We start from the raw sequence: 115,343 nt of genomic DNA, 5'->3' as shown, positions 1-115,343 counted from the left end.
GGCGTTAAAACGTCTACAAATAGATACGAGACCGTAAGAGAAGAATTCCCTATTGAAAAAGCGATTAAAGAGAAAGCCGTCGTAAGAACCTATCGAGACGGCATATTAAAAGTTGTAATTCCTAAAGCATAGGATAAATTACGACATCCTTGGGGAATCAAATAAATGAAAAAATTAATTAACGGTATTATCGAGTTTAGAAAAAACACTCAAGATAGTTACCGTGAGAAATTTGCAAAACTCGCTTTAGAACAAAAACCCGACGCTCTTTTTATTTGCTGCTCAGACAGCAGGGTCGCACCTAATGCTTTTGCCTCTACAAACCCCGGAGATCTTTTTGTGATCCGAAATGTGGGAAACATTATCCCACCTTCTAGTAGCGGATATTCTATGGGCGATGAATCGGAGATCGCAGCTTTTGAATATGCTATTCAAACTTTAAATGTGAAAAATATTATAATCTGCGGTCATGCTGAATGCGGTGCTATCAATGCCATTTGCAATGGAATTGATAATCTTCCACCCACTCACCCACACTTGAAATCTTGGCTGAAATATGGTGCGGCAAGCCTTCAGCGCTTTCATAGACATGATATTGATAATAATGAATTGCCTGAGCACAACCAAATTTCTCAAGCCCATGTTTTACAACAGATTGAACACGTAAAAACCTATCCTCTCGTAAGAGAGCGCATAGAAGCAGGAACCTTAGGTATTCATGGTTGGTGGTTTGATATCAATAACGCAAATGTTTTTGTATATTCTGATAAGCTAAAAAAATTCACATTGATTGACGAAGAATATATGAACAATGAAGTAAAAGAATAGAATCAAATACCTTTTTTCATTAAGTGAGAAATTTCGCCCATCATAAATTCAACTCTTGAGCTAGCGTCAGCTAATTTTTCAATATTGCCTTTAAGAAGAGATAAGATCTCTTGTGACTCTAAATCTAGATGACCCTCTCTCTCTTCAAGTCTTGAAGAAGCAAAAGTTGAAGGTACAAAGTTACTGAATGTTAAGCTCTGTAACTTGGAGAACAAGTTTTTCTTGCTCGCTTGAGCATTTCCTAAAGATTTAGAGCTTATTTTAATCGACATTTATACCTCTCTGATTTATTGATTCTAACTTTTTTTTATTCTTTCACAATAGCAAAAATAATTTTTCTATAAATTTTCTTTCATTCTTCTCAGTTCCATTTTGGAACTCTTACATTACGCTTTAGATATGACTCCTAATTGTATTCACATTTCAATGAGTTAACGTCCACTTCTTCAATTGTAAGCCGCGGCGTATTTTCTGCGAGCGTTGGCGCCATTACGCTTGGCTCACCTGATACGTGTTGTAAACCTAAAACATGCCCTAACTCATGAACCATCAAACTTGTGAAATCGATTTTACCAGGCGCAATCTCTCCAAACGCTGAGAATTTGTGATCTTTTGCATTTACGAGGATGTCCGCTTCATTGATGGTATCGCCTCTCCAAGTGATGGTGGTACGCGCTTGCTCCGAAGCTTTACCTGAACTCCAAGATTCTTCCCAATAGATTACGTTGATACCGTCTTTTTGAACCGTTGAAGGAATGTTATCTGACTCATAGATTAATAGAGCTTCTTTACCAATTTCAAGGTTCCATTTAGATGCGGCAATTCTAATTGATTCTCTAAGCTCTGTAGGCACCTCTGGTGAGATATAAAGCTTCACAGGCAGTTTGTTCTTCCACGATACACGCTGAATGTCAGAGCTCATTACAAAGTTACAATCCTCTTCTGGCTGAAGCTTAGGCTGACACGCTACAAGTGCTACCGATGAAGCTATTAGAATGGATAGGACTAGGGTCCTTAATTTAGGAAGGGCTCTCATACTATTATACATTACAAGAAAAAGACCCAAACCTAGATTTGGGTATAAATACAAGCTACTGAAATCACTGATATTTTAAAACCTATAAACTGCCTAACCAACAAACACCGCGACTAAAGATATAAAGTTTTAAAACTCACTTAATCTAACCCACCACTAACTATCTGAAATCACAATAAAAAAAGCCTGTCAAAACTCTAAACACGCTAAAACCGCAAAGTGACCAAAAAAAGGTACCCCCTAGTTTTCCGTACTGAGACTGCGTCATTCAGAAGAAAGGCATCCTGCCTGAAAAGGGCAACTGCCCTTTTGAACCCGTTTCGTCTGGCCATCGTGGCCAGCCGATCTTAGCTTTAATATTTTTTAATAAATATCTGACGGCCACGATGGCCGGCAGAAGCGAGAGTCTGAGAGCAGTGCTCTCAGCAGGCAGGATGCCTTCCTTCTCCGCACTTCTAAAAAAATTAAATTCCCAAAAAAAACAAGTTCCACAAAAATTCCTCCAACCATTTTCATAAAAAAATTTTCTCTCACAAACAAAGAATGATTTATCCATGAAATAATAATTTGTGATGTAAAATTCAAATTTTCTCTCGAGAAATTACAATAAGCGCGCCTTATCTCTCACATTAAAAAACAGCATAGTGGTGACATTCACGGATGAAGTCATTCACCAAAATTCACAGTTGTATACGACAGGTGTTACAATGACACTGACCTATTTTTCTCGCCGCGATCAAATCCAAAATACTGCCACACCATCTCGCTAGACCTATGGCACACACCTTGCTCTATAGAACTGTGTAAATCGCTTGTCCCTTCCGCGATCGTGGAGACCCGGGACGACAAAGACCAAAATCAAACAGTCCTAGCTTGGGGGCGGAGAGGAAAACCCTCCCACCCAATCCTTTTGTGCTCAAAAATTTCTAGCCTAATTTCTCCCTCTTAACGTGTCGATATAAGACATGATGATGTCTAACCAAAAAAATTATTATTCTCTCAGAATTTTTGCCGTAGCTTTTCTAACGCTACTCTTGATGCTTGCGAGTTTTATTTTTGTTGGAACCTCAATCATTCCAGAGAAACTCAACACCGAGGTTTCTCAGTCCTGTATCTATCACTTAAAGGACAAGTCCTATCAGATTAAGCAGCTATTACTAGAAAATGTGAACAACTCTAAACTCTGGATTGAAAACAGTGAAAATACCTTCTTTGATTCCAAGTGGTTTGCGATCAGTTATTACGAACACGATGGAAAAGAATGGGTTCTCAAAGATTTTAAATTAAATGATGTCGTTGTCGATATTTATAAAATTGCACAGAGCGAATACATCAAGGTCGATCAAGGACTCATAGCCCCTAGCGCAAACTCTGAGCAGATCACCCTACAAGAAAGTAAAATTTCAGACATGCCTGTTCTAGTGCTCGATATTCCCAATAACATCACAAGCTTTACCTCAAAACACTTGATTAGAATCACGCTCTTTACTGATCAATTTGTTTCCACTCTCCATTCGGATGAAAAGTGCCAGCTGAGCTTGATGGATACAAAAGGAAATTTCTTAATTCAAGAAAAACTTGTCGATGAATCTTCTTTCTTAAGAACACTGCAAAACGAATCAAAATCCTCCGGTGTTGCTGAAGTGTCTCTAAGCCAATTTGATAATAGAAATGTTTTTAACTATAAAGTTCTAAAGAACCTTTACATGCTAGGCTTTACTAAACCTCGTGCTAATGCATTTCTATATACCTTTATAGAAATTGGAGTTTTTAATTTCTTTGCTATCTCGATCATAATTTTATTAGCACTTCACATATTGTATCTAAAATTTCAACAAAGACTCGGCGCCATTGAGGGAAACATTCGCAAAGTATCTCAAAAGGATTACAGCTTACGGTTTGATCTCTCAAAAACCGATGAACTCTCAACAACCGAAGAAGAAGTGGCAAGACTTGCCGATGAATTGCGAAAGAAAAAATAATTTACTTTTTAGGATTTCCAACTTTTAAAAATTTTAAATTAGAATCTGCTAAAATATTTTTCTCTGAATCTAACGCATAAACTTTAAATGCATAAATTCCATCTGAAAAATTCTTGTAACTGATTCTATCTCCTTTGATTTCGAGACTTCTCTTGGTGCTGCTCTTTTCATCAAAGAAAGCATTGAAATCTGACCTCGAGCCAATCCTTAGCACTTCCACCCGGTACTGAACAGTCCCCTTGGGTCCTTGCTGCCAGCTTAAAAATCCAAACTCCTCAGAACCTTTAGAGAGATTCGACAAAAAGTTCAGCCTTTTCGTATGGACCACACTGAATTCTTCCGTTGTGGAAACCAAATTCGATTTTTTATCAGAGACCTTCCAACTGTATTTTCCTGGGTTAAGATCCTTGACCTTGATTTGTGTATCTTCGGTTGTAAATTCGAATATTTTATTGTCTTTCAGAGATTTAATTTCCACCTGATAAACTGAGGTCGCCGAATTTTTAGTCCACTGAAAAGTAATGTCCGAATTTTTTAGTGATAATGTTGTAAGAACTGTCTTACCCTTTGGAAAAATCACTCTCACCTGCTGAGGAACAACATCATTGACTATACTCAACTTGCCTACTGCACTCGCGACAAGATCTGAAGTGCCAAATGGAAAACCACTCACCCTCCAATAATAATCTCCAACTTCTCTAAATTCTTGATTGAAATAGTTATTCTCTGGAATGGATTCATGAACGAGAGTTTTCGAAAAATCTCTGCGATCTGAAATTTCTATGAAGGCTTTTTCCAATTGAGAAGGATTATCCCACTGAAACTGTACATCTGCTTTACCATCTATCAATTGGAACTTTGAATTGACCAGAGGTTTTACCAATTGAATCGCAGACTGAGGTTCTACAAAAAATCTTTTTACATGAGACAAAAAAATAGGCTTAGCTCCTTCGAATGCCACCAGTTGCCAATAGTAAGATCCTTTTTTAAAAGGAATTCCAAATTCTACTTCAGGAAGATTCGGCGGAAAAGTCTGCGGTTGAGCAAAGTGCGGAGTCATAGTTTCAAGAGAAGACCCCACCATGAGTTGAACTTGGTAGTTTTCTGAAAAAGGCTCAAAAGCAAAACGAACTCTGTATTCATTTTTTTCAAGGTTGTATCGATCATAATTGAAAGGGTTTTTAATTTTAAATTTTGAATCTTCAACTGTGTAGTCTCTGTCACTCCTAAAGAAAACCGACTGCCCTTTCTCAAGAGTGCTCACTTGCTGACCAAGAGCCATCGTAGTCTTCCCATATTCTACCGAAACTTGTACCTGATCTTCAAGATCGCCAGAAATATAGAGATCGGAATTCGTCATTTTAAAAACTTTTTGATCAATTTTAACAAAAAGAGGTTTCTGAGCACTTCCTGCTTGATAATTGATGTAAATCTCGCCTTTTTTAAAATCAATAGTGGTGTCGTTTCCGTTTTTAATTACTCCAACATGAGTTTTTTCAGAAAGCTCTACTCTTCCGCTTTGCCCCACAAAAGAAAGAATCGCATGGGAATCAGCGTCTGTTTGAATTTCACTTCCATTCGAAAGTATTTCTTCTCCACTTAAGAACAACCATTTTCTTGAATCCTTTTTCTGATAAAAAGTATTTCCCGTAGTCTTGTAGGTTCTAAAGACTGGGGCTTGACTGGGATAGATCCCACTAAAAATTTGATTGCTGATGATATTTTCTTTTACGTAATAAAGATTAGCAAAAATAGCGCCTACCAAAACAAGAATCACAAGCTTCCAGTTTTCTAAAGCTTTTTCTTTGAAGGTATTAAGGGCGTTCAATGCGATGTATTTTTCCAATGTTATCTCTCTTACGATGTAAGATAAATTTTAACAGTGAATGAGGTGATTAGTTTAATGAATTTTTGAAAGCCTTGTCTCGGATTTCCTGAATCTCGCCTATGGTCAAGGTGTACTTGCGTCCACAAAAGTCACAATTGATATCATGAGAACCTTTTGCATCTTTTCCTTGAGAGTCTCCTTTAGAGTCATTTATAAGCTCATCCAGCTCTTGATGTCCAAGAAGCATCAACGCACGCTTCACTCTATCGAGCGAGCAACGGCATTGATATTTTACCTCTGCTTTATGAGCAATTTGCACGATTTTAAAGTCACTTAAGAATTGATTGACCAATTGCGCAGGAGTTGCACCAGAAGCAATCATATCTCCAAGGTTTACACCTTGCTTGTTGTTCTCAATCACTTTCTTTTCAATTTTTCCAATGATATCTTCATCGGCACCCGGCATAAGCTCAATCAAAACTCCACCTGCTGACCTCACTCGGCCATCAGGATGAAGCTCTACTGAAAGCGCAACGACAGATGGAATCTGATGACTCTGAAAAAGATAGTAAGCTATATCGTCTCCGACTTGGCCGGTTCTGATTTCCACGGCACCTCGACTTAAAGCATTGTTGTAAGCAGAACTTCTCACCACTTCCATAATTCCAATACCAATTCCGCTACCAATATCTGGCCTGTTATCTTTTAATGGAAGTTCAGCGTGAGGAAATGGAGTATAGGCTCTTGTTGCGCCGGTGTGATCACCTTCTGCAAAAATAGCTCCTAAAGGACCATTTCCACGAAAGTAAACACCTACGTTTTCACCTTTTTTAAGATGCGAAGCCATAAGAAGCGCTCCGATCATAGATCTTCCCAAGGTAATAGTCGCAAGCTCGTAGGAATTGAGAGTGGTACGCATTTCCTCTACAACATCTGTTGCGATAATAGCTGATGCCCTAATCATTCCATCAACCTGCAAGAATTTTTCAATACGATCGTTTTTCATTTTAGCTTAAACGCTTCATTCTAGAAACATAGAATCCATCGAAGCGATCTTTGTTGGGGAATAATTTAAGATCTTCTTCTAATTCCCAGTGCCCAGGATTTTGCTCTAAGAACCAATCCACTTGTTCGCGATTTTCAGAAGGAAGAAGACTGCACGTGGCATAAATCAAATAGCCACCTTTTTTTACCATCTTTGAATAATCCTTTAAAATTTCTTTTTGAATTTCTCTCAACTCTTCCAATCTATCTACGGTGATTTTCCATTTTGTATCAGGGTTTCTTCTAAGAACTCCAAGACCAGAACATGGAACATCCAGAAGCACACGGTCTGCCGTACCCTCCAGTCTTTTAATCACTTTTGTGGAATCAATGAGTTTTGTTTCGGCAATATCTACACCCGCACGTCTTAAGCGTCTTTTCATTTCTGTGAGCTTAAAATCCTCTATGTCCATAGCGATGATCTTGCCTTTATTTTTCATTAGCGAGGCAATATGAAGCGTTTTACCACCCGCTCCCGCGCAGGCGTCGATGATCCTCATGCCGGGTTCAATTTTCATAAAGTGCGCTACTTTTTGCGAAGATCCATCTTGCATTTCAAAGTGACCTTCTTTGAAAGCGCCAGTGATGAAAACATTTTTTCTAATTTTTAATGCAATTCCATCCGGATAATCAGCACCTAAGACTTCGGTTTCTATTCCGTCAGCCAAGAGTCTTTCTTGAAGCGCTAAGAGATTAGTTTTTAGTAAATTCACTCGCAGAACCACTTCAGCTTTTTGATTGAGTGCTTTCATAAGGTCAGGAGTTTCGTCACCCAATTCTTTTTGCAGTCTCTCATACGTCCAATCTTGAAATGACTGTTCGATGGCTGGAAGCTTTTTAGCTTTTTCTATGCGCTCTAAAAGTTTAGAAGCCTTCAGCTCTGCAAGTTCCGGATAAGTTAGGATATCTCGATGTTGAACAAACCACCATACACCAAAGATCTCAAAAAGATCTTCTCGGTGAAGGCTTACATCTTTATTTAGTAAGAACCAAAGATAACGCCAGTTTCTTACGATCTCATAAACACTCTCAGCAAAAAATTTTCGATCTCGCCCACCCCATTTGTTGTGAGACTTCAGAGCTTTTTCAATGACTTTATCCGCATGCTTCTGCTCTCCAAAAATAATTTCCAGAGAATCTAAAACATCAAGAAGAATATGTTTATGAATTTTCATTAGAATGTAAATACAGATCCGACAGTGAAGAATACACCGTCAAACTGACCGCTGCTAAGGAGGTGAACATGATTTTTAATTCCAGTTTCCGCAAAAAATCCTACTGAGTTGAACACATCAAGAATTCTACCGCCTAGAACAATTTGATAGTCTAAAGACAAACTTGATTCATCATCTGGTTGATCAACAAAAACACCAATCCCTACACCGGCACCGAAGTAAACTGGAAAACCACTTCTTGCATCGGGGAAAATAAGCATAGGAACAATACTGAATTTTTTAGGGTCTGTGCTCGCCTCAACATCATAGGTTTGATATTCCACACGAAGCATAAAATCCATAGAGTTAACCCACTCACCAAAACGGTAAGTCACTCCTGCATTGAATTCTCCTGGATCGTCATCGCGACTTTTCGGACCCCACTTATAGGATTTGCTGTTTACAAAAGAACCCAAACCGAACATTAAGTAATGATCTTCCGCACCTGAAGATGTTGACGAAGAAGATTCTGATTTATTTTTGTTGAAAAATTTCTGAGCAGCACCTTTACCTGTCGGCTGCTCTTTGTCTGGATTGTTTCTGTAGGTTGGTTCCTCAGTCACTTCAACGGTTTGCGGATCATCACTGAGCTCTACTTTTTGAGCAAGCAATGGAATAGATAAGCTTAAAGTCAGAATATAAACTAAAAATTTCATTTGGTTATCCTAATTTGGCCTGTTGATGACATACCTATCATTAACGTTTTAGAGGATTTTTGCAAACCTAAAATCAATCTTGACATAGATTCAAGTAACGTAGAGATTTGGCATCCAATTAAGAGGGTTTAGCCTAAAGGATTTTGATATGCGTTGTCCAGTTTGTCATCACCAAGAAGATCGTGTCCTTGACACTAGAATCCAAAAAGAAGGCGAACTCATCAAAAGACGTCGTGAGTGCTTGGAATGCAAACATCGTTTTACCACACAAGAGTCTCTCATCCTCAATTATCCAAACGTAGTAAAAAAAGATGGCAGAAAAGAGTCTTTCATTAAAACGAAAATTTCAAACGGGGTGCAGATGGCTTGCCAAAAACGACCTGTGCCCCTCGCGCATATCGATCAAATTGTTGAAAAAATTAGTCAATGGGCTCTAGAACTTCCAGAAAAAGAAGTCTCTTCACAAATGATTGGACAACATATCATGGATGAGCTTAAAAATATCGACGACGTAGCTTATATTCGCTTTGCCAGCGTTTACAGAACGTTCACAGATGTAAATGAGTTCGTCAACACTCTTGCCCCAAAGCAAGATGACGATATTTCCAATTCTAACTTTCTAACTAAAGAAGAGTCATGAAAAACAGAAGAGTCTCGAGAGAAATTGCACTTCAAGTTCTATATCAAATGGAATTCGATACAGCTCTGACCCCAGTTCAAGGATTGAGACAGTACGAAGATCATTTTAAAAATGATCAACTTTCAATGGACTATTCTGAAAAGCTAATTAATGGAATCAAAGAACATCAAAATCAAATCGATGAAACAATTCAAAAATTTTCCATCAACTGGAAAATTTCAAGAATGTCTCATGTGGACAGAAACATCATTAGACTTAGTATCTTTGAAATGACTCACCTTCAAGACGAGGTGCCTAAAAACGCATCCATTAACGAAGCCATCGAGATCGCCAAAAAGTTTGGATCAGAGGACTCAAGCCACTTCATCAACGGCATATTAGATCAAATCTCAAAATCTCTCTAAAAAAGGCCCTGGTAGTCTTTCCATGTGCACCTTTCCGTATCGCTCATGCGTTAAATTTTAATTTATGCACTTGCGACACAAAAAGGTGCAGGGTACCTTTTAGTTATGGCGATCGAAAAACTTCATCCATTTCATGCTCTTAAGTCAGGCTCACAGGTTTGGTTTATTCCAGAAAAAAATATCAGCGGTTGGACTAGATTTCTAGATTGGCATATCAATTTTCTGATCGCACTTAGCAACGACCGGTGCAATCAGAAAACAAGAAGAGATCTTTCTGGAACTCTCAAAGGAATTTTAACTGAGGAAGACATTCATTTCGATATCAATCTTAAAACTCAATATGAACAGACTCTTCTTTCTACACAAAACTATCTTCCAAACACTTCGACAGTAATGATCAGAAATTTTCAAGATATCAAATCATGGACAGATCAGATTATGTTGGGCTTAAAACAACTGAAACCTCGCACAGCGCGGATTTTTTTACCAAAAGGTGTTGATGTGAATCAGTTTATGAAAATAATGAAGGATGATTTTGAAGAACTACAAGTGACGGTCGTTGAAGACGTGAGTCCCACTCACACATGAGAACTTCTAAAAGCATCATATATATCATTTCAGATGGTACAGGTGAGACCGCATCGCTGATGACCAAGGCCGCTCTCGTTCAGTACAAGGGCGTTGATGCAAGCTTAGTGCGCTTCAAAAATGTAAGGGCTCCAGACCAAGTCAAATCAATCATCGATGAAGCTATAGCAAATCAAGGCTTTATTGTTTATACTGTGGTTTCACAAGATCTAAGAACCGAAATTCAAAAGCAAGCTATAGCTCAAAATATTCCTCATGTGGATTTACTCGGCCCCCTTCTTGGCGGCTTGGACAATTACTTTGATATTCATAAACCCATGCAGGCTGGTATCTTGAGAGCTGTCGATGAAAAATATTTTAAAAGAATCGATGCAATCGAATTCACAGTAAAGCACGATGATGGAAAAGAGTTAAGAGATTTAGAAAACGCCGAAATCATTCTGGTGGGAATCAGCAGAACTAGTAAAACCCCACTTTCGATTTTCTTAAGCCACAAAGGTTGGAAGGTAGCAAATGTTCCTCTTGTAGTGAATGTGCCTCCACCCAAAGAAATTTTTGAGGCCGACCAACGAAAAGTTATCGCCCTTACGATTGATCCTGATAAACTTTCCTTGATTAGAGCAAATCGCCTTTCAAAACTTGGAGACGGAAATTCTGATTACGCAAGCCTGCAACACGTTTTAGACGAAATCCAATTTGCAGATGAACTCTATAAGAAAAATAAAAAATGGCCCGTCTTCGATGTTACATCGAGAGCTTTAGAAGAAACCGCTTCAGAGATAATCAAAATTATTTCTAAACGCTTCGGGGTCAAAGAAGAAATATTTTAGAAAAGTTAAGCAGAAGAATTAGTCTAACGTTGCTGTTCCAAAGCTTTTAAGAATACTTCTGTAGACTTGAGCTGACTTCTAGTTTTGTTCACGTAACAGCACAAATCCATTGTGTATTCAAAATCTTGAATTTGGATTCTTTTGAGTCTTCCCGCCTCAATTTGCTTTTTGATACTGTGAGAAGGCAAAAATCCCCAACCAAGACCTGCTTCGATGATTCTCTTAAGTGTTCCAACGTTTGAAGACTCAAACACTGAAGTGATCTTTTGATCTTCTTTTCTTAAAGATTTACTGAGTAATGATTCAAATCCTGGGTACTCTCCAATGATGCTTACAAACGGATGAGCCATGATATCTTTGAGCTTAATTTGTGCCGGAACTTCTGCTCTTGAAGAAACTACTAACCACATCTCGTCATAAGAAATTTTTATTTTCTTACAATCTTTTGGATCTTCGCCATACTCTTTTTCCGCGTCTGGAAGTAGGATAATATCAAAATCACCCTTCACCACGCCGTTGATGAGATCTTGGCCTTTAGCGTACTCGAGATGCAATTTTACATTCTTATTATTTTTTAAAAATAGAGCGAACACTGGGCCCAATAAATGAAGACCAAGTGAGTTCAATGTTGCAACTCTCAATGGCCCCGTAACTTCACCGCCCATAGTTTGAATTGCAACTTCAGCTTCCTTCGAGAGACGAATGATTTTTTGTGCATATTCGAAGAGCAAATGTCCTTGTGGACTGGATTGAATTTGTCTTACACCACGAACTAAAAGTTCAACTCCCAAGTATTCTTCGAGTTGTCGAATTTGTTGGCTTACAGCGGGCTGAGTAAGAAATAGTTTCTGCGCCGCAGCGGTCATACTTTTTTCCATTAGAACAGTACAAAACGTGATTAAGTGCTGAAAATTCATTCTAACCTTCCAATTTTCTGAGGTAAGCCTTTCTAACATAAGATTTGCTTATAGTTCACCGAAAAAAATTTACATTGTAATAACTACTTTTAGCTACTAAAAACTTTGAATTAGGAAGCGAGACCGGACGTAAGTCCAGCCTACAGCGGAGTCGAAACAGCTCACGAAGTCATGAGCCAAACGACAAAGCGATAAGTCCAGTGAACCTTGAGGGAGGTTAACCGGACGAAGACACGGGGGTGTCTAGGCAAGGGTCGAGTTAGCAGGGGGGAAAAATGGCTACTACTGGGGGACGTGCACTTTTATTAGTGCTAAGTGTAATGGGAGTAAGTGCGCAGGTTGGTTGCGGGAAGGCTCAAAGACCTTTCAACAAAAAATCAAATGGCGTAGTTGTTCAAACAGAATCTAAATCACAAGAAGAGGTTCAAGCTTTGTTTCCAGCAAACAAAGTGACTATTGTGAGTCGCGAAGACAACATCTATCAAATTCAAGATGCAAAGCTAGTTGATGTTCAAGAAAGAATGCCAGCTGCATACGCAGAAGAAGATATCTACATTAATATGAAAGATCCTGGTTTCGATGTGAACAACAGAGAGACTTTTTCAAAGAGAGCATCTATCGAAGAAGCTTTGTATAAATTAGACTGCAAACTTCTTCCATTGGGTGGCCCAGCTGCAAAGCTACAATTGACGAATGAAGTCAACTTGGTGGCACAAAACACTGTCGAAGTTGGAAGCGTAGCTCTAGAGTTTCGAGGCGAAGGTACACTCACTCAAGCCGCTCAGCAAACTTCAGAAGAAGGATCCAGCATTTGGAACCCATTAAAAGGTTTATTTAAAAATCCATTCGCTACTGCACCGGAAGCAGCAGCTTCCAGCATAAAATTGAGTTGGGTCGTTGAAGCCCCTCCTGGATCTACAACTCTTGCAGAAGCAACTGGCTCAAAGATTTCTGTAAATCCAGATCGCCCAGGCGGTTACTTCGTGGCACTTATCGCACAAGACACAAGTACAAAAGCTTGCGATCTTGCGGGAGTGATGGTTGGAGCTACTCACAACAAAAAATTCGTCGGAGGAATTGGAAATAAAGGACAATACAATGCCCAAAAATACTTTCATGTTCCGCTAGTAAATGGTGAAGAAGCTTGGCAAACAACTCAAGGTGAAGGCGTCACCATCGCCATCATCGATTCAGGCGTGAACTACAATCACCCTGATTTAAGTGAAAATATCAAAATCAATGAAAAAGAAGTGGCAGGAAACGGCGTTGACGACGACAAAAACGGATTTATTGATGACGTCTACGGTTGGGATTTCGCAATCGGTGATCAATATCCATATGATGATGAATCGCACGGAACTCACGTTGCGGGATTAGCAGCCTCTTCCGTATCTGGAATTGCAAAGAAAGCAAAAATCCTTCCTGTAAAAGCGATGTTGCCAAGTGGAAGTGGGTCTTTAGCATCCATCGTATCAGCAATATACTACGCTGTTAAACAGGATGTAGATGTGATCAACATGTCTTTAGGTGGCGAAGGAAAAGCGAGCCCAATGGTTCTTGCCGCTATCAAAAAAGCACAACAAAAAGGAATCCTCATCGTAGCGGCATCAGGAAATGAAACTACAAATACGGATGCTGTGGAATCTTTCTTAACTTCCAAAGATGGATCAAATGTTTTGGCAGTAGCTGCAACAGATGAAGCTGATTCTCTCACTGAGTACTCAAACTACGGTTTGAAAACAGTAGATATCGCTGCTCCAGGTGGAACAAGAGAGCGTCCATTATGGTCAACATACGCTCAGACTGATCTTAGCAGTTACATTGCTTACCCTGGAACGTCGATGGCTTCTCCTGTAGTTACTGGTATCGCAGCGTTAGTGAAGTCTGTAAACCCAGATCTGACAGCTGAACAAGTGAAAGCAATCATCATGAACTCAGGAAGATCATCTGCTGCCCTAAGAAGCAAACTGACTTCTGGAAAAGTTGTTGATGCTGCTGCCGCGGTAAGAGCCGCAAGTAATCCTTCAATCATGTTGAGCGCAGTTGCTCAATAAATGACTCCGGGGATCGATTTCGATCCCCCTTCTCACGACCTAGGTCATATGTTTCCCGTCACAAATCACTATAACTATTAACAGACTCATTTGTTTTTGACAGAATATAGCAATGAAACACATCTTCGTTTTATTCATCGTATTCTTTTCTTTAAATTCTCACGCAAAACTTTTTTCAAACTCATACGTGAGTTTCGAATTACCCGCAAAATGGGATTGCCAATCTGAAGCAACAGAATGGATTTGCAGATCAGAACAAAAATCTGATGCACAAACTGCGATCATTATTTTAACTGCAAAAGAGGTTGGACCCACCGACTCTCTTCAACACTACGACGCCTACCTTAAACAATTAAAATCCATCCCTGGCCCGGGAGGAAAACCAATTCCCTCTCAACTGAAAGGCGTTAAGACTCGCAAAATCAATGATCATGATTGGATTGACGGTCTACAACTCGGTAGCGAAATCTCAACTTACTACACGAGATACTTAGCAACGACAAAACAAAGCATCGCAGTCCTTGTCACCTTCAGTGCACACAAAAAAGTTTATACCAAATTCAGTAATGATTTCTTTAAAGCCATCTTAAGTTTGAAAGTGAATGCTCCCAATAAAATCGGCACTGGCTTAGCTCCCATTAGACCAGGCTCAGAATCTTTGGGTGCGCCAATCGGTGGCGCATTCCCAGGCGATATGCTGGTGGATGAGGGCTTAGAATATCCCGACGAACAGGGAGGCGCCTCTGGAATGAAAGAAAAGATTTTCGGATTAGGAATCATCCTCATCGCCGTAGGACTCTACTTTTTTCTCAAACAACGTAAGAAAAAACAGTAAGAACTCCTTGTAAGTCTTTAGTGAGTTGATCTTGACTGTATTGATCCTGTTCATGGAAAAAATACCTGAATCTAATTTTTAAATATTTAAATAAAATCAGCATTTTAAATGTGTGGCATGTCTCATGCCACACATTGTGGCTTTTTTTCTTTAAATAAAAGGCCGAATCATTCATACTGCGCAGCACTATGAAAAACTTAAGCCCTATCGAACTTAGTTATTTTAAAATTTGGTTACAAGAAGAATTCACACGTCGCTGCAGAGTGAACTCTCGCTATTCTTTAAGAGCTTTCGCAAAAAGTTTGGCACTTGACCCATCTACAGTTTCACAAATGTTGTCTGGTAAGCGAAAAGTATCACAATCAATGTTAGAAAAAATCGAGAGTAAAATCGGAATGGCATTTGTTTTTGATTCGGAAAATTTGCAACAGAGTATGGGGAAAAAATACTCTCTCTTGAGCAAAGATTTATTTGCAGCAATATCTGATTGGTATCACTTCGCCATTTTGGATTTAACATTATTAAAAAACTTTGATAGCAACCCGTCTTGGATTGCACAACAGTTAGGAATTTCCGTGACCGAAGTTTCAATAGCTATAGATCGCTTAAAACGCTTGGAGCTTTTAGCAGAACAAGATAGCAAATTGGTAAAAACTCAAATGAGTTTTTCAAATTATAAAGAAGGCGACACTTCCGCTGCTCATAAAGAATACCAAAGACAAATTGTAGAAAAATCTTTACACGCAATTGATGGCTGCCCACAAGATTTAAAAGATATTACTTCTATGACTATTGCTGGGAACTCCAAGAAATTAATTGAAGTAAAAGATGTAATTAAGAAATTCCGCCGTGAATTAGCGGCTTTTATGGAAGATGGTGACGGCGATGCTGTTTTCCATCTGGCTGTACAACTTTATCCAGTAACGTCTTTAGAAAAAAGAGAACCTGCATGAAAAAAATAATATTTATCGCTATTTGTTTATCTACATCATTTGCATTTGCAAATCGCGCTAACGAGGGAGGCGGCGGTGGCCATCCATGCAAAGAAGATTTTATGAATACCTTGGCCTGGATATCTTCTGCACCTTCGCACAACACCACACCGACAGATCTAAGAATCTTACTAGAGGCTTTCAATGTAGCAGAGCCGTCAAGGAATCCGGACTTTGTGATCGTCGTAAAAGAAAAACCAATCGAGAAGTGTCCAAACACTGACAATCCAATTGCCTGCAGTCATCCAAAGAAAAATAGACTAGAACTTTACTGCGATCCTAACAAAGCAAGAGGATGGACATCGCTCGATCAAGAAGGAAAAATAAAATACGCCATTCACGAATTACTGTGGTGGTCTCCCACTTATGACGATACAAATTTTTATTATTCTAGAGGCCTAGCAAAGCGTATTCTAGGTATAGCTCAAGGGAGCGAGAGTGCTGAATATGCAATATGCCAGGAAAATCAAAATTTCCTCTCTCAAAGCATGAGTCAGTTTCATGAATTAGTTGCTCAACAAAAATTCGAAGATCCAGAAATAAATAGCGTTATCTCGCAAATAAATAAACACGCGGATTCTTGCATTCAAACTTGTTACAAAGATATTCGTGAGCTTTGCCAAGAAACAAAACGCGCTATCAACTTTAAATAATACTCCTGTGGCATACTTCGCCACATATAAAATCCTCTCGTGGCAAAGATCTTGCCACACTATCTCTGTCAAAAATTTTATTTTTTCAACGTAATTTGTTAATATGCTCATTCTACAAACCATCTTTGTCATTGAACAAAGCTTTTCAGTTAAGGAGATTTTATGTTGAAAATATGTCGTTCTATAGCGATGTTCTTAGGGTTATTTACAGTTTCGTTAAGCGCTTTGGCCGAGCCTACGCAATCTCTTCCGCCAAGTGAACTTATCCCCTATATTTTTAAAACCTCGATAGCCGTCAATAACACTAAGGATCTTAAAGCTGGCAAGCTTTGGTATTGCTCAGTCAATGAAGATCAAATTATGTTTATCAGAAATTTTATAGTACGGTTTGAGAGCTTCAACGACTTATATACCCTGTACACGAAACCGTCTAAGGACCTGGGTGATGGTGCTGACAGAAGTTACGGCTGGCCTACAGTTGTTCCGATTGAAAGAGTTTCTGATCTAGATGGAGAGATTCTTGGATCTGATACTTTCCCTAAGATGCCAGAAGCATATATTAAGAAAGCCGATAAGTTTAGTTTGCGAATCAGAAAAGCAGGAAAAGATAACCTTCTGCTTCATTGGAGTATCGACAGCAAAAGATCTAATGATGATGTCTTTTTTGAAGGTGGATATGAGGCTACTATGTATTGCCTGCCGGCTACTAAGAAATTGAAGTCAGAAATATTTTGGGACTAAGATTTGATCTGATAAATCTTGAAATTAACATTTGCGATAACAAAAAGGAAAACAAAATGAAGATAACTTTATTTTTTATGATCATTTTTTCTACATTAAATATTCAAGCTCATGATTATTACGACTATAGCCATGGCGAAAGACATTCCTGTACATCTGACCAAGAGAATACGCCTACAACATGCGTGCCCTGGTGCCGAGTTCGTAGAGATGATGGAAGTTGCATACAATATCATTCTGATTATTGCGGAATAAATCCTATTTGCGTAGAAAACTGTAGAGTCCGTAGAGACAATGGAGATTGTATACAGTACCACGAAGACAGTTGCTCTTCCAACTAGACAGATATCCTGACAAATAAGGCATTTAAAATCGAGGGACGGAATTTAATTTTCCGTCCCTTTTTTTATTTTAAGAATGTTGAGGCTTCGACGACTTCTACTTCTCCTAGGCTCTTCAATTGCGAGAGAACTTTATCTTTAGGAGCTACGATCACTACTTTTAAATTGCTAGGGTCGTAATTTTTTTGGATCGAGCTATTCACTTCTGCCAATGTCGCTTTTGCGATGTTCTTTTGGTAATCTAAAAGATAGTCATCTGCTACGCCAAAGATTCTTAAGATAATCAAATTATATGCGGTCTTCTCGGCTGTTTCCACGAGACTTGGGAATACTCCGATCATGTATTTTTGCGCAGTTTTCAACTCCGTGTCTGTAATTCCATTTTTATGGAAATCATCATACACTTTCAAGACCTCAGAAATAGTTTGTCCTACTTTTGGGCTTTGAGTGAAGGTGCGGATTTCAAATACACTCCCTTGGAGTCTAAAATCAGTAGAGCTGCTGATGCTGTAAGTGAGGCCCAATTGATCACGGATGCGATCCACAAGACGGCTGGTGAAACCTTGACCCAATATGGAGTTCGCAATTGTCGTTGCAACGTGCGCAGGATCTCTTCTGTCAGTTCCTTTGTGTCCAATACGAATTTCTGCCTGAGCTGCATCAGGCTTATTTACAAGGAGAATCTTTCTGCCTTGAAAAGCCTCAATGGCAGGATACTGTGTTTGCGCAACAGCTTGATTCTTCCAACCACCAAAATATTTTTCAATTCTATCTTCTATGTCACCAGAATATTTTCCAACAACCACAAGCCAAGTGTTGTTCGGTCTAGCAATCATTCCAAATTGATTTTGAATTGAAGTTTTATTTAATTTTTTGATATCGGCCATGGTGCCGATATCTCTATGGCCATAGGGATGATTCTTGTAATAGAAACTCTCAAAAATTTCTGAGGCCAAATAAGACACTTGATCCAAGCGTTGTTGAACTACCGCAAGCGTTCTTGATTTGTAGCGATTAATCTCTTGATCATCAAATTTTGGTTTTAGGATAAGCTCAGATAAAATAGATAGAATCTTATCTTCCTGCCAAGCCAATCCATCCAGAGAGATCATAGAGTAGTCTGCTGTAATGTTAGCATCGTATTCTGCGCCCATCTGTTCAATCTCTGCTGCGATTTGTTCTGCGGATTTCGTGAGCGTTCCTTTATTCAAAAGTTCAAGTGCTGCTGCCGTTAATCCCGTTTGATCTTTTGGGTCCGCTGCAAAACCACTCATGATCACAAGCGATGTCGAAATATATGGTAGCTTTTCATCATTCACATAGAGAATGTTTAAACCATTATCTAACTTTGAAGTTTTATAAGGCTTAAGACTTCCATTAGACTTTAAACCCAAAGTCGCACAACCCACTGCTGCTACAATCAATGTTAATACAAATAAAATATTTAATATTTTTCTCATTTTAGTGATCATTTGAATCTCTCCGGTCTTGCAACAACAACGTTAGCTTGAGTGTTTTTTAGATATTTTTCTGATACACCTTTGATTTCCGCAGGCTTGACGCGCATGTAATTTTCAAGATCAGTAAAGAGTTTCTCATAAGATCCCACAACGATTTCATTGGAGGCCAAAGAATAAGCTCTTCCATCGATAGTTTTAAGAGCATCAATGAAAGACTTCGCCGCTTGGTTTTGCGCTTTAGAAACTTCGTCTAATGAAACAGATTTATTTCTTAAGTTGAAAAGTTCAGAGTAAATTTCTTTTTTAGCTTGCTCTAGAATTTTATCTGCTTGGGCTTTAGATTTCTGAGGCTTTAGGGCAACGATAATTTGAAACACCGAGGATTCTTGATTGCTCATGATGTATGTCATCACAGATGTCGCAATCTCCTGCTTATAGACAAGTTTTGAGTGGAGACGGCTTGAGTTCCCTTCACCCAAAATATGCGAAGCCAATTCAAGCGGAGCCAGTTCCAACGACAATGCACTTGGCACTGGGAATGAAATACTTAAATAATCATTTTGAATGTCTTTATAGAACACTTCATTTCTAATCGATTTTTGCGGAGGCTCTGGATTCACCTTTGGTCTCTTGATATCTTGAGACTTCATATGTCCGTAATACTTTTCGATTAATTTTTTAACTTTTCCAGAATTGAAATCTCCAGCGATCACCAAGACTGCATTATTAGGAGAATAAAAAGTTTTATAAAAGCTTTGAGCTTTTTCTACTGTGATATTTCCAAGATCCTTCATGTAGCCAATCACGGGCCATCTATAGGAATGAACTTTGTAAACCACATCGTTGATTTTTTCCATAAGCAAACCCATCACTCGATTTTCTACACGGAAACGTCTCTCTTCTTTTACAACTTCTCTTTCCGAATCCAAATTGGCTTGAGTTAGATTGAGATGTTCAATTCTATCGGACTCTAAATCCATAATGGTTTCTAATTTTGAACTTGGTCCATTCACGTAGTAACCCGTGTAATCACGAGATGTGAAGGCGTTATTGGATGCCCCATTTTCTCTCAGTGTTCTTTCGTAATCTTTGTTGGAATATTTTTGCGTTCCTTTAAACATCATGTGCTCAAAGAGATGCGCAATTCCGGTGTATCCTAATTCTTCATCCTTAGAGCCCACACGGAACCAAGTATGATAACTCACAAGAGGAACAGAGTGATCTTCGTGAAGAAGCACCGTTAAGCCATTTGGCAGTTGGTATTTTTCGACCTCAAATTTTAAACTTGAGAGTCCTTCGGCAGCAAGAGCTGGGAAGGAGAATAGGAATAATACAGTAAGCAGAATTCTCATAGATGATATCCTTTTAGGTGCACCTTTTACCGTTATTCATCGGGTTCACGGTGGGTCTAGTTTGGTTTTAGGTCTCACGATGGCACTTAGGATATGTTAAGCCTCGAATTTACTAGAATCACTAAAGTTTTTGTTTTTCTGTAGCTCACAATGTTATGTAAAACCAAAAACTCATACCCAAATTGGAACCAAAAAGCTAATTAAAGCATATCTCTAAATAGTTAGGAAATCGTTAGGATAAATATTTGATTTTACATGATATTTTAAAAATAGTTGCAGAATTGTTGTAGATGGCACGAAGGTTGCTATATATAGAAATCAGTTACCCCTCTTTAAATCGCCCCACGATTTAGAAAAGCCGACCGAGATCCCCTCCTGGTTGGCTTTTTTTTTGCCTAAAATCGATCTTACTATTCCATGATTCTCTAACTGCTTAAGAAACTCATTTAAACTACCGATTTTATAATGTACTATTTAGTAGTACGATCGTTCTACTTTAGATACTGAAGGTTTATATGATTGAAAGCTTAGTGGGAAATTCAACAGCCGAAAAAGTTCTTTTATATATAGCTAATTATGGCGAAGGTCATATTTCAGGTATAGCTGACACATTTGGTATTTCAAAGTCTCAAGTCAGAAAACAAATACTGAGACTGGAAAAAGGAGGGATACTAGTTGCTCGCTTTGCCGGTAACAGCAAAATGTTTCAAATTAATCCTAGGTATTCTTTTAAAAAAGAATTATTAACTCTACTTGAAAAAGCTCTGGGCTTACTTAGCTCTAAAGAAATAGAAAAGTATTACAGACAACGTCGACGCCCAAGAAGAACAGGTAAAGAGCTGTGAATTCTATTAACAAAAAAATGTCTATAAAAGATTTCGCTTTCTATGTGGCATCCCAGCTCAAAAAAGATAATATTGATGTAATCTTAACTGGCGGAGCTGTAGTTTCAATTTATACAGAAGGGAAAGTTAACATTAAAGATGATTTAATGCCTTTAAATCGCTCCACGATTTAGAAAAGCCGACCAAGATCCTCTCCTGGTTGGCTTTTTTTTGCCTAAAATGGTTTTTAAAATTCTAAAACTAATCGTCGGTGCTTTGGGTTCCCAGTTTGTTGCATAGAATCTGCTCTCCAAAAGCTGTGCCTGAAGCTACAGGATGACCATCTGAGTTTTTAAAATTTTCAATTGCTAGCTCTTGGACTTCAAGACCTTCAAGTTCATTTGATTCAAAATAAAGAGTAAGTATCTTTCTTGAATCTGGATAACTTCCTGGTCCGATAAGATCAATTTTAGGATTTTGCGAATCGTTTATGATTCTTTGTCCAAAAGTATAATAGATTTTTTTAGGAAGATTCACTTTAAATTTAGAGTACTTCTTACCTTCAATTTTTAATTCAACTTCCGCTTGAGAATCGGTAATTTTTTTAACAGATAATTCGCAGCTGGCTTTAGAAAAGTCTTCAACTAAGAATTGATGTCTATTATTTATACCTTCAAAAATTGATGCAATGTTCTTGACCATATGGCCAGCTCCTAGCTGATAAAGTCCATAAGAGTTTCCATTGGTCTTAGATCGATATAAGATTCTTTCGAAATTAAATTCTTCCATAATCGCGGCAAAATCTTTTTTGTTAAAACCATTTTTAAAATTAGATTTTTGATCTACAAAATTTAAAAGCTCCCAAAATTTTCTTGTAACGGTTCTAACTTGAGATACATCTTCTGCAGTAATCTTTAAAGTCAATCTTTCTGGGTGAACTATTGCCTCATCCTCAGCTTTATAGCCAATCACACCAAAAATTTGATTGAATTTTGCATCAGATTCAAATTTCAAAATTTTTAGCCCCATAACAATTTCATGTAAAATAAGTTTGGCTTTTTCTTCAGGGACCATTTTTTCAAATGCCTTTTCGTTAATCCAAACAGCATCAAAGGTTTGAAATGCCACTTGGATCGTTCCTTGAGATAAAGGTACACCTATTTTTTCGTTTGCTATTGTTTGAAGATCTGTAGGAACCAGATACCAAGATTTTTCTAAAACAGAATTTACTAATTGATAATATGGAAAGCCTGTCTCAGTAAAATCTAGACTGTCTTCATTCAAGATTTTTCTTAAAGATTTCAGTAATGGCTCAAGAATTTCATATCCCGAAAGATCTTTGGGTTTTACGATATAACTTTCAAACATTTTATCTTTAAAGCTATTACCACCACCGCCGTCAATAGTTCCACTTGGGTTTGAACCACTCGCATTCTGTGACGCAAGTCCACTCTTAGGACTATTTTTGCCACAAGCGATTAAAGATACGACGATAAGTACTATTAAGAATGAATATAAGTGTTTCATAAGTTTGTTCCTTTTTATAGAGCACATACAGTGCCAGTTATTTTTTTAATAGTTGCTAAATTGTTGTTAAAAAATTCTAAAATTCAAATTTCCATCCGAGAGCATAATTAGTATTATTAGATCTTTCCTCTCGAGTCTTAATTGCTAAATCTGACGGCACGCCATTGTAAATATTAATGGCTTTTTGCAGCTTTAAGTTAGCGCTACGAGACAAAAATGCTCCAACAATAAATGCCGCTGCTCCACCAATATAAAGTCGATCATTATTATCAAAGGCCCCTATCATGTATGAAGGGAAACCAACCCACAAAAGTACGCCGGACCAATTTTTTGCGATCACATAGTCTTTATAAATTTCATGAGCATTAATATTATTTGAAAATTCCCCAGGAACTCGATAACCGAATCCCCAAATTTGACCTGAAGCTTCTCTTCCATTGATCAAAAAATTGTTCTTATCACTACTGTAGTAAGCTCTAGGGGCCGCAACGGCTTGAAGAGATAACATCAATATAAATGCAAGAATTAAAATTTTCATAATACCTCTGATTGGTTTTTTCTGTTCACGTTTCGTTATTGTTCGTATTGATGAATGCATTATGACCTTGAGCATTAATTATCGATAGATTTGTTTAGTAAATAACTAATAAAATAATTTACTATTAAGTAAATATATTAAAATACCGAAGTATTATTAGTAGGATGCAAATATGAATATTTATGAGTTTATTAGCTATAAAACGTATTTAAAGGCCTGGTTAAAAGCTCTCCCGAAGAAAGGTCACGGCGAAAGCCGTCGTATTGCCGAGGCTTTGGGAATCAGCACAACCATGATCAGCCAAGTGCTAAATGGCGAAAAGAATTTCAACTTAGAGCTCGCTTCCGATCTTTGTGACTACCTTGGGCTCAACGAAAAAGAAACGGATTATTTTTTTCTACTTGTTGAGTTTGAAAGAGCCGGCACTCACCGCTTAAAACAAAAATTAAAAAAGAAGATTGAAAGATTAAAAATCCAAGCATCGGTTCTTAAGGAACGATTAGAGAAAGACAAAGAACTTACAGATCATGATAAAGCCACGTTTTATTCTTCATGGATTTATAGCGGGATTAGAAATTTAATTGCGACGGATACAAGTCTTACGATTGATTCCATTTCGCAAAGACTTCAGATTCCTCGAAATCAAATTCAAAAGATTTTAGATTTTTTACTGGAAAGTGGATTGTGTGAGCTGAAACAAAATAAATACCTAGTCGGAGCCAAGAGAACTCACCTAGGCAACGATTCCCCTCTTGTGACTAAGCATCACCAGAATTGGCGCATGCAGGGTTTTAATAAGATGATCTTTGCTGAGGACAAGAACCTCTTTTATACTGCTCCCATGTCTTTATCGAAAGAAGCCGCCCAAAAGATACGACAAGAATTGCCTGCCTTTATTGAGAAGATCAACAAATGGGTGGTGGACTCGGATTCAGAGATAGTTCGGTGTTTGAATATAGACTTCTTTGAGTATTAAGCTGGTAATCATCTAAAGTCCTGACTATCGTCTAGAGGACATAACCTCCATTGAATTTAGCTCCTATTTTTCGGATAATTAAAAGATGAGACTGCGCCTCATATACATATTTTATTTTATATTCATAAGCTCCCTTAAAAGTTATGCAGCCTGCCCCGAATGGATTAGCAATAAATCCAATCTTCCCCTGTGCCCTGAGAAAGGACAACTTGTTCCCGAAACATATCCCGTGGCAGCGGTGGTCGTATCTGATAGTGGGTCATACGAAAGGGATAGCCAATTCGCAAGTGAACTTGTTGAAAAAACTTTGCTGGCCGCAGGAGAAAATCCTCCCTTGATTGTGCTCCCCGTATCTGACGCAACCATGGAAAGAATAAACAACTCCATTGATTCTTTAAAAATTTCCGAAGCCAAAAAAAAGAAATTCAAAGCGCTGCTACAACAAGTGCCCGTTAAAAGTTACACTTGGCAAAAGGACTATATGCAAGCCTTTGTAAACCCCCAAAGCGGTCAAATTTCTTTGAGAGAAGTTTCCAATTACTCTTCTGCGGTACGAAAAAATAAATTTGATAAGGGCAGCTTTAGGGGAATCACCGAAGCCAGCAAGAAATGTGGATTTCTAGAAGGACCACCTCTCACCTCTCCAGCTACCGACTCTCTTCGCTCTGGTCATTCCGCGGGAAATATTGGCACCCTTCCCACTGGCATATGCCTTCTGGGGAGTGATAACTTTCAAGGTCAAGAATGGGAAAACTATGCTTCTGAAGTTTGTGATAAAAGTCCAAAAAATAGAATAAAAGTTCCTACATCTTGGTTGCAAGTTGGGCATACCGACGAAGTCATCAAGGTGATAAGAAACAAAAATAATCCCGCACCTTGCGATTTTTCAATAACTTTTGCAAGCCCCAATAAGGCCCTCGAACTTTTAAAGGTAAATCCTGAAGGATCATTTATAAATTTTAAGAAAAAAAATACGGAATCTCTTAATGACACTTTCATCAGAAGAGTAACCCACCATCAAGGCCTCAATCTTTTGTGTCGCAAAAAAATCCAACTCCAATATGACCAAAAAAAGAATCCTTCATCGCAAGGAGTTTCGCAACTACTTAACTTAAGAGACATACTATTAAATAAAGCTTTTGCAGAATCTCCGGCTCTAGAAAATTGTGAAAACCTGAGCAATAAAGATGTTTACAGAATTTTGACTGAAGATTCAGAACTGAAGATCTATAACCAACTTATTCAAGAACAGATAGATAATCTAAAAAAGGATGTTCTCGCCAAATTGCAAAAAGCACTTCCTGCGTGCAAAATAGATGCTTTAGATGTTCCAAATATATTTTACGGAGGCCAACCCGTCAAAACATCAAAAAATAAATATATTCTACCCCATGGCATGGCTAAATCATTCTTACCCAGTCCCACCAATTCCGTTGCCGTTGCTGAAACCATAATTTCACCGGAACCTGCAAACGATATCTTTAGAAAATACCTCCAAGTCGAATACGAAAAAAGAGGTTTGAAATCAGAATTTATAGACACCTTTGATTACGCTCATTTGGGCGGAGGCAATCTACATTGCGCTACAAACACGATACATATTTGCAGACCTAGAAATTAAAATAAAATATTTATTTTACAATCAATTCCGTAAAGTAAACATTCTTGATCACCCCATCAACCATAAGGTCATTCAGAGTGGTCGAGATTTGCTCCTTCAGACGGAGCTTGCCTTGAAGGGTTTCGATATCATCAAACTGCTTTCCATTTAGGATTCTAACGACAGCATCTCTGCCTTTTGATCCCAATCTAATAACTTGTTCGTATCCGGTTTTATCTAAGAGTTCTAGGTTGATTTCCGTCTGCACGATTCTTCTTGGGTATCCATCAAGATTCACCGTAAATTTATCCATTGTGTAGACGTGGGGAGTTTCATCCCTTTTATCTCGGGCTTCCTCTAGTTTTTTGATTTCTTGCTCTTCTCTGATGACTGGAGATTCTCCACCCATGGTTGAAGCATACACAAGACCTAGGCCCACACACATTGATGCCACATTTATTCCGACAAAACCTAGTTTAACCATTTTTTTCATATAGTTTACCCCGACCCACAATTGGTCTCTACACTCTACATTAGTCCTATCGGAGTAGCAGACAAAGGTCTTAACTCTTAGAGAGAGATTCTCACCGTGAGACATAGATTCTTCTCGAAAAATTAAAATGGCCAAGAATTAAACATTTTTAAGAAGTTTCAGGGCACGCTCGAGGGTAAAACTAAGAAATCACTAGCAATTGCAGAGCTAAATTAGGACCTATCCGTGACTTGACAAAAACCCCTAAAATTCATGACAATAAAGTGTGAAGATAAATTTCAGAACACCACTCCTAAGCTTGGCTTTCGTTGGCGCAGTATTGTCGCCGGCTTCGCAGAATCTCAATGCCGAAGAACCGCAGAAAGAGCCACAGACACAACCGCAGTTCGAAAAATTAGTTCCTGATAGTCTTATCAATTTAGGAAAAGGTCCTTTTTATTCCAACCATGTTTTTGTGGTGGATAAATCAAGACGCACTTTGAATGTTTGGGAACAATCCGACAAAGGCTATTACAAGATCAAAGAAATCAATGCAGACTTTGGCAGAACCATGGGTGACAAAGTTTCTGTGGGAGACCACAAAACTCCAGAAGGGATTTACTTTTTCCCGTCTTACCTAGATAAAGCAAAATTGAATTTCCAAGAATACGGAATGCATGACGTAAGAGCCTTTCCCATGAACTATCCCAACCTTTTCGATCGTAGAGACGGAAAAACAGGATATGGAATTTGGCTCCACACTTTGCCAGACAATACTCCGCTCACCAGGGGATCTCGTGGTTGCGTTGTAATCCGAAATAATGATTTTGATGAAGCCATGAAACTCATCAAGCTCAATAACACTCCGATCATGGTCCATGATGAAGTGAAGTACGTTTCTCCAAAAGAAATCGAAGTACAAAGAGAATTAATGGTGGCTTGGCTTAAAAAATGGCTCGAGTCATGGCAATCGAAAAATTTAGATAGTTACATGAGCTACTTCGACAAATCTTTCCGCTCTAAACGGATGAATTGGGATCAGTGGAAAGAGTATAAATCAGGATTGGCTACAACTTATGGTGAAATCAATATCTCGATTTCTGAACCCCGAATCATTCACTTCAGAGATGAATGGGTTGTGCAGTTCATTCAAAAATATAAATCTGATAAGTACGAAGATTTCGGTCACAAGACTTTGTTTATCAAAGGGACTACGATTGAGAACTTAAAAATTATTGCGGAAGATTTTGATGTTACAACATCGTCTATCGCGATTGCTCAGTACGATGCTGCAAACTTCAGTTGTTGCACTAATCTTGATAGAAAACTCACAACAACAAAGAACTAATGAGATTGTGCTGAACGATCTTCGTCGTCTAAATCAAAAAGATTCAGAGTTTCTGAATTGCTTGCAACATCTTCAAGAGTTTCAAGGTGTTTATCGAGATCTTTTTGAGTCAATTCACCATACTTCATGAGATTCTCAGTTAAACGTTTGTCGTACTTTAACTTCTTCATTGCATCACTTAAACTCATATTCACCTCTTTAAAGATTTAAAGGACAATTAATACGTTCAATCACCGAATATTTCAAGCTTATTATGACGCACATCTGTGGAAAAGGTGCGGCTCACCTTTAGTTCCAGTATTTGGGTTTGTCGTTGTTGACGATGAGTTTTAGGTTGGACTTCTTTTTTCCGCCGCCATCACCGCCGCTGCCTTTGTTGCGTTTTTCGCGATTAGCCCAAATGGTGAGGTATAAGAAGCCAGCAACGATTCCGCCCAGATGAGCAAGGTTTGCAGCTTGACCGCCAGCAATGCCGCGACTCATGAGCATTGAGAGCTCAATAACACCAATAATGGTCACGAACCACTTGGCCTTTATGGGAAAGATAAACATGAAAAGCATCTGTCTTTCACCAAATAAAATACCATAAGCCAGTAGCAATCCAAAGATAGCACCTGAAGCTCCAATGACCGGAATTTGAAGCGGAGTGATGTGACCTGTAATAGCATAGTAACCCACAACGCCGATGAAATAGATGATTGCAGCGCCAACACCAGAGGCTAAGTAGTATTTAAGAAAACCCTTCGATCCCCACTTTTGCTCTAGCTCTCCTCCGATCATCCATAGGGTGAACATGTTGAACACCAAGTGCATGGGATTAGAAACATCATGTAGGAACATGTAAGAAGCAAATTCCCAAACAAAGAAGTTCAAGAAAATATTTTGCGGAACCAATCCAAAATAAAGGGATAAATCGAGTGATGGAAAAATATATCCTTCAACAATGACCTGAAGAACCAACCAAATAGCAACGTTTGCAATAATGAGGTACTTCACAACTTTTGTGAGGGGCATGACTGTCGGCTGTCCACCACCATAGCCTGCATTTCTCATTATTTCTCCTCCGCCATTTTTTCACTTAACATCTTCTCACTTAATTCTACGAGAACGCCACTGCAACTTGCAGGATGAATAAAACAGACTTTGCAATTATGGGCACCTTTGAAGGGTTTCTCATGAATAAGTCTGACTCCTTCATTTTTGAGTTTTTCCATTACTTTTTCAATGTTTTTAACTCGGTAACAAATATGGTGAATTCCTGGACCTCTTTTTGCTAAAAATTTAGCAACAGCACTCTCCGGCGAAGTCGGCTCAAGCAACTCTACAGAAACATTGTTTTCAAATTGGATAAATCCAACTTTTACTTTTTCTGAAGCAACAACTTCAGTGTCCATTTTTGTCCAACCCATATGCTTGTAGAATTCAAAACCTTTTTCGAGGCTTTCAACTGCTACACCAATATGATCTATTTCAAAACCTGGTCTCATTAACCTTTAGCTCCCATGATATTCGCCTTATTTCTAAAGTACGCACTGAGTTTACGGTAAGTTTCCTCTAGAGCTTCAGGAACTACCTTTGTTTCTGCAATCAATGGGAAGAAATTCATGTCACCTCTAAATCTTGGAACCACATGGTAGTGCAAATGATCGGGAATTCCCGCGCCTGCTGCTTTATCTAAATTTAGTCCCAAGTTCGTGCCGTGAGCTTCATAAACATCTTTTACTGCTTTTACAGCAAGTCTTAGAGTGTTGTGTAGATCTTCAAATTCACTTTGCGTGAGTGTTAAATAATCACCTTCGTGACGCTTTGGAATAACTAAGATGTGCCCTGTATTGTAAGGATATTTATTTAAAACAATCATCGAATAATTTGTTTTATAAACTGTCAGTGTATCAAAAGAACTTTCAAGTCTCCCCGCTTGGCAGAAAACGCATTCTTTATCTGCATCGGTACGCTTAATGTATTTCCAACGGTCGGGTCTAAATAAAATTGAAAGCCTTGCCCCAAGACCACTTGTACGATTATTCACCGAAAGTTCCCTTCATCATAAATAGCGGTTGCCCCATCATCTTCAATTGATTTGTCATAATGTTGATGGCTTTATTTTCGGATCGAGATTCTTCTTGGTTGGAAGTGATGAATTCCATAATGCTGTCGTATTCTCTTGGTGGCTCAAAAACTTCAGGATTTTTCCCGAGCTTTGTCATTTCACCCAAAATTTCTAAAGCATCTGTGTAAGTTCCCACTTGATCAGCAAAACCCAAAGCCACAGCTTGTTCGCCCGTGAAGATTCTTCCGTCAGCATAGGGAGTTACTTTCTCCATCGGCAGATTACGGCCTTCAGCGATGGCTTTTTTGAACTGAAGCAAAACATCATCCATTAGGCCTTGAAGGAATTTTTTCTCGTCCTCTCTCATTTCTCTATACTCAGCACCCGTGTCTTTGTAAGCGCCCGTCTTGATCACAAATCTTTTGATCTTTGCCCAATCATAAAGTTTTTCTAAATTTGCAAACTCCATGATCACGCCGATGGAACCAACAAGAGTTCCTGGATTTGTAACAAACTTGTCCGCAGCCATCGCCGCATAGAACGCTCCACTTGCCACCAAACCTGATCCACTCACCACGATGGGTTTTTTATATACTTCTTTTGTTCTTTTGAGCTCAGCGTAGATTTCTTGGCTTGGACCAACCACTCCGCCTGGAGAATTCACATGAACTAGAATACCTTTGATCTCTGGAACTTCACGGTACTTTCTTAATTGTTTTAAGAATGTTTTTCCGTCCATGATGATGCCATCAAGTTCGAGTTTCATGATTGCGTTTCCGCTCACATGTTCTTTACTTTTAAATACTGAAGAAAATAATCCACCCGCAAGAAGGGTAAAAAGAAAACCAACAACAACGACAACACCAATAAATTGAAAAAACTTTCTCATGATGAATCCTACTCCTTTAAAGGTACCCCGTGGTTTTTAGTAACCATGGTGCGGAATTCATTGCGCGCTATGGTTACTAAAAACCACGGGGTACCAGGATAAAAAAAAAGCTCTGGAAAATCCAGAGCTTTCATTGTTTATGATTATAACGTCAGAATATAACGTTGCGAATTATTCTTCGTTTTTGCCTTTAAGTGCATCACCGAATAGATCGCCCAAGCTAGTCTTTGACGTTGCCTTTGCTTTCTTCATGTATTCGCCCACATCCGCTTTTTCAGCTCTCAATTGAACGAGTTTCGCAGACAATCCGATTCTTCTAGCTTCTTTGTCGATAGTAACAACTTCAGCTTTGATCGTATCATTAACTTGAACTACTTCTTCAGGCTTAGTGATACGGTTTTTAGAAAGTTCAGAAATATGGATTAAACCTTCGATATCTGAATCGAGTTCAACAAATACACCAAAATCAGCTGTCTTCGTAACTTTAACGTCATGTTGAGAGCCAACTGGGAATTTGTCGTCAATAGCTGACCATGGGTCGCCATCTAATTGCTTAATACCAAGGCTGAATCTTTCGTTATCGATATCAACACCTAAAACAACCGCACGAATTTTCTCACCTTTTTTGAACATTTCCGAAGGATGATTCACACGCTTTGTCCAAGAGAAGTCAGAGATGTGAACAAGTCCATCGATCTCGTCTTCAATACCAACGAAGATACCAAATTCCGTAACGGATTTGATTTCGCCTTCGATGATTGTCCCTGGTGGATATGTGTCTTTCAATTCTAACCATGGGTTCGGTTGAAGTTGTTTTAAGCCAAGAGAAATTCTTCTGTTCTCAGAATCAACTTCTAGAACTTGAACTTCTACTGCTTCGCCTTCTTTCAATAATTGAGAAGGGTGCTTCACTTTTTTAGTCCAGCTCATTTCTGAAACGTGGATTAAGCCTTCAATGCCGTCATTCAATTCAACGAATGCACCATACTCCGCAAGAGAAACGATTTTTCCGGAAACTTTTGTTCCTGGAGTGTATTTCTCTTTTACTTTTTGCCATGGGTCATCTTGAAGTTGTTTTAGACCAAGAGATACTCTCTCTTTTTCTTGATCGTACTTAAGTACTACAACGTCGATTTCATCTCCAAGTTTAATCAACTCAGAAGGATGCTTTACTCTACCCCAGCTCATGTCTGTGATATGTAAAAGACCATCGATTCCACCTAGATCGATAAACGCACCGTAATCCGTAATGTTTTTCACAATACCATTTACTTTAGCGCCTTCTCTCATTGTATCGATAGTTTGAGTTTTAAGAGATGTTCTTTCTTCTTCTAAGATTGCTCTACGAGATAGAACGATGTTACCGCGTTTTTTGTTGAACTTGATAACTTTGAATTTATATTTTTTGCCAACATAAATATCAAGGTTTCTCACTGGTCTAATATCAATTTGTGATCCAGGTAAGAATGCCTTAACACCGATATCCACACACAATCCGCCCTTCACTTTAGAGATAACTGTACCCTCTACTTGCTCTTGGTTTTCTGCTGCACGCGAAATATCGTTCCATGCTTTCAACATATCTGCTTTGTCTTTTGACAATACAGCCATGCCATTTTCATTTTCAATTTTTTCAATGTAAACTTCAATCTTATCACCTGGTTTTACACTTAGAGTGCCAGCACCAGTTCTGAATTCGTGAATTGGAATTAGACCTTCAGATTTGTAGTTGATATCGACTAATACGTAGTCAGATTGAGTTTCAATGATCGTTGCCGTAACAACATCACCTTGTGAGAACGTCGCTTCTCTAGCTGACTCTTCAAACAATTTGGAGAAAGATTCTTTTCCGTTTTGGGCGCTCTTTGCACCTTCAACTTCTACATCAAGGGCATCGAGTGCGGCTAAAACTTTTTTTCTAGCTTCTGCTTGTTTACTCATTTTATGCTCCTCGCTTTTCGTTTGGTTTGGCATTAATAAACCTCCTGCGGACTGGGTGAGCATTCGCCAAAAAATTAAATGCTCGAGTCCTTACATAAATTCACTTTGAATGTCGTAAATTCGACTCTCATAATTGGTTAGATTAAGAGGGGTAGATTCAAAGCGTTGGAGAAGGTTATCAGAGAGGATACCATTACAGTCAAAGGGTTTTTAAATGGTGCGAAAATAGTAGAGCATTTACTTATTCTTATTCGTAAGAATGGACTTAGAAAGCTCTTCAATGTGTTCTACCACTTCATGCAAAGTCATCGTACTCGTATCGATAATATGAGCGCCTTGAGGAGCCATTAGCGGAGCTACTGTTCTTGTTAAGTCTTGGTTATCTCTTACTTTTTGCTGTTTTTCGACCTCTTGAGCATTAGATCCTGTCTGTTGCGAACGTCTTAAAGCGCGGTTCTCGCTGTCGGCATCGAGGTAAATTTTGAGTTCAGCATTGGGAAAAACGACGCTGCCACAGTCTCGCCCTTCTGCAACAAGTCCCTTTGGTGTTTGGCAGTCTCTTTGAGCTCCTAAAAGCATTTTTCTGACTGTTGGATATTGGCTAATCTTACTCGCCACCAAACCCACGCTCTCTTGGTGAGCCTCAGCCGTTACATCTTTCCCGTCAAAAACCACGTGAGTTTTTTCTGGGCTCATTTGAACTTTCCAAATTTTAGATTGAGCAAGTTTGGCGATGTCGCCTTCGTTGTCTAGATTTGCATTGGTCTGTTGAGCGACGTATGCCAACCCACGATAGAATGATCCCGTAGAGACCCAGTCACAACCTAAACGTTTTGCCAATTCACGACTCACAGAACTTTTTCCGGAAGCTGCGGGTCCATCAATTGTAATTACAAAACTCATCTGGTTATCTCTTTTTTTGCGATCTCTTTTTATGTACGATCTCAATAATTCCATCATCATATATTTTACCTAAATCTTTTAGGTCGCTTAGAAGTTTTTTACTAAATATTTTTCAGTACTTCTTTTAAGCTTTCGATAGCTTTTTTATTTTCTGCCATCGTGCCCACCGACATTCTCATGTGAGTTGGAAATCCGTAGTTTTTTACGGGTCTCAAAATCACGCCCCTCTTTAATAGCTCTTCAAAAATTAAAGACGAGTCGGCTTTTAAGTCAAAGAAAATAAAGTTACCTTGCGAAGGGCAATATTCCAAACCCATGTTTTTGAGCTCAGATTCAAAATACTCTAAGCCCTGCCAAACCACTTCCTGAGATTTTTTAATATAATCAGAGTCATTGAGCGCGACGTCAATTGTAGATGCTGTAATATTGCTCACATTGAACGGAAGTCTGATTCTTTCTAATAAATCCACAATGTGAGGATCGGCCATCATAAACCCAAGTCTTAATCCTGCCAGGCCATGAACTTTGGCAAAAGTTCTTAGCACTACGACATTTTTAAATTCTTTAAATAAACTTTGAGAATTTGGATAATCCGCAGCTCTCACAAATTCGTTGTAAGCTTCATCGATCACAAGAAGCACATCCCCGCGTCCACGCACTTTGTTCAGTAATGGCTCGAGTTCTTTACGAGAAATATACATTCCTGTGGGATTATTTGGATTCGGTAAGAAAATAATTTTATGCTTATCTGTCAAAGCATTTGCCATGGCTTCGATGTCCATTTGGAAATTTTTTTTGATAGGCACTTCCGTCACATTCACGCGGTTCACATGTGCACAAACTTTGTATGCAATAAATGAGGCTTGAGAAATTAATATCTCATCTTGATTGGGCTCACAGAAAACTCTGATCAACATATCAATCAATTCATTGGAGCCATTTCCCAAGCTAATATTATTAGGTTGAACCTTAAAGTGGGTGGCAATGATTTTCTTAGAGGTGATGTAAGAAGCATCTGGATATCTGTGAATATCTGTGAGTGCTTTCCTTGCAGCTTCTAAAACTTTTGGGTTTGGGCCTAAAGCATTTTCGTTGCTTGCTAGTTTTACGATTTCTTTTAATCCGTACTCTCTTTGTACTTCTTCGATAGATTTTCCGGCAACGTAAGGTTTGAGATTTTGGATAAATGGGGAAATTTTCATATCACCCTTCCATATTGTGAGAGAGCTTTTTTGATTTCGTCAATCTGTGCCCAACCACTTGTTTCAAGAATGAACTCGATAGATGTTTCACCCAAATGTAATTCGGCTGTGCTGCGATCATGAATCACTTCAATGATATTGCATCTATGGTCTGCAAAAACGGAGGTGAGTTTTGAAAGTACTCCAGGAACATCGTTCACCGCCACTTTGATGTGTGTGAGCCTACCGTTTTTCATTAAACCTCGCTCAATAACTTTAGCGATGATATTCATATCGATATTTCCGCCGCAGAGAAGAATGCAAACTTTCTTACCCATTTTTTCTTTATATTTTTTTGCAGCTGCCAGTGCGACAGCACCCGATCCTTCAACTACAGATTTTGCTCTCTCCATCAAAAATACGATGCTTTCTGCAATTTCGTCTTCTGTAACGGTAACGATATCATCTACCAACTTCATAATATAATTATCAAAGACGTACGGCGAAACACCTTTTACAGCAATACCATCAGCAATTGTGGAGACTGTTTCTGAAATTTTAGTAATTTTTTTATTTTTAAACGACTGAGTCATTGATTGCGCGCCTTCGGCTTGTACACCGATGATCTTGCAGTTGGGTCTCAAGGCTTTCACGGCAGTCGCGATACCTGAAATGAGTCCACCTCCTCCAATAGGGACAACAACCGTATCCACATCAGGAAGATCTCTCACGATTTCTAAACCAATTGTCCCTTGGCCAGCGATCACATAGAAATCATCATATGGATGAACAAAGACTCGGCCTTCAGCTTTTTCAATTTCTTTCGCTTTTTCGAAAGCTTCATCGTAGTAGTTTCCATGAAGCACTACTTCAGCACCATAATTTTTTGTTGCTGTCACTTTCACAAGCGGAGCTTTTATAGGCATTACAATTTTAGAATTTACGTTCAATCTTGATGCTGCAAGCGCAACACCTTGCGCATGGTTTCCGGCAGAACTTGCCACGACTCCACGCTTTTTTTCTTCGGAGGTAAGATGAAAAATTTTATTGGAAGCCCCACGGATTTTAAAACTTCCCGTAAGCTGTGTGTTTTCGAATTTTAAAAAAACCTCTGTACCGATGAGCTTTGAACAACTGATGGAATAATCGAGCTCAGTTTTTTTGATCAAACTTTTGAGCGTTTCACTGGCACTTTCGATGTCTTTAAGAGTGACAACTTTCTGACTGATTATATTCTTGTCTGGCATACCCTAGAAGTTATGCCGAATCTTCTCTCCATACAAATGAAATTCCAATGATGGGTTTGGATTTTTTGGGCTCGATATGTATTTCATTCTCCACATCTGATCTTAAAAATTGATTTAGATCGTCACAAAAATAATATTTCACGAAATACTTTTGGCAAGATTCACACTGCTCCACTTCAGAGTCTGCTGAATTTATGTGATCGCAACGATGGCAGAGTCGATAATGCTTTTTCATACGATTACTCATCGGACCATGGTCTTGAGTATTTTAGGATCACTCGATTTTAGTCTTAATATTTTTTCTTTTAACCAAAAAAATGTGTGATTCCAGATGTTTAGCTTTTTGAAAAACGCTCAAGTATGAGATGTTTCATTCCGATACTTTATGTATCAGGGGAAATCACATGCTGAAGTTATTTAAGCCGTCTAAAAATGAAGCTCAAAAGAGCAAAGTTATCGCTACCGGAATTGCTATTTCTATAGCACTTGTGGCCTTCCAAAACTGCGGGAAAGTCAGCAAAGTAAGCCCTGACGGCGTAGATCATGCGGCGGAACAAAAACCTGCTGTATTGGATTTAAGCTCATCGGATTCACTAACACTTCTTGCCAATGGCGAAGAAGGATTCGGGCTTTACGCTTATGACGTCAACGTGGCTTCAGGTGAAGTTACACGCACAATTTATGAAGTGCCAAAAGACGACCCTGCCAATAAACCTGTGAAGCTTTGTTTGAATGAAGAAAAAAGATTAAAACTAGAGCAAGAATTGAACGAATCTAGCGTTTGTTTTTTCAGCACAAAAAGTGGGCCAGATAGATCCTGCATTCAAGTGTACAAATATCCTTACGCAATCATAAAAGAGTCTAGAGATGGAACTAGCAATGTTGCGAGCAATACCTACAAGCTAGGCGAGAATTCATCAGCATGCGTAGACTTCTATGATGTTTGCACAGACAACCGCGAAGACTTTATCGGTGCAGTCGCTGAAGCAGTTGCGGGATTGGATTCTTCGACTTGTGATTAAGAGATTCTATAAAAAAAGCGCCGGCGATTCGTCTGCGCTTTTTTATTTGTAATGATAAATTTTATTTTTTCTTAGCTGGTTTTTACTTCTGAACTTCCTCAGCTGTTTCAACCTACTTTGTCTATTCAATGTAGGGTTTCATTTTCTGAAATCCAAATCTTTCTATTGCCGCTCTTTGATTGTGGGCTCTACATAGTAGTCTTAGGTTTTGGATTGTAGTTTTACCGCCCATAGCGATTGGGATGATGTGGTCGTATTCGAGAAATTTTTTAGAAGTGCAGTTTTGATGGACGCAACTGACCTTTATCTCTCATGTACACTTCTTGTTTTATCGTGGATGGAATGTATCTTGGGTTTTTGGATTTCACTTCCGTTGGAGGAAGTAGTGGCGCGTTAGAGGTGGGTTGTTTTATGCTACTAATTATTCTGTTGATTTGTGTTTGTGTAGGAATATCAGATTTAGCTTTATTTGATTTTATCTTTCTAGCTTCAGATCTTTTTATCTTTTCTATTGGATCGATCTTTTGAATGACGATCTCTGCCATTGCTTCGATCAGCTCTTGATCTGTCATGGTTGGGTTTTTGTGGGACATTAAGGCTTTTATCTTAGCTTTGAAATAAGGTCTTTATTTAAAACTACTTTAAGTTCAGTTTTCTCTGGCGTTAATTCTTTTCTTTTCTCTTGAGGAACGCCTTGCGGGGAAATAGCGATCAATTCTTGGATGCATTCTCTAGAAGATTTGTTTTCTAGCTTTTCTAATACTTCTTTCTTTTCTATTACAGAATAGCTTTTACCTACTTTAGCTTCTTGTCTGAAAAAGCTTTGGGCTTGAGAAATGGAAGATAAATTCAAATCCCCGAAAATAATCTTTTCTTCAAGTTCTGGGATCAGCTTCATAGCTCTCATGGAATCAATCCTTCTTTGAGCGGAGGCACTCGAGTATTTTAGTACTTTCAAGCAATACTCAAAGAGTGAAGGATAGTTCTTGGAATAAAGTCTTCTTCTTTCAAGTTCTGCTAATTTGTGAAGAACAATAATTTTATGATGAGTTTCATCAGCGACAGATTGTTTAAGTGATATTTCTAGATCGATATCTGATAAGTGTTTATAGTTCCTGTGTTCTCCTTTGAACAAAGGAGAACATACCACATGATTTTGGAATTCAATTTTTAGCGATTTCAAAAACTGAAAGTGCAACTCATAAAATAGATTTACACTTACATATAAGCTTCCCTCTGCGAGAGCTAAGTAAAAATATAAAAACCAAACGAAAGAAAAAATAAATCCAATCTAGCTCTTCTAATCAACTAAGAAACGCGTCAATTAATTTCCAAAAAATATTTTAAAATAACGCAATTGCGACACATAAAGGTGCAGGGCACTTTTTTTGAATTGACGCAATGACAGTACAAAAAACTAGGGGGTAACTTTTATTTGAGCCAGTGCGAAACACAGGTAGGCTAATGCCTAAACCTAAATGCCGCTGACTCTGTCGACTTTAATAACGCCTTTGATTTTTTGAAGATTCTGAATCACCGTCAAAAGTTGGTTTGTGTCCTTCACCTTTACGTCGAAGATACAAATCGCTTTTTGGTCTTTATTCGTTCTAATTTTGGCATTGTAGATGTTCACACCGCTCGTAGCAAAAGGATCTGAGAGTTTCTGCAATAACCCCGGAGCATCTTGACAGACTATTCGTATCTTTGTCATCCCGCCCGCTTCAGATTGGTTGTTCCAAGACACATCTATCTGTCTATCGTTATCCATGGAGAATACTTTTTGGCAAGAAGCTTGGTGAACCGTTACGCCTCTCCCCCGTGAGATAAAACCAATGATTGGATCTCCTGGAATTGGCTGACAGCACTTACCATATCTCACCAACAGATCAGACATTCCATCTACGATAATTAGGGAGTCGGATTTCTTTCTTTTCTTGGCGGCACTTTTGAAAACTTTCTGTAAGAACGTTTCTTGTTCTGCTTCCGCCGACTTCGCCACTTTTTCTGCAAACAGGTCCCCCACCTCGTGGGCCAAAACTTTACCGTAACCGATTTGCATAAAGAGTTCTTCCAACTCTACAACTTTCATTTTTTCTTTTATTTTTTCTAAATTTTGGCCCTTAAAGTATTTGTCTGGAGAAAGCTGTCTTCCTCTCATTTCTTTTTCTAAAAGTTCTTGGCCAATTTCTGTTGCGCGCTTTCTCTCTTCCGTACGAATGAAACTTCTGATCTTGGATTGGGCACGAGATGTAATACACATCTTGAGCCAATCTTTGGAGGGCTTTTGTGTCGTCGAAGTTAAAATTTCAACCGTATCACCATTTTTAAGTACATGTTTTAAAGGAACCATTCTTCCATCGATTTTTGCACCCACCGTCCGGGCACCCACATTGGTGTGAATGGCGTAGGCAAAATCTAACGGAGTCGCTCCCTCTGGCAATTCATGAACGTCACCCTTTGGAGTAAACACATAAATTTCAGAATCAAAAAGATCGGTTTTTACGTTTTCTAGGAATTCGCTCGAATCCCCCACTCCCGATTGCTCCGAGAGTACATCTTGGATCCAATTGAATTTATCAATCGTGGTTTTGTCGACCGTTCCACCCAGCTTGTAGTTCCAATGGGCGGCAATCCCACGCTCAGCGACGTCGTGCATTTCTTTGGTACGAATTTGAATTTCAATTCGCTCGGCCTCCGGGCCAATCACAGTGGTGTGCAAACTTTGATAGTTGTTGGTTTTTGCCATGGCGATAAAATCTTTGAATCTTCCCGGCACCGGACGATATTTACTGTGGACCACGCCGAGAGCTTCGTAACATTGAGCTACCGATCCCACGATAATTCTGAATGCAAGAACGTCATGAATCTGTTCAAACTCTATATTTCTTTCCTGCATTTTTTTGTAAATAGAATAAAGATGTTTTGGTCTCCCTTGAACTTCAAGAGCAATACCTTCTTTCTTCATTTCGGTATCTAAGATTTTTTTTACATCCGCGATATATCTTTCTCGCTCTGTTTTTTTCATCGCCACTTTTTGCGCAAGAGAATAATAAATATCTGGCTTTAGATATCTAAGAGCTAAGTCTTCTAACTCGATCTTCCAATTGCTGATACCCAATCTATGTGCAAGAGGGGCATAGATATCCAACGTTTCCTCTGCAATGCGCGCTTGTTTAGCGTAAGGCATATGACTCAAAGTTCTCATATTGTGAAGGCGATCAGCTAATTTTACGATCACCACGCGAACGTCCTTACCCATGGCAACCATCATCTTGCGCACGTTCTCTGCTTGCTTTGCGTGAGTGTTTTTGTAATTCATCTGAGAAATCTTGGTTACGCCATCAACAAGAGCCGCGACGTTTTTTCCGAAATGAGTTTCGATATCTTTGAGAGTGAGCGTGGTGTCTTCTACCGTGTCGTGAAGAAGACCTGTAGCAACGGTATTTAAATCTAATTTTAACTCTGTAAGAATCCCAGCCACTGAGAGTGGATGAGAAATGTAAGCTTCACCACTACGACGAATTTGTCCCTCGTGAGCTTTCTCAGACATCTCGTAAGCTTTTTTGATGAATTCTAAATCTGCATTTGGATAGTAGGATGTGATTCGCTCGAGAAGGTCGTTCAAAACTTTGATTGGCTTTAAACCCTTATCTTCATTTTGAATGGCTGCTATTGCCGTTTTTTCTGCCATGAGATTCCCGCTTCGTGCCGTCTAGGTGATCCCTTAACTCTAATGTTAAGTGCCTTCCTTAATCGGAGAAAACCTCAAAAATATGAATAGGATAAATAGGTCTAGATTGTATTTTCGTACTATTTTTTGAGGTCTGCACTGATCTCATTCAAAGCACGTCTCTCATCAACGCCATCAAAAGCTACAGAACCATGAGCCACTTCTCTAAGCGCCAGAACGATCTTCTTGTTGTCTTTTGCTGGAAGAGTTGCCGTTCCACCTTTAATGAGTTGTTTAGCTCTTTTTGCAACGAGCATAACCAATGCAAATCGATTTGGAAGGTTTTCTAAACAATCTTCAACTGTAATTCTAGCCACAATAAGCTCCTCTGGTTTCAGCACTTGTATGTATCAGGCTGATACAATTAACCTTTTTGCATGATGTCTTCAATGATTTTCTTGAATTCAGAGTAGGCTTTGTCGAATTTATCATTCACGATTTGGAATTCAAAGCGCGAAACGTGCTCCATTTCCTTTTTGGCGTTAGCTAAGCGGAGTTCTAGATCCTTTGAATTCACTCCATCACGTTTCTGAAGTCTTTTGCGCAGCTCGTCAAATGATGGTGGCTGAATGAAAATGTACACTGCATTCGGGAAAATCTTTCTGAAAGTATCCGCTCCTTGAACATCCACATCCATAATCAAATAGCGATTTTTAGACCATGCCTTCTCAAAAACATCACTCGGAGTTCCATAAAAATTGGTGTGTACAGTCGCATGCTCCACAAAAAATCCACGATCTTTTAGTTCTTGAAATTGTTCCTTCGAAACAAAATGGTAAGGATTTCCTTGAGATTCCCCAGGACGCATAATGCGCGTGGTGTAAGTGATAATGTCGTCAAGATTAGAGAATTCTTGGATGGCTTTTTCACAAAGCGAGGACTTGCCGGCTCCACTCGGTGCTGAAACTATAAATAGTTTTGTTCTCATAAAATCATCCAAAGTTGTTTTACTATTCTGCTATGCTTATTCTATGTTTTGAGACTGCTCTCTTATTCTTTCAATTATTGATTTAGAGTCTACCACAGATTGAGTGATCTTGAACATCTGAGATTTTGATCCAATCGTATTCATCTCTCTTAAGAGCTCTTGTGTGTAGAAATCTAGCTTTTTACCAATGAGATCCTTGGAGCTTATAAGCTTTTTAATCGACTTTAAATGCTCTTTGAATCTAAAGATCTCCTCTGAAATATCCATTCTGTCCATTTGAGAGATGATTTCTTGCGCAAGTCTTTGGTCAGAAACAATGTCATCGCTCTTTAAGACTTTTGACTTGTCAGAGTGCTGCTTTTTTAGAGTTTGGATTTGCTTTGTTGCGTGCGCTTGGATCACTTTTAAATTGTCGCTCAAAGAATCTAGGTAACCGAAAACTTCTTTTTGAAGACCTTCGCCCTCTCTAGTTTTTTCCTTTAGACAGCTTTGCAGTGCTGAATCTATAAGTACATTCAATGTTTTGATTTCTTTTGGCGTCACCGCTACGTCTTCATTGATAACAAATAAATTAGGAATTTGCGCGATTGTATCCATGGAAACTGATGACTTTATTTTGAGCTCTTGAGAAAGATCGTGAAAGGCCTTCATCCAATTTCTAGCGAGGTCTTTTTTTACGGAAACTTGTGCGCTTTCTTTTAATGGATCTTTTTTACGACCCATAAAAATGCTCACGGATCCGCGTCTTAAAATATTCGTACTGCGCTTTTTGATATCGCTTTCTAGTTTTAAATATTCTGGAGGAAGATGGGTTCTGATTTCCAAAAATCTACCGTTGACGCTCTTGATTGAAACTTCAATAAGGCCAAAGTCTGTTTTCTGTGAGGCGTACCCATAACAAGTCATGCTTTTCATATATTATGATTCTCCGAATATCAATGACCAGAGCTTACATCTCTTCTTCAATAAATTGAACGATTTTTTCAGTCGCCTGAAGGTCTTCAGACAATGAAACATCAAACCATGTCATGTCTATGTCCTTTTTAAACCAAGTCATCTGCCTTTTTATAAGGCCCATGGTATTTTTTACGATTTCTTCACGCAGTTGATCTTGCGGGAGTAAACCTTTTAAGAAGAGTTGTACTTCTTTATAACCCACGCTCTGAAGCGCATCCCATTCTTCTAAGCCTTTTTCGACAAGGTCCTTTACTTCTTCAATAAGACCTTCTTTAAGCATTTTTTCGGTACGCTGTAGGACTCTATTTCTTAAATTTTCTTTATCCGTTCTTAAGCCAATCTTAATGCATTTGTATGGAAACTTTTCTTCGGAAAATTTATTTTTATACTCTGAAAATGGAATCCCCGTTGCGCGATAAACTTCTATGGCTCTTGCTATTCGATACGAGTCATTGGCATTTAGGATTTTGGCATTTTCTGGATCAACACGCTTTAATTCTTCATAAAGATCTATGGTTTTTTCGTTTTTAACTTTTTCTTGAATCTCGACTGGAATGTCTGGAACTTTATAAAGCCCATTGATCAAGGCCTTGATGTAAAAACCGCTACCACCAACGATATAGAACTTCTGGATCCCTTCTCTTGATCTTTTTTCGATCACCTCGAGAACTTCTCTACGGAATTGTCCCGCTGTATAGGCTGAACCTTCCGCGAGGTGTCCAATCAAATGATGAGGAACCGCCTCCAGCTCTTCTTTTGTGGGCTTTGCTGATCCAATATTTAGAGATTTATAGACTTGGATGCTATCGGCATTAATGATTTCTCCACCCATTTTTTGCGCCGCTTTGATTGCTAAATTTGTTTTTCCGGAGGCGGTAGGTCCTAGAATAAATACCACGCGGATTGCGCTCTTCGCATCAATCACACGATTCTTCCAAAATCTCTATCCAACTCTCTAAAGCTCAATTGCTTAAAGACGGGTCTACCATGAGGACAGAAGCTTGAGAGTGGAAATTCATCCATTCTTTCCAATAACTCTTTCATTTCTTCATTCGAAAGAGATTGCCCGGCGCGAATGCTAGAATGGCAGGCGATCGTGGCAAAGACATCAGAAATTCTTTTTTCGAGAGAATAGGAATCACCTTGTTCATAAGCGTCTTCTGCCATTTTGTTTAAAATTTCTGAGAGTGCTTTTTCTTTTACTAACGTCGGTGCGGAATTCACCGAAATTGTTGTCGGACCTGCTTGTTCGATTTCGATTCCGATTTTTGTAAGGCTATCTTTTAAATTTAAAATCGCTTCAAACTTATCCGGCTCAAAATCAAGATTGAGGGGCAGTAAATAATTTTGAACTTCAAACTGTCCGTTCTTAAAAGACTTCATGAGTTTTTCAAAATTCACTCGCTCGTGAGAAGCATGTTGATCCACCAAAAACAATGCATGTCTAGATTGGGCAAGAATGTACGTGAGGTTCACTTGGCCTAGCACCTGCAACCCACCCCACATAGGATCAGCACCTACACCGTCAAGATTTGCCTGCGCGAGAGCTGGTTGCTGAATGTAGGTTTGTTGAGGTGTCTCGTAATTTTCCAAGGAAGACATGTCATAATTTTTTTGTTTAAACTGCGTATGATGGAAACCTGCCGAATCGGATTTGAAAGCATTTTGACTATAATCACCTTGAACAACCGAGTTTTGATAATAATTATGAACGGCTTGTTCAATATTTGCGGTGCGATCTACTGATGCCGAATTTTCTGATCCTTCGAACATATTTTTAAGCCAAGGAGCTTTTTCCAAAGAATCCCTTACCGATCCATGAACCATTCTGAAAGCCATACCTGGATCTTGGAATTTCACTTGAGATTTTGCCGGATGGATATTCACATCAATCAATTGCGGATCACAATCCAAGTGTAAAACCGCGTAAGGATATTCTCCGTGCATCAAAAGATTTCTATACGAATCTAGAATTGCTTTTTGAAGTCCGCGATCTTGAATCCATCTTTTCTGTACAAAAATCCAAATGTGTTGCGAAGTTTTTGCGACCAGATTTGGAGAAGAATGGATCGCGTGGGCTTTCATCTGAGTATTTTCTCTTGTGTTCTCAAAAAGTTCTGTCACTTCCAAAACGTTCAAAGTGCGCGAAAGCAGCGAATCTGTTTTTGGATAGAAAGCCTTTAACACACCTTTTTGTTTTACTTTGAAAGTGGTTTGCGGATGAGAAAGAGCAAAAGCCTTTATCACTTTCATAATTTGTGTGACTTCAGATGAATCGGATTTTAAAAACTTGAGTCGTGCGGGAACATTACTGAATAACTCATCAATCGTAATTTGCGTTCCATGATCTCCGCCGATTTCAAAAACATCACTTTGGTTTCCAAAATCAGATTTGATTTGTAGCGCAGATTTTGCGTTTTTTTGTCGTGTTACGATGGACATTTGACTTACGGCTGCTGCGGAAGCTAAGGCCTCGCCACGAAATCCGTAAGTTTTCAAACTCCAGAGATCAGAGAAATCTTTCAATTTACTTGTGGAGTGACGATTCAAAGAAAGATTCAAATCTTCTTTACTCATCCCAGAACCGTTATCTTGAATTTTTAAGAATTTTCCGCCGATATCCAGATCAATTTCAATCTCCGTAGCCCCGGCATCAAGGCTATTTTCCACGAGCTCTTTCACGAGATTTGCTGGTCTTTCTAAGACCTCGCCCGCAGCGATCTGATTGATAACTTCTTTTGAAAGAATTTGAATCGACATAGGGTATTCGTATTCACTTTTCGTCCGAATGTCGAACAGAACGCGTCGCACAATTGGCTTTAATTTGGGTTATTCAGAAGTATTACTTGAACAGCTTTCTGAAGATGATACGAGCTGCCAGAATAAAAATCATAAGAAACCCAAGTACCATACAGGCGAACGAAACAACCAAAATAACTTTTTGTCCACTGCTTGTACAAGAAAGTTCGGCATCGAATATTTCCAAATGGCGGAATGATGAATCATAATTATTCACATTAATTTCAAGAAGTCCTATGGACTCGGTTTCAAAATCCAAGGTATTCATATGTTCGTTTTTAACTTGGATTGATTTGCTTTCACCATTTCTCGTTATGTGAATATCGAAAGATCTAATTTTCAGATATTCATTAGCGGCAAAGTCTTGTGATCCTTTGGACCATCCATTCAAGCTAAAACTACAAGCAGAAGGAAAAATGAGACGCTTTTTGATGGTGATTGGGCTTGCGTTCATAACTAAATTACTAACATTTGTTAATGAGCCAAAAATCGCCTCATACCCAACTAAAATAATTGGGCCGAGAAGAATACTAAATATCGCTAAAATTATTAGTTTTCGCATTTTCATGGATTTAACTATCGTAGGATAGTTAATTAATTTTGGTCATCAAAAAATATTCAAAATCAAAGCATGGCTATTATTTTACCGACTTATAAATTCATAATCAGGCACTAAAAATGCAAAAGCAGATCTTGCTTGTGCGAGATCTGCTTTTGCGCGAACCCTCTGTCCAAATTCCGGAAGGAGGTCCGATATGCGTACAAAACAACGTAGTTATGTACACTTTCGGCGTTTTTTGAAGGTCTCTAAAGAGCTAATAAAAATTCTTCTACTTGTATTAGAATTGATTAGAGCTCTGAAACTTTAAACGAATCGCCTCCGACTTGCTTACGAAGTGATTGAGACTAAGGACTAGGCTAAACCTTGGACATGGTAAGCACGGAAAGCGGATTCTCGCGTAGGCACTAAACTTTATAAGACACCTCAACGCAATATTTCTTGCCAAGAAGACGTGTGTTATCTATCTTCACCGCAAATGCAAAGGACAAATATTATGAGCATTCCAGAGCCAAAATATCATTTTTTTTCATATCTCGCGCGCATGAAATTGATTGATCGCTGGAGCCTTATGCGTTGTACACAACGGGAAAATGTTCAGGAGCATAGTCTTCAGGTAGCTATCATTGCCCATGCTCTCACGTTGATTAAGAATAAACATTTCAACGGAACACTTTCTCCTGAGAAAGTTGCACTCACCGCTATGTTTCATGATTCCACGGAAGTTTTAACAGGAGATCTACCAACTCCCGTAAAATATTACTCAAGTGAAATTAGAAATGCCTATAAAGAAATCGAAAGCAACGCCGCTGAGCAACTCCTAAAGCTTTTACCTGAAGAGTTTAAAGACGATTACAAAAAACTCTTAATTGTTTCTGAAAATGATCCTATTCATGAGCTAGTCAAAGCCGCAGACAATATCGCTGCCTACATCAAATGTTTAGAAGAAGAGGCTGCTGGAAATAATGAGTTCAGTCGCGCAAAGAAAACCATTGAATCCAAACTCAATAACCTCAGATCAAGACCTGAAGTTGATTATTTTATGGAAAACTTTATTCCTAGTTTCTCTCTCACATTAGACGAGATGAGCAAACCCTTCGAGATTTAAATCAGAATTCGTATTGAACAGAACCGATGAAGGCCAAGTAGTTGGACTTCATTGCGTAGTATTTAGGTTCTAACTTGATAGCAACTTTATTCATGCGATAAGCGATACCGCCAGTAATGACTCCACCAAAGAGAACATCTGAGAGGTCTTTCTTTGATCCGTTGATCTCAACCATAAAAGAAGAGTAACTCATGGCAATTCCCCCGCCCACATATGCCCAAAAATTTTTCTGTGTACTTTCTGAGAGTGAATACAAAACCTGAAGATCATACATTAAAATTTTTCCAGAAATACCATTCGAGACCACCGGAGTTGTCATATTGTAATATTTTGGATAGCCACTGTGATACAAAAGATTTGTATCCAACACAAATGGGCCAGCCAAATATTTCATCGGCATTGTGAACTTCACCCCAAAAAATGATAATGACTCACTCTCTACGGTATTAGCATCGCTCAGCTCTTCCGAGTAATTCAACATTCCGTAACTTACGCCCAAATATCTTTTGGAAATAAAACTTCGAGCCCTACCCTCTGATCCACCTTTTGACTTTGCACTTGTAGGCAAATCTGAGGAAATTCCCCCGACATCAACGTCTACATCGGAAATGTAACCGATGACCCCTTGTTTGAATTGAATTCTGTAAAATGGTCCAAATTTTTTAGATGAGACTCTTACTTTTTCGCCAGCTCTCATGTATCCCACAACTGCCGCATCGAAATCTCCTTTTTTATACACCATCGCACCGTCTGTCACAACGGTTGCGGATTGAGCAGCATGCGCAAACTCAAATCCACCGAGTACCAATAGGTGTAATAAAAAAATCAAAGCAGTTGATCTCATCTTGTTATTCTATTCTTTACGCAGATTTTTTCAACGGAATCAGTGAATCATTAAGTGTTTTTAATAAAAAATCTTCGATCAAATCTAAACTTTTAATAAGATCCGTCTGATTTCCGGATACAATTTTTTGAAATGCTTCATCGATTTTTGATAACTCATCTTGCGCTGAAGAATCCGATTCAAAAGCTTCAATAGACTGTTTAAGATTATTATAAGAAGACATTATAACCTCCATGTTATATATCCTCTCTCTTCGGTGAATCTTTGTCTCAGCTTGAGAAAAACCAGACAAAGGTATTGCGTTTTTTTAGTCTAAATTTGAAGGGATTTACATTTTTAGGTCTAGATTTTTAGCAACATGGGATCTGACGACCACTCTTTTATTTCTTCCGAGGTTGTCTTTGCGATTTGTGATAACTGGTAAATCCAAAGCAGGACGAGAACTCATGTATACAGCTGGATTATTCTTGCGAGATTCAAGATGGGTTTTAACTAGAGCGCAAGCCTTGTCTTTGGACTTCATGTAGAGCAATGGATCAAAACCACATTGAGAGCAAGCCATTCCTAAACGAAATTTCAATTGCACAAAAAATTCAAAAATTGAGAGGAGAATTCCAAATAATATTAGAACTTTGGAATCAAAACCTTGAAAGAACACAAGCATCAACAGCAAACTCCCCGCGAGAGAAATCGAAATCTCAAACAACTGAACGTGCTTTTGCATATTCATCGTTCTAGGCGACTTACAGAAGGCGCAAAAGAATTTTTTGTTTGATTTTTTAATGAAGCTCATGACTTATATTCTCTCACAGGCAAAGGTATCTTTTCAACACCGGCCATCTTTAAGTCCAGTACTGCTTATACAATGTACCCGACATCCTTCGTTCATGGTCTAATCTAAGAGTACAGTAACCATACCGATGCCCTTAAAGCTCTCGGTGCATACATGGGATTATAAAAATGAAAGCATTATCCATTACTTTTTTAAGCGCTCTCATACTGGGCCTTTCTCTCATTATTTCTGCCGGTACTGCCTTTGCTTATGATGAAGAAGATTACAATTCTTACGAAGACTACGACTCCATCGTTGGCGATTTATCTAGTCGTACAACTGGAAGAAGAAGCGAAGATCTTATCGATTTGGATTCAATGAAACTTCATGCAGGTTTTGGTATGACAAATACACTCATTGATTTAAGATCCAACGGAAACAATCCCGGCAAGGTAACCCTTCAGGGATTTCAGATATCTCTAGGGATTGATCTCTTCTCTCCAAATGTTGTAACAGAAGTAGGTCTTATCAATTACAATTCCGTCAGCAAAGATTCTTATAAGTACAGTCTTAAAGAATTTGATCTTAAAACTTACTACAGACATCACTTGAATAGAATCGTGGCACTTCGTGGTGGCGCTGGTTTGGGCGTACGTTATTTTGATATTAGAGATCCAGAAAATGGATCCACAGAATACACCAACCCAGTTGCGCAGTTATTGGTAGGTGGCGAGGCAAAATTGGGTAAAAAATTAAGCTTCATAACAGAACTCTCATACAAAAATTCAATGTCTAGCGCTTCACCTGAAAAAGGTGCTTTAGATTTAGCATTCAAAGTCGACGGCCATTTTTAATAGTTGTCATTCCACCTAAAACCAACTTACTCTTAGTGTAAGAGGATCAACTAGGTGGATAGCATCAATCCAAAACAGAAATTCAGCGAAGCCGTAAAATACTTTCTTTCGTATTTTAAAAATCCTTTAGTTGCTATCAAAAATATTCCAAATTGGGATTGGCTCACTGTTTTAGTTATTCAACTTTGCCTTAGCCTACTCATTGGGATCATTTCGGATTTCTTTTCACAAGACAGTTTGATTATCTTTAGGGGAATTTTTATCTTCCCACTTTCAAGTTTCCTTACTACATTCTTGGGTGCAGGTTTTTTCTATTTTCTATTTTTGATTTTTTTCAATACGGAAACAAATTTTCTAAAACTTTATACGATTGTATTTTTATCTCACGTACCTTTCTTGATTTTAAGAATAGTGAAGTTTTGGATTGCGCCTATAGAACTCATAGGTTTTGCAGCGACAACAGCATTGCTCACCGTAGGCTTTGTGGAAAATTTCCAGCTACCAAAAAAGAAAATGATCCGAATCTTTGGCGCTCTCTATGCTATTTATTTCTTTATGTGGGTTTTCCAACAGATTTATCAGTCTAAGAATACTTTGGAATTCAAAAACAAAGTGAACGAAGGCACGGAAATCGAAAAAACCGAATCCATCGACGATATCCAAAAACAACTGAATGAGTTTTAGTTTTTCAGTTTACAATTAAAAATTCTTGAAAACAAAAAAGCTCCCAACTATACTTACTATTACCCACATCTTTTGTTAGTTGTGGGTAATTTTGTGACGTGAATCAAAAATTAGACAGCAACATTTTATAATTTTTAAAGCAATGGATGGCATGTAATTTTCATTGTTTATATACATGAGAATTTTTCTTGGTATTTTAGTAATTCTATTAGCTTTACAGACCAAGGCTGAGCAAACTTGCAGTCAGTTGTTTAACAAATCTGCGCCCTCTGCTTTTAAACTTCCTGATTTTAAATCTCCAACGACTAAACTACCCAGTCAATATAAAACTTCAGACCTCGAAGCCAGATACCGTAACGCATTTTTAAATCTTGCCCCCACAGTGACAATTAAAGACAGCACGGCAGATGAGAATGGAAATTCAATTTATATTTTGGAAAAAATAAATTTTTTACCTTGGAGGTCTGAATATAAGGAAGGTAGAAATGATTTACAGGGCGATCCTCGAACTTTCTCCATGATCTTGGGACCAAAAGTAGCGCAAAAATTTGGATTCCGCTCCATATCAGAAAATCAAATGACGGCACCCTCAGCAGAGGCTTTCAATTCTTATATTCGTAGAATGAATATAAAATTAAATATGAACAGACAAGAAGTCATTAGAATTATGTTTTATGAAACAGGCGATAAACTTTTAAGTGATTTAGAGTACTTACAACGATTCGCCTATGAGGCGCGTTTGCCACTTGCAAAATCAGGCAATCTCGCAATCCACGACATCAGCTATCATACTTTATCTATTCTTTTACAAAATAATTTAATTATGCCCGCTCGAAAAACGGCTCAATTTATTTTAGAATTAAATTCCAGACTAGAAACTGATCCTCTTTTAAGTCCCAATGAAAAGCAAATTGCAAAACAATTTATGGAAGATATTATTGGAAAATTCGTATCATCTTTAGATGTAGGAACAGGAAATCTAGTCGTAATTATGAATGTAGCCAATAAAGATTTATTTGAACATAGCTTATCACGACTTAAAGATCTTCCAAAATTAATTAATTTATCAGGTTTATCAGACTATTTACAAAATTTTATTTATTATAAATCTCGACGACCTTCCGAAAACTTACAAAAAGCATTTCTTAAAAATTATGTTGCAACAACTTCTAAAATTTTAAATGAAAATCAAAGCAATACTGAAATCCCAAGTATACTAAAAAATTTAATTACTAATTTTAAAGCTTGGGCCAAAGTAAATCCTATTGAGATGAATATGCAATCAGAGCATAAATTGATAAATGAACTTAACGCAAGAATTCTTCTCCTTCAAAAATTGAGCGAGGGAGATTCCAATTAAAATTACAGTTTTATTTTATGATAAAACACAGAGTGTATGATTTTCCATACACTTGTTGTTTCTAGATGAGAGAAGTTACCTTGGCAAGATATTTTAGTAAGTCTAAAGAACTAAACCCCAGTAGAACCAAATCCACCAGCTCCGCGAGTAGTTGAATCCAATGATTCTACGACTTGAAACTTGGCTTGTACCACGGGGCAAAGAACCAATTGAGCGATTCTTTCTTGATCGGCAATCTCCACATCTTCTTGGCCAAGATTGATCACGATGATTTTTACTTCACCACGGTAATCAGCATCGATAGTGCCTGGTGTGTTGACGAGTGAAATGCCTTTTTTGATTGCGAGACCGCTTCTTGGACGCGCTTGAATTTCAAAACCATCTGGGATAGCGAATGATAACCCTGTTGGGATCAACGCCCTCTCACCGCTTTTTAGAACTACACTTTTATCAAGCTGTGCTCTCACATCAAAGCCACTTGCTAAACCGGTTTCGTATTTAGGAAGGTCACCTCTGAAGTGTGCAAGTTTCATAATTTGAAGTGGTATTTGTTGCATATTTTCCCCTTGGTTTATTTCTACAACCTACTTAGGACTCATTGTAAGAGTCGCCATTTTTGAAGGCGTTACGAATTCATTCATAAATTGATCGATGTCTTTCACTTGAACGTCATCGATCGCTTTCAAGATATCATCCGTTGTACGATATTTACCAAAAACCATCTCATTTAAGCAAAGAGAATTCATTCGAGATTCAAGATCGTCATCATTGAGGATTAAAAATCCTTTAATTTGAGTCTTATAACGCTCCAATAATCTTTTGTTGAACCCATCGCGTTTAAGTTTTTGGATTTCTGAATATATAATGTCTGTAACTTGATCTTTATTCTCTGGATCAGTTCCCGCATAAATCAAAGTCAAACCAGAATCTGTCGCATTAGAAACAGTGCTGTATACAGTGTAGGCAAGGCCTTTCTTCTCTCTGATCTTTTGAAAAAGAATCGAAGTCATGCCTCCACCCAAAGCAGTATTCACGATAAAAGATGCAAATCTTAAATTGTGCCTTAGGCCTGGCGCTTCGAATCCCATAAGGATATGGGCTTGTTCGATCTCTCGGTAAAAATTTTGTTTGAATGGATAGAACTTTGGTTTTTTTCTTTTTAATGTTGGAGGTCTTTTTTCAATTTTTCCTAGAATTGGTGCGATAATTTTTAAAACATCTTCATGTTCAACGGCGCCGCAAACGCTCACGATGATATTTTCACCCCGAAACATTTTTTTATAGAAATCTTGTACGTTTTTTCTAGAGATTCCACCCACAGTTTCTGTTGTCCCCAGAATTGACCAACCCATCGGATGACCGCGGTAAGCTTGCTCTGAAAATAAATCAAAAACATATTCTTCATGGCTATCAAAATACATCGAGATCTCTTGCTGAATAACGCTCTTTTCTTTATCGAATTCCTTAATTGGAAAAGTTGCGTTGCAAGTGAGATCCATCAACACATCTAAATTTAATTTTAAGTCTTTTTTGAGAGTTGTAGCGTAAAAACAAATGGATTCCCGAGTGGTGAACGCATTCAAGTCCCCGCCCCTGGATTCCATAATTTGCGCCAATTGATATGCCGATCTTTTCTTCGTACCTTTAAACACCAAATGTTCAAGAAGATGCGACATACCCATGAATTCTTTTTTTTCGTCTCGAGAGCCAGCGCAGATCCATATACCAGCAGAGATGGCCGAAGTCGTAGGATGTTTTTCGGTGACGACTCTTATTCCATTCGCAAGAGTCGTCTTCTTAAACTGAGCTGTTGTCATTCTTTAATTGAGCTTTTCGACTAGAGCTTTTTTAGAAAGTTTAATTCTTCCAGCTCTGTCCACATCTAAAACTTTAACATCAATTTTATCGCCTTCTTTTAACACTTCAGAAGCATGGCGAAGTCTATCGTGAGAAATTTCAGAGATATGTAACAAGCCTTCAGTGTTCGGAAGAACCTCTACGAACGCCCCGAAGTCTACGATCTTTTTCACAGTTCCAGAGTATGTCTTTCCAATTTCCGGTCCGTCACAGATAGCCTTAATCATCGCTACGGCTGCTTTTCTAGCTTCAGGCGATGTCGATGAAACTTGAACAGTTCCGTCTTCACCGATGTCCACCTTAGCGCCAGTCTTAGCGATGATGTCTTTAATAACTTTTCCTCCGGGCCCGATAACTTCACGAACTTTCTCTGGACGAACTACGATCGTCTCGATACGTGGTGCGAATTCAGAAAGCTCTCCGCGAGATGTATTCATTACTTTTTCCATTTCAGCTAGAATATGATTTCTGCCGTCTCTCGCTTGCGAAAGAGCTTGCTCCATAACTGCGAAACTTACTGAGTCAATTTTAATATCCATTTGAAGAGCTGTGATACCTTCTTTAGTACCAGCAACTTTGAAGTCCATATCACCAAGGTGATCTTCATCGCCAAGGATGTCTGTAAGAACTGCGAATTTCTCGCCTTCTTTAATAAGTCCCATTGCAACACCTGCAACGTTACCAGTTACAGGAACACCAGCATCTAAAAGAGCAAGTAAACCTGAACACACTGTACCCATTGAGCTTGAACCATTAGATTCTAAAACTTCACTCACAACTCTAATTGTGTATGGGAATTTATCTTGTGCAGGAATGATCGCAGCAAGAGATCTTTCAGCCAAGTATCCGTGACCAATTTCACGTCTGCTAGTTCCTGTCATACGACCTACTTCACCAACGCTATATGGAGGGAAGTTGTAGTGAAGCATGAATCTCTTAGTGATATTTCCGTTTAATGCATCGATAGTTTGTTCATCAGTTCCAGTTCCAAGAGTCACTGTGCCTAAAACTTGCGTCTCGCCACGAGTGAATAATCCTGAACCATGGGCTCTTGGAAGTAATCCTACTTCACAAGCGATTGGACGAACCGTTGTCGTGTTACGACCATCGATTCTCACACCTTTATCCAAGATCATTGATCTAGCTACACGGTATTTTAAATCTTCAATTGTTTTACCAATGTCTTTCTTTCTTGCTTCAGCATCTGCTTTATCAAGACCTGCAGCGAATTTTTCTTTTGCTTCTTTTGCAGCAGCATCGCCAGCAGCGTATCTGTCGCCTTTGTCTTTGATGTTTAAAGCAGCTTCGATTTTTGGTTTTAAGAAAGTTTCTAATTGTGTTTTTAAATCTGCATCCATTGCTTTAGGAGTGAAATCTCTTTTTGCAACTGAACCAGTTTTTTCTCTCAATTCATTTTGTGCATTGAAAATTGGAGTTAAAGCTTCGTGACCGAATTTTAAAGCAGCCAATACATCTTTTTCAGAAACGAATTTGCTTTCGCCTTCAACCATCAAAAGACCATTTTTAGATCCTGCAACTGTGATTTCCATGTCTGAAGTTAATAATTGTTTAGGCGAAGGGTTGGCAACAAACTGTCCATCGATACGACCTACTTTTACACAAGCAGTTGGACCGTTGAATGGAATGTTACTGATATGAATAGCTGCTGAAGCCGCCGCTCCTGCCAATACGTCAACTGGGAATAAACCATCCGAGCTAAGTACAGTTGTTACAACTTGTGTTTCAAAGTTGTAACCTTCTGGGAACATCGGACGCAAAGGTCTATCCATTAATCTTGCAGATAAAATTGCGAGTTCCGTAGGTCTTGCTTCTCTTTTGAAGTAACCACCTGGGATTTTACCAGTTGCATAGAATTTTTCTTGGAATTCGATTGTTAATGGAAAAAAATCAAAGTCCGTTTCTTTTCTTGAAGAACAAACGGTTACAAGAACCATGTTATTACCACATGTTGCAAGAACTGAAGCGTCTGCTTGTTTTGCTAATCTTCCTGTTTCTAGAGTGATTGTGTTATCGCCAACTTTTGCTGTTGATATAATTTTAGTCATTAGTTTTTCCCTGTTTTCAGCACTCTCTCTTGGAGAGTCCTATTTTATTCAGCGCCCGCTAATTTTGGGAGCACTAGATTCTTTTTTGGCCTAAAAAATTTTAGGCCGACATTTTTCGGTTAGTCGCAGTGCTCTCTGTGGAGAGGTCACTTACAGCGCTCTCTGGAGAGAGCGCTAAGAACGATTGCGAAAGAAAATAATTATTTTCTGATCTCAAGAACTTTAATGAGAGAAGCGTATTTTTTAAGATCTGTTCTTTTTAAATAATCTAGAAGTTTTCTTCTTTGGTTAACTAACTTGATAAGACCACGTTTTCCGTGAACGTCTTTTTTGTGAATTTTGAAATGCTCAGTTAGTTCTAAGATTCTTGTCGTGATCAAAGCAACTTGAACTTCTGATGAACCAGTATCAAGATCGCCTCTTTGATGAGTCTTTACGATTTTCTTTTTAGCTTCTGTAGTTAATGCCATGTGATCTCCTTTATCCTAATTTTTCATTAGGTCGCCGTAAGCGAAATTGCTTCCGGGGGCCCTGTTTGGTCGACGGCAAAATCGGTCCATAGAGCGGTTTAAGTCGTCAAAACTATTCTTGTTTCTGGGATGAGTCAAGGTTTGAGTCCACGACAAAAACCTTTTTGATTTTGATCTGAAAAGGACCCAAAACTTCAAGAAATGAGATCACTTTTTCAGTCTCAGGATCGACGATAAAAATGCCCTTCGGTAAGGTCTCTGTCGCTTTAATTGCTTTTAAAGCCGTGTTCTCTAAACTTCGGGCTAAACAGCCGTTTTTTAAGAGACCAAGCTCCTTCTCGTTGACCGTTAATCTTGGCCAATTGCTTAAAGTTTTTTCAAAGGGAATAAAGGCATCCGAGGCTAAAATCTCCTCTAAAGTATTCCCTTCTAGCTCTATACTTTGAGAGATTTCATAGGGCGCATTGAAGTCCCTTTTGAGCTCCCACATCGTAGCGCCGGTCCCTAATTTTTGACCCAATTCCTGGATCCAAGATCTGACATAGGCACCCTTAGAACATTTAAAATTTACTGTAACAAATGGAAGATCCATTTTTATAATTTCAACTCCATGAAAATCCATTTCACGTATTACGACAGGAACTTCTTCATTGTTTCTTGCTAACTCATAAAGTTTTTTTCCATCCACTTTCACTGCGGAAAATGAAGGAACTTTGAGAGTTAATTTTCCCTGGAGATTTAAAATTTCTGATTTTAATTTGTCTTCAGTGATTTTTGAAAAATCTTTTTCTGAAATGGTTTTTCCGGTGCGGTCGAAAGTGTCGGTTTCGATTCCAATTTTAATTTGCGCTTCATAACCTTTTTCGCCATCCATAAGGTAGTTCGAAAGTTTGTTGGCATTTTCGATAGTCAGAATTAAAAGTCCAGACGCCAAAGGATCAAGGGTTCCTGTGTGACCAATGGCTTTAGTCTTAAATATCTTTCTCGCTTTGTAAACGACATCATGGCTAGTGATCCCTGAAGGTTTGTTCACTAAGCAGATACCGTTGATAGGGTTATTCGTCATCAGTTGTAGATTTCTTTTCATCTTCTAAGCGTTTTAGGTCTCTACGCTCGAGCTCTAAGAGTCTAAGTTTTTCTTCCACTTTCATGGCTTCATCAAACTTTGTATCGACTAAGAAAGTGATTTTCGGAGTGTATTTCATTCTGATTTGATCGTTAACTTGCTGATTGATTTGGTGAGCATGCGATTGCAAAACGTCGGCGTTCTGCTTGGCTATTTTCTCACCCGCTTGATTGTAAACAAGAACGCGTGCAGATCTTAGATCTCTCGTCACAATCACACGCGTAATAGAAGCCAGGCCCTCAATCTCCGAGCCAATTTGGGTGATCATATAATTAGAGATAATATCTCTAAGTTCTCTCTCCACCCTTTGAACTCGCTTGTTGATGTCTGGCTTTTTCTCTTCCACTCTTGTCCTATCTTTAGAATAAATTCGGCTAAATCGATCTTGCGATTGTTTGTTTCTCAAACGCTTCGATAACGTCGCCCACTTTAAGGTCGTTGTAGTTTTCGATTCCAATACCACACTCATAACCCGCAGCAACTTCTCTCGCATCGTCTTTGAAACGTTTCAATGAAGATAATTTTCCTTCGTAGATCACGCGACCTTCTCTAATGAGACGAACACTTGAGTTTCTAGTGATTTTTCCGTCTTTCACATGGCTACCAGCAATCATACCGATCTTAGGAACAGTGATAGTTTGACGAACTTCTGCTGAACCAAGAATAACTTCTTTATATTCAGGTTCTAACAATCCAGAAAGAGCTTTCTTAATGTCATCTACCAATTCATAGATGATCGAGTAGGTTTTAATCTCAATTCCTCTTTGTTTTGCGAGGCTTTGAGCGCCGCCGTCTGGTCTAACGTTAAATCCAATTACTAATCCTGTAGAAGTCTGAGCTAAAAGAACGTCAGATTCCGTAATTCCACCCACTCCCGTGTGAAGAATTCTTACTTTCACTTCATCGGTTGATGTCTTTTCTAACATTGCTTTTACAGCCTCGGCACTACCCGCAACGTCTGCCTTAAGAATGATGGGAAGTTCTTTTACGTTACCTGTTTGAATCTTTGAGAAGATGCTTTCCAAAGTCATTTTTGAATTTGGAGTTTCTTTTAATTCATTTCCTTGCTCTTGACGTTTCTTCGCAACTTCTTCAGCCATTTTTTCTGAAGCAACTACGTCGAATAAATCTCCTGCCAAAGGAACTTTATCTAAACCAAGAACTTCAACTGGTTCGCCTGGTCCTGCAGATTCTAATTTTTGACCTTTTTCATTCGTCATCATACGAACACGGCCAAATGATCCCCCAGCAACCATATATTGAGTAGCTTTCAAAGTTCCATTCTTCACAAGAACAGTCGCAACTACGCCACGTCCTTTATCCATACGAGACTCAATCACTACTCCACTGGCTGCGCGATTTGGATCGCCTTTTAATTCTTGAACTTCGGCGACGAGAAGGATGTGCTCTAACAATTCCTTGATACCATCTTTTTTAAGAGCGGATACGGCTTGGAAAATTGTTGTTCCACCCCATTCTTCAGGAAGTAATTCGTATTCTGATAATTGTTGTTTAATTTTTTCTGGATTTGCCGAAGGTTTGTCGATCTTGTTCATTGCAACGATGATCGGAACGCCTGCGCTCTTCGCGTGGTTCAATGCTTCTACTGTTTGAGGCATTACACCATCATCAGCTGAAACAACCAACACAACGATATCCGTAACGTTAGCGCCACGGGCTCTCATTGCAGTGAAGGCCGCGTGACCTGGAGTATCGATGAACGTGATTTGTTTTCCGTCTTCTAGAGTTACTTTGTAAGCACCAATATGCTGAGTGATACCACCCGCTTCACCGGCAGCTACATCTGCTTTTCTAATTGCATCTAATAAGCTTGTTTTACCATGATCTACGTGACCCATAACTGTCACGACTGGGATTCTCACAATCATGTCAGCAGGTGCCGATGTTTCGGCAACATCTTTTAAGATGTCTTCAGCAGACTTGTATATGTTTTGCACCTCAAAACCATATTCTGGTGCAATGATAGCCACTGTATCAAAATCCAATTCTGAATTTGGAGTGACCATCATACCTTCTTTCATAAGGCGAGAAACCAATGGTGCAGTCTTAATACCCAATTCTTGCGCAAAATCAGTCAGTCTAATTTTGTTTTCAATTTTTAAAACTCTTTTATGAGCCGCTGGTGTTGTAATTTGAGTTTTCTTTGCTTCTTTAGTTGGAGCTTTTTTCTTTTTTGGTTGGAAGATCACTTCACGCTTACGGTATTCTGTAGCCGTAAATGTAGTCGCGACAGCTTCTTCCGCTTTAGCTTTTTTCTTACGTTCTTTTTCGAGCTCTTCTTCTTCTAATTTCTTCTTACGAGCTTCGAAGTCCGCTTCCATGTAAGGATCCATAGGAGCCGAAATAAAACCGGTTCTTAAATTTCTAGTATTTCCGCCACTGATCGAAGTTGGCGAATTCATTCCGCTGCCTTGACTGCTACCGCGATCACCTTGATTGTAAGAAGGTCTCTGCTGAGGTTTAAGCTTAGCAAGATCCATTCTACCAATGATATTTCCGCGATCTCTAGCTTTTACTGGCTCAGCTTGAGAAGATGCCGCTTCTACTGCGCCCTCAACAACCTGATCTTCTGCCGTGCTTTGAGCAGCTTTCTCTTCCGCTTTTGCCGCTTCCGCCGCCGCTCTTTCTTCTGCGAGAGCTTGTTCATCAACTTTACGTCTAAGAACTGTTTTCTTCTCTGCAACTTTTTTAACAATTCCACCAGTTGATTTTGTTGCTGTGACTTTCTTTTTTACCGCTGGGGCGGCTTCTTTTGCTGTGGTCGCTTTTTTGGCAACTTTCTTCTTCGCAACTTTTTTTGTTGCTCCCGCTTTCGGCCTACTCTCTTCATCGAGCTTGGCCTTAATAAGCTCAATTGTGTCATCGTCCAATGTAGCCATATGACTCTTCACTGGAATTTTCCAAGTCTTGAGTTTATCCATAAGCATTAGCGTTTCTACGCCAATTTCTTTTGCGAATTCGTATAATCTAAGTTGCGACAAGTATTGCTCCTCCGGATGCATCGCTTGCTGAATGCAAACGATAACCGATTTTTCTTAATTAATTCTTTTCTTTCGTCGATCCATTTTTTTCTAATGCTGCCAATTCTTCTTTCAAACGTTGGTCTGCAGAAGATTTTGCCATTTGAGATACAACTTCCTTTGAACCTTCCGTTGAAACTGGTGCCGCAGGAATTGCCTCGCCAGAATCTTCGTATTTTTTCAATAAGCCTTGAGAATCTTTCAATAATTTTTCAGCAACTGTGTCCTTATCAAAGCCAGGAATCACTTGAAGTTCTGCGACAGCAGCATCAGCGATATCTTGGAATGAAACGAAACCAGCTTGGTAAATGTTTTGCGCTTGAGTATCTGTAAGTCCAGGAATCAACATCAAGTTGAAGATTGCAGCTGCTGTTTTTTGAGCCAGAGCATTTTCAGAAACGATATCAATTTTCCATCCAGAAAGTTTTGCAGCTAAACGTACGTTCTGACCTTTTTTACCAATTGCTAAGCTCAATTGGTTGTCAGGAACTACAACTTCCATTTTCTTATTTGAATCGTGAACAATGATTCTTGAAACTTCAGCCGGAGCTAAAGCGTTCGATACGAATCTTGTAACATCTTCGTCCCAAAGAACGATATCGATTTTCTCACCTTGTAATTCTTGAACGATGTTCTGAACGCGCGAACCTTTCATACCAACGCAAGATCCAACTGGATCGATAGATGCGTCGTTCGTGAATACCGCGATCTTAGCTCTTGAACCTGGTTCACGAGCCGCAGATTTAATTTCGATAACACCGTCTGCGATTTCTGGAACTTCAAGTTCAAATAATTTAACAAGGTATCTCTCATCGGCACGTGACATGATGATCTGAGGGCCTTTTGTAGTTTGGCGCACATCTGCGATGTAACCTTGAACTCTATCACCCGGCTTGTAGTTTTCTCCCGGCAATTGTTCTCTGATTGGAATGTAAGCTTCTGTTCTACCGAGATCCACAACGATTGCCGATCTCTCAACACGTCTTACGATACCAGAAGCGATTTCACCTTTTCTGTTTTCGAATTCAGCGAAGATGATTTCTCTTTCTGCATCACGAACTTGTTGTGTGATGATCTGTCTAGCTGTTTGAGCAGCGATACGACCTAAATCTTTTGTTTCTAATTTTAACCCGATGAAGTCACCAATCACGGCATCTGGATCCATTTCGTGAGCGTCTTCTTCTGTGATTTCTACTTCTTCATCTACGAATTTTTCTTTTTCGACAACTTCTTTAAATTGGAAAAGTTCTACTTCACCAGCTTCTTCGTTGTACTGAGCTTCGATTTCTCTGTAAGTTCCGTACTTCTTCTTAGCAGCTGTAAGCATACCTTGAATGATTGCATCGATAACTACTTGTTTACCGATTCCTTTTTCTTTACCAATTTGTTCGATCATGCGGCCTAAACCTGAAAAACTGTCTGTTGCCATTCTAGCACTCCCGTTCGTATTAATTCTTTTTCTGCTTTTTAATACTATCGTAATCAAAGATCACGTTAGATTTTTTTACATTAATAATTGAAATCACAAAATCTTTGCCATCGGCTTTCACTGTGATTTCGCTGTCTTCTACACTTTCGCTGACCTTTTCTAAAGTGCCCGTGACCTTATATCTAGGAACACTGGCAGATGGATCCATTGATTCTGTGCTATGAACAAAAATCTTTTGGCCAACTACAGCTTCAAAGTGCCACTTGTCCTTAAGTGGTCTTTCTAATCCCGGACTTGAAACTTCTAATGCGTATTCGCCGTCTGGAATTAAATCATTGGCATCAAGAATTTCGCTCAAACCTTTTGAAACACGTTCGCAGTCTTCCAAATTCACTCCGCCGCTTTTTTCAACGTAAACTAAAAGTCTACGGCCTTCGCCTTTGGAACCCGGAGAAAAATCTAAATCATAAAGTTCGCAACCTTGCTCCTTGCAAATTTCTTTTGCTAGCTCTTTCATTTTGGGCAAATTCTGTAACATCTCTGGATCTCCCTAAAGACTCCACTCTTAATGCACATTTCATTTAAATGATCGCTTTGACCAAAAAAAAATGGGCCCTTACGAAGCCCATTTTTTGCTAATGTTTAGCTGTTGAATCAACGCCAATCATAAGAAAATGTCTAATTGAGGTATTAAATAGCAAAAATAGCTTTTAAAATCAACCTTTTGATCGCTATTTCTTAAAGTGAACAAACGGTCATAACACCCTCAAAACGAATTAAATCCACTTAGAGGATTAAAGTCATAAGAATTGCCGCCTTGCCATCGGGATAATACTTGGAACGTGCGGAGTTTTGGGTAAATCCCATTTTTTTATAAAAACTCAAGGCCGGGTTATTTTCCTCATGAACTTCTAGCCAAATCTTATAAAAAACACCATTATTTTTTAAATGCATGATCATTTCTTTAAAAAATTTTTCCATGTGGCCTTTTTTAAGATCCGCTTTATTTGTCATCGTCATATCAATTTCAAAAATCTCCTGATCAACTTTTCTACCCAAAATAAATGCCAGCAACTTATCTCCATCAAAAAAACCAAAACAAATATCTTTTGAAAGTGAATATTCTATTTGAGCAGCACTCAATCTCAAACCAAAGCGTTCAAAGTCCATAGACTCATGACTCTTTAAAATATTTTCTACCTCTAAAATGTGCGAGGAATTGAGCTGCTTAAAAATCATTCTGGCGCAATATAACTGATGGTTTTTGTAACATCATACTTTTTCTTTAAGATATCATACCAAGCTTCTAAACGTTGCTCCGCTTGAAGTTTTGCAAGGCTCTTTTTAAGACCTTCCTTTATGGATTTGTATTCCTTACCGTCATATTTGTCTTTATTGTTATTGTAGTAATTGAAAGCTTCAGCCTCTGTCACAGGGACATAGGAGGCCTTGGATTTGAATTCAATAAATTTTTGTGAAGAAATTTTTTGCTTCATAAGCTCTCCTATCTCTTCTTGAGTAAGCGCTAATTCTGCCCATATGGAGGCAGAGCTTGAGTTTTTGATTCTATTGAGAACAGACTTTTTTGATTTCTCTACTTCTGATGGCGTCACATTTATCAGAGAAAAAGATTTGGATTCTAAGTATACTACTCTCTCCATAAGATACCGATTGAGATCGCTGTTGAATTCATCGCTTTGCGTAGATGTATTCTTTGCGCCGGTTGCGGATTTGATCCACTGACCTTCTAAGATTGTATCAGCGATGACCTTTCTGCTGGTAACGACATCTCTGCCGATCTTTGCAACAACTTCAGAAGAGAATGATTTGGAATGAGCAGAGATAGAAAAGATTGTAAAAACGAAGATTAGAAGTTTCATAATTCTATGGTTCATATATTTACAATAAAAAAAAGACATATATAAATCAAGAGCTAACGTACCGGAAGATTTATATATGTCCCAAAGTTTCACTATTTAATATATTAGGCGCCTTCAGTCGATCCAAGGGCACCGGGTCACACGAAAACTCTCTTAGAAAGTAAATTTCGCGTTGATTAGGAAGTTATAGTATCCTAATTCTTCAACTGGATCAGTGTAGAAATCATCATACATTTGCGATGTCTCGTAACGACCATTTGAATTTGTGTCGTATGCAACGTTCATTACATACTTCAAGTCTGCACCGATTGTGAATGAATCCGTCAATCTGATATCCGCACCAACGATTAAACCTAAATCAATCGCCCATGAGCTGCTCTCAAGAGCTGGGTAACCGTAAGTGATTTCATTAGACTGTCTGTCTTCATAATTTCTATATGTATAAGATAAAGATCCGCCCACATATGGAGAGAGTCTTGTTTTTAAAATTCTATATTTAAATGCACCCGAGAAGTTGTATTGTTCCATCTCGATGATTGTTGGGAACATACCATAAATATAGTCTCTAACAACGCTTTCAATATCACCTTTTGAGTAAAGGAAGCCACCTTCAACGATATACTTCTCATCGATCACTGAACCTACAGTAAAACCTGCAGCTCCTGTTGTCTTGATATTGTCAGCCGGGTAAGATACAAAACCTGCATCAGCCCCAACGAATAAACGGTGTGAGGATTTCTTTTCTTCTTCGTCCAATTTAGCCAGTTCCGTTTTAACTTCTACAGCTGGTTCAGGCTTAACTTCTTGAACGATCACTGGCTCAACCACTTGAATAGCTTGTGGAGCAACAACCACTGGCGCTACTACAGGAGCCATAACTTCTTCTTTTTTCTCTTCTTTCTTTTCTTCTAAGCCAGTTAAAAGCTTATTAGCTCTCTCTTGCTCAGCCTTCATTCTAGCTTCTTCGAGTTTTTCAACAATCTTAGATTCAGTTTGTTGTTCCATCTCGATTCTCTGCTTTCTTAACTTATCAGCAGCAGATTCACTGAGTGGTGAGGCTTCAACAACTGCCGACTCCTGCTTTTGTACATATATAGTAGGTTGTTGTTGCGTGATAACCGGTTGATTTTGAACAATCGGCTGTAACGTTGTTGTCGTAGTCACGGTTTGTGACTGTGAGTTGGCTTGAGATAAATCTTTCGCCGACGCAGCCGGAGCTGGATCATTCACAACTTCGATAATGGCTTGGTTCTCTACTGAACCTTGGGCAAAGGCTGATAGGCTTAAAGCACTAACTGCTAACCCAACTACAAACTTCATTTTCATAAATAAGTCCTCGTTTAATATTTTTAATTCCAATCCTAACTCAGCCTATATGAGCAATTGTTATGCCTCGCGTTGTATATAATTTAAAATTGCATAAGTTATTAATATCACTAGTATTGTTTATATTTTAGACACCTATAAAGATGTAATTTTTACCCACGAGTGACGTTGAGGGCCGCCACCCGCGCATTTTTGGGTAAAAGGTGAGCCGCACCTTTTCCAAAGGTTTGCGTCGTATTAACGCGAGTCTTTGGTAAAGGTGCGGCTCACTATTATGACTTTTCTTCACTCATCATGAATCTCTTACATAAAAATGAATGTCTTAGACATTTTAAGCCACGTAGAGATGGCACAGTGATTGCTTAAGGATAACCTGCTTGCTAAATTGAATTCGGACATCCCTCCCCCCTTAGTTCTGTTTTCAGATTAGCAAGCATGACCTCATAAGCCCCCTAACCGGGGCTTTTTTTTTGCGCCGAATATCTCTATCAAAGATATACCTCATTTTGTAAGAGTCACTTTGGCCATGGTCCCAATATCTCCTGTAAAAAAAACAACCCAAATCAAAATTTAGATTTCAGATCCAATTATTGTTATTTTGAATGGAACAACTCTTGTACTAGTAGGTCAAAGCTATGAAGAGGAGACACTTATGGCTTTTAACATGAATGAACTTATTAAATACTTATCTATAACAATGGCCGTAGCTTTAATTAGCTCTACATCTTCAGCAATAACTAGAGAAGCAAAACTCATTACTTCTCCAGAAGGAAAATTTGTTTATAACGCTATATTGGACCATAAAGAGGAAATCGTATTTGAACAAAATTCTGCAAACGTTACTTTCTTACAGCAGAAGGTTAATGAAACGAATAAGAGGTCTGGAAAAAAAATAACTGCCAATAAAGTTCCAGGAAAGGATGCAAGCGGTTTTTCTGAGTTAATTATGAAAAAAATTGATGATAAAAATGTCACTATCGAAATTAATAGAAGAGAATACCCTGAAAAAAATCTCCGTATAGATTTACATTATCAAATTACAGGAAAGTTTGCGAAGGGAACTTGGACTGATTTACTCGCGGATAAGGACGTCAATATTATATTAAGTTTAGACTCTAAACGAACTTCACAATCTCAATTAAGACCATACATGGCTAAAGTAATAAAAAGTATTGGTGATGAGCAACACCCTTTAGGTCGATTCAAAGGAATCGAATTAACAGAGGAAAACTTTGTCTTCGATCTGAAGTCTATTTCGGGTAAGAAAAAAGCAATGATTCAAACCTTCGACATCTCAACAAAGTTTAAACTTTTTTAGAATGTGTAGCCGCAAAATCAAGAGAGCTCAGACCGAATATTATGCGGTTGCGCACAAAAATCTTAGTTCCAGCAAAAGAGTTCTTAGAAAGCCTCAAAAAACGGCAGAATACGTCCAAAACTATAACTAAATTTCGTTTTAAGCTTGAATCAAAAAAGAGCTTCTATTATCAATAGAGACTCATCTATTCGTGGCCTCGTGGTGGAATTGGTAGACGCGCTGGACTCAAAATCCTGTGTACGCAAGTACGTGTCAGTTCGAGTCTGACCGAGGCCACCATTTGTCAGTCTCTTTTTACATCAAACTGATTTTATCGAAAGCACATGCATATCTAGCTTTGTTGGTTGGCGCTACGGCTTGAGTTCTATAACACGTTAATCCTCCAACAGACTTCTCTGTTTTGACAACGCCATCGAATGGAATCTCAGAGGTGTTTATCTCTTCCACATTCAGGGCCATGTAAATGGCTCGATGATCATTTTGTTGGGCATACGAACTTGATGCCAGTAGCAGTCCTACAATTAATATTTTTAGATTCATTTTTTCCCCCTTAGTGGTTTTGTTAAAATAAAATATATCCAAATTATTGATTTCTTCTATGGAAATGATGTAAAAGAATATTTCTAATATGGAAACACTGAGACTGACCCAATTTAAAACCATCGTTGAAGCCGGCGGCCTTCTTAAGGCGAGCGAAATATTAGGTATTTCTGGTGGAGGCCTTTCTAAATCCATGGCCGTTCTTGAAAAGGAAGTTGGATATAAGTTATTTCTTCCAAAAGGGCGAGGTTTAGAACTGACTGAAAGAGGGCGACGCTTCTATGAAAGAGTACCTGAAACTTTAAAGGCCATTGAAGCTTTGATGGAAACCAGAGAACCTTTAAAAAACACGCTCAAGATTGTAAGCTTCGAAGTTTTTACGACTTATTTTTTAGCCGATGTCGTTTCAAAATATTTTCATAATCACAATGTTGAAATACGCGAGGCAATACCGGGCCAAATGGAATCTTTAATTGCTGATGGACACAGTGACGTTGGAATAACTTACATCCCCATTCCTAGAGCTGGTATTGAGTTTCTAAAAGTAGGAAAAATACGTATGGGAATATTTGGACTTAAAGGTTCTTGGAAAGAGACCTCTGTTAAAAAATTACCGTTCATTACGCCCATTGCTCCTCTGGAAGGAATGCCCTCAGGAATGCAAGGACTTGATGGGTGGCCGGAGCATCTTTTCGAAAGAACTATTCAATATCGAGTTGAAATGATGGAAACAGCTATTCAATTATCGCAGCGCGGGGCAGCTGTGTGCTTCTTGCCTGAGTTTATTGCACAAGAAGTAAATAAAAATTCAGCATCTCATTTGCATTTAGAGGAAATTCCCCAACCTACCAACATAAAGCGTGTTTTCAGAGATGTTTTCTTGATTCATCGCCGAGGCTATGAAGAAACAAAATCCATGCGAGAACTTGCAAAAGCAGTTAGACAATTGGTGTAGGATACAATTTTCGTTTGTCATAATCCTTTGTTCATTTTATGATTTGCAATCTAATTACATAACACCAAAGGACCCATCATGACTAAAATCAAAGTTACGAATCCCGTTGTTGAACTCGACGGCGATGAAATGACTAGAATTATCTGGAAATTCATCAAAGAAAAATTAATCCTTCCATATCTTGATATTGAAATTAAATATTATGATCTCGGCATGGAAAATCGTGATGCTACTGGCGATAAAGTAACTGTAGACGCGGCAGAAGCCATCAAAAAATACAACGTGGGTATCAAATGCGCGACAATCACTCCGGATGAAGCACGCGTAAAAGAATTCAACTTAAAGCAAATGTGGAAATCACCAAACGGTACGATCAGAAACATTCTTGATGGTACAGTTTTCCGTGAACCCATCATCTGTAAGAATGTTCCTAGATTAGTTCCGAACTGGACTGCGCCAATTTGCATTGGTCGTCATGCTTTTGGTGATCAATACCGCGCAACAGATTTCGTAACTAAGGGCAAAGGTAAACTCACTATCACTTTTCAACCAGAAAATGGCGGCGAAACAATTTCTCATGAAGTTTACAACTTTAAAAGTGATGGTATCGCATTAGCCATGTATAACACGGACGAATCAATTTCAGGCTTTGCAAGATCTTGCTTTAACCAAGCCCTATCAAAAAAATGGCCTTTATATCTTTCAACTAAAAATACGATTTTAAAAAAATATGATGGTAGATTTAAAGATATCTTCGAAGACATTTTCCAAAAAGAATTCAAAACAAAATTCGAAGCGGCAGATATCACTTATGAACATCGCTTGATCGATGACATGGTGGCATCGGCATTGAAATGGAATGGAAACTTTGTTTGGGCTTGCAAGAACTACGATGGTGATGTGCAATCGGATACAGTAGCGCAAGGCTTTGGTTCTCTCGGATTAATGACTTCTGTGCTTGTGACTCCAGATGGAAAAACGATGGAAGCAGAAGCTGCTCACGGAACAGTGACTCGTCACTATCGACAACACCAACAAGGTAAACCTACTTCTACAAATCCCATCGCTTCGATTTTTGCATGGACGCGCGGATTAGAACATCGTGGAAATTTAGATAAGAACGAAGCTCTTGTAAAATTTGCGCGAACTCTTGAAAAAGTTTGTGTTGATACAGTTGAAGCTGGTTTCATGACAAAAGATTTAGCAGTTTGTATTTATGGAGACAAAATTCCCGCAGATAAATATCTCAACACAGAACCGTTCTTAGAAAAGCTAGATCAAAATCTGAAAAAAGCTCTTATTTAATAAAATAAATTCAAAAAATTAGTGCTCCTTCGAGGAGCACTAATAACGCATCACAACTCAAAAAAGCTCAATATTCTTCCAATCAAGTCCCTTTCGCTTTACAATTTAGTCAATGAAAACACAAAAAAATATGCATCGTTTGTTTTGGTTCACCATGGCTTTATCCCTTCTCACACTTGGGGTTTTCTTTTACCCGCGTGGACAACTACTTTCTCCCGAAAAAATTCAGGCAGAGACAATTCCCGTTATTCCATTGGAAGAAGCCTATCCTCATGTTTTAGAACGCAACACTTCGCTGTTTACTACGTTGAGAGAACTCGATATTCCTGCGATTACAATTCATCAAATTGTTGAGGCCGCAAAACCCGTATCCAATCTTTCTCAATTGAGACCAGGCATTCGCTTTCAAGTTCATTTTAAAAATGATCAAGTCAAAGATGCCGCACCAGATGCGGAGATTATTTCTGGTGACCAAACCGACTCAGAGATTATTACAGAGCACGTACCTCCAAAAAATGAATCTCTTGAACTTACCAGTATTCATTTTAGATTTTCTGCAATTGAATCTCTCGTCGTTAAAAATATTAATGATACATGGACCGCTGAAAAAATCACCGAACCTGTAGATATAAAAATTATGACTTACGCAGGAACTGTGACAAGTAGCCTTTGGGAATCGGCTCAAAGAGCTAAGATGGATCCAAACCTGATTGCTGAACTTGCAGATATTTTTGCATGGGAAGTGGATTTTTCTCGAGAAGTTAGAGTGAATGATCGCTGGAGACTGACGGTTGAACAAAAACTTGTTAAAGGTGAAGCCATCGGTTGGGGAGCAATCTTGGCGGCTGAGTATGTGAACGGCGAAACACCTTATCGAGCAACTCTGTTCCGCTTAAACGGCGAAGAGATGGGATATTTTTCTCCAGAAGGTGCTTCTTTGAGAAAAATGTTTTTAAAAAGCCCGATTCGTTATGGCAGAATAACTTCTAAGTTTAACATGCGTAGATTTCACCCTATTTTAAAAACTCGCAGACCACATCTTGGCGTGGATTATGGAGCACCAGTTGGCACTCCAATTCGTGCTGTGGGTGATGGCACCATCGTATCCGCAGGATGGTCCGGGGGCGGGGGCAAAGTCATTAAACTTCGTCACAACTCCCAATATCAAACGGCCTATAAACATTTAAATGGTTTTGCTAAGGGAGTTCGCTCTGGAGCAAGAGTAAAACAGGGTCAAGTCATTGGATATGTGGGTAACACGGGTCTATCGACAGGTCCTCACTTGCACTTTGAATTTTACAATGCCGGAAGATATGTTGATCCTCTAAAGAAGAAATTCCCATCCGCTGATCCTGTGCCTACAGTTCATCTCGAGCAATTCAAAGCGGAGTCATCTATTTTATTGAGCGCTCTACCTAAGTGGGACAGACGAGAAATTTCAACGGCTGAAGCTATACAAAAAGTTGAACCAGAAAACGAAGTTGAGAAGCAATAAAAAAGCGCTGAAATCAGCGCTTTTTAAGAATTTCAAAAAAAATTTACTTTTGGAAAATTATCTATTGTCTGGTCGAACGCATCTAAATTCAATTCTCTCAAATTCTTCATTTTTATCGTTTAAGTAAGCCAATACAGTTTTGTTTTCAATAATTTTAGGCACTCTTAAAACAAATTTAAATTTGTCAAATACATCAACCTGAACTTGTTGTTCAGCATCCCCTTCATAAACTATTTCACCAATCATATTTGGATTCTTTTTAGTAACGTATAATCTCGTAGTCTCTCTATTGTGATTTTGTCCGCTATGTGTAACTTTAATTACCGTGAAATTTCCATTCTCTTGCTTCATTGTAGTCATTGAGTGAGAAGAAAAACCTTCAGCTGTACAACTAAGGTCCACCGATGCGTTTGCATAAGAAGATACTGATAACAAAACTAATACTAAAAACGTTTTCATAATGTTCCTTACCTTGGGAGCTTGATTGCTCAAATTTACTAAGTTTCAAACTTATACCCGAACCATTGGAATTTTGCGTGTTAGATCTGTGTTATTTGTAATATTTGGATTGTTGTAGAGCGCTTTTTGTCACTCTTGAGAGGAGAAAAGCTTATTTATCGCTTATTCGTATAGGATTTTGCCCAATGGCGAGCATTTGGTAAACATAGGAACAGGAATGGTAGAAGCAATCTGCGCGGCATGATCTTTCTAACATAATGGAATATCCATGCATCCCAAGTGGCCGGAATCCATAAAGGCGGGTTCGATCTTTTGATCGTCTTTAATATTCTTGTAGCCACTTTCCTGGCTGTGGTTGGAGAGAGATCCATCATCCTTTCTACAAAAGGAGTCATGTTCTTGTAATACTCTTTATAAACACTTTCAGACGCCGCTTCAGGTTTTGAAAGTTCTGTATAGTAAACATTCTTGAAAGACTTTGAGTGTATAAATCCTGGTTGAATCAAACAGATATCAATTCCATAAGGTTTTGCCTCATACCAGAGAGATTCACACGCACCCTCAAGCGCGTGCTTTGAAGCACTATAGGATCCCATCGTAGGCATCGACAACATTCCACTCACCGATGATACGTTGATGATTTTTCCACGTCCTCGAATTCTCATATTTGGAAGAACCAATCGAATCAAACCCATGGGCCCCAAATAGTTCGTTGCCATTTGCTTAATCTCGTCTCCTTCAGTCATATGCTCAATTACCGCACGGTAAGAAATCCCAGCGTTGTTTATGAGAACGCAAACTCCGCCCCACTTGTTGTTGATTTCTTGAATAAGATCTTTTCTTTGAAAATCATCCGTCACATTGAGTGCACGAATGATAAATCGATCTGTTTCTACAAATTCTGCCCTGAGTTTTTCTAAAGATTTTGCTCTTGCCGTTACAACGATGCGATATTGAGTTTCTTTGTAAAGAAGTTTTCCCAGAGCTAAACCTATGCCGGAAGCACAACCCGTGACGAGTATGGTAGGTTTAAATTCTTGGTCTGTAGCCATCTTGCTCCTTTAAGGAAACAGTCGATTTTGTGTCCAGCCTTTTTTATCAAATGTGTACAGAAATCTATTATGAAGCCTCCCTGGCTCACTCATCCAAAACTCAAAATGATCAGGAATGATTCTGTATCCACCCCAGAATGGTGGGCATATCACGTCTTTTCCTTCAAACTTTGCTTCGATTTCTTTTCTTTTTAATTCAAGATCTTTTCTGCTTGGCAGAATACGACTCTGCTGAGAAGTCCAGGCGCCAATTTGGCTTTCGCGCGCGCGAGTTGCAAAGTATTTTTCGGATTCTTGGCGTGAGACTTTCTGAACTTTTCCCTCTATACGAAGTTGCAATTCTAGTTTTTTCCAATGGAAAACAACTGCCGCCGAAGGATAACTTTCTAGTTCTTGAGCTTTGTTACTCTCATAGTTGGTAAAGAACATAAGCCCGCCCTGAGATATGCCCTTGAAAAGTACGATACGATTACTCGGTCGCTGATCTCTCGTCACAGTGGCCAAGCTCATGGCTGTGGGCTCAATCTCCTGAGCTTGTATGGCTTTCTTCATCCATAAATCAAATTCAATAAATGGATCAGGACTTGGAATGTAATCTGCTGGGAATGTAGTACTCATGAGATAAGTATAAAATAAAAAAGCCGACAATCAAGTCGGCTTTTTCGTTTAAGACCTTTAAAAGGCCTTTGAATATTATTTTTTGCTTTATTATACAGACTTCGCAGCATAGTACTCGGTAAAGAGACCAGCATCGAATGGAAACGGAATGTGTTCTAGGCCTGGAGTATTGATCACAGTTCCTGAATCACCTTCTTTTCTTAAGTAATCAGCAAGCTCTAATCTTGGCTTGTCTTTCACTTGAAGATAGTTCTGTGAGTTTAAACCTTTTGTAGAAAGAGTTACGGTATCACCTTCGTTTAAAACCATGGATGCCGTTCTTGCTTTCTTGCCGTTAACCACTACGTGTCCGTGTGAACACATTTGTCTCGCAGCTAGGATGCTTGGAGCAAAACCCAATCTGAAAACCAAATTATCTAATCTTCTTTCAAGCATGCCTACTAGCTTTGCAGTCCAGTTAGAGCTTTGACCTTGTTTCGCTTGGCCAATGAATCTTTGAAGTTGTTTTTCAGTAACAATGTAATGCGCTCTTACTTTTTGTTTTTCTTCTAAACGTAAAGCGTAGTCAGAATATTTTTTTCTTTTGTTACCATGTTGTCCTGGTGGATATGGTTTTCTTGCTAATGCACCTGGTTTTCCAAGTCCTGGAAGCTCAACACCTAAACGTCTTTGCAGTTTAAAACGTGCAGTAATTCTTTTCATTCGTATAATCCTTTTATTACAGTTCTCTCCATAGAGATCGCTAATAATTTGTTAAAAAGTTGGTAGTTAATTTAGGCCAGCAGCCAGAAAGCCTACCGATTTATTACACCGGAGCTTAACTTCTCCTACTTCTTAGCATTTAATTGCCGAAAGAAGTTTTTAATGGGAGGCCGTGATTATGTCAAAGGCTTTGATACGATTAAGAGTCTTTTTTATCGTCTTTTTTCGTGTCATCTTCAGGCGTTGGCTCACCTGTCACGTCAAAGGATCTGTTAGTTAAATAACGATAAACCAAGCCGATCACACCCATATCGTCGATAAATCCTAAAAGCGGAGTAATATCAGGTAGTAAGTCAAAAGGGTTGATGAAATACAATAAGGCTCCAATGATGATGGCCTTGTCTTTATTGTTCAATTTCCCGGAAGTCAGAAGGTCGTAGATCTTTTCGATTTGCTGACCAAATCCTATGGTGTGCTTATTTTTTTTAAAGTATTGGAAGAAATGCTTTTTAACTTTCTCTTCAGCACCGGGCTTCGAACCCGCCTCATAGAGTTTATCTTTAAGCTTTTTATCGTTTTTTAAATCTTCAGAATCCATAATCCCCCCCTGAAATTTCTGAAACTTTACCCGTAGGGCTCAGCCAGGAAGGCTGAGGTTTCAGAAATCGTCAACCACGATGGGCGACAGTCTCTACAGAAAATAAATCTTCTTAATCTCATATTCCTTGATCGAATTTGGCGCCTTAACTTCGCAAACGTCGCCCGCTTTTTTACCAATCAAAGATCTTGCAAGTGGCGCCATCAAGGATAAACGACCTTGCTGAATATCTGCCTCTTCTGGACCAACGATTTGATATTTTACGTCTCTATCTTCCTCAACATCTTTAAGTTCTACAGTTGCACCGAAGATCACAGTGTTTGATTTTAGTTTTGCAGTATCAATAACTTCGGCGCCCGCAATTCGGCTTTGGATTTCTAAAATTCTAGCTTCTGTCCAACCTTGACGTTCTTTAGCAGCATCATAATCTGCATTCTCAGAAAGATCTCCGTTTTCACGAGCAGCCTCGATAGCTTTAATAATTGCTGGACGCTCTTCATGAAGCAAGCGCTTGAGCTCTTCTTCAAGCTTTTGTTTGCCTCTGAGGGTAATTGGAATATTCGTATCTTTCATTATAAACTCCTACACATTGTCGAAGGGATCGTTTATAGTCAATTTCACGAGTAACTTCAACCTATTAATTTGACGCCTAAATAGTTAGTATTTAGGAAAATACAATAAAAAACCGGAAATCTGAGATGGATTATGACTCTCAATTCAATGAATATCTCAATTATCAAAAGACTTCTGGGTGGCAAGAACAGCAAATCTTTACATAGTATATTGCTTAAAATTGAAGCTGCCGATCTCACTCAACTCTTCAATATTCTCAATGACCACGAAGAAAGACACCTCATTGATGCTTTGATCGCGGTAGATAAAGCCTCCGATACCCTTATTGAATTGCCTGATCAACAGCTGAAGGATGTTTTTAGCAAAACCGACCAACAAAAAATTCTAAATATTATTTTAAAATCACAAGAAGATGACGCGACTCACTTCCTCAATTTACTGGAGGAAGAACAGCGTGAAAGTATTCTGACAAAAATTCCAGAGCAAAAAAGGGGAAGGTTAAGACAACTTCTCAACTATCCGGAAGAATCTGCGGGACGTATGATGACAACGCAGGTGTTTACACTGCCGATTCATCTGTCTGCACAAGAAGCGATCGAAAAAATCAGAACAAGATCGCAAGAGGATTCCATTTATTATATTTATTGCGTGGATGAAAATAAACATCTCATGGGCGTACTCTCCCTTCGGGAACTTGTCGGTGCTCCGGCACACACGCCCCTTCAGAATTTAATCAAGAAAGAAGTCGTCACTGTTTCTACTCAAAGTACAGAAAAAGAAGTTGCACAACTTGTAAGCCACTATGATTTTATTGCAGTCCCTGTAGTCGATGAGCATCGATCTCTCAAGGGAATCATCACTGTCGATGACGTAGTTGATATTATTCAAGAGCAAGCTACAGCGGACATTTACGCAAGTGCGGGTCTCCAAGAAGATGACAAGATCTATAGCTCAGTGGCTTTCTCACTCAAAAATAGAGTTCCTTGGATATTACTCAATCTTTTAACTGCAAGTATCGCCGGTAGCGTGATGTCTGCTTTCGAAGAGACAATGAACCATTTGATTATTTTAGCAGCACTCAGCACCATTGTTTCAGGCGTAAGTGGAAATACGGGAACTCAATCTCTGACAGTAGTGACCCGAGGTCTAGCCATTGGAGATTTTAATTTCACAACCTACATGAGAGCTATTCTTAAAGAGGTTTCTGTTGGAGCGCTCATGGGCATCATTGTGGGGATTTGTTCAGGCCTCTTGGTTTATTTTTGGAAGGACAATTTGATCGTTGCCGTTATTATCTGCATCACGATGATTTTGAACTCCATCATGGCGACTCTACTTGGCTGTGTGATTCCACTCGCATTAAAAAGATTGAAAGTAGATCCAGCGTCCGGGAGCGGTGTATTATTAACTTTCATTACAGACTCTTTCGGATTTTTCACATTCCTTGGTATTGCTACTCTTGCACTTAAATATTTCGCATAATACACTTTAGGGATGTCTGGAAATTTACAAGAGATTGCCAAGGTTATTCAATCTTCTCAATCCATACTTTTGTCTACTCATAGAGAACCTGATGGTGACGGCCTTGGCGCGCAAATTGGCCTTTATCACGCTCTCAAAAAAATGGGAAAGACAGTTCGCATTTTGAATGTAGATGCTTCTGCTACAAAATACGATTTTTTGCTTACAAAAAATCTCCTCCAAGTTTTTCAAGGCCCTCACGATAAGGTTGAAAAGACAGATATCGCTTTGATCTTAGATACAAATGACAAAAGACTTTTGGATACTTTATTTGTAAAACTCGAAGTAAATTGCAAACACATTGCGTTTATTGATCATCACCCCATTTTGGTGAATGGGCCCAAACCTCCAGATCTTTCAGTGATTGATGTTAAGGCGGCAAGCACGGGCGAAATTGCATTCAATCTGATTAAACTTTTAGGTGTTGAGTTGGATACAAATATTGCAGAGGCAATTTATACTTCTCTTGTTTTTGATACTCAGCTTTTTAGATTCATTAGAAATTCTCCAAATACACATTTGATCGCTGCAGAACTTTTACAACACAATATCAATCCTGAAAAAATTCACAGATCTCTTTTTGGTGATTTCACTAAAAATAAATTGATGTTTAATGCAAAGGCCCTAAACAGTGTTGAGTTTCACTGCAACGACCAAGTGGCTTTCTTGAGATTCTTTGAAAAAGATCTCGAAGCCTTAGGACTCAATAAAGATCACACTAAAGATATTATCGATACAATCATGAACATTGATACGATTGAAGCGGCGCTTGTGGTGCGCGAAATTACTCCCAATGAATTCAAATTGAGCTTTAGAAGCAAAGGTAAAGTCGAAGTTCTGCGTGTGGCGGAAGAGTTTGGCGGTGGCGGTCACTTGTATGCTGCTGGCTCTTATGCACATGGAGATCTCGATGATATCAAAATCAAATCCATCACTCACCTCATGCAGCAACTAAAGAACATAGTCAAAAAAGATCCCGAGCACAAAGGTTCCGGTAATGGCACAAAAGCCTAAAAAAGAAATCGTCTGCTTTTGTAATAACATTGAAAAAAAAGTGATCGAAGATGCTATTGTTAATGGAGCCGATACACTCAATAAAATTTTTGATTCTACCTGTGCTGGCATCGGTGCCTGCGGCGGCTCTTGCCGGGTGAAGCTCCACCAAATGCTCGAAGGCTATCAAAAAGACGGTAAGTTTCCAGAAAAGCTTATTGGGAAGAAGAAATAAAGAAATTTATTTTTAATGCCCTATTAACATAGGGCAAACAGTTGAATGTCATTTTAGATTTTTAAAAACCATACAGACTCTGCCAGAGAATTTATTAAATACGAAATTTCACGACCGTGGCCTCCGTATGCAATACAGCTCACTTCTTTCCATATAAGAATGTTTGTGGAATCAGACTTTTGCACTCTGACAAATCTTGATGGCATATCATGACACGACTCTTGATCAGGATATAATTTAGCAAGCTTCTCCTTTTCTATAGAATCAATTAGAGAAGACATTTTGATTATGACATCTTTAGCAAGAACACCAATAGGAATAATCGCATCTTCACTGTATAATTTCTGGACCGTTCCGTCTTTGAGAATTTGCAGCTTGTAATCCCCATATTCTTTAAAAGATGTATCTGATTTATCCGGTATCGGTTCACCTTCTCTAGGCGGAGGAGGAGGCAACCCACCAGATTTTTCAAGCTCTATCAAAACTTCAGCAGGCAATTTACTTTCTGCGTAAGTGTTCAAACAAAAAACACTAAGTAAAATAACAAACAATATTTTCATAAATATCTCCCCCTTTTGATATTCTTTATAGAGATAAGAAAGATAACGAGTTCTCTTCGAACCTTCAAAAATTTATATTACCTATGAAGGATTTACCTTCAGTACGAGATGAAGTTTTTGAAAAAAAAGAGAAAATGCACAAATCACTCAGTTTTTGGTGTTTTTTAACGGTGACACTATCTTTTAGAGTTTGTGATTAGCTTTAATATGAATCAAGAGTTCTCGGCAAGATTCTTCTAGCATGTCGAGTACCAACTCGAAGCCATCTTCGCCGGTGTGATAGGGGTCAGGGACACCTTTGCCCTTCCATTGGTTGGAGTAGTCGAGCATGAGCTTTATGACTTTGCCTGGCTTGTGGCTTTCTGGGCAGAGCTCGATCATGGCTTGTAAGTGGCTGCCGTCCATTGCGATTAAATAATCGAAATTTTTAAAATCGTCTCTTACTATTGGTCGAGATAATATTTGTGAAAGATCGAAGCCACGCTTCTTTGCGTGCAATTGTGTTCTGTGATCCGCGTTGTCACCTTCGTGATAGTCCAATAAGCCCGCAGACTCGATATAAATCTTTTCTGAGAGTCCTTCGTCATCAACGTACTTTCGAAAAATTCCTTCAGCGGTGGGCGATCTACAGATGTTTCCTGTACAAACAAATAATACTTTGATCATAAATTTCCTTCAGAGATATTCAGTGAAGTATTATGTTACAAAAGAAAAAGGCTCAATGCAATCATTGAGCCTTTTAATGAGTATACGAGTTAATTAAAAAGCTGGAATGTATGGTGTTGCTTGGTCGACTCTTGTTACGTCTTCGCCATGACAACCATCATTTGAACAAACATTTGATTTTCGGCAGCCATTTGAATAAACAAAATCTTGCGCCCCACGCACAAGGATACCTTCAATCTCACCAGTTTTTTCGTTGAATACCGCGGAGCCTGAATTGCCACCGTAGGTATCTAGGTTTGCAACAAAGTGTTCGCTCTTAACTTCACGAACGTTTGCACCTGCTGAAACTTTAGTTGGAATTCCTGCTGGGTGGCCAATCACAACGAGTGGATCTTTCGCTGATACCGGCGCACCTCTATTGACAGAAAGTACATCGTGACCAATGACGGATCTATCTAGCTCTATCACCGCGTAGTCACCGCCGCTTGATAATTCTTTTCTCGCAACGATTTTTTTGCATGAATAAACATCTAGAGCTTGCACTGTAGATAAGTCCTTGCCTGCATAAGAATAACCAAATCCAAATACAAATTTCGTATTACCACAAGCAGTTTGTGATCTCACACAATGACCAGCCGTCATGATAAGGTTATGTCCTACTAATGAACCCGAGCAGAATCCTGCACTCTTTTGTTCCCTAAATGGTTCGTCGGCACAGAGATTGTACGACTGACCGTAATTGTCCCCACCAACTTTCAAAGTTCCATTTCCACCTTCTGTAAGGTCTGAACTATTGAATAGAGCAACTGTTGAATCGGCTTTCTTCTGCCAATAAGCACTCGATTGATAAACCTCGACTCTATCGTCGTCTCCGTAAATAACTCTTTCATCAGCATGAGCTGCAACGGTAAATGACAATAACGTTAGTATTAAATATTTTTTCAAAGCTTCCCCCTCCTGGAAAAGTTGTAGATTTAATAACATTATAGGGATTAAAAATTTTATTTGTGGTTAAAGAACACTAGCCTCGACTGAGGTAATTTAATTCTAGACTAAATTCTGAGGAGCAACTATCACTATGGAATGAAGGTCATTTTGATACCGTGTCTAAAAGACAACTACTGTTATGTTGCACAAATAAATGCGGGGAAAAGTGTCCTTAATATTCTTGTAGATGCGCCAGACTTTCACGCTATCGATGATTACTTCACTCAAAACAATCTGCAACTGGATTTCATTCTTAGCACTCACCACCACGGCGATCATGTCGATGGAAATTTAGAACTTAAAAACAAATACAACTGCAAGATCTATGGCTCCTACGAAGATGCAGATCGCATTCCCGGTATAGATTTTAAACTAAAACCAGAAGAAACTTTTAAAATTGGCAACACCATGATCGAAACTCATTATGTTCCAGGCCATACCCATCATCATATTGTTTATTATATACACGAAGGCCTTGCGCTCTTCTCTGGTGATACACTTTTTTCTATGGGATGTGGGAAACTTTTCGAAGGCACATATGCGGAAATGTATAAGAGCTTACAAAAAATCAAAGCCCTACCCAATGAAACCAAAATTTATTGTGGCCATGAGTATTCTGAGAAAAATGCCCAGTTTGCTCTGAGCGTGGATGATGGCGACAACGCCCCTCTTAAAAAACGATACCAAGAGGTTTTAAAGCTTAGATCTGAGAATCGACCAACTGTCCCCACCACTCTTGCTCTCGAGAAAGAAATAAACCCTTTTCTAAGAGCATCCTCTGTTGACGAATTTAAAAAGTTAAGACAACTTAGAGATAATTTTTAGATTTATATTTTTTAGATTAATTAAAAGGTGGCCATGGCTTTAACATACAGTCAATATTTGAAAGTTGATGAAATTCTTAAACTTCAAGACCCTAAGAGCAAAACCGAACACGATGAAATGCTCTTTATCGTTATCCACCAAGTTTATGAACTTTGGTTTAAACAAATCCTCCATGAAATGACATTGCTGAATAAAAATTTAAACGCTGGTGAAACCTATCTGTGTCTTTCAAACTTAAAACGTATTTTGACAATATTGAAAACTATCGTTGGACAGGTTGATATTTTAGAAACCATGACCCCTCTTCAATTTGCTTCCTTTAGAGGATTACTAGAAACCTCTAGTGGCTTCCAATCGCTTCAATTTAGAAAAATTGAATTTATGCTCGGCCACAAAAGGGAAAAAATGCTTGAGCACTTTAAGTCCGAAGGTGCTCATTTTGGTGAACTTAAAGCGGTATATGAAAATCCTACTGTCTATGATGCATTTTTAAACCATTTAAAGATTAAAAAGCATGCAGTTCCGGATGGGCTCCTAAAAAGAAACGTCACTCAGCCCATCGAAGAAAACTTGGATTTGCAAAAAATACTAATGGAAATATACAAGACCGATCCTCTTCTCTCTCAGCTGTGCGAAAGGCTAGTGGATCTTGATGAAGGGCTCCAAGAATGGCGATATCGCCACGTCAAGATGGTAGAAAGAACCATCGGAGTAAAAATGGGAACCGGTGGATCTCCTGGCGCAGAGTACCTTAGAAAGACACTCTTTCAACCGATTTTTCCAGACTTATGGAGCATCCGTTCACAGTTCTAGCCAGACCGAATTTTCATTGGCAGATCCGCTGGAAAATGATTGAATACCAATTGAGAAATACATTTAGTCAGTCATGCTTCGAAAGGATCTACCTATGTCAGCTCAATTATTAGTTCAGTCTAAAGACAGTTTTAAAACAAAATCAAAACTCAAAGTCGGCTCTAAGGAGTATACGATTTTTGATATTCAAAAAATCAATCATCCAAATCTGAAGAAACTTCCCAATTCTATCAAGGTTTTACTTGAAAATCTTTTGAGGCACGAAGATGGATTGAATGTAACTAGCGAAGATATTGAGAGCTTACTCGGTATGGATAAAAAATCTCTAGAAAGAGAAATATCATTCTTCCCTGCAAGAGTTCTTATGCAAGATTTCACAGGCGTTCCTGCGGTTGTAGATCTCGCTGCGATGAGAGATGCTGTAAAAAAATTAGGTGGTGACGTAACAAAGATCAACCCACTCACACCCGTGGATCTCGTGATCGATCACTCTGTGACTGTGGATCATTACGGAACAAGCAAGTCCTTTGATGAGAATGTAAAAGTAGAATTTGAAAAAAACCAAGAAAGATATGTATTCCTAAAATGGGGCCAAGGCGCATTCAATAATTTTAGAGTGGTACCTCCTGGGACCGGAATTTGCCATCAAGTGAATTTAGAGTATCTTGCGAAAACTGTTTGGACGACAAAAACTCCGAACGAAGAATATGCTTATCCAGATACACTCGTAGGAACTGATAGTCATACAACTATGGTGAATGGTCTTGCAGTTCTTGGCTGGGGCGTGGGCGGTATCGAGGCAGAAGCCGCAATGCTTGGTCAAGCGATCAGTATGCTGATTCCAGAAGTGATTGGTTTTAAAATCGAAGGACAACTCAAGGAAGGCGTCACGGCGACGGATCTAGTTCTAACAGTTACAAACATGCTGAGAAAAAAAGGCGTTGTTGGTAAGTTCGTAGAATTCTATGGACCAGGTTTAAAAAATCTTCCTCTTGCTGATAGAGCGACAATTGCGAACATGGCTCCTGAATATGGCGCAACCTGTGGATTCTTTCCGATCGATGAAGAAACAATGAAGTACTTAAAACTTTCTGGTCGTGATGATCAAACTTGCGCGCTCGTTGAAGCCTATGCAAAACAAACTGGCTTCTGGAGAGATGGTTCTGGCGAAGGAATTCAATTCAATGACACTTTGAGTTTGGATATCTCGACTGTTGAATCTTCTCTTGCAGGACCGAAAAGACCACAAGACAGAGTTTCACTATCAGTAGCTCACTCTGATTTCAAAAATCAATTGGCTCTTGGCTTTAGTGTTCCAGCAGAAAAAACATCAAAAGAGCAAAGTGCAACAACGGTGGAAGGCGCTGATTATAAACTTGGAAATGGTGACGTAGTTATCGCTGCCATCACTAGCTGCACCAACACTTCAAATCCTTACGTTATGGTGGGCGCTGGGATCGTTGCCAAGAAAGCGGTTGAAAAAGGCTTAACAATGAAACCTTGGGTAAAGACCTCTCTCGCTCCAGGATCTCAAGTTGTAACTGACTATCTAGAAAAAGCAGGATTACAAACTTATCTTGATAAAGTGGGCTTTAACCTTGTTGGTTATGGTTGCACGACTTGCATTGGTAACTCTGGACCTCTTCCACTTCCCATTTCAAATGCAGTGGAAAAGGGAAATCTAGTGGTGGCTTCGGTACTTTCTGGAAATAGAAACTTCGAAGGAAGAATTAACCCGCATTCAAAAGCAAACTATCTTGCCTCTCCACCACTTGTGGTGGCTTATGCTCTCGCTGGCACCATGACCATTGATTTTGCAAAAGATCCGATTGGAAATGGTAAAGATGGAAAACCAGTTTTCTTAAAAGACATCTGGCCAACAACGAAAGAAGTGAACGACACTGTTCATGGTGTTTTAACTACGCAAATGTTCAACGGTCGTTACAATAATGTTTTTGCAGGCACAGCTGACTGGCAAAAAATTCAAACTACAACTTCTGAAAACTACAATTGGACAGAAAGCACTTACATCAAAAATCCTCCGTACTTTGCAACAATGAAGAAAGCTCCAGAAGCTCTTAAGGATATTCATGGCGCAAGACCACTTGCGATCTTAGGTGACTCCATCACCACAGATCACATTTCTCCTGCTGGAAATATCAAAAAAGATTCTCCTGCTGGAAAGTTCTTGGGTTCAAAAGGCATTCCTCCCAATGACTTTAACTCTTATGGTGCACGTCGCGGAAATGATGACGTCATGGTAAGGGGAACTTTTGCAAACATCAGGCTGAAAAACGAAATGCTTCCAGGCACTGAAGGTGGAATCACCAAATACATTCCGAGTGGAGAGACTATGTCGATCTATGATGCTTCAATGAAGTATCAAGATTCTAAAACTCCACTTGTAATTATTGGTGGTAAAGAATATGGAACGGGATCATCACGTGACTGGGCTGCAAAAGGAACATTACTTCTTGGAGTAAAAGCTGTGATCACAGAAAGTTTCGAGAGAATTCATAGATCCAATTTGATTGGTATGGGAGTTATTCCATTACAATTTATGCCAGGCACAGACAGAAAAACTTTGAAACTGGATGGAACTGAGATCTTTGATATTCAAGGAATTGAAACAGGATTGAAAGCACAACAAGAATTGGATGTGACAATTACTCGAGTCAATGGTGTGAAAGAAAAAATCAAAGTGAAATCAAGATTAGACACTGCCGTTGAAGTTGAATATTTTAAAAATGGTGGAATCCTGCATTACGTGCTGCGCAAACTCACATCGTAGTCTCATAAATAATTTACAACTCAGAATCAATCTACAGAGTGCTCGCTGAAATTTCGGCGGGCACCTTAGTTTCAGAGTGGGTTTACGTGTATAAAAACGTAATGCGAAATCAAAAAACATAACTTTTTGTTTAAAAAATAACACAATACGCGCTATCACCCACTTTCAAATGAAAAAAACAATAGCAGTGTTCTTCATCTTAATGGTGTTGAAAGCTGTGGCTTTTGCCCAAACATCTTTATTTCCAACTCTCGCACCAAGCTCTCCGGTACCGAGACAGCCTCTCATCCCCACACAGCAGAATGCGGCTCCACTCTTTCCAACTTATCCAACAAACAACACCTGCATTATTGGCAACACAAACATTAGAACTTATGCTGATCAATTAGAAAAATCCATCCTCACCGAACAAGATTCGTTCTTAGCCGCATACAAGAGAGAGCAAGAAAAACAATTAATTCCTAGTTATTTTCGAGAAACAAGCTTCCAAAGTTTTATAAATAGGGAGCAAATTTCATGCGCCATGAAGAGAATCCCTTATGTTACCCAAAGTAAAAAAACTTGCGCTTCTTCAGCAGAGAATGGAACTTACGTAAAACAAACTCCCTGTGTAACAGATGGCGTGGTGGATTATATTTATTGGGGCTTAAACGAAGCTTTGAGATGTTATGGTGACTCTATTGATAGTTTTGAGAGAAAAATAATTTTTAAAAAACTAAATCATGAATCAGCTTTTGGATTTTTCTTTCAATATGATGGAGGAACTGGAATCGCACAGTTGATTCGAGGAACTCAAAAGAATTTATTCCATCCGGGAAACGCAGGATTTCGATTTCTTAAAAAACATGTTACGAACAATCCCAGGTCCTGCGAAAATTTCAAAAAACTCTTAGCCAGAACCACGCAAATAAAAAATTTAAAATCTTGCGAATTCATTTCCATGGGTGACGGAATTGGCAGGAGTTTATTGGGTGGAATCGGACTTTACCTTCATTATCGCAGCGATGAAGGAAACCCTTACAATGCAGAAAAATTGTTGGCTTACTGGGGCTACGCTAAAACAAATACGGATCAATATAGACAAGTAAGATCTTACATCACTCTAGGAATGTATAATAAGGGCCCAGGAGCTGTTCTCAATACAATTAAAGGTTCCATAGGTAAAAGTGCTCTAAGAAAAAAAACTGAGGCCGAGGCCTTCAATATCGTGATGAAGTTAGTTAAAAGAAGTAATTTTTATGGTTACGTGAAGGCCGTAGAAAATAGCACAAATTCAATCTTTGATCGCAGCGGCTCTTGTAAAATTTAATCAGTTAATCTCTAGAGCGCACTCCGCCAATGTTGATGACTACATTGCCTCGCTTGTGACGTCCACTAGTGTATTTGTAAGCTTCAGGAATCTGTTCCAATGAATACTCTCTATCAATAATGGACTTGTATTGGCCTCTTTCATAAAGCTGAATTAATTCCAATAAAAGATCTTTCGACTCTGCTCCTACTCCTGTAATGACTTTCTTTTTTGTGGATATAGTTTGTACACTACCAAATAACATTTGCTCAAGCCCAGCCGCTATTAAAACCAATCGACCGAAGTCTTTAAGCGAATCAAGGCCTTCTGAAATTTTGAAGTTTCCAATAATATCAAAAATAACGTCATACTTGGTCTCTGATTTCCAAAATGCTTCCTTGCTGTAATCCAACACAAAATCAGCACCGATGGATCTAACTAGTGGAAAGTTTTCCTGGCTGCAGACAGCTGTAACGACCGCTCCCAGGTGCTTTGCAATCTGAATTGCCGCAAGTCCCACTGCACCTGATGCTCCGTGAATCAACACATGTTCTCGACTCTTAACGTTTGCTTTATATTTCAAAAAATCAAGAGCAGTTAATCCTCCAAAAGATAAGCACGCGGCCTCTTGAAATTTCATATTCGAAGGCTTTTTAAGAATAAGACTATCTTCTTTTACTTTTATAAATTCGGCATGACCTCCAAATTTTGCACCAAGAACTGCAACTACTTCGTCTCCAACTTTAAATGTTTTTACATTTGGACCCGTAGCCTTGATCACACCCGAAATTTCGGTTCCCAAAATAGGCTGCCTGGGTTTGGAAAAACCAAAAATAAGTCTCGCAAGTGTCCCCATACCTTTAGGCATTTCGAAACTTTGAATGCGCCAATCTGCGGTTTGAACAGAACTGAATTTCACTTCGATAAGCAAATCACTCTCGCCCAGCACAGGCTTATCTACGTCTACGAGCCTAAGATAGTCTAATGACCTATAACCCGTACAAAACATTGCCTTCACAAATTACCTCTAAAAATCATAAAGACTTCTTAACCTTGGCGGGCCATTTTATCAACGTTGAGCGCAGCTTCTCTCATCACTTCTGAGAGCGTAGGATGACCGTGGAATGTTCTTGCTATGTCTTCAGCCGATGCGCTGAATTCCATTGCTATCACCGCTTCTGCAAGAACGTCAGAAGCTCTTGGACCAACGATGTGAACTCCTAAAACTTTGTCCGTTGCTTTGTCTGCGATCACTTTTACAAGTCCATCTGTCATACCGATAGCTTTTGCTCTCGCATTTGCTGTGAATGGAAATGTTCCAACTTTATATTCTGTGCCTTTTTCTTTTACTTGCTCTTCTGATAAACCGACACTAGCAAGCTCTGGCCAAGTATAGATCACGGAAGGAACCGTATTGTAATTCACATGTCCCGCCTGACCCGCAAGGATCTCCGCAACGGCAACACCTTCTTCTTCTGATTTGTGGGCAAGCATTGGACCAGGAATCACATCACCAATTGCAAAAATATTTGGGTGCTTCGTTTGGTAGTGATCATTCACTTGGATAAATCCGCGCTTGTCTTTTTCAATTCCTAATTCTTCTAAGCCTAAGCCTTCGGAAAAAGGTTTTCTACCAACGGCCAATAAAATTTTATCGCACTTAATATCCACTGTTGTATTTTTTGTCATGTCCTCATATGTAACGGTGATTTCAGTTTCTTTGCCTTTTTTCTCAGCTTTATAACCTGTCACTTTGGCCTTCAAAACAAACTCCATTCCTTGTTTTTTCAAAGAACGAGTAAGGACGGTTGTCATTTGAGAATCCATCATACTGGCAATGCGATCAGCAAATTCAATTACTGTGACTTTTGCGCCAAGTCTCTTCCACACTGAACCCAGTTCTAGTCCGATCACACCGCCACCCACAACCACCAAGTGCTTTGGAACAGTCTCAAGTGATAGAGCTTGGGTGGATGAAATCACATTGATTTTATCCACTTTCATAAATGGCAGTTCAGCAACCACACTCCCTGTGGCGATGACTATGTTTTTGGCAGCAAGCTTCATCGTTGCGCCGTCTTCCGCTTTGATTTCTACTTCATTGGGTGTTGTGATTTTTCCGTAGCCTAAAAATCTTTCGATTTTGTTTTTTTTCATAAGGAAATCTACACCACTGGTGAGATCTTTTACGATTTTAGATTTTCTTTCCATCATACGATTAAGATCTAGACTTACACCGCTTACTTTTACACCATGAGCTTCTAACTCATGATTTGCCGCTTCGAAATGCTCGGAAGAATCCAGAAGAGCTTTTGAAGGAATACAACCTACATTGAGACAAGTCCCACCAAGAGTTTTATATTTTTCTACGATCGCAACCTTCATTCCTAGTTGAGCTGCACGTATTGCTCCCGTGTAACCACCAGGACCAGCGCCGATAAAAACCACATCAAAATTATTTTCTGCCATTTTTTTTGCCTTTACTAAAGAGAATTATACTTCTAAAAGAATACGAGTCGGGTCTTCGATACATTGTTTAATCTTCACTAAGAATGTCACTGCTTCTTTGCCATCGATCACTCTATGGTCGTAAGATAATGCAAGATACATCATGGGTCTGATTTCAACTTTGCCATTGATTGCAACAGGTCTTTCTTCGATTCTATGCATACCCAAGATACCACTCTGTGGTGGATTTAAAATTGGCGTAGACATCAGCGATCCATACACACCACCGTTAGAGATCGTGAATGTTCCTCCTGATAAATCATCTGGAGAAATTTTTCCGTCGCGTGCCTTCAATGCATAATTTTTAATTTCTTGTTCAATTCCAGCTAATGATAAGTGATCTGCATCTTTTAATACTGGAACGATCAACCCTTTCTCTGTGCCCACCGCTACACCAATGTTGTAGAAATTGTTGTAGATCATATCCGTTCCATCGATCAAACCATTCACCGCACGAATTTCTTTTAGAGCCTCGATAGAAGCTTTTACGAAGAAGCCCATGAAACCTAAAGACACATTATACTTTTCTTTAAAAGTATCTTTGTATTTAGCTCTTAAAGCTAAAAGATTTGTCATATCCACATCGTTAAATGTTGTTAGAGTTGCTGTCGTTTGCTGAGACATTAATAATCTTTCAGCAATCTTCTTACGGATATTAGTCATCTTTACGCGCTCTTGTTGGCCTTGTTGCGAAGAGGGAGCTCTTGTTGGCATTGGAGCGCTTGGCGCTTTTGCTGGAGCAGAGGGAGCCGCAGGAGCTTTCGCCTGAGGATTGGTGACGTCAGCCTTAGTTAATCTTCCATCTTTTCCAGTTCCTTGAATTGTTGTGACATCGATTTGCTTTTCGGCAACGATCTTTCTCACCGCAGGAGAATGTTCGCTGCTCGCGTGCATCTCTGTTCCCGCTGCTGCTGGAGCAGATTTAGGAGCTGGAGCTGCAGGCGATGCTTTTTCTTCCGCTGGAGCAGCCGCATTTGGGGCTGCCTTTGATTCATCAATCTGCGCAACTGTCGACCCAATCAGAACCACATCGCCTTCGTTCGCTGATGTTTTTAAAACACCACTATCATCTGCAACAACTTCCACGTTGGCCTTGTCGGTTTCTACTTCTAGAATCGCTTCACCTTTTTTTACAAACTCACCAGTTTTCTTAATCCAACGAGCAATTGTGGCTTCCGTGATAGATTCGCCTACTGTTGGTATCTTTACGTCTTTCATTTCTGACTCCTACTTCTTGTATAATTCTAAAAATTGAGTTGCGATTTCTTTTTGCTCTTCTGCGTGTTTGTATGGAGATCCCGTCGCCGGAGATGCTCTCATATCACGTCCTATGTAATGAACTTTATGATCAAACCATGGAGCGACTACATTGTATGCGCCCATGTTCTTCGGTTCTTCCTGCAACCATGTGATGGCCTTTAACTTCTTTGAAGATTTAATTAATTCATGAATTTTCTTTTCTGGGAATGGGTACAGCTGCTCTACTCTGATCACAGCAACCTTATCGGTGCCTACAACTTTTGCCTTTTCTCTAGCATCATCTAAGTCGTAATAAACTTTTCCAGAACAGAATACGAATTGTTCAACATTTTTGTAATCCTTCACTGTTGGATCCAATAGAATTTCTTGGAACGTTCCTGTCGATAGTTCTTCCAATGTTGAAACGACTTTTGGATGTCTGAGTAATGATTTGGGAGACATTACAACTAACGGTTTCCTGAAATCTCTCTTCACTTGGCGTCTTAAGGCGTGGAAAAGTTGCGCTGGAGTTGTAAAGTTACAGACTTGGATGTTCGCTTGTGCACAGGATTGTAAGAATCTTTCGAGCCTTGCGCTTGAGTGCTCAGGTCCTTGTCCTTCGTATCCGTGAGGAAGTAAAAGCACAAGGCCACTCATTTGATACCATTTGCTCTCGCCTGCAACCAAGAATTGGTCGATGATGATTTGAGCACCGTTCATAAAGTCACCAAATTGCGCTTCCCAAATTGTTAGAAATGTTGGATCTGAAATCGAATTTCCGTATTCAAATCCAAGAACACCATATTCAGATAACAATGAATCGTATACACAGAATTCTTTTTCTAAATTCACAGTTTTTAACGGAGTGTATGGCTCTCCAGTTTTAACATCATAGAATACGGAATGTCTGTGAGTGAATGTTCCTCTTCCGCAATCTTGACCAGAAAGCCTTACCGAAGTTCCCTCGTGAATCAAACTTCCATAACAAAGAAGCTCTGCCATGCCCCAGTCCACTGGTTTCTCCCCAGTTGCCATTTGCTTTCTTTGTTCAACTAATTTTTCAATTTTTGAATGTGGAGTAAAACCCTTAGGGAAAGTCGTTAAAACTTCCCCCACTTTCTTTAAATTTTTTAAATCTGTTTTTGTATTCGTTGGAACGTCGAAGTCTTTAAGCTCTCCACGTCTGAAGCCTTTCCACAAACCTTCAAAAGACATGAGCTTAAGGGTTAAAGGTTTTTTTCTCACTTCATCCAAGATCTTTTGGAGATTGTCCATTTTCTCTTGAGTGAGCGCAGTCAAACCCTTTTCATCGATATGTTTTTCTGCGATTAATTTTGCACCATAGATTTCTGCTAATGTTGGATGATTCTTAATGATGGCGTACATCACCGGTTGCGTGAATGCAGGCTCATCACCTTCGTTGTGTCCAAATCTTCGATAGCAAGTCATATTGATCACAACGTCGTGACCGAATTCTTGTCTGAATCGAATTGCAATATCGGCAGCTCTTACGCACGCCTCAACATCGTCACCATTCACATGAATCACTGGACACAATAATGTTTTTGCAACGTCAGATGAATACGGAGAACTTCTTGTGTCCACTACGTCCGCCGTGAAACCCACTTGGTTATCGATAATGATATGAACTGTTCCACCCACAGTATAACCTTTGAGTTGTGACATCTGAAAACCTTCACTCACAACGCCTTGGCCAGCAAATGCCGCCTCACCGTGAATTAACACCGGAACAACTTTTTTTCTTTTTTCTGTGTCTTTTCTAATTCTTTGTTTTGCTCTTACGATACCTTGAACAACCGGGTTGACCGCTTCTAAGTGTGACGGATTAAATGCTAACGATACCGCGCATGGGCCATTCGCTGTTTCTTTTACCGATTGGTAACCCAAATGATATTTTACGTCGCCATCCAAACCAGGAATTCCATCAAAAGCTTTTCCGTCGAACTCAGAGAAAATATCTCCGTAACCTTTACCCATAAAATTTGCAAGAACGTTCAGTCTTCCTCTATGAGCCATACCAATCGTGATTTCTTCGACACCGATTTTAGTTCCGCTACCTGCGATCTTTTCTAAAATTGGAATCAATGAATCTCCACCTTCTACAGAGAATCTTTTTGCTCCCACATAGCGTGTGTGTAAAAAATTTTCGAAGGAATCGGTGATGATCACTTGTCTTAAGATATTTAATTTTTCTTCTTTAGAAATTTTATGGTTCTCAAGATTTTTTTCCATCTCGTTGATAAACCATTCACGAATGCGCGGCTTTGTCTCGGCCACTTGCACCGATAAAGTTCCGCAGTAAGTTCTTTTGAGAGACTCTACGATTTCCTTTAGCGTCCCTTTGTACGCACCAATTTCAAAGTGCTGTCCAAGGTCAGCATCCGTTAGTCCGTATTTTGTTAAAGACAATTCTTCTGATTTTGAATTGGAGTTTTGAAGTGGATTCAATTGCGCTTCGAAATGTCCATAATCACGATACGCGCGAATTAATCTATATACGTTTAAATCTTTTTCTGAAAGACCGCCGTCTTTAGAAAATTCCATTCCCTCGAAAAATCTTTTCCATTCATTTTCGACAGTGTCGGGAGATTTTAAATACTGTTGATAAAGTCCGTCGATATATTCGGCGTTCGATTGATTCATGTAACTTAATTTATTTTTTTCCAAAGCGTCGATATCCTGTTTGATTGTGAGTAAAGATCAATACTATTAAGATCTTAAGGCATAACTGAACTGCCAACAATTGTAAATGTGGGCATGACGACCTTAGACTAAAACTAAAAATATTTTAGACCCAAATTGGAATCAGATTGGGTGAGACTTTAGTATTGAAGCAGAGAGACCATCACATGTAGGGATTGTGGCCTGATGCGTGATCAGTGACATCAATAACATTTTGAATCGATGGCAATGCGCGTTTGATCGCGATTTCCACACCTTGCTTCAGAGTCGCTTGAGACGAAGAACAGCCTTGGCAACCGCCTTCTAATTTCACGTAAACTGTATCTTGAGTAAGGTCAACCAGGCTCACTTTACCGCCATGACTTGCAACCATAGGATTGATGTCGCTATCAAGAACCTTCTGCACTTGGGCTGCAAAGGGATTTTGAGCCAAACTAGAGCTTAGTTCTTCAGCAGTTTTAGTTGGATCTACCGTCTTTAATGGAGGATTTTCTTCGAAATCTTGAACTCCATCGCTTTTAAGCATATCGAAATGTTCTTTGATGAGACCGGCAAGAGGTTCTGCGAGCATTTCCCAATCTACCCAATCTTGTTTCTTTACGACCACATGGTCAGTTCCCACCGTAACTTGCTCTGTCCATGGGAAACCAAAGATCTTATTGGCCAAGGGTGATCTTTCAGCTTGGGTCGATGAAGGATATTCGACTTCTGTCTTTGAGATCGTTTGATCAAACGTAAATTTGCGAAATTCAGGCTGGCCAATATCAATAATTTCAACTTTCATAGATCACCTTTTGTAAGAGGTACATAAATACGTCTTTTTTTGGCCTATTTCAATCATAAAGGCATAAGTGGGAGTTTTTTCCTAATTCTCCAATGTACAGTTTAAGGGAAATGCAGTAAATAATGAGCCACGAACAAATCTATATCAATTATAGACAAACCGGAGGCGCCATGAAATTAGTAACTTTCCTTCTTACCTTCACACTCTCAACTTCTGCATTCGCTAACGAAAAACTCAAACTCACATCAGAGCTTCTTAAACTTCTATTGGATAACTCAGCTTCAGTTACAGTTGTAGATCAAGACTTCAACACGGATGAAAAAAACCTCTCTGCTATTCTGTCAAAGACTTTAGCCTCAACAACATTGGGCGATAGTGAAAACAAAGTACTGATAGATATTTCTAGCAAATGCACTGATTCTACGCCAAAAGATGTCCTAGGAAGCAGTGCTATGGATTGCTCTCTCACTATAAAAGATAGTGGATACAAAACAACAGAAGCTGGATTGGCCGGTCCAACAGAAGTGAGATCTACAGTTTTTACCTTCAAGACCAACCAGGTTGTGGTTCCAAATTCTGAAAAAACAATTGAAGGCAACATTGTGTACGTTGTTCGCCGGGATTAAAAATCTACTGAATACATATTAATTGAATAACATTGGAAAAAGAGACTAGTTTGAATCTAGTCTCTTTTTTTATTTCAAATTTATTCGAGATTTACAACACGGTTTATTGCTACGCCGTCCGCGGATCTAATGTGAATGAGTTTCTTTGTTGTTGTCGATACATCGTATGGGATTAATACTTGCTTATTATAAAATTGAATATCTTGAGTGCAAACATCGGTCACCGTCTCGACGATCGGGAGAACTTCGATCACCGTTGGTGAACGGTCATCAATCACTTTGATTTCTTTGAAAGCGTAACAGCCGTTCGGGAAAGATCCTGGAAGGTTCAATTCGATTTTCTTAGTTTCTCTATTCACTTTCACGGTCAACTCGTTCACATCTAGCCCTGCATATTCGAAATCATCTTTTTCTTCAGATTTACTTTTGCTGATGTGGATATCTCCGTAAGATTGATATTCTCCCTTAGCAGTTTGAAATTCTACCTTGTAAGAACCTGCTTTTAACTCGCCTACTTTTAGAGTTGTTGGCGTTGCAATATTTCTTGATTTACAAAAATCTGATTTTAGAATCAAAGACATATTTGAAATGCGGATAGTCTTCGTCGCTTCATCTACTTGCGGAGGAAGAGAGTAAGTTTTAATAAAGCAAGAATTTCTGCTATGATTCACAAAAGTAATTTCTGCTTCGTCCAGATCATCAAATCCTGGAGGAACAAAAACCTCCCCAGCTTGTGGTGGATTTAGAACTGTACGGATATTTCCTTCTGCTGATATTTGTTGTGCCGAAACTTGAAATGATAAAAGAGTAACCAAAATAAAAAACTTCATAAAACCCCCGATTGAACGCCAAGAGTTTTATCCCTTAGCTTTTTTAATCTTCTTCTTCGGGCTCGTAGATACCATGAAGAGCGCGTAAAAGTGAATCAGAATCTAAAATTCTAGAAATGCTTGAGGTTGCCACAAATTCATTCTTGGAGTTCATAATGGCCGTCGACATCACTTCGACTCTGAGCGGCTCACCGTTTTTTCTTAAATAAGTCGTGTAAGCCTTTATATTCTTATTGGAGCTCATTAATTCTCTTAGTGATGCAGTGACAGCCATTTTTTCTCTAGGATCATAAAGATCATAAATGGATTTTCCTATAAGTTCTTTAGGCTGGTATCCAAGTTCACTGTGTAGTTTTTCATTGGCAATTACGATCTCTGCATTGGTATTCACAGAGTGAAACATAAAGGGGCTTTTCTCAACAATGCCGCCAATATTGGAAAGCTCGCTCTTTGTGGCCTTCAATTGGTCTTTTAAAATTTCAATTCTATCTTGAAGAATATTTAATTCTTGAACCATTGATCCAGACTTAGTGTCATCACCTACGAGAAACTTTAAAATGTCTTTAGGACTGATAATTCCAACAAGCTTCTTATTTTCAAGAACTAGAATTCGGTGAGAAGGAGATTCGAGAACTCCCTTTACCACCACAGCAATAGTGTCATTGATGTCGACAGTTGAGGCTTTCGAAAAGAATCCTTTGAAATCATATAGGACTTTTTTCTCATAACCTTTTCTGGAAACTTGAATATAACATTTTAAAATTTCAATTTCAGAGATTTGACCCAAAAGCTGATCATTCGAATCGAGAATCGGAGCGCTTGAGATATGATGAGACATCATCATCTGCACAGCTGTGGGCACAAGCATCGAGGACTTTAATGAGAAAGGACTTTTTGTCATAATGTCTTTTGCAATTTTCATTAGAGCTCAACCTCTCCTCTGGCTGCGTAATCAGAACTCAGCCTAGAGTCTGTCTTCTTAAAAATTTGAGAGAGTTCTTTAGTTAAAAGATCTATATCTTGTAAATCATGATAAATTCCAAACCCAAATCGAAGTCTATCCCCTCTAGAATCCACTGTAATTTGATTTTTCCGTAACATTTCTTCGATATGATTTGCTTGAGAAGTTTTAAATGTTAGAAAATGTGATTCGGGTAAACCTTCAGCATCCCTGACAATATTTTTTGTGTGCAATTCATTTAATGATAAAGCATTTAATTTTTCTACAAAGTATTTTTTTATTTCATTCACTCTGATGTGAATCGCTGTGGTATCTAGTTTTTCTTTTTTTAAATTTTCCATCACCGAGTTAAAACGATAGCATCCTGACGCATCAAACGTCGATCCAGAAAAACGCATCCCTGAATTGGAATACTGTACAATTTCAGAGGAAGTTTGATTTAAAGTTTCAAAACTGGCAAACCATCCCGTATTCATCGGGCGAGCTTCAGAGGTTTTGGGTATAGACATAAAGCACACACCCTCACCACTTTGAGCGTATTTGTATCCCCCAGCAATATAGAAAATGCGATCTTCAAATTTTTTTAGATCCGTAGGAATTGCACAAAAAGCATGGTACCCATCAACCACGATCATTGTGCTTTCAGAGACACTAAAAACCCAATCATTTAAATCTGGACATGCGAGTCCAGAATTAAAAAAAACTTGGCTCGTAAAAATCATATCATAATTATTTTGCGCTTCTATGCGCCATCTTTTTTCAAAAGTATCATATGGCTCTACAGGAATCACCGTGGCATCTACTATCTTGGCCTCTATTAATCTTTGGAGCTGTCTTCTAAAGCTATGAAATTCTGAATCCGTAGTTAAGACCTTTATTTTTCCTTCAAAACAAGAAAACAATCTCGTAACGAATTCGTGAGTGTTTGGCGCAATGGCAATCATTTCTGGGTTTGAAAGATTCAGGACCTCTGCGATGTACTTTTGAGTTTGAGGTACAGTTTCACTAAAAATGCGATCCCACTTTCCATCTAAATATTTGGCCGAGTCTTTCCAATATTGTATATGAGCCTGCAAAGTGCAATCGGGCCACGGATGATGGGAATGAGCTGCAAAATGCATTTCATTATGCTTTAAGGATTCAGAATAGAGATGCTTGTAAGACTTCAAATGATCCCCCCGGAACAGGGAGAGCATATTAAGATTTCAAGATTTGTTCAATACCTGATCTGATGAGCATCACAGCAATTGCTGCTAAGAATAAGGCAAAAACCTTCCCAATCGCAATGGCGCCAGGTTTTGTGATGATTTTGATGACTTTATCAGAGAAGAAAAACACCACCCACACGATGGCCACGTTGAGCGTGAGGGACATCATTGTCCATGTGTAACCTGTCGTATCCACCAAAAGCAGTAGAGTTGTTAAAGCGCCCGGCCCGATGATCAACGGAGTTCCAATTGGAACAATTCCAATGGTGTCGTCCGAACCTGCTTTTCTTCTGTTTCCTTGGTCAAATAAAAGGTCATGAATAGAAAAAATTAAAAGAAGAATCCCGCCTGCAACTTTAAAATCATAAACTGTGATTCCAAGAAGTTTAAAAATTGCTTGGCCAAAAAAAATAAAAAATACGCTGATACCAAATGCCGTTACTGCCGCTTGGTTTACAACTTTTCGTCTTTGCATTACAGAAACGTCGCCAGTGACAGACATGAATGCAGGTAAAATACCAATCGCATCGATCGCGAAGAAGAGTGGCATAAAGGCTTTTAAAAACATTTCCATGGAGATCCTACTTTTTGATCCTGATTTTTGATCCTGATTTTTTCTAAAGTGATAATTAAAGATACATTGATCTTTGGTTTTCTTCAATGAGATGATTGAGACATGACAAAAGTCTAACTTAATTTCAAGGGCGGTTCCAAAATGGATAAGATCATCTGCATAGGCAAGAACTATTTAGAGCATGCAAAAGAACTGAATAAAATGATCGGTGATTCTATACCGGATAAGCCCGTTATATTCTTTAAACCACCTTCTGTGATTCAGCAAACTGCTCACGATGGAATCATCAAAGCCACTTTACCGCAAGGCCACGGCCAGACTCACCATGAATGCGAAATTGCATTAAGGATAACAAAGGATTGCCACAGAATTTCTCCAAAGGAGGCGGAAAGCTATTTTGATGCCGTAACCTTAGGCCTAGATATGACCTTGAGGGACTTACAAGCCCACCTCAAAAAAAGTGGGCATCCTTGGGAAATGGCGAAAAGCTTTAAAGACTCTATTCTCCTGGGGCCTTGGATTGAGCTCAATGATTTTAAAGACTTTTTAAACACGGAATTTTCATTTTCGATAAACGGAGAAGTAAAACAAAAGAGCTTCGGTAAAAAGATGACTCTTAATCCTTATGAATGCCTCTCTTATGCTTCCGAATATTTCGAAATCAAAAAAGGCGACATTCTATTTACCGGAACTCCCGAAGGAGTCGGCGCTGTTCAAAGAGGCGATCTCGGAAGCTTAGAATGGGGAAGTCATTTGAAGTCCCAAATTCAATGGTAATAAATATGTTATGCTCTTTTCTTCAATAAACCTAAATCTTTTAACTTTCGCTCAACAATGTTTTCAATTTCTAACTTATGAGATGATTTCTCATTAAAAAGATACTCTCTTAATATTTCATTCATAAGTGTTTGGTATTTGCCTTTAGATTCATCAGCCCTTTTTTTTAATTCGATTACAATATCTCCGTCTACCCAGGTCGTAACTTTTATTTTCGCATTTTTAGATTCTAAATAATCACCTTCCAACTCAACTTTTCTATTGGTTAGTTTTTTATTTTTCATGATATTCTCTCCATTTTTCAATTAAAATTTGTTGATAGAGTTCTGTAGCCTTTAATAAAGTATTAATAGATTTTTCAGAAAACCCATTATTTTCGATCATTATAATTTTATCTAACCTGATTTTAGCACAAGCTTCAAAATTATCTGGAGTTCCTTTATAAATAGTTACATGTGGAAACCCATGATCTCGCGTGTGAATAATCCAAATACATTCTAAAATTCTCAATACTGTTGGCACAGCGCTCTCCTCATTATATGTATATATATGTATATTGTCAATATATGAAAAATCATATTCGTGAGCCAAAAGAATGCAATCCCAGGACTTACCTCAAACTCTTTTAAAACAATTAAAATCTTGAATTATTCGAATTTCAGCAGAGAGGTACGCTTTTCGGACTTAATTGAGATTAGTTCCCCCATTAATTTGTAATGGTCAATCTAGTAAATTTTTATTGTAATTAAAAATGAAATAAATTAACTAATAAAGTAACTTATGATTAACATGTATTCTCTCAAATATTTCTATGATTCTTGTCGCTTAAAGAGCATGACCAAAGCCGCCGAGCTCAACCACGTTAGCCGTCCGGCGATCAGCCAAGCAATTAAGAAGCTGGAAGAGGATTTGAATATCTCTCTTTTAAATCATAAGCGCCGTGAGATAGAGCCGACATCCTCTGGCCTTTTGCTTATTAAAGAAGCGGAATCCATCTTTGAAAAACTTGAGACCACCTACTCAATGTTAAAAGACAATAGCAAAGGCAAGCTCTACGGCACTTTAAGAATTGGCTCCGTAAGAACACTTGCTGCATTTAAACTGCATGGAGCAATTCGTAGTTTTAGAGAAGAGCACGAAAACGTAGAAATTAAAATTCAGGTGCGCAGAGCCGAAGAGACCGTACAAAAACTTATAAATAGAGAAATCGATATCGCACTTTTCTTGGGAGAAGATCTTTTACCGGGTTATAAATATACCATTCTGAAAAAAGGACACTTTTGTTTAGTGAAGCCCAAGGGTAAAAAAAATATCCAATACGCTGTAACTCAACCTCGTCCGGAAGTTCAGAACCTAAAAACAATTTTTGAAATGAAATTTGGAAATTCGCTGCCTCTATTTGCAGAAATCTCTAGTTGGGACGCCATTTTATCTTGGGTGCAAAAAGGAATTTGCGGAGGGCTTCTTCCCGATTTTCTTTTTGAAACCAGAGAGAGCAAAAAAAATATATCCGTAGTTTTAGATAAAGTTTGGCCCTATGAAATCAAAGCCATGGTATCCACCGCAAAGGCCAATGATCCAATCGTTAAAACTTTCATAGAAAAACTTATTGCTGATTAACTATGCTGCCAATCCTTTTTAAACCTCTCTTAACATTTAATGGAATAAATAGTTTTCGAATTGGTATTCGTGATTGATCCACTTGAGGGTTTGAAAAGGATTGAAAATTAGATTGAGGTTGTCTTCGAAGCTCAGCTTCTCATCTTTTGCATTTAGAATAGTGTCCAGTGAACTGTATTCATAATCTTCTGCTCGATGAACCAGTCCGGCTTCAACCGGATTTCGGTAGAGATATTTATAAACTTCTTTGTATTGTTTAAAACAACGGATAGGAACAACGGTGTATTCGGTTATAATATTACCATACTCGGCAGCTACGGCAATCATTGAGATATTTATAAGTTCATTCAACCAATCAAGATCTGCTTTTAAATCATCTTGCTCCGTTGAACACAGTATATGGAAGTGATTATTCATCAAAACAAATGCATGAGTATTAAACCCATAATGCTTAAGATCCTCGAGATGGTCACACATGTACTTCCACATCATATCTATGGGCAGTGTTGGCCATTCGCTAAAGTCACATTTTCCAATCACATGAAAATAATTATTTCTATCAAACTGTACACTCATGACATAGGATGAGTGCAAAAGACAAACTCAAGTTAAATTGGTTTATTTTGTTTTAAATCCGAATCGGTTCGATTCCTGAACAAAAAGTTAAATATCGGATTATTTATTCATCAAGAAGTAAACACCGTAAAGAACTAAAACTAAACCCATCAGTCCATCAATATAATAACGATATTTCATAAATTGCGGACGCACTTTTTTATTTCCAATCACAAAAGCCACCACGGAAAACCAAACTCCCGTAATGAACACCAAAGTTAGGATTAAAACTGTAAGATCAGTATAAGTTTGCCCAGGTCTCATCACCTGAGAAGAAATGCTGATAAAGTAGACAATGGCTTTAGGGTTTCCTAAAGTCGTAACAAATCCATCCATAAAAGATTTGCGATGATTTGCAAAATCCATATGAGTGTCTGCTTTTTCTTCTTCACGACCACCAATTAAAAATCTAAAGAATGTTTTTAAACCTTGAAAGCCCAAATAGGTTAGGTATGCGGCCCCACCTAATTGAATCCATCTTAAATACTCCGGATTTGTATGAACAAGATAACCCGCACCAAATACACTGATTAAAATTAAAGCAAGATCTCCGCAAGCAATCCCAATGGCTGTGAAAACTCCGCTCTTAAATGAATAGGTGATCGTGTGATGAAATAAAACCGCAAAACCTGGTCCCGGAGAAGCAACAGCTACAAGATGAATCAGTGAAAGTGCCAGTAAACTCATTATTAATAGATAAATTAATTTAAGAGTAAAGTATAGATAAACATTTTTGCCTATTTATTATCCAGCAACTTCACACTAATTCGAAGTGACCTGACTTTGCACCTCGACAGCAGTTTCTTGAGTGAGAGGTTTACTTTCACGCTGAGGCTTTGTAAATGGAACTGGCGTTGAAGCATTTCCCAATAAAAGTTTTCTTCCAGCTTCCGCACCACCGACCAATTCCAATTCAAATCTTTCAGTATCACGACGTCTGATTTCTTCTGCAATTTCATTGGCTTCTTCTTTTTCAACACCGATTTTGCAAAGAGCCGCCATTCCAAATTTAATTGCAGATTCAAAAGTCTCACGCATTTGAAAATCCACTTTGGCTACCATCAATTCCCTTGCATGAGTTCTGTCGTAAGCGCGAACTAAAATTTTTGCTTGAGAAAATTCTGCCTTCGCAAGCTCTACAACTTTGTTCGCAGCATCTTTGTCATCGACACAAACTGCTATCACCGCAGCCGTGTGAGCACCTGAGGCTCTTAAAACATCAAGCCTTCTTGCATCTCCGTAATAAATCTTAAATCCAAAATTACTCGCACTTCGAATCATCTCAATGTCATTATCAATGATTGTAACGTCAGTGTTTCTTGCAAGCAGTAGCTGACTCATCACTTGACCAAATCTTCCGAAGCCAATAATCAGAACATTTCCAGTTAAGCCATTCGCTTCTTCAATTCCATCCATAGATTCTTTAGGTTTCGTAGAAAGCTTTTTATAAAGAATCATAAAGAGTGGTGTGAGCACCATAGACAATACAACAATTGCCGTGATGTTGGCGTTCACCGTAGCATCGATCACTCCCGCTGCCGTTGCAGCGGCGTAAAGTACAAAGGCAAACTCCCCGCCTTGGGCCATGATGATCGCTCGATCAAGAGCTTCTTTGTGAGAACTCTTTGAAATTCTTGCCACCATATAAATGCAAATTGCTTTAGCTAGCATCATAGCCAGAACACCTGACAATATGAGCGACCAGTTTACAATCACTACACTTAAATTCAAAGACATCCCTACGCCGATAAAAAATAATCCCAATAAAATTCCACGGAAAGGCTCGATGTCCGCTTCAATCTGGTGACGGAATGTGGATTCAGCGAGAAGAACTCCAGCAAGGAATGCTCCCATTGCCATCGAAAGACCACTGATCTGCATGATGAGGGCGGAACCCAACACCACCAGCAAAGCCGCCGCTGTTAAAACTTCGCGTGCTTTTGCTAAGGCCAACAATCTGAATAAAGGATTGAGCAACCAAATTCCCGCTACAATCAATCCGGCCACAGCACCAATGGCAATGAGAAACGGCATCCACTGCAATCCCTCATGAGACACTACATTGGGCGACATGAATGCCACAATGGCCAAAAGTGGAACGATCAATAGATCTTCAAATAATAAAACAGAAACAATTTTTTGACCGTGCGGAAGATTCGTTTCACCACGCTCGCTCATGAGTTGCATCACGATCGCAGTAGATGTGAGAACAAATCCCATCCCGCAGATAAAGGAAACATTCAAAGGAAATCCAAAGGCCACTCCCACCAGAGTTAAGGCCAACGTGCACACCGCAATTTGAAAAGAGCCCAAACCAAAAATTTCGTTTCGCAAACTCCAAAGATGTGAAGGACGCATCTCGAGGCCAATCACAAAAAGAAACATCACCACGCCAAGTTCTGCCACATGCAGAATGGCCGCAGAATCTGTAAACCATGCAAGACCAAAAGGACCAATCGCTAGGCCCGCTGCCAAATAACCCAACACCGAACCCAAACCAATCTTTCTAAAAATTGGGACCGCGACTACTGCCGCTCCCAAAAGAGCGACCACTTTTACTAAATCTCCTACGCTGGCTTCGACGGACATAGATTCTCCTAATAGATTTAAATAAAGATATACATCATCAGGAATATACTCAAGGCCTATGGGGCTTAAATATATGTATTGGTGGGCTTTTTTAGGGATTGACAATATTTAAGCCATCCCCTAATTTGCTTATTCAAATTCACCCTGTGGCGGGGTAGCTCAGTTGGTTAGAGCAGCGGAATCATAATCCGCGTGTCGGAGGTTCAAGTCCTCTCCTCGCTACCATTTTAAACTAATTAGAAAATTTATTTACAACGATGATTAAAAAAATTAGACAATACGTCTAATTTAAGTGGGCCTGTAGCGCAGTTGGTAGCGCGTCAGCATGGCATGTTGAAGGTCGCCGGTTCGATCCCGGCCAGGTCCACCAATTTTTTTCCGATGTCAATTGGGAAAGGATATTAATCTGGGAGGGATTAAAAATTATTCTCTTTGGCGCAATAAAAATATGTTCCGGATGGCAAATCACCAGCTCCTACCAATAACTCAATTTTATTATTCTCTTTTTCTATGAGCTCTATTGTATTTCCAGCATAAATACCCGACTCTACAAGTCTTAAAAAATACGAATCAAAATCCTTCTCAACCAAGTAGCACTCGGGGTCCAAACAAAGAACTCCGGTCACTTGATATTCATCGAATTTCTTCATTAAGGTGACAGAAACTCTATCCTTTCTGCAAGAATATACTTCTTGCCAGAGCTCAGAAGAACCCATCGCAATAGATACAAAAGTGATTAAAATTAATTTCATATTTCCCCTTCTTAAAATATACAAAAAATTACTCCTCACTGATATACAAACTTTGAATACAAGTAAAATATTATTAAAATTATATCTTATATACATAATTACCTATTGATGAATCTTTGATATAACTGTCCAACGTAGGAACGCCAACATCTAGATCGAATCTTTTTAATGAAGTGAACTAATATTTTTTGCAGAAAAAAGAAAAATAATTTATTAACAAATGTTAATGAGCATGAATGCTTTCTTCCCTAGTGTGATCCCAGCTTGGGGAGAAACCACTATGAGCCAATATACATTCTTAACTTCTGCTTTAATTTTTCTAGCGTCTGCTTCATCATATGCAATAACTAATAAAATAATAAATCCACTGATTGTAGACGGCTGCACCGCTTCGTCTGATGGGAGTTGGGGTCATTGTTGTATAGAGCATGATATTTCCTATTGGATTGGTGGAACATTTGCAGAGAGGACAGCTGCCGATCAAAGACTTCTTAAATGCATGAATAATTCAGGCGGTGAAAGCGAATCTCAAGTTTATTATAATACCGTTCGAATATTTGGCACACACTTTTGGGCAAAAGCATGGCCTGCAAGAGATGTAAATACTTTATCTCAACAGGAATTGACAGACATTCAAAACGAACTAAGACTGTATAGGAGCCTAGGCTCCCCTCTTGATTTTGAATTTGTGGTGCAAGAAAGTATTATGTTCGAGTCCCTTACCCTTGCTCAAAGAAAATTGATTAATGATAGTTTGACCGTATATGCTCAATCACAAGAATATAAAAAATTTGTAAAAGATTACGAACAAGCCACAGGTGAAAAACCAATAACATTAAAATATCATCATTTTTAGAAGTTTAAACTTTTATTTATTATTCGGATTGCGAATTCGACTCAACGATACTGGAGACATACCAAGATAAGATGCTATTAAATACTGTGGAATCCGATTTAAGATATGTTTATTTTCTTTTACGAAAAATTCATATCTCTCAAGAGCGCTATGGGCTAAAAATTGATATTCGCGAAGCTCCTTTTCAATATATTGTTTTTCTGCGTTAATTCTTCCCATTTTTTCCCAGCAAGCATTGCGTTTGTAAAGATTTAATAAATCACTATACTGTATTGTAACGAGAGTCGTATCTTCTAAAGTTTTACAAGAATAAAACGCAGGCTGATTCAAAATTAAACTTGAATAGGCTGCAACTAATTTTCCTTCCGGGATAAAATACTTTACTAGCTCTTCACCGTCGGCCTTGGTATAAAAATTGTAAAGCAGCCCTTTTACGACAAAACCAATTTCATAAACGCTATCACCTTGCTTAAAATAATAAGTATCTTTAAGAATATGTTTTATTTTTAAAAGAGGAACTAAATGTAACCATTCTGGAGGAGGAATTTGTATCATCTGTGAAATAAAAATTTTTATTTTATCAAAAGATTCCATCGTTAACGAGCATCAGAACATTAAATGTCTACCTGCTCATTAACAAATGTTAATAAAATCTTTAATTCGGATTACGCAGTCGACTGAGTGAAACTGGTGAAATGCCCAGAAAAGATGCGATCAAATATTGCGGAATGCGATTGATCAGATCTGGGTTTTCCCGCACAAAGAAGTTATATCTTTCACTGGCCGTGTTCGCCAGAAACTGATACTCACGAATTTCTTTTTCCACAAATTGTTCTTCGGCACCTAGGCGCCCCATTCTTTCCCAACAGGCATGACGCTTATATAGATTCAGTAGATCCTCATATTGAATCGTAATTATCGTAGTGTCTTCTAAGGCTTTACAACTCGCGATGGCCGGCCGACTCAAAATCAGACTGGAATAGGCCGCCACCAACTTTCCAGACGAAATAAAGTACTTTACCAACTCATTACCATCCTCATCGGTATAGAAATTATAGAGCAGTCCTTTTTGCACATAACCAATTTCAAAGACATTCTCTCCTTGCCTGAAAAAAAAGCTATCCTTCTTGATATGCTTGACCTTTAAACAACGGACTAAAGCCACCCATTCCAAAGGAGGAATGGTAATCATAGGTGATAAGTATTTTTTGATAATTTCAAAAGTTTCCATATTTCTTATCATATGTAAATGAAACGCACAGGCTTTGGCAATTATAAGATCTAAGCAATGGAGGAATTTTATGAAATACTTAAGATTATTAATTGGTGGACTCATAACGGTACAGTTGGCAACAGCACAAGCCTCTTCTTTTACAGAAGAGTTTGCAAATCGATCATTGGTTTCAAAAGAGTCAATGAACTATTCAGAGCTGAATGGAAAAACCTACAACACAAAAAATTGGGCGAATCCAGTTTTGCACAATATCTTTATGGTGAATAACCGTTCGGAAACTGCACAGTACCGCATTAACTTGAATAATATTTCGAAAATGACAGACGGAAAAATTCTTTTCATTGATATGCTAGGTGCTGAGGTCCTGGATTGGGCGCAACTAAATCCCACAAAGTTCACCAATCAAGTACAAAAGTTCCATAGCATCGCCGCATTTGAAACAACAAATTTAGATCTCCCTGAATCACCATTTGTGGTGCTGTTTTCGTCGACCAGTCACAACCTTTTATCGGCCGTTACTTTAGACTTGGTTCGCGACCTAACTCTTGCTGGAAATACAGTCGTGATGATGGAGTACCCCGGTTACGGAGGTTCAATGGGGACACCGACCAAAGCCAGCTGGCAGAAAGCTAGCGAAGGCCTAGTTCTCTTTGTGAAAAATAGATTCCCCCAACGAAAAATATTTCTGATTGGTCATTCCATCGGCGCACCGGTGGCTATGGAAACAGCCGCTCATCAACCAAAACTTATTGCAGGAGTGGTTTCTCATTCCTCTTTTTACAATCTATATGAGGCCTCCAAAGATTCAGCCAAATTCCTTTTCAGCAATTGGATTGCACCACTGTTGACCAAGCTGACGGCCGCTAGAGAAAATTGGGACAATGGTGAAAATCTTGAACTTTTGTCAAAAAATAATGTGCCCGTATTGCTCCTTCACGGACGCAATGATGCCAGCGTCAGCTTCCGACATTTTAATTTGCTAACACATAAAGCGGCCCAGCTTAAAAAAAGTAACCAAAATTTTCCATTCTATTCCCATGCTTTCGACTCAACCCATGAAGACATCTACACTAATGCAGATTACGGAAAATATAAGGAGATTTGGGATTCGATTGATGATTTTATGAATCTACTGATTACCATTTAGACAAATGGATCCACGTGTGCTACATCCTTAATAATGAGATTATTTCTTTCTTTACTCACCTTTATTTTATCATCTCCCGCTGCGCACGCAGCGGAGGATGTCGTTACCGTGTTTTTCACCCCTGAAAAAGTCATTGTACTAATCAATGAAATCAACGGAGCTCCAAGACTCAATGGATTTATGGACGCTGTAAGTGCTAAAGACACTTTCATCTATGAAAGCGCCGATAAAAGCTTGGGGATGACATGCGGAAGAAATTCCGTGAATGCCGCTTGCGCATTTACTCTTGCAAAAGAAAGTCACCTCGGAAAATTTGACCAACAAAAAGTGGAAGCCTTTGTACCTCGCACAGAACTGAATCTTCAGTCCGATTATGAAATGACTTTTGAAAGTCCAATAGAAGATCGCTTTCACCTTAAGGTGGATGGAACCGGACTCTGGTATCTAGGAACTAAAAAAGATTTATAAGCCAAGAAAGATATTGATAAAGAAGCCGTACTTTGTGCCAACAAAATATTAATATATTATCATTTTTACTCTATAACTCATCATATAGCTTTTAGAGCTATGTTTAACCCACTTACTTTGGATTATTGTCTCATCATGTGTTAGAATTTAGGGTATAGAGTTAAGCCCATGGCTGTAACCGAACCAAAAGATAAGGAGAATTAAAATGAAACTCAGCACCATATCTATCGCAAAGCACCTATCCTTGGGATTGGTCGCTCTTATTGCCACTTCTCTTTTAGTATCTTGCAGTGACAGCGATAGCAATCCAAGTAAAGATTCTGGCAGTGGTGTTATTTCCAATGATTTTACTCTGGTATTGAATTCTCCGATGCCATCAGATGCAGTGGTTTGGGCTAATGGCGCGCATGGAACCTGTACCATCTCCGCAGGCTTTGACCAAATCACTTACACGAGAGCCGATTCGTCATTTACCGGCAGAGATGATTGCTTTATCACGCACTCGTCTTGCACCTATGAATACTGGATCGATTTCTCTCAACCCAATCCTTCGCTCATCGACAGTGGCGCCGTAAGTTGCAACTAGTGCAATTAGCAAAGACCTTGATTACTTTTCCCATCTTATGTAGTCACTAAGATAATAAAGTGCCGGGTAAGCTGCAAGCCAAGCAAAAACAAATCTATTCAGACCTAGAACGAAAAAATTTTCTAGGTGAAATAAAAATCCAATACAAAGATAGATAAGACAAATTCTTTTATCCAAGAGCACCAAAGGAAAGGTGCACTCGAAAAGTAAGATGATCACACTCGCCATCAGAGCAAATAAAGGTTTTTTAACGAGAGCTTTGGTATTGGTATCGACTGGATAATTTGAATAAAGTAAAAATTGTTTTATAGCGCGACCGTTGCGCCATGACTTTTCTTTGAGCTTTGTTAATCCGGCAATAAAATAGGAGAGAATCGTCTGAATTCCAATATAGGCGAAACAGGCCAACTGCCCAATGGAGTCATCCGGGCAAAACCCCGCTATAAATACCGCCAGAAGAATCAGGGTGGTCATGTAATCGCTACCACCATTGAAAGTTCCGCGAAATCTTACAGCTATTAAAACCGTCGTAAACAACAAAACTCCATTTCCTAAAAGTTGAGCCGTAAATACATTGATCGCAGCTACTGAAATTTGAATGCAGATAAGAATAAGAAAATATTTTTCATCAAAAAATACCGAAAGATATTTTTGAAATTTAGGAGAATATTCTTTTCTTAGAATTTCCCAATCCCAAGGACCGTTTTTAGCCCAAGCATGACGAATCAAAATAATTTCTAAACCCTGAAGAAATACCGCAAACGAAATCAATCTTGTAATGAGCTCTAGAGTTTTCATACTTTGTACTCCGGAGTTTTAAAGACTTCGATCACATAAGGCGTGGATTTTTCATATTGAGTGACGCTCACTTTAAATTCAAAATGAGTTGTTTCTTTTGTGGCACTTGTTAAGGCTTTTTGGTGGACAAGATTCTTTATCTGCAGAAAGGATATTTGGTTTTCAAAATTTATGGACTTATTTTGGGAATCATCAAGCAAGCGATCTACCAACGTATTGTAAGCTAGATGCAAGTTGCCTTCAGGATTTAAAAATAAATGATAGAATTTGCGAGTTGGCTTTTCCAAAGCTGGTAACCATGGACCAAACTTTCCGCTAACTTTGAGTCGGTAAAAGAGCTCTGGTACCCGCCCTAAGCGATCAAAAAATCTCCAAGTTGGAATGAGAACTCTAATAAATCCCATGCTTAAAGCCTACACGGCGGTTTACACCTCTGGGAAGTAAAATTTTCTGCAATGCTTCTTGACTCTAAATCCCTCTACTAATGGAATTGTTCTGTCTAAAACTATTGGGGGAAATAATGAAACTTAAAAATCAAGCCAAATGGATCTTAGTACTTATCTTGGCAGCAGGCTGCTCAAATAACAAACAACTAAGCCATAGCGACATTCTCAATGATCAAAATGATCAATTGATAAGAGCTGACCTCGAATTAAGAAAAGCGGTTCTTGTTAGAGATGAAACTGGCGCTCCCTTAGCTAACGCTGAAGTCCTTATTGGACAGAGTGCGAACACACCTTTTCCAAATAACACATTAACAACAAATACAAACGGTGAATTCGCCATTCCTTCCGGTTGGACTCAGGAATTGCCCGTAACAATCTCTAAACAAGGTTTTATTCGCACAACTTATTTAAAACAAACTCCCACTGCGCAAATCTTTGATGTTCGTCACAGAAAGAAAACTGAAAGATACGAAGCCAAAGGATCTATTAGTGGATTTGGCCAAATGCCAAGTGATGGCTTTATTGATTTTGGCCTTGCGATTTCTACCCTCACGGCTTCAGAAGCTTTGAATTTTGATATCACCCAACTGATCAGCGAAAAATTTGACACCATCAGTGTCATGGGACAAGAGCTAGACATCCCTACCAATATTTTTCTGCCCAAGCAAAAAGAAAGCTACTCTTTTATTCCGGTGACAGTAGAGAAAGCATTCTATCGTTTATTCTTTGATTTCCAAGGAGCCTTCAAAGTTCAAGCCAATCGCGGAAAATTTGATTTCAAAAAAGTAGCCGATAAATTAAAAGCCGGCCAAAGCTATTTTGAAGTAGTAAATGATTTTGAATTCCTCGCTCTAGGTTCAAAAACTGTAAACATCAACTCACCAAATGTGGCTCTCGACATCGATGCGAACCAAAAGAAGCTAACTCCAAAAATTAACTTTACTAGTCCTATTCCGGCGAAAGGAATGCTCTTTGGGGTTTCACTATTTGAAGAAGACGGAAAATATCTGCCAAGCGATATTAAATTGAGAGAATCAAAAAACCAAAAACTTGCTCTACCCGAAGCTGCGGCGAGAGGGACGGTCCTCTTGGTCAATGCCGATAAAGAACAAACAAATAAAGAAGAAGCGAAATTATCAAGCAGCATGGCCACCGCTCTTGTGGATTCGCAAAAATTGGATCAAGGGCATTTGCTTGAAAGAGTTGCCGCCCCAACAATGACCGCTTCTGGAATGAAACTCTCTAAGCCCACGCTCAAAGGAAATATAAAAGGCTTTGCCACTTACGCTGCTCTTTCAGATATTAAGGCAGAACGTGCAGATGTTTCTTGGGAGATTTATTCTCCAGGATGGATTGAGGAAATTGATCTTCCAGATGTGAATGAAGTTCGTGCAAATCAACGCTGGCAAGTGGTATTTTATGGAATTGACTCTGTAGAGAATAAACAATTTAATGGTCCAAAGACTCTCAACCAGGCGACACATGCAGTTCATAACGCAGTTCAATTTTAAGGTGCAGTTCAACTATAAGGCTCCTCTTCTTGCCCTAGCAATTTCGGTGGGAGCACTCAGCGGGTGTTCTTCTGCGAGCGTGGAACCCGAACACATTGACATCAAAGATCCCGGTCCAAAAACAAAAACCTTCTCTACGTCATTTCTCAACACTTGGAAAGCTTGTCTTATAGTCTTGGGAAAATACCCTTTGAAATCTTATGACGAAGAATCTGGTGTTATCGAAACAGATTTTATCCGGGGCGAAGATGTTTGGGTAGCACCGCACCGAAAAAAATATATTCAAGGCGGATTCAAGTACAAGCTCAACTTGCGCGTGATCAAAGGCAAGCAGGGCGCAAAGCCGGTTACGAAGGTGATTGTGCTTAAGCAGCCAGAGCTTCAAAAAGATTTTTTTGCTGATTCAGAAAAAATTCAAACGGACGGCTTAGAAGAACTGTCCTTGCTTTACAGAATTGAAAGAGAGCTAGCTTTAGAAGAAGCGCTCGCTAAGGTTAAACGTACAAATTAATTTAAAGTTATTTAGTTTTAAAACAGGAGTTCATATGTCATACCGGATTTTTATTTTTGCATTTTTATTTTCTTTTTCCGCTTTAGCGTTCTCCCCCATTGAAAGTGTAACATTAAAAAACCCCGTGGTTTCCGCCGGAGAAGCGCTAGATCTTCACTTTGAAACCAAAGAAAACTTTTCTGTCGAGCCTAACAGCAGCATGTCTATTTACCTAGGCTTTATTGAACAAAATATTTTTATCAATAGCGGTGAATTGACTCGCATGAGTGAACCCACCGGGGAAAATTCTTATAGAATAACAAACCTTACTGTAAATCCTTGGGCTTATCCGCGCTTAGAACTTTACACCATTCAACAGATTATTTTTTATGAAAAAGATACTTTTGAGATGCACTCCTTATATAAAGGAGCGGGCAATTATTATTACGATGACGATGGCGACCAGACAGAAATTCCCGTGATCAAATTCAAGGTGCTGCCTAATTCTAAAAGCGATATTGCACCTCCCGTCATCACTCAATTCAGCGTTTCAAAGAGTGAAATATTTGTAGACGAAACTTTTAATGTTTCTTTTTCAGCTAGCGATGCCATTTCCGGGCTGAGTAAAAATATTTTGCCTGCGGTGATGTTGCCTGGACAAAATTTAATGAATCTAGAATTGAATTGGGATGGTGCCAATCAGTTCCAACTTAAGGGTGTAAAAATAGAATATCCCGAGCGCCTACCAGAGGATGGTATAGTTCCTCTACAATTTATGTTGCCAGACAATGGTGCAAACACTGCCTTTTTAATCATTAAAGAGCCCGATGATCAATTTTATACCGATTCAAATGGGGCACTCACAACTATTCCGGTAGTTTATCTAAAGATAAAACCCTAATTGAAAATAATGCTACTTGCGCAGTGCTCTTTTCAAAATTTTAGGTAAATTTTTTCCCGAGTACGCAAACACGTACTCACTTTGAGTACGTGTTCAATAAAATCCATATACAGCTTTTAAAAACTTAAAGTAATAAACATGTAAATCAAAACCACGAGGAGGTTTATATGAAATTACTTTTAACATTAAGTTTGATCTCAGCTACGATGCTGTCCAACTTAGCCAACGCTGCCAGTCTATCTGTGACGTGCAATTACAGGTCAACGGACTTTACCGCAGTTATAAAGACAGGTGAGCCGATGAAAGAACTAAAGATCAATGCGCTAAACGGCAGTGGAAATGTAGTTACGCACGGAAGTATCTCTGCAATTTCTACAGAGACGGCGTCTCCAGATGTAGTTAGCGTGTTGCTATTGCAAGATGACGACCAAATGCAAGCGCTCAGTTTATCTGAAAAAAATCCTGGAGTAAAAATATTGGGCACTAGAGGACTTGGACATTACTCTTTGGAATGCTCATTGGATAAATAAGCATCGTCTCTCAAGCTATCTTCCCCCCTAAAGCCCATAGTTCCCTCTATGGGCTTTTCTTTTTTCAAGATTTCATTTGTAAAAATTGCTCGAGTACATGTATTCGTACTCAAAATGAGTACAAATTACTTCTATCTCTGATTCATTTTTGTTAAACCTACCCGCAGTGGAAATAATAAAAATTTCGAAAGATCAAAAAAGAGAAGTCGATTTAGCTTTAAGAACTTTGTTAAAGCTAGAATACGAAAAAAGATTGAATGTGAATCCTGCATTTTCTTTGAGAGCTTTTGCGAGAAAGCTTCATATTCAACAAGACCTGCTCTCTAAACTCCTCAATGGTAAAAGAGGGTTTTCTTTCACTTTAACCGAAAAGATTTGTGATTTTTTAGGAATTACCACTCATCAAATCTTAAAAGAAAATCAAATTTCTTATTCCGCTCATCAATATTCTTTTATCGAAGAAGATGAGTTCCAGACTTTATCTCATTGGTCAAATTTTGCTGTGATTGAAACTTTAAAACTTAAAGGAGCAAAACACACGGCAGACTTTATAGCTTCGAAATTGAACCTACCGCTCACACAAGTCAATTTCACTCTAGAAAGACTTGAAAGACAAGGGTACATAAAAAAAGAAAAAAAGAAATATCAAATTACTCGATCATCAACGCAGTGGCTTTCTAAAGATAAAACTTCTGCCGCTAGAAAAAAATATCAAAAAGAGCTTTTAGAAGAAGCCATTCAAAGCATTGAAGATGTTGATTTCGCTGCAAGAGACAATTCTTCTTTACTGTTTGCCTTAGACTCAAAACTAATGCCGGAAATAAAGGAAAAAATAACGGCCTTCAGAAGAGGATTAGATAAATTTATAATTGAAAACTCAAAGGATTACGACCAAGTGTACAATTTGTCGGTAGCCCTATTCCCTATTTCCGAAACAAATTTAAAAAATAAAAAAAATAAAAAAAAGGAGACTTCATGAAAAAATTAATCTACGCGCTATTTATCGCCGTTTCAACTGCAGGTTCTGTGGCCATTGCAGGACATGATGGTAACGGGGGCTTTGGCATTCAATGCAGTCAGGCAGTTAAAGCCAGTAATGGAGTAATCATACCCGCAGGTTTGCATGCTCTCGATTATTGGGATGCAAATAATGCCTTTGGATACACCTGGGAATTAGGTGCAAAAAATTTGCCATGGCAACAAAAAATTATGATTGCTGCACAAAGAATGGAGAAACTCAATTCCCATGTGGCTCGTGAGCTTAAGAACATAGCTCAAAATCCCACTGGATATATTAGTTTTACTAAAGATAAAGTTTATTGTGGAAATACCAAAGTTGCTGGCGAAGATGTTTATCAAGAAGTTGACATTGGCAGCACCGTGATTCCCCACGCTTGTGAGCTCGTACCTATTGCTAAAAATATACGTGGTTGCGATTCATTGATTTTCAAATTAAAACAAAATATTTTTATTAACCCAAGGCAATTTGCTTTACTTGATGAAGAATCTAAAGCCGCAATCGTTATGCACGAATATTTTTATCTTAGTGGTAGAAAGGATGGAACTTCTGAAAAAGCAAGAGCCCTAGTAGCACTGGTGGCGCGAGCCGACTTTGAACAGATACCGGCAGCCGAACTTGAGGAAGAATACAAAAAAATTAATATTTTCGGAATTAATATTTTGGTACAAGGTATAAAATTTCAAACCCAAACCAATATCTATCTAAACAATCTTGAGTTCCGCAAAAGACAAGACGGTTCTCTAGAAGAAGCACTAGGACTCGATTTGAATGAAAAAATTCCGGTGTCCATAAATGGAACAAATCTTTTATTAGAAGGTGTTCAGGATTATTTTGTTTATAGATTCAGTAAAAACGGTAAGCTCAGAGATTATTTTGTAGATCAAAATTTTACGTATAGGCTTCCTAATTTTGAAAATACGAATTTAACCCTCAACCTTAAAGAGTCACGCGTATCATTCAGTGAAGATGGGTCTTATATTGAAAGCATATCCAATGTTGAACCAAGCAAATTCAGTTCCGCGGGTTATCCTATTGAAATGACAAACTCAAGCCCCATGGGTTTGCAATGCTCTCCTGACTCTTGCTCCATAAGTGGTTACGAAAAAAATAGTAGAAATAGCTTTGAGTATTATGTCGACAGCATTAAAGTTGGTCCGATGACATACACCTCCGCCAAATTACACTTAGCTAAAAATGGTGAATTTACAGTGAAACCACAGAACGGACTGATCATCTCTGGAAAAAGTTATGGAGACAGATACGGCACCCAAATAAAATATTTGCTTCACCGGAAGTTATTAGTATATTCAAACACTGAAGTCGTAAAGCCAGATAGCTTTATTAGGTATTTATTGGATAAAAATTCTAAAGCGCTATCATCTTATACTGAATACTTTTTAGATGGAAAAAACTTCCGTGGCTTAGTCTTGTTGGATGAAAACGGAAAGATTGAGTGTTGGTCATTTTTGGATTATCGTAAAAAGAAAGATAGAAATACGGCCATACACTTTGATCAAAATGAAAACGTAACCCATATCGAAAAAAATAAAGTCTGTTACGGAAAACCAGAGTAATTGCAACTCCGCCACTTTTTATATTACAAAGTGGCGAAACTTAAAACTTCTTTAGTGCCTCTTGCGCAAGTCTTTGCACCTGTGGATCTTTATCATCAAGTAGGCCTTTGAACTGTTCCTTATTTCCCATTTTAAATTCCATCAGAGTCGCCACAACTTTTGGTCTAATCCATAAGCTCTGATCGCCTCTGAAGTTTTTAGGATCTTTCAATGTCTTCCAAAGTAATTTTTCGCTCGTCTTATCGTCTAAGATTTTAATTGCGCTCAGTGCCTGAGCTCTCACCAGCATGGATGGATCTTTTTCTAGCATATCTCTGGCGATTACTTTTGCTTGCTCGGGCTTAAGGGCCACAAAGGTTTTTAGTCCGGCTTCTCTTAAAAACCAATCTTTACTCTTCACCGCTTTATGAGCCATCGGAAGAGATTCTTTTTTATTCTTAGTAACGATCTGGTGGTAAGCATCCCATCTTGCTTCGAGAGGATACTGATTGTTGAAAACAATAGATCTTGGATTTGGTTTTATAGCCTTTGTTGGAATGCTGGCTTCTGAAATTTGGAACATTCCTACTACACCAAAATTTAAACAGAGATTTAGTAAAACTATTTTTATTATTTTCATTTCACTTCTTTCATTAATTTTTATTTACAAAGTTTTCAAATTCTTCGATTAATTTTTGATTGCTGTCTTTACCATCATCTAGCGCTACTGGAGGCTTTGCTTGAGCAAGAGCTTCCATTTCTTGGACCAACTTATCCGAATTAACATCCTCTGCTTTTTCCGTCTCAGAGGCTGGTTCGGGCGGAGCAGGCTTTGCATTTGCCTTTGGTGTAGTCCCCATTTCCTTATCTACAGCACTTTCAAATTCTTTTAAAAGATCATCTTCACTCTTCATTGCAATCGGTGCGGGAGCTTCTTTTACAGGAATGTTTTTTTCTAATGCCTCTTTTTGTTTTACAGCTTCTTCAAATTCATTCAACACTGAATCATCGCTCACTGG

General features: G+C 38.8%; 125 protein-coding genes and 3 tRNA genes (1 of these 128 running past the window's edge). 50 read left to right on the top strand and 78 right to left on the bottom strand.

The features are described 5' to 3' along the window. Positions 1-132, top strand: partial view of a hypothetical protein gene (locus V4596_10715; GenBank protein MES2769604.1) — the 3' portion only. Its footprint begins 1,389 nt before the window's first position; the window shows 132 of its 1,521 coding nt (coding positions 1,390-1,521); its start codon lies off the left edge, out of view; the stop codon is at positions 130-132. A 33-nt stretch (positions 133-165) separates the two neighbouring features. Next, complete coding sequence (locus V4596_10710; GenBank protein ID MES2769603.1) at positions 166-828, top strand: carbonic anhydrase; 663 nt, start codon at positions 166-168, stop codon at positions 826-828. A gap of 2 nt (positions 829-830) precedes the next feature. Here V4596_10710 and V4596_10705 read toward each other — a convergent pair whose 3' ends face one another. From V4596_10705 to V4596_10695, 3 genes are all read right to left on the bottom strand, one after another. After that, the gene (locus V4596_10705; GenBank protein ID MES2769602.1) at positions 831-1,100 is read right to left on the bottom strand and encodes a hypothetical protein; all 270 of its coding nucleotides are present in this window, start codon (positions 1,098-1,100) and stop codon (positions 831-833) included. A gap of 134 nt (positions 1,101-1,234) precedes the next feature. Then, a complete protein-coding gene (locus V4596_10700) occupies positions 1,235-1,864 on the bottom strand; it encodes a matrixin family metalloprotease (GenBank protein ID MES2769601.1) in 630 nt (209 codons plus the stop codon). A gap of 268 nt (positions 1,865-2,132) precedes the next feature. After that, positions 2,133-2,420 (bottom strand): hypothetical protein, encoded by a 288-nt coding sequence (locus V4596_10695; GenBank protein MES2769600.1) that lies wholly within the window; start codon positions 2,418-2,420, stop codon positions 2,133-2,135. A gap of 409 nt (positions 2,421-2,829) precedes the next feature. Here V4596_10695 and V4596_10690 point away from each other — a divergent pair, with 409 nt between their 5' ends. Further along, complete coding sequence (locus V4596_10690) at positions 2,830-3,846, top strand: hypothetical protein (GenBank protein ID MES2769599.1); 1,017 nt, start codon at positions 2,830-2,832, stop codon at positions 3,844-3,846. A 1-nt stretch (position 3,847) separates the two neighbouring features. On the opposite strand, the gene V4596_10685 is transcribed toward V4596_10690, so the two are convergent. From V4596_10685 to V4596_10670, 4 genes are read right to left on the bottom strand one after another with little or no spacing between them, the layout of a single operon-like run. Then, complete coding sequence (locus tag V4596_10685) at positions 3,848-5,692, bottom strand: hypothetical protein (protein ID MES2769598.1); 1,845 nt, start codon at positions 5,690-5,692, stop codon at positions 3,848-3,850. 49 nt (positions 5,693-5,741) lie between these two features. Next, a complete protein-coding gene (locus V4596_10680) occupies positions 5,742-6,680 on the bottom strand; it encodes an Hsp33 family molecular chaperone HslO (protein ID MES2769597.1) in 939 nt (312 codons plus the stop codon). Between the two features lies 1 nt (position 6,681). Then, on the bottom strand, positions 6,682-7,893 hold the full coding sequence (locus V4596_10675; protein ID MES2769596.1) for a methyltransferase domain-containing protein: 1,212 nt from the start codon (positions 7,891-7,893) through the stop codon (positions 6,682-6,684). Beyond that, on the bottom strand, positions 7,893-8,588 hold the full coding sequence (locus V4596_10670) for a hypothetical protein (protein MES2769595.1): 696 nt from the start codon (positions 8,586-8,588) through the stop codon (positions 7,893-7,895). The genes V4596_10675 and V4596_10670 overlap by 1 nt, the downstream gene beginning before the upstream one ends. Before the next feature lie 148 nt (positions 8,589-8,736). Between V4596_10670 and nrdR the strand changes: the two genes are divergently transcribed. From nrdR to V4596_10650, 4 genes are all read left to right on the top strand, one after another. Beyond that, the gene (nrdR, locus tag V4596_10665) at positions 8,737-9,228 is read left to right on the top strand and encodes a transcriptional regulator NrdR (GenBank protein ID MES2769594.1); all 492 of its coding nucleotides are present in this window, start codon (positions 8,737-8,739) and stop codon (positions 9,226-9,228) included. Then, positions 9,225-9,632: a transcription antitermination factor NusB gene (gene nusB, locus V4596_10660; protein MES2769593.1), complete on the top strand. Its 408-nt coding sequence runs from the start codon at positions 9,225-9,227 to the stop codon at positions 9,630-9,632. The genes nrdR and nusB overlap by 4 nt, the downstream gene beginning before the upstream one ends. A gap of 105 nt (positions 9,633-9,737) precedes the next feature. Next, positions 9,738-10,220: a hypothetical protein gene (locus tag V4596_10655; GenBank protein ID MES2769592.1), complete on the top strand. Its 483-nt coding sequence runs from the start codon at positions 9,738-9,740 to the stop codon at positions 10,218-10,220. Further along, positions 10,217-11,050: a pyruvate, water dikinase regulatory protein gene (locus V4596_10650; GenBank protein ID MES2769591.1), complete on the top strand. Its 834-nt coding sequence runs from the start codon at positions 10,217-10,219 to the stop codon at positions 11,048-11,050. The genes V4596_10655 and V4596_10650 overlap by 4 nt, the downstream gene beginning before the upstream one ends. Before the next feature lie 23 nt (positions 11,051-11,073). On the opposite strand, the gene V4596_10645 is transcribed toward V4596_10650, so the two are convergent. Then, a complete protein-coding gene (locus V4596_10645; GenBank protein MES2769590.1) occupies positions 11,074-11,967 on the bottom strand; it encodes a LysR family transcriptional regulator in 894 nt (297 codons plus the stop codon). A gap of 275 nt (positions 11,968-12,242) precedes the next feature. On the opposite strand from V4596_10645, the gene V4596_10640 reads away from it, so the two are divergent. The 6 genes from V4596_10640 (at position 12,243) to V4596_10615 (ending at position 17,497) form a co-directional block, all read left to right on the top strand. Further along, positions 12,243-14,021, top strand: coding sequence for a S8 family peptidase (locus V4596_10640; protein MES2769589.1), 1,779 nt, complete (start codon positions 12,243-12,245; stop codon positions 14,019-14,021). 112 nt (positions 14,022-14,133) lie between these two features. Beyond that, a complete protein-coding gene (locus V4596_10635; protein MES2769588.1) occupies positions 14,134-14,856 on the top strand; it encodes a hypothetical protein in 723 nt (240 codons plus the stop codon). 188 nt (positions 14,857-15,044) lie between these two features. Continuing rightward, complete coding sequence (locus tag V4596_10630; protein MES2769587.1) at positions 15,045-15,809, top strand: TIGR02147 family protein; 765 nt, start codon at positions 15,045-15,047, stop codon at positions 15,807-15,809. Then, a complete protein-coding gene (locus tag V4596_10625; GenBank protein MES2769586.1) occupies positions 15,806-16,501 on the top strand; it encodes a hypothetical protein in 696 nt (231 codons plus the stop codon). Before V4596_10630 ends, V4596_10625 begins: the two co-directional genes overlap by 4 nt. Positions 16,502-16,663: 162 nt before the next feature. Continuing rightward, on the top strand, positions 16,664-17,242 hold the full coding sequence (locus tag V4596_10620) for a hypothetical protein (GenBank protein ID MES2769585.1): 579 nt from the start codon (positions 16,664-16,666) through the stop codon (positions 17,240-17,242). A 111-nt stretch (positions 17,243-17,353) separates the two neighbouring features. Next, positions 17,354-17,497 (top strand): hypothetical protein, encoded by a 144-nt coding sequence (locus tag V4596_10615; protein ID MES2769584.1) that lies wholly within the window; start codon positions 17,354-17,356, stop codon positions 17,495-17,497. 151 nt (positions 17,498-17,648) lie between these two features. On the opposite strand, the gene V4596_10610 is transcribed toward V4596_10615, so the two are convergent. Further along, positions 17,649-19,055 (bottom strand): pitrilysin family protein, encoded by a 1,407-nt coding sequence (locus tag V4596_10610; protein MES2769583.1) that lies wholly within the window; start codon positions 19,053-19,055, stop codon positions 17,649-17,651. Beyond that, positions 19,052-20,395: a pitrilysin family protein gene (locus V4596_10605; GenBank protein MES2769582.1), complete on the bottom strand. Its 1,344-nt coding sequence runs from the start codon at positions 20,393-20,395 to the stop codon at positions 19,052-19,054. The genes V4596_10610 and V4596_10605 overlap by 4 nt, the downstream gene beginning before the upstream one ends. A 515-nt stretch (positions 20,396-20,910) precedes the next feature. Here V4596_10605 and V4596_10600 point away from each other — a divergent pair. Next, on the top strand, positions 20,911-21,240 hold the full coding sequence (locus tag V4596_10600; GenBank protein MES2769581.1) for a winged helix-turn-helix domain-containing protein: 330 nt from the start codon (positions 20,911-20,913) through the stop codon (positions 21,238-21,240). Next, a complete protein-coding gene (locus V4596_10595; GenBank protein MES2769580.1) occupies positions 21,237-21,413 on the top strand; it encodes a hypothetical protein in 177 nt (58 codons plus the stop codon). The genes V4596_10600 and V4596_10595 overlap by 4 nt, the downstream gene beginning before the upstream one ends. Positions 21,414-21,480: 67 nt before the next feature. Here the strand turns inward: V4596_10595 and V4596_10590 are convergent, their stop codons facing one another. Beyond that, positions 21,481-22,746: a hypothetical protein gene (locus V4596_10590; GenBank protein MES2769579.1), complete on the bottom strand. Its 1,266-nt coding sequence runs from the start codon at positions 22,744-22,746 to the stop codon at positions 21,481-21,483. A gap of 76 nt (positions 22,747-22,822) precedes the next feature. Beyond that, positions 22,823-23,284, bottom strand: a complete 462-nt coding sequence (locus V4596_10585; GenBank protein ID MES2769578.1) for a hypothetical protein — start codon at positions 23,282-23,284, stop codon at positions 22,823-22,825. 172 nt (positions 23,285-23,456) lie between these two features. Here V4596_10585 and V4596_10580 point away from each other — a divergent pair, with 172 nt between their 5' ends. After that, positions 23,457-24,260 (top strand): TIGR02147 family protein, encoded by an 804-nt coding sequence (locus V4596_10580; GenBank protein ID MES2769577.1) that lies wholly within the window; start codon positions 23,457-23,459, stop codon positions 24,258-24,260. Between the two features lie 85 nt (positions 24,261-24,345). Next, positions 24,346-25,881, top strand: coding sequence for a protein-arginine deiminase family protein (locus V4596_10575; protein ID MES2769576.1), 1,536 nt, complete (start codon positions 24,346-24,348; stop codon positions 25,879-25,881). Positions 25,882-25,891: 10 nt separating this feature from the next. Here V4596_10575 and V4596_10570 read toward each other — a convergent pair whose 3' ends face one another. Then, on the bottom strand, positions 25,892-26,353 hold the full coding sequence (locus tag V4596_10570; GenBank protein MES2769575.1) for a flagellar basal body-associated FliL family protein: 462 nt from the start codon (positions 26,351-26,353) through the stop codon (positions 25,892-25,894). A gap of 265 nt (positions 26,354-26,618) precedes the next feature. Between V4596_10570 and V4596_10565 the strand changes: the two genes are divergently transcribed. Continuing rightward, a complete protein-coding gene (locus V4596_10565) occupies positions 26,619-27,680 on the top strand; it encodes a L,D-transpeptidase family protein (GenBank protein ID MES2769574.1) in 1,062 nt (353 codons plus the stop codon). Here the strand turns inward: V4596_10565 and V4596_10560 are convergent. The 10 genes from V4596_10560 to V4596_10515 form a co-directional block, all read right to left on the bottom strand. Beyond that, positions 27,677-27,868, bottom strand: a complete 192-nt coding sequence (locus V4596_10560; protein MES2769573.1) for a hypothetical protein — start codon at positions 27,866-27,868, stop codon at positions 27,677-27,679. The two genes, V4596_10565 and V4596_10560, sit on opposite strands and share 4 nt — an antisense overlap. Before the next feature lie 100 nt (positions 27,869-27,968). Continuing rightward, positions 27,969-28,733, bottom strand: coding sequence for a rhomboid family intramembrane serine protease (locus V4596_10555; protein ID MES2769572.1), 765 nt, complete (start codon positions 28,731-28,733; stop codon positions 27,969-27,971). Next, the gene (gene mce, locus V4596_10550; GenBank protein MES2769571.1) at positions 28,733-29,167 is read right to left on the bottom strand and encodes a methylmalonyl-CoA epimerase; all 435 of its coding nucleotides are present in this window, start codon (positions 29,165-29,167) and stop codon (positions 28,733-28,735) included. The genes V4596_10555 and mce overlap by 1 nt, the downstream gene beginning before the upstream one ends. Beyond that, positions 29,167-29,709 carry an HIT domain-containing protein gene (locus V4596_10545; protein MES2769570.1) on the bottom strand — a complete coding sequence of 181 codons (543 nt, stop codon included), beginning with the start codon at positions 29,707-29,709 and terminating at the stop codon, positions 29,167-29,169. Before V4596_10545 ends, mce begins: the two co-directional genes overlap by 1 nt. Beyond that, complete coding sequence (sppA, locus tag V4596_10540; GenBank protein MES2769569.1) at positions 29,702-30,619, bottom strand: signal peptide peptidase SppA; 918 nt, start codon at positions 30,617-30,619, stop codon at positions 29,702-29,704. The genes V4596_10545 and sppA overlap by 8 nt, the downstream gene beginning before the upstream one ends. Positions 30,620-30,790: 171 nt before the next feature. Then, positions 30,791-32,560 carry a 30S ribosomal protein S1 gene (locus tag V4596_10535; GenBank protein MES2769568.1) on the bottom strand — a complete coding sequence of 590 codons (1,770 nt, stop codon included), beginning with the start codon at positions 32,558-32,560 and terminating at the stop codon, positions 30,791-30,793. A 237-nt stretch (positions 32,561-32,797) separates the two neighbouring features. Then, positions 32,798-33,463: a (d)CMP kinase gene (gene cmk / locus V4596_10530; GenBank protein MES2769567.1), complete on the bottom strand. Its 666-nt coding sequence runs from the start codon at positions 33,461-33,463 to the stop codon at positions 32,798-32,800. Positions 33,464-33,564: 101 nt separating this feature from the next. Beyond that, positions 33,565-34,665, bottom strand: coding sequence for a histidinol-phosphate transaminase (gene hisC / locus V4596_10525; GenBank protein MES2769566.1), 1,101 nt, complete (start codon positions 34,663-34,665; stop codon positions 33,565-33,567). Beyond that, positions 34,662-35,891 (bottom strand): threonine ammonia-lyase, encoded by a 1,230-nt coding sequence (gene ilvA / locus V4596_10520; GenBank protein ID MES2769565.1) that lies wholly within the window; start codon positions 35,889-35,891, stop codon positions 34,662-34,664. Before ilvA ends, hisC begins: the two co-directional genes overlap by 4 nt. Positions 35,892-35,901: 10 nt before the next feature. Continuing rightward, positions 35,902-36,126: a hypothetical protein gene (locus tag V4596_10515; protein ID MES2769564.1), complete on the bottom strand. Its 225-nt coding sequence runs from the start codon at positions 36,124-36,126 to the stop codon at positions 35,902-35,904. Between the two features lie 169 nt (positions 36,127-36,295). Between V4596_10515 and V4596_10510 the strand changes: the two genes are divergently transcribed. Then, the gene (locus tag V4596_10510) at positions 36,296-36,913 is read left to right on the top strand and encodes a hypothetical protein (protein ID MES2769563.1); all 618 of its coding nucleotides are present in this window, start codon (positions 36,296-36,298) and stop codon (positions 36,911-36,913) included. 269 nt (positions 36,914-37,182) lie between these two features. On the opposite strand, the gene V4596_10505 is transcribed toward V4596_10510, so the two are convergent. The 9 genes from V4596_10505 to V4596_10465 form a co-directional block, all read right to left on the bottom strand. Next, a complete protein-coding gene (locus tag V4596_10505) occupies positions 37,183-37,506 on the bottom strand; it encodes a hypothetical protein (protein MES2769562.1) in 324 nt (107 codons plus the stop codon). 8 nt (positions 37,507-37,514) lie between these two features. After that, positions 37,515-38,096 (bottom strand): hypothetical protein, encoded by a 582-nt coding sequence (locus tag V4596_10500; GenBank protein ID MES2769561.1) that lies wholly within the window; start codon positions 38,094-38,096, stop codon positions 37,515-37,517. Positions 38,097-38,387: 291 nt separating this feature from the next. Beyond that, positions 38,388-40,604, bottom strand: a complete 2,217-nt coding sequence (locus tag V4596_10495; protein ID MES2769560.1) for a bifunctional (p)ppGpp synthetase/guanosine-3',5'-bis(diphosphate) 3'-pyrophosphohydrolase — start codon at positions 40,602-40,604, stop codon at positions 38,388-38,390. A gap of 119 nt (positions 40,605-40,723) precedes the next feature. Continuing rightward, positions 40,724-40,960, bottom strand: a complete 237-nt coding sequence (gene rpoZ, locus V4596_10490) for a DNA-directed RNA polymerase subunit omega (GenBank protein ID MES2769559.1) — start codon at positions 40,958-40,960, stop codon at positions 40,724-40,726. A gap of 47 nt (positions 40,961-41,007) precedes the next feature. Next, positions 41,008-41,571, bottom strand: coding sequence for a guanylate kinase (gmk, locus tag V4596_10485; protein MES2769558.1), 564 nt, complete (start codon positions 41,569-41,571; stop codon positions 41,008-41,010). Between the two features lie 36 nt (positions 41,572-41,607). Beyond that, complete coding sequence (locus tag V4596_10480) at positions 41,608-42,486, bottom strand: YicC/YloC family endoribonuclease (protein ID MES2769557.1); 879 nt, start codon at positions 42,484-42,486, stop codon at positions 41,608-41,610. A gap of 34 nt (positions 42,487-42,520) precedes the next feature. Further along, on the bottom strand, positions 42,521-43,453 hold the full coding sequence (gene miaA / locus V4596_10475; GenBank protein MES2769556.1) for a tRNA (adenosine(37)-N6)-dimethylallyltransferase MiaA: 933 nt from the start codon (positions 43,451-43,453) through the stop codon (positions 42,521-42,523). Then, on the bottom strand, positions 43,450-45,288 hold the full coding sequence (mutL, locus tag V4596_10470) for a DNA mismatch repair endonuclease MutL (protein MES2769555.1): 1,839 nt from the start codon (positions 45,286-45,288) through the stop codon (positions 43,450-43,452). Before mutL ends, miaA begins: the two co-directional genes overlap by 4 nt. An 82-nt stretch (positions 45,289-45,370) precedes the next feature. Next, positions 45,371-45,895: a hypothetical protein gene (locus V4596_10465; protein MES2769554.1), complete on the bottom strand. Its 525-nt coding sequence runs from the start codon at positions 45,893-45,895 to the stop codon at positions 45,371-45,373. A 469-nt stretch (positions 45,896-46,364) separates the two neighbouring features. Here V4596_10465 and yfbR point away from each other — a divergent pair, with 469 nt between their 5' ends. Next, entirely contained in the window at positions 46,365-46,994 is a 630-nt protein-coding gene (gene yfbR / locus V4596_10460; GenBank protein MES2769553.1) for a 5'-deoxynucleotidase, read from the top strand. 1 nt (position 46,995) lies between these two features. On the opposite strand, the gene V4596_10455 is transcribed toward yfbR, so the two are convergent. The 3 genes from V4596_10455 to V4596_10445 all read right to left on the bottom strand — a co-directional run bounded on the left by V4596_10455 (position 46,996) and on the right by V4596_10445 (position 48,631). Continuing rightward, positions 46,996-47,838, bottom strand: coding sequence for an SH3 domain-containing protein (locus V4596_10455; protein MES2769552.1), 843 nt, complete (start codon positions 47,836-47,838; stop codon positions 46,996-46,998). 16 nt (positions 47,839-47,854) lie between these two features. Then, positions 47,855-48,061, bottom strand: coding sequence for a hypothetical protein (locus V4596_10450; protein ID MES2769551.1), 207 nt, complete (start codon positions 48,059-48,061; stop codon positions 47,855-47,857). A 105-nt stretch (positions 48,062-48,166) separates the two neighbouring features. Further along, on the bottom strand, positions 48,167-48,631 hold the full coding sequence (locus V4596_10445; protein MES2769550.1) for a hypothetical protein: 465 nt from the start codon (positions 48,629-48,631) through the stop codon (positions 48,167-48,169). Between the two features lie 167 nt (positions 48,632-48,798). Between V4596_10445 and V4596_10440 the strand changes: the two genes are divergently transcribed. The 3 genes from V4596_10440 (at position 48,799) to V4596_10430 (ending at position 51,508) form a co-directional block, all read left to right on the top strand. Beyond that, complete coding sequence (locus V4596_10440; protein MES2769549.1) at positions 48,799-49,464, top strand: hypothetical protein; 666 nt, start codon at positions 48,799-48,801, stop codon at positions 49,462-49,464. A 54-nt stretch (positions 49,465-49,518) separates the two neighbouring features. Next, complete coding sequence (locus tag V4596_10435) at positions 49,519-50,148, top strand: YIP1 family protein (GenBank protein MES2769548.1); 630 nt, start codon at positions 49,519-49,521, stop codon at positions 50,146-50,148. Positions 50,149-50,323: 175 nt separating this feature from the next. Further along, on the top strand, positions 50,324-51,508 hold the full coding sequence (locus tag V4596_10430; protein ID MES2769547.1) for a hypothetical protein: 1,185 nt from the start codon (positions 50,324-50,326) through the stop codon (positions 51,506-51,508). Between the two features lie 110 nt (positions 51,509-51,618). Here the strand turns inward: V4596_10430 and dut are convergent, their stop codons facing one another. The 12 genes from dut to V4596_10370 form a co-directional block, all read right to left on the bottom strand. Then, entirely contained in the window at positions 51,619-52,065 is a 447-nt protein-coding gene (gene dut / locus V4596_10425; GenBank protein MES2769546.1) for a dUTP diphosphatase, read from the bottom strand. Positions 52,066-52,092: 27 nt separating this feature from the next. Beyond that, positions 52,093-53,325, bottom strand: coding sequence for a pitrilysin family protein (locus tag V4596_10420; GenBank protein ID MES2769545.1), 1,233 nt, complete (start codon positions 53,323-53,325; stop codon positions 52,093-52,095). A 3-nt stretch (positions 53,326-53,328) separates the two neighbouring features. Next, the gene (gene pnp, locus V4596_10415) at positions 53,329-55,431 is read right to left on the bottom strand and encodes a polyribonucleotide nucleotidyltransferase (GenBank protein ID MES2769544.1); all 2,103 of its coding nucleotides are present in this window, start codon (positions 55,429-55,431) and stop codon (positions 53,329-53,331) included. A 200-nt stretch (positions 55,432-55,631) separates the two neighbouring features. Then, on the bottom strand, positions 55,632-55,901 hold the full coding sequence (gene rpsO, locus V4596_10410; GenBank protein ID MES2769543.1) for a 30S ribosomal protein S15: 270 nt from the start codon (positions 55,899-55,901) through the stop codon (positions 55,632-55,634). Positions 55,902-56,013: 112 nt separating this feature from the next. Next, positions 56,014-56,988, bottom strand: a complete 975-nt coding sequence (gene truB, locus V4596_10405; protein ID MES2769542.1) for a tRNA pseudouridine(55) synthase TruB — start codon at positions 56,986-56,988, stop codon at positions 56,014-56,016. After that, complete coding sequence (locus tag V4596_10400) at positions 56,957-57,373, bottom strand: ribosome-binding factor A (protein ID MES2769541.1); 417 nt, start codon at positions 57,371-57,373, stop codon at positions 56,957-56,959. Before V4596_10400 ends, truB begins: the two co-directional genes overlap by 32 nt. A gap of 28 nt (positions 57,374-57,401) precedes the next feature. Beyond that, positions 57,402-60,029: a translation initiation factor IF-2 gene (infB, locus tag V4596_10395; protein MES2769540.1), complete on the bottom strand. Its 2,628-nt coding sequence runs from the start codon at positions 60,027-60,029 to the stop codon at positions 57,402-57,404. Positions 60,030-60,087: 58 nt separating this feature from the next. Next, positions 60,088-61,497: a transcription termination factor NusA gene (gene nusA, locus V4596_10390; GenBank protein MES2769539.1), complete on the bottom strand. Its 1,410-nt coding sequence runs from the start codon at positions 61,495-61,497 to the stop codon at positions 60,088-60,090. A gap of 19 nt (positions 61,498-61,516) precedes the next feature. Beyond that, a complete protein-coding gene (gene rimP / locus V4596_10385) occupies positions 61,517-62,035 on the bottom strand; it encodes a ribosome maturation factor RimP (GenBank protein MES2769538.1) in 519 nt (172 codons plus the stop codon). Positions 62,036-62,283: 248 nt separating this feature from the next. After that, positions 62,284-62,736: a GNAT family N-acetyltransferase gene (locus V4596_10380; GenBank protein MES2769537.1), complete on the bottom strand. Its 453-nt coding sequence runs from the start codon at positions 62,734-62,736 to the stop codon at positions 62,284-62,286. Further along, positions 62,733-63,392 carry a hypothetical protein gene (locus V4596_10375; GenBank protein ID MES2769536.1) on the bottom strand — a complete coding sequence of 220 codons (660 nt, stop codon included), beginning with the start codon at positions 63,390-63,392 and terminating at the stop codon, positions 62,733-62,735. The genes V4596_10380 and V4596_10375 overlap by 4 nt, the downstream gene beginning before the upstream one ends. 138 nt (positions 63,393-63,530) lie before the next feature. Next, complete coding sequence (locus V4596_10370) at positions 63,531-64,697, bottom strand: outer membrane beta-barrel protein (GenBank protein ID MES2769535.1); 1,167 nt, start codon at positions 64,695-64,697, stop codon at positions 63,531-63,533. 658 nt (positions 64,698-65,355) lie between these two features. On the opposite strand from V4596_10370, the gene V4596_10365 reads away from it, so the two are divergent. Both V4596_10365 and V4596_10360 read left to right on the top strand, forming a co-directional pair. Then, positions 65,356-66,021, top strand: a complete 666-nt coding sequence (locus V4596_10365) for a hypothetical protein (protein ID MES2769534.1) — start codon at positions 65,356-65,358, stop codon at positions 66,019-66,021. A gap of 192 nt (positions 66,022-66,213) precedes the next feature. Next, positions 66,214-66,300: transfer RNA gene (locus V4596_10360), tRNA-Leu, on the top strand. 15 nt (positions 66,301-66,315) lie between these two features. Here V4596_10360 and V4596_10355 read toward each other — a convergent pair. Further along, positions 66,316-66,561 carry a hypothetical protein gene (locus V4596_10355; GenBank protein ID MES2769533.1) on the bottom strand — a complete coding sequence of 82 codons (246 nt, stop codon included), beginning with the start codon at positions 66,559-66,561 and terminating at the stop codon, positions 66,316-66,318. Between the two features lie 88 nt (positions 66,562-66,649). On the opposite strand from V4596_10355, the gene V4596_10350 reads away from it, so the two are divergent. The 3 genes from V4596_10350 (at position 66,650) to V4596_10340 (ending at position 70,316) form a co-directional block, all read left to right on the top strand. Next, positions 66,650-67,516 (top strand): LysR family transcriptional regulator, encoded by an 867-nt coding sequence (locus tag V4596_10350; GenBank protein ID MES2769532.1) that lies wholly within the window; start codon positions 66,650-66,652, stop codon positions 67,514-67,516. Positions 67,517-67,594: 78 nt separating this feature from the next. Then, positions 67,595-68,821, top strand: coding sequence for an NADP-dependent isocitrate dehydrogenase (locus tag V4596_10345; GenBank protein MES2769531.1), 1,227 nt, complete (start codon positions 67,595-67,597; stop codon positions 68,819-68,821). 112 nt (positions 68,822-68,933) lie between these two features. After that, positions 68,934-70,316 carry a peptidoglycan DD-metalloendopeptidase family protein gene (locus V4596_10340; GenBank protein MES2769530.1) on the top strand — a complete coding sequence of 461 codons (1,383 nt, stop codon included), beginning with the start codon at positions 68,934-68,936 and terminating at the stop codon, positions 70,314-70,316. Positions 70,317-70,373: 57 nt separating this feature from the next. On the opposite strand, the gene V4596_10335 is transcribed toward V4596_10340, so the two are convergent. The 6 genes from V4596_10335 to greA form a co-directional block, all read right to left on the bottom strand. Next, on the bottom strand, positions 70,374-70,775 hold the full coding sequence (locus tag V4596_10335; protein MES2769529.1) for a hypothetical protein: 402 nt from the start codon (positions 70,773-70,775) through the stop codon (positions 70,374-70,376). Between the two features lie 155 nt (positions 70,776-70,930). After that, complete coding sequence (locus V4596_10330) at positions 70,931-71,827, bottom strand: SDR family NAD(P)-dependent oxidoreductase (GenBank protein ID MES2769528.1); 897 nt, start codon at positions 71,825-71,827, stop codon at positions 70,931-70,933. A gap of 9 nt (positions 71,828-71,836) precedes the next feature. Further along, positions 71,837-72,445, bottom strand: coding sequence for a pyridoxamine 5'-phosphate oxidase (gene pdxH / locus V4596_10325; protein ID MES2769527.1), 609 nt, complete (start codon positions 72,443-72,445; stop codon positions 71,837-71,839). 90 nt (positions 72,446-72,535) lie between these two features. Beyond that, positions 72,536-73,147: a 30S ribosomal protein S4 gene (gene rpsD / locus V4596_10320; protein ID MES2769526.1), complete on the bottom strand. Its 612-nt coding sequence runs from the start codon at positions 73,145-73,147 to the stop codon at positions 72,536-72,538. Positions 73,148-73,346: 199 nt separating this feature from the next. Next, on the bottom strand, positions 73,347-73,745 hold the full coding sequence (locus V4596_10315; protein ID MES2769525.1) for a YkvA family protein: 399 nt from the start codon (positions 73,743-73,745) through the stop codon (positions 73,347-73,349). A 93-nt stretch (positions 73,746-73,838) separates the two neighbouring features. Next, positions 73,839-74,318, bottom strand: a complete 480-nt coding sequence (gene greA / locus V4596_10310) for a transcription elongation factor GreA (protein ID MES2769524.1) — start codon at positions 74,316-74,318, stop codon at positions 73,839-73,841. Between the two features lie 132 nt (positions 74,319-74,450). Between greA and mgtE the strand changes: the two genes are divergently transcribed. Genes mgtE through V4596_10295 form a run of 3 tightly spaced genes read left to right on the top strand, consistent with a single transcriptional unit; the run spans position 74,451 to position 77,067 of the window. Beyond that, the gene (gene mgtE, locus V4596_10305) at positions 74,451-75,800 is read left to right on the top strand and encodes a magnesium transporter (protein ID MES2769523.1); all 1,350 of its coding nucleotides are present in this window, start codon (positions 74,451-74,453) and stop codon (positions 75,798-75,800) included. A gap of 12 nt (positions 75,801-75,812) precedes the next feature. Next, entirely contained in the window at positions 75,813-76,853 is a 1,041-nt protein-coding gene (locus tag V4596_10300; protein MES2769522.1) for a bifunctional oligoribonuclease/PAP phosphatase NrnA, read from the top strand. Further along, positions 76,837-77,067: a (2Fe-2S)-binding protein gene (locus V4596_10295; GenBank protein MES2769521.1), complete on the top strand. Its 231-nt coding sequence runs from the start codon at positions 76,837-76,839 to the stop codon at positions 77,065-77,067. The genes V4596_10300 and V4596_10295 overlap by 17 nt, the downstream gene beginning before the upstream one ends. A gap of 53 nt (positions 77,068-77,120) precedes the next feature. Here V4596_10295 and V4596_10290 read toward each other — a convergent pair whose 3' ends face one another. From V4596_10290 to V4596_10280, 3 genes are all read right to left on the bottom strand, one after another. Next, positions 77,121-77,627 carry a hypothetical protein gene (locus V4596_10290; protein MES2769520.1) on the bottom strand — a complete coding sequence of 169 codons (507 nt, stop codon included), beginning with the start codon at positions 77,625-77,627 and terminating at the stop codon, positions 77,121-77,123. Between the two features lie 183 nt (positions 77,628-77,810). Next, positions 77,811-78,293 (bottom strand): low molecular weight protein-tyrosine-phosphatase, encoded by a 483-nt coding sequence (locus tag V4596_10285; protein MES2769519.1) that lies wholly within the window; start codon positions 78,291-78,293, stop codon positions 77,811-77,813. 93 nt (positions 78,294-78,386) lie between these two features. Next, entirely contained in the window at positions 78,387-79,238 is an 852-nt protein-coding gene (locus V4596_10280; protein MES2769518.1) for a serine protease, read from the bottom strand. Between the two features lie 138 nt (positions 79,239-79,376). Between V4596_10280 and gloB the strand changes: the two genes are divergently transcribed. The 4 genes from gloB (at position 79,377) to V4596_10260 (ending at position 85,018) form a co-directional block, all read left to right on the top strand. Further along, positions 79,377-80,105 carry a hydroxyacylglutathione hydrolase gene (gene gloB, locus V4596_10275; GenBank protein ID MES2769517.1) on the top strand — a complete coding sequence of 243 codons (729 nt, stop codon included), beginning with the start codon at positions 79,377-79,379 and terminating at the stop codon, positions 80,103-80,105. Between the two features lie 33 nt (positions 80,106-80,138). Next, positions 80,139-80,918 (top strand): tryptophan 2,3-dioxygenase family protein, encoded by a 780-nt coding sequence (locus tag V4596_10270; GenBank protein MES2769516.1) that lies wholly within the window; start codon positions 80,139-80,141, stop codon positions 80,916-80,918. 94 nt (positions 80,919-81,012) lie between these two features. Next, positions 81,013-83,709: an aconitate hydratase AcnA gene (gene acnA / locus V4596_10265; GenBank protein MES2769515.1), complete on the top strand. Its 2,697-nt coding sequence runs from the start codon at positions 81,013-81,015 to the stop codon at positions 83,707-83,709. A 169-nt stretch (positions 83,710-83,878) separates the two neighbouring features. Beyond that, positions 83,879-85,018 carry a hypothetical protein gene (locus V4596_10260; protein ID MES2769514.1) on the top strand — a complete coding sequence of 380 codons (1,140 nt, stop codon included), beginning with the start codon at positions 83,879-83,881 and terminating at the stop codon, positions 85,016-85,018. Positions 85,019-85,022: 4 nt separating this feature from the next. Here the strand turns inward: V4596_10260 and V4596_10255 are convergent, their stop codons facing one another. The 5 genes from V4596_10255 to V4596_10235 all read right to left on the bottom strand — a co-directional run bounded on the left by V4596_10255 (position 85,023) and on the right by V4596_10235 (position 92,231). Continuing rightward, entirely contained in the window at positions 85,023-86,006 is a 984-nt protein-coding gene (locus V4596_10255) for an NAD(P)-dependent alcohol dehydrogenase (GenBank protein ID MES2769513.1), read from the bottom strand. Positions 86,007-86,044: 38 nt separating this feature from the next. Further along, positions 86,045-87,466 carry a dihydrolipoyl dehydrogenase gene (gene lpdA / locus V4596_10250; protein ID MES2769512.1) on the bottom strand — a complete coding sequence of 474 codons (1,422 nt, stop codon included), beginning with the start codon at positions 87,464-87,466 and terminating at the stop codon, positions 86,045-86,047. Positions 87,467-87,490: 24 nt separating this feature from the next. After that, entirely contained in the window at positions 87,491-88,723 is a 1,233-nt protein-coding gene (odhB, locus tag V4596_10245) for a 2-oxoglutarate dehydrogenase complex dihydrolipoyllysine-residue succinyltransferase (GenBank protein MES2769511.1), read from the bottom strand. Positions 88,724-88,732: 9 nt separating this feature from the next. Continuing rightward, complete coding sequence (locus tag V4596_10240; protein ID MES2769510.1) at positions 88,733-91,432, bottom strand: 2-oxoglutarate dehydrogenase E1 component; 2,700 nt, start codon at positions 91,430-91,432, stop codon at positions 88,733-88,735. 178 nt (positions 91,433-91,610) lie between these two features. Further along, positions 91,611-92,231 (bottom strand): NifU family protein, encoded by a 621-nt coding sequence (locus V4596_10235; GenBank protein ID MES2769509.1) that lies wholly within the window; start codon positions 92,229-92,231, stop codon positions 91,611-91,613. Between the two features lie 170 nt (positions 92,232-92,401). On the opposite strand from V4596_10235, the gene V4596_10230 reads away from it, so the two are divergent. Continuing rightward, positions 92,402-92,857: a hypothetical protein gene (locus V4596_10230; GenBank protein ID MES2769508.1), complete on the top strand. Its 456-nt coding sequence runs from the start codon at positions 92,402-92,404 to the stop codon at positions 92,855-92,857. Positions 92,858-92,937: 80 nt separating this feature from the next. Here V4596_10230 and V4596_10225 read toward each other — a convergent pair whose 3' ends face one another. The 4 genes from V4596_10225 to V4596_10210 are packed head-to-tail and all read right to left on the bottom strand — an operon-like array spanning position 92,938 to position 96,430. After that, on the bottom strand, positions 92,938-93,687 hold the full coding sequence (locus V4596_10225; GenBank protein MES2769507.1) for a hypothetical protein: 750 nt from the start codon (positions 93,685-93,687) through the stop codon (positions 92,938-92,940). Positions 93,688-93,730: 43 nt separating this feature from the next. After that, positions 93,731-94,609 (bottom strand): CBS domain-containing protein, encoded by an 879-nt coding sequence (locus V4596_10220; protein MES2769506.1) that lies wholly within the window; start codon positions 94,607-94,609, stop codon positions 93,731-93,733. After that, positions 94,609-95,817: an aminotransferase class V-fold PLP-dependent enzyme gene (locus V4596_10215; GenBank protein MES2769505.1), complete on the bottom strand. Its 1,209-nt coding sequence runs from the start codon at positions 95,815-95,817 to the stop codon at positions 94,609-94,611. Before V4596_10215 ends, V4596_10220 begins: the two co-directional genes overlap by 1 nt. A gap of 28 nt (positions 95,818-95,845) precedes the next feature. Beyond that, complete coding sequence (locus V4596_10210) at positions 95,846-96,430, bottom strand: MarC family protein (protein MES2769504.1); 585 nt, start codon at positions 96,428-96,430, stop codon at positions 95,846-95,848. 141 nt (positions 96,431-96,571) lie between these two features. Between V4596_10210 and V4596_10205 the strand changes: the two genes are divergently transcribed. Beyond that, complete coding sequence (locus V4596_10205; GenBank protein MES2769503.1) at positions 96,572-97,207, top strand: fumarylacetoacetate hydrolase family protein; 636 nt, start codon at positions 96,572-96,574, stop codon at positions 97,205-97,207. Positions 97,208-97,215: 8 nt separating this feature from the next. Here V4596_10205 and V4596_10200 read toward each other — a convergent pair whose 3' ends face one another. Together V4596_10200 and V4596_10195 are read right to left on the bottom strand one after the other, a co-directional pair. Beyond that, positions 97,216-97,491, bottom strand: a complete 276-nt coding sequence (locus V4596_10200) for a BrnA antitoxin family protein (GenBank protein ID MES2769502.1) — start codon at positions 97,489-97,491, stop codon at positions 97,216-97,218. Further along, complete coding sequence (locus tag V4596_10195) at positions 97,481-97,729, bottom strand: DUF4160 domain-containing protein (protein MES2769501.1); 249 nt, start codon at positions 97,727-97,729, stop codon at positions 97,481-97,483. The genes V4596_10200 and V4596_10195 overlap by 11 nt, the downstream gene beginning before the upstream one ends. Positions 97,730-97,987: 258 nt before the next feature. Between V4596_10195 and V4596_10190 the strand changes: the two genes are divergently transcribed. After that, positions 97,988-98,827 carry a LysR family transcriptional regulator gene (locus V4596_10190; protein ID MES2769500.1) on the top strand — a complete coding sequence of 280 codons (840 nt, stop codon included), beginning with the start codon at positions 97,988-97,990 and terminating at the stop codon, positions 98,825-98,827. Positions 98,828-98,863: 36 nt separating this feature from the next. Here the strand turns inward: V4596_10190 and V4596_10185 are convergent, their stop codons facing one another. The 3 genes from V4596_10185 to V4596_10175 form a co-directional block, all read right to left on the bottom strand. Further along, complete coding sequence (locus tag V4596_10185) at positions 98,864-99,403, bottom strand: hypothetical protein (GenBank protein MES2769499.1); 540 nt, start codon at positions 99,401-99,403, stop codon at positions 98,864-98,866. A gap of 99 nt (positions 99,404-99,502) precedes the next feature. Continuing rightward, entirely contained in the window at positions 99,503-100,129 is a 627-nt protein-coding gene (locus tag V4596_10180; GenBank protein ID MES2769498.1) for a LysE family translocator, read from the bottom strand. Positions 100,130-100,204: 75 nt separating this feature from the next. Beyond that, on the bottom strand, positions 100,205-102,031 hold the full coding sequence (locus V4596_10175; GenBank protein MES2769497.1) for a monovalent cation:proton antiporter-2 (CPA2) family protein: 1,827 nt from the start codon (positions 102,029-102,031) through the stop codon (positions 100,205-100,207). A 148-nt stretch (positions 102,032-102,179) separates the two neighbouring features. On the opposite strand from V4596_10175, the gene V4596_10170 reads away from it, so the two are divergent. Next, positions 102,180-102,256, top strand: a tRNA-Met gene (locus tag V4596_10170). A gap of 69 nt (positions 102,257-102,325) precedes the next feature. Next, positions 102,326-102,401, top strand: a tRNA-Ala gene (locus V4596_10165). Between the two features lie 46 nt (positions 102,402-102,447). Here the strand turns inward: V4596_10165 and V4596_10160 are convergent. Continuing rightward, entirely contained in the window at positions 102,448-102,783 is a 336-nt protein-coding gene (locus V4596_10160) for a hypothetical protein (protein ID MES2769496.1), read from the bottom strand. A gap of 226 nt (positions 102,784-103,009) precedes the next feature. Between V4596_10160 and V4596_10155 the strand changes: the two genes are divergently transcribed. Beyond that, entirely contained in the window at positions 103,010-103,639 is a 630-nt protein-coding gene (locus V4596_10155) for a hypothetical protein (GenBank protein ID MES2769495.1), read from the top strand. Between the two features lie 12 nt (positions 103,640-103,651). Here V4596_10155 and V4596_10150 read toward each other — a convergent pair whose 3' ends face one another. Next, a complete protein-coding gene (locus V4596_10150; protein ID MES2769494.1) occupies positions 103,652-104,233 on the bottom strand; it encodes a Crp/Fnr family transcriptional regulator in 582 nt (193 codons plus the stop codon). A 61-nt stretch (positions 104,234-104,294) separates the two neighbouring features. Further along, a complete protein-coding gene (locus V4596_10145; protein ID MES2769493.1) occupies positions 104,295-104,870 on the bottom strand; it encodes a Crp/Fnr family transcriptional regulator in 576 nt (191 codons plus the stop codon). A 70-nt stretch (positions 104,871-104,940) separates the two neighbouring features. On the opposite strand from V4596_10145, the gene V4596_10140 reads away from it, so the two are divergent. From V4596_10140 to V4596_10130, 3 genes are all read left to right on the top strand, one after another. After that, positions 104,941-106,020, top strand: coding sequence for an alpha/beta hydrolase (locus V4596_10140; GenBank protein MES2769492.1), 1,080 nt, complete (start codon positions 104,941-104,943; stop codon positions 106,018-106,020). A gap of 33 nt (positions 106,021-106,053) precedes the next feature. Further along, complete coding sequence (locus V4596_10135; protein ID MES2769491.1) at positions 106,054-106,488, top strand: hypothetical protein; 435 nt, start codon at positions 106,054-106,056, stop codon at positions 106,486-106,488. Positions 106,489-106,693: 205 nt separating this feature from the next. Then, entirely contained in the window at positions 106,694-107,074 is a 381-nt protein-coding gene (locus tag V4596_10130) for a hypothetical protein (GenBank protein ID MES2769490.1), read from the top strand. Between the two features lie 21 nt (positions 107,075-107,095). Here V4596_10130 and V4596_10125 read toward each other — a convergent pair whose 3' ends face one another. Together V4596_10125 and V4596_10120 are read right to left on the bottom strand one after the other, a co-directional pair. Beyond that, on the bottom strand, positions 107,096-107,872 hold the full coding sequence (locus V4596_10125; GenBank protein ID MES2769489.1) for a hypothetical protein: 777 nt from the start codon (positions 107,870-107,872) through the stop codon (positions 107,096-107,098). Continuing rightward, positions 107,869-108,276 (bottom strand): hypothetical protein, encoded by a 408-nt coding sequence (locus V4596_10120; protein ID MES2769488.1) that lies wholly within the window; start codon positions 108,274-108,276, stop codon positions 107,869-107,871. Before V4596_10120 ends, V4596_10125 begins: the two co-directional genes overlap by 4 nt. 116 nt (positions 108,277-108,392) lie before the next feature. Here V4596_10120 and V4596_10115 point away from each other — a divergent pair, with 116 nt between their 5' ends. From V4596_10115 to V4596_10090, 6 genes are all read left to right on the top strand, one after another. Beyond that, complete coding sequence (locus tag V4596_10115; protein ID MES2769487.1) at positions 108,393-109,829, top strand: hypothetical protein; 1,437 nt, start codon at positions 108,393-108,395, stop codon at positions 109,827-109,829. Beyond that, positions 109,801-110,340 carry a hypothetical protein gene (locus tag V4596_10110; protein MES2769486.1) on the top strand — a complete coding sequence of 180 codons (540 nt, stop codon included), beginning with the start codon at positions 109,801-109,803 and terminating at the stop codon, positions 110,338-110,340. The genes V4596_10115 and V4596_10110 overlap by 29 nt, the downstream gene beginning before the upstream one ends. A 34-nt stretch (positions 110,341-110,374) precedes the next feature. Continuing rightward, positions 110,375-111,220 carry a hypothetical protein gene (locus V4596_10105; protein ID MES2769485.1) on the top strand — a complete coding sequence of 282 codons (846 nt, stop codon included), beginning with the start codon at positions 110,375-110,377 and terminating at the stop codon, positions 111,218-111,220. Between the two features lie 167 nt (positions 111,221-111,387). Next, a complete protein-coding gene (locus V4596_10100; protein MES2769484.1) occupies positions 111,388-111,750 on the top strand; it encodes a hypothetical protein in 363 nt (120 codons plus the stop codon). A 166-nt stretch (positions 111,751-111,916) separates the two neighbouring features. Beyond that, a complete protein-coding gene (locus tag V4596_10095) occupies positions 111,917-112,729 on the top strand; it encodes a TIGR02147 family protein (protein MES2769483.1) in 813 nt (270 codons plus the stop codon). Then, positions 112,726-114,345 carry a hypothetical protein gene (locus V4596_10090; GenBank protein ID MES2769482.1) on the top strand — a complete coding sequence of 540 codons (1,620 nt, stop codon included), beginning with the start codon at positions 112,726-112,728 and terminating at the stop codon, positions 114,343-114,345. Before V4596_10095 ends, V4596_10090 begins: the two co-directional genes overlap by 4 nt. Positions 114,346-114,385: 40 nt before the next feature. Here V4596_10090 and V4596_10085 read toward each other — a convergent pair whose 3' ends face one another. Continuing rightward, entirely contained in the window at positions 114,386-114,964 is a 579-nt protein-coding gene (locus V4596_10085; protein ID MES2769481.1) for a HEAT repeat domain-containing protein, read from the bottom strand. A 13-nt stretch (positions 114,965-114,977) separates the two neighbouring features. Continuing rightward, a partial coding sequence (locus tag V4596_10080; GenBank protein ID MES2769480.1) for a hypothetical protein occupies positions 114,978-115,343 on the bottom strand: 366 nt, incomplete at its 5' end.

Source organism: Bdellovibrionota bacterium (genome assembly GCA_040386775.1).
In the GTDB taxonomy this organism is placed as follows: Bacteria; Bdellovibrionota; Bdellovibrionia; order Bdellovibrionales; family JAEYZS01; genus JAEYZS01.
The sequence above is the reverse complement of the archived record's forward strand: the minus strand, read 5'-3'. Positions and strand labels throughout refer to the sequence as shown.

Bases quoted from the DNA above. Each gene is read 5' to 3' on its own strand.
- V4596_10710 (MES2769603.1), top strand. From the start codon at position 166: ATGAAAAAATTAATTAACGGTATTATCGAGTTTAGAAAAAACACTCAA.
- V4596_10705 (MES2769602.1), bottom strand. From the start codon at position 1,100: ATGTCGATTAAAATAAGCTCTAAATCTTTAGGAAATGCTCAAGCGAGC.
- V4596_10700 (MES2769601.1), bottom strand. From the start codon at position 1,864: ATGAGAGCCCTTCCTAAATTAAGGACCCTAGTCCTATCCATTCTAATA.
- V4596_10695 (MES2769600.1), bottom strand. From the start codon at position 2,420: ATGGATAAATCATTCTTTGTTTGTGAGAGAAAATTTTTTTATGAAAAT.
- V4596_10690 (MES2769599.1), top strand. From the start codon at position 2,830: ATGATGATGTCTAACCAAAAAAATTATTATTCTCTCAGAATTTTTGCC.
- V4596_10680 (MES2769597.1), bottom strand. From the start codon at position 6,680: ATGAAAAACGATCGTATTGAAAAATTCTTGCAGGTTGATGGAATGATT.
- V4596_10675 (MES2769596.1), bottom strand. From the start codon at position 7,893: ATGAAAATTCATAAACATATTCTTCTTGATGTTTTAGATTCTCTGGAA.
- V4596_10670 (MES2769595.1), bottom strand. From the start codon at position 8,588: ATGAAATTTTTAGTTTATATTCTGACTTTAAGCTTATCTATTCCATTG.
- nrdR (MES2769594.1), top strand. From the start codon at position 8,737: ATGCGTTGTCCAGTTTGTCATCACCAAGAAGATCGTGTCCTTGACACT.
- nusB (MES2769593.1), top strand. From the start codon at position 9,225: ATGAAAAACAGAAGAGTCTCGAGAGAAATTGCACTTCAAGTTCTATAT.
- V4596_10655 (MES2769592.1), top strand. From the start codon at position 9,738: ATGGCGATCGAAAAACTTCATCCATTTCATGCTCTTAAGTCAGGCTCA.
- V4596_10650 (MES2769591.1), top strand. From the start codon at position 10,217: ATGAGAACTTCTAAAAGCATCATATATATCATTTCAGATGGTACAGGT.
- V4596_10645 (MES2769590.1), bottom strand. From the start codon at position 11,967: ATGAATTTTCAGCACTTAATCACGTTTTGTACTGTTCTAATGGAAAAA.
- V4596_10640 (MES2769589.1), top strand. From the start codon at position 12,243: ATGGCTACTACTGGGGGACGTGCACTTTTATTAGTGCTAAGTGTAATG.
- V4596_10635 (MES2769588.1), top strand. From the start codon at position 14,134: ATGAAACACATCTTCGTTTTATTCATCGTATTCTTTTCTTTAAATTCT.
- V4596_10630 (MES2769587.1), top strand. From the start codon at position 15,045: ATGAAAAACTTAAGCCCTATCGAACTTAGTTATTTTAAAATTTGGTTA.
- V4596_10625 (MES2769586.1), top strand. From the start codon at position 15,806: ATGAAAAAAATAATATTTATCGCTATTTGTTTATCTACATCATTTGCA.
- V4596_10620 (MES2769585.1), top strand. From the start codon at position 16,664: ATGTTGAAAATATGTCGTTCTATAGCGATGTTCTTAGGGTTATTTACA.
- V4596_10615 (MES2769584.1), top strand. From the start codon at position 17,354: ATGATTATTACGACTATAGCCATGGCGAAAGACATTCCTGTACATCTG.
- V4596_10610 (MES2769583.1), bottom strand. From the start codon at position 19,055: ATGATCACTAAAATGAGAAAAATATTAAATATTTTATTTGTATTAACA.
- V4596_10605 (MES2769582.1), bottom strand. From the start codon at position 20,395: ATGAGAATTCTGCTTACTGTATTATTCCTATTCTCCTTCCCAGCTCTT.
- V4596_10600 (MES2769581.1), top strand. From the start codon at position 20,911: ATGATTGAAAGCTTAGTGGGAAATTCAACAGCCGAAAAAGTTCTTTTA.
- V4596_10590 (MES2769579.1), bottom strand. From the start codon at position 22,746: ATGAAACACTTATATTCATTCTTAATAGTACTTATCGTCGTATCTTTA.
- V4596_10585 (MES2769578.1), bottom strand. From the start codon at position 23,284: ATGAAAATTTTAATTCTTGCATTTATATTGATGTTATCTCTTCAAGCC.
- V4596_10580 (MES2769577.1), top strand. From the start codon at position 23,457: ATGAATATTTATGAGTTTATTAGCTATAAAACGTATTTAAAGGCCTGG.
- V4596_10575 (MES2769576.1), top strand. From the start codon at position 24,346: ATGAGACTGCGCCTCATATACATATTTTATTTTATATTCATAAGCTCC.
- V4596_10570 (MES2769575.1), bottom strand. From the start codon at position 26,353: ATGAAAAAAATGGTTAAACTAGGTTTTGTCGGAATAAATGTGGCATCA.
- V4596_10560 (MES2769573.1), bottom strand. From the start codon at position 27,868: ATGAGTTTAAGTGATGCAATGAAGAAGTTAAAGTACGACAAACGTTTA.
- V4596_10555 (MES2769572.1), bottom strand. From the start codon at position 28,733: ATGAGAAATGCAGGCTATGGTGGTGGACAGCCGACAGTCATGCCCCTC.
- mce (MES2769571.1), bottom strand. From the start codon at position 29,167: ATGAGACCAGGTTTTGAAATAGATCATATTGGTGTAGCAGTTGAAAGC.
- sppA (MES2769569.1), bottom strand. From the start codon at position 30,619: ATGAGAAAGTTTTTTCAATTTATTGGTGTTGTCGTTGTTGTTGGTTTT.
- V4596_10535 (MES2769568.1), bottom strand. From the start codon at position 32,560: ATGAGTAAACAAGCAGAAGCTAGAAAAAAAGTTTTAGCCGCACTCGAT.
- cmk (MES2769567.1), bottom strand. From the start codon at position 33,463: ATGAGTTTTGTAATTACAATTGATGGACCCGCAGCTTCCGGAAAAAGT.
- hisC (MES2769566.1), bottom strand. From the start codon at position 34,665: ATGAAAATTTCCCCATTTATCCAAAATCTCAAACCTTACGTTGCCGGA.
- ilvA (MES2769565.1), bottom strand. From the start codon at position 35,891: ATGCCAGACAAGAATATAATCAGTCAGAAAGTTGTCACTCTTAAAGAC.
- V4596_10515 (MES2769564.1), bottom strand. From the start codon at position 36,126: ATGAAAAAGCATTATCGACTCTGCCATCGTTGCGATCACATAAATTCA.
- V4596_10510 (MES2769563.1), top strand. From the start codon at position 36,296: ATGCTGAAGTTATTTAAGCCGTCTAAAAATGAAGCTCAAAAGAGCAAA.
- V4596_10505 (MES2769562.1), bottom strand. From the start codon at position 37,506: ATGTCCCACAAAAACCCAACCATGACAGATCAAGAGCTGATCGAAGCA.
- V4596_10495 (MES2769560.1), bottom strand. From the start codon at position 40,604: ATGGCAGAAAAAACGGCAATAGCAGCCATTCAAAATGAAGATAAGGGT.
- gmk (MES2769558.1), bottom strand. From the start codon at position 41,571: ATGAGAACAAAACTATTTATAGTTTCAGCACCGAGTGGAGCCGGCAAG.
- V4596_10480 (MES2769557.1), bottom strand. From the start codon at position 42,486: ATGAAAAGCATGACTTGTTATGGGTACGCCTCACAGAAAACAGACTTT.
- mutL (MES2769555.1), bottom strand. From the start codon at position 45,288: ATGTCGATTCAAATTCTTTCAAAAGAAGTTATCAATCAGATCGCTGCG.
- V4596_10465 (MES2769554.1), bottom strand. From the start codon at position 45,895: ATGAAAATGCGAAAACTAATAATTTTAGCGATATTTAGTATTCTTCTC.
- yfbR (MES2769553.1), top strand. From the start codon at position 46,365: ATGCAAAGGACAAATATTATGAGCATTCCAGAGCCAAAATATCATTTT.
- V4596_10455 (MES2769552.1), bottom strand. From the start codon at position 47,838: ATGAGATCAACTGCTTTGATTTTTTTATTACACCTATTGGTACTCGGT.
- V4596_10450 (MES2769551.1), bottom strand. From the start codon at position 48,061: ATGTCTTCTTATAATAATCTTAAACAGTCTATTGAAGCTTTTGAATCG.
- V4596_10445 (MES2769550.1), bottom strand. From the start codon at position 48,631: ATGAGCTTCATTAAAAAATCAAACAAAAAATTCTTTTGCGCCTTCTGT.
- V4596_10440 (MES2769549.1), top strand. From the start codon at position 48,799: ATGAAAGCATTATCCATTACTTTTTTAAGCGCTCTCATACTGGGCCTT.
- V4596_10430 (MES2769547.1), top strand. From the start codon at position 50,324: ATGAGAATTTTTCTTGGTATTTTAGTAATTCTATTAGCTTTACAGACC.
- dut (MES2769546.1), bottom strand. From the start codon at position 52,065: ATGCAACAAATACCACTTCAAATTATGAAACTTGCACACTTCAGAGGT.
- V4596_10420 (MES2769545.1), bottom strand. From the start codon at position 53,325: ATGACAACAGCTCAGTTTAAGAAGACGACTCTTGCGAATGGAATAAGA.
- pnp (MES2769544.1), bottom strand. From the start codon at position 55,431: ATGACTAAAATTATATCAACAGCAAAAGTTGGCGATAACACAATCACT.
- rpsO (MES2769543.1), bottom strand. From the start codon at position 55,901: ATGGCATTAACTACAGAAGCTAAAAAGAAAATCGTAAAGACTCATCAA.
- truB (MES2769542.1), bottom strand. From the start codon at position 56,988: ATGAAAAGAAATCTACAACTGATGACGAATAACCCTATCAACGGTATC.
- nusA (MES2769539.1), bottom strand. From the start codon at position 61,497: ATGGCAACAGACAGTTTTTCAGGTTTAGGCCGCATGATCGAACAAATT.
- rimP (MES2769538.1), bottom strand. From the start codon at position 62,035: ATGTTACAGAATTTGCCCAAAATGAAAGAGCTAGCAAAAGAAATTTGC.
- V4596_10380 (MES2769537.1), bottom strand. From the start codon at position 62,736: ATGATTTTTAAGCAGCTCAATTCCTCGCACATTTTAGAGGTAGAAAAT.
- V4596_10375 (MES2769536.1), bottom strand. From the start codon at position 63,392: ATGAACCATAGAATTATGAAACTTCTAATCTTCGTTTTTACAATCTTT.
- V4596_10370 (MES2769535.1), bottom strand. From the start codon at position 64,697: ATGAAGTTTGTAGTTGGGTTAGCAGTTAGTGCTTTAAGCCTATCAGCC.
- V4596_10365 (MES2769534.1), top strand. From the start codon at position 65,356: ATGGCTTTTAACATGAATGAACTTATTAAATACTTATCTATAACAATG.
- V4596_10355 (MES2769533.1), bottom strand. From the start codon at position 66,561: ATGAATCTAAAAATATTAATTGTAGGACTGCTACTGGCATCAAGTTCG.
- V4596_10350 (MES2769532.1), top strand. From the start codon at position 66,650: ATGGAAACACTGAGACTGACCCAATTTAAAACCATCGTTGAAGCCGGC.
- V4596_10345 (MES2769531.1), top strand. From the start codon at position 67,595: ATGACTAAAATCAAAGTTACGAATCCCGTTGTTGAACTCGACGGCGAT.
- V4596_10340 (MES2769530.1), top strand. From the start codon at position 68,934: ATGAAAACACAAAAAAATATGCATCGTTTGTTTTGGTTCACCATGGCT.
- V4596_10335 (MES2769529.1), bottom strand. From the start codon at position 70,775: ATGAAAACGTTTTTAGTATTAGTTTTGTTATCAGTATCTTCTTATGCA.
- V4596_10330 (MES2769528.1), bottom strand. From the start codon at position 71,827: ATGGCTACAGACCAAGAATTTAAACCTACCATACTCGTCACGGGTTGT.
- pdxH (MES2769527.1), bottom strand. From the start codon at position 72,445: ATGAGTACTACATTCCCAGCAGATTACATTCCAAGTCCTGATCCATTT.
- rpsD (MES2769526.1), bottom strand. From the start codon at position 73,147: ATGAAAAGAATTACTGCACGTTTTAAACTGCAAAGACGTTTAGGTGTT.
- V4596_10315 (MES2769525.1), bottom strand. From the start codon at position 73,745: ATGGATTCTGAAGATTTAAAAAACGATAAAAAGCTTAAAGATAAACTC.
- greA (MES2769524.1), bottom strand. From the start codon at position 74,318: ATGAAAGATACGAATATTCCAATTACCCTCAGAGGCAAACAAAAGCTT.
- mgtE (MES2769523.1), top strand. From the start codon at position 74,451: ATGACTCTCAATTCAATGAATATCTCAATTATCAAAAGACTTCTGGGT.
- V4596_10300 (MES2769522.1), top strand. From the start codon at position 75,813: ATGTCTGGAAATTTACAAGAGATTGCCAAGGTTATTCAATCTTCTCAA.
- V4596_10295 (MES2769521.1), top strand. From the start codon at position 76,837: ATGGCACAAAAGCCTAAAAAAGAAATCGTCTGCTTTTGTAATAACATT.
- V4596_10290 (MES2769520.1), bottom strand. From the start codon at position 77,627: ATGAAAATATTGTTTGTTATTTTACTTAGTGTTTTTTGTTTGAACACT.
- V4596_10285 (MES2769519.1), bottom strand. From the start codon at position 78,293: ATGATCAAAGTATTATTTGTTTGTACAGGAAACATCTGTAGATCGCCC.
- gloB (MES2769517.1), top strand. From the start codon at position 79,377: ATGAAGGTCATTTTGATACCGTGTCTAAAAGACAACTACTGTTATGTT.
- V4596_10270 (MES2769516.1), top strand. From the start codon at position 80,139: ATGGCTTTAACATACAGTCAATATTTGAAAGTTGATGAAATTCTTAAA.
- acnA (MES2769515.1), top strand. From the start codon at position 81,013: ATGTCAGCTCAATTATTAGTTCAGTCTAAAGACAGTTTTAAAACAAAA.
- V4596_10260 (MES2769514.1), top strand. From the start codon at position 83,879: ATGAAAAAAACAATAGCAGTGTTCTTCATCTTAATGGTGTTGAAAGCT.
- V4596_10255 (MES2769513.1), bottom strand. From the start codon at position 86,006: ATGTTTTGTACGGGTTATAGGTCATTAGACTATCTTAGGCTCGTAGAC.
- lpdA (MES2769512.1), bottom strand. From the start codon at position 87,466: ATGGCAGAAAATAATTTTGATGTGGTTTTTATCGGCGCTGGTCCTGGT.
- odhB (MES2769511.1), bottom strand. From the start codon at position 88,723: ATGAAAGACGTAAAGATACCAACAGTAGGCGAATCTATCACGGAAGCC.
- V4596_10235 (MES2769509.1), bottom strand. From the start codon at position 92,231: ATGAAAGTTGAAATTATTGATATTGGCCAGCCTGAATTTCGCAAATTT.
- V4596_10230 (MES2769508.1), top strand. From the start codon at position 92,402: ATGAAATTAGTAACTTTCCTTCTTACCTTCACACTCTCAACTTCTGCA.
- V4596_10225 (MES2769507.1), bottom strand. From the start codon at position 93,687: ATGAAGTTTTTTATTTTGGTTACTCTTTTATCATTTCAAGTTTCGGCA.
- V4596_10220 (MES2769506.1), bottom strand. From the start codon at position 94,609: ATGAAAATTGCAAAAGACATTATGACAAAAAGTCCTTTCTCATTAAAG.
- V4596_10210 (MES2769504.1), bottom strand. From the start codon at position 96,430: ATGGAAATGTTTTTAAAAGCCTTTATGCCACTCTTCTTCGCGATCGAT.
- V4596_10205 (MES2769503.1), top strand. From the start codon at position 96,572: ATGGATAAGATCATCTGCATAGGCAAGAACTATTTAGAGCATGCAAAA.
- V4596_10200 (MES2769502.1), bottom strand. From the start codon at position 97,491: ATGAAAAATAAAAAACTAACCAATAGAAAAGTTGAGTTGGAAGGTGAT.
- V4596_10190 (MES2769500.1), top strand. From the start codon at position 97,988: ATGATTAACATGTATTCTCTCAAATATTTCTATGATTCTTGTCGCTTA.
- V4596_10185 (MES2769499.1), bottom strand. From the start codon at position 99,403: ATGAGTGTACAGTTTGATAGAAATAATTATTTTCATGTGATTGGAAAA.
- V4596_10180 (MES2769498.1), bottom strand. From the start codon at position 100,129: ATGAGTTTACTGGCACTTTCACTGATTCATCTTGTAGCTGTTGCTTCT.
- V4596_10175 (MES2769497.1), bottom strand. From the start codon at position 102,031: ATGTCCGTCGAAGCCAGCGTAGGAGATTTAGTAAAAGTGGTCGCTCTT.
- V4596_10160 (MES2769496.1), bottom strand. From the start codon at position 102,783: ATGAAATTAATTTTAATCACTTTTGTATCTATTGCGATGGGTTCTTCT.
- V4596_10155 (MES2769495.1), top strand. From the start codon at position 103,010: ATGAGCATGAATGCTTTCTTCCCTAGTGTGATCCCAGCTTGGGGAGAA.
- V4596_10150 (MES2769494.1), bottom strand. From the start codon at position 104,233: ATGGAATCTTTTGATAAAATAAAAATTTTTATTTCACAGATGATACAA.
- V4596_10145 (MES2769493.1), bottom strand. From the start codon at position 104,870: ATGGAAACTTTTGAAATTATCAAAAAATACTTATCACCTATGATTACC.
- V4596_10140 (MES2769492.1), top strand. From the start codon at position 104,941: ATGAAATACTTAAGATTATTAATTGGTGGACTCATAACGGTACAGTTG.
- V4596_10135 (MES2769491.1), top strand. From the start codon at position 106,054: ATGAGATTATTTCTTTCTTTACTCACCTTTATTTTATCATCTCCCGCT.
- V4596_10130 (MES2769490.1), top strand. From the start codon at position 106,694: ATGAAACTCAGCACCATATCTATCGCAAAGCACCTATCCTTGGGATTG.
- V4596_10125 (MES2769489.1), bottom strand. From the start codon at position 107,872: ATGAAAACTCTAGAGCTCATTACAAGATTGATTTCGTTTGCGGTATTT.
- V4596_10120 (MES2769488.1), bottom strand. From the start codon at position 108,276: ATGGGATTTATTAGAGTTCTCATTCCAACTTGGAGATTTTTTGATCGC.
- V4596_10115 (MES2769487.1), top strand. From the start codon at position 108,393: ATGAAACTTAAAAATCAAGCCAAATGGATCTTAGTACTTATCTTGGCA.
- V4596_10110 (MES2769486.1), top strand. From the start codon at position 109,801: ATGCAGTTCATAACGCAGTTCAATTTTAAGGTGCAGTTCAACTATAAG.
- V4596_10105 (MES2769485.1), top strand. From the start codon at position 110,375: ATGTCATACCGGATTTTTATTTTTGCATTTTTATTTTCTTTTTCCGCT.
- V4596_10100 (MES2769484.1), top strand. From the start codon at position 111,388: ATGAAATTACTTTTAACATTAAGTTTGATCTCAGCTACGATGCTGTCC.
- V4596_10090 (MES2769482.1), top strand. From the start codon at position 112,726: ATGAAAAAATTAATCTACGCGCTATTTATCGCCGTTTCAACTGCAGGT.
- V4596_10085 (MES2769481.1), bottom strand. From the start codon at position 114,964: ATGAAAATAATAAAAATAGTTTTACTAAATCTCTGTTTAAATTTTGGT.